The following is an 81,434-nucleotide window of genomic DNA, read 5'->3' on the forward strand; positions in this document are numbered from 1 at the left end:
CTAGGCTAGATTGGACTATGTAGAGATATTGTTTCATGTGCTTCCTAAAGGTTTTAAAGAGAATATTCTCTAGTATTTTAACACATGCGAAGGACTGGTAAATTGATAGATTAACGGGTATGGATAGCTGTTTTGGCTTTCCCCCGCATCACCCTACTTTCCCACTCTTGCAAAGAGCAGTATCATCGGCGTTAGAGAGCTTGACTTCCAGGTTTAGGATGGAGCTGGGTATTTCCTCTCTACTAGGGACACGGGAGAAAAAGCAAGCTTTTTCTATAGTGAAGCTCTCCTTTGAGTGTAGCTTTCTTTAAGTAAACTTCCCCTTAGCTCAGCTTGCAGTAAAGCTTTTAGCGTAGCTTTCTCTGTAGTGTATAAGCTTTTGTAAAAAAGTAAACTTTAACTTCCTACAACTTTGCCACACACAAAAGCTTAAATTGCTTAAAACTTTAAGATTTCTTTAACTTAGACAATCTAAGAGGCTATGATCTTTCTGTCAAACACATGGCTTTTATGTGGCTAATGTGATCTAAAATCTCACCAAACTATAGGCCGTATTGACAGGAGTGCCGGGGGCTAAATAAAACTCTTCTCTGGATAAGTCCATAATCATGCTAAAAACCGTGCTCATGCGTTTTGCCTCAGCTTCTCTAGTATCATCAAAACGACAAATGCTATCAGGGTAGCTAATCGTATCACCCAAAAATCTTTGCATGTCCTCTATACTGACCTTACGCTTTAGGTTTTTGATGAGTTTTTTCATTCTCCCTAGTCTTTGGTAGGTATCAGGCAGAGCACAGCGCGTGGTATCTTTAAAATGATTGAGTCTAGGGCTAATGAAATGATTGGTGTGTACTAAAAAATCCTCATCTGCATAAAAAGCATCATGGCAAGCAGGCCCCACTTCAAGAGATATAGCCTCTCCTCTTTTATCTGCTAGCATAAAATGCGCACAACAAGCCAAATTTACACTTGTTGCTGCACGGATAGCATCGCTAAGTGTAAAACTATCTAATATCCCCCTTAAGGCTATGTGTAAGGGAATGGTTTTGCCCTCTATCCTTGCATCACTTGCCAAAGCATTCAAGCACACCCCCACCCCAGCGCTATTTAAGCCAATTTTACCAATGATCCCCGCTTCTGTAACCATGCTAATATTAGGTTTATCTTTTTGTTTGAGATGCAACAAAATGAGCGCGTCCTTAATACTTGTTTTCCAATCCCAGTTTTGTCCCAGTAAAACACGCCCGCTTGCGCTTAAATCCGGCGTGAGTGCAAAGGTTGTACAGCCATCTGTTATCACCTGTCCGCCCTGCAGTACGATCTCACTTCTAGTATTGAGCGCTAGAATTTCCTCCAGTAGAAAGCCAGAACCCTCCGCAAGGCCCTTCATCTCCTCTAAATAGGCGCTATCATATGCCTTAATGCTTGGGATAAAACTAGAAGCGTATTTTAAAGCATCCTCCCACTTGATATTAGAATAATCCCAAAACATGGTTTTGTAAGTTTGTATGCTGCACTCCACCTGCTTTTTTGCCTCTTTGCCATGCACAAAGCCTAACTCATAGGGGCTACCCTCTGCTATGACTTTTGGGAATAACACACTCATTGCCACCCCTTAGTCTGCAACAAAGTTTGCGCCTATCTCTTTGGCCGTAGCAAACCACGCACCCCTATCATCCATGTAAGCAATTAACTTTTCAAGCATGGTAATCATATGGGCTCTTCCCATTGTTTGTGGGTGTGTTGTGAGCATGTAACATGCCCCTTCTAGTTTGACTCCATAATCAAAAATGGCCGCCCATCTATCAAAAATATCCCCCGTTGGTCTTTGCCCTTCTTGTCCTCCTGTTAAATATTCAGTTTGGGGGAAATCATCTAAATACCATGAAACAGGCAATTCAAGAATTTTAGAGGGCTCACCAAATTCATTGGCCTTGTCTGAATGGGTGATAACAGGGCGTGGGTAATAGGGGTGCAGATCATTACCCATTAGCGAGCTATCGTATTTAAACCCGTATTCCTCTAAGATGCTTAGGGTATTGGGGCTAAAATCCCAGTAGGGTGAGCGATAAGTTACAGGGCGGGGTGCTTTGATCCTCTCAAAGCTTTCTAATGCCATGTCCATGACCTTTTTTTCTTCCTCTAAAGTGGCATTTGTAGGATTTTCATGGATATAGCCATGAGCGGCTATTTCATGCCCTGCATCGATGATCTCCTTACACACATCGCTAAAAGTATCTAGCGTGTGCCCTGGAATACACCAAGTAGTAGCGATGTTGTATTTTTTAAATAGTTTAAGTAAACGCGGCGTACCCACAACCGCTCCAAATTCCCCACGACTCATGTAAGCTGGACTAAGCAGATTAAAAGAGCCATCCCAGATGCTTTGTGCGTCTAGATCACAACCAATACTCACCGCTATTGTTTTTCCTTTTGGCAATTTGATTTTGCCAGACTTTTGACCATAAGCCATGTTTTCTCCCTTATTATTTTCCCCTATTTTACCCCCCCCCCCCCCCAACATGAGGTAAATAAGAACATTTTTTGTTGTTTTGGCTTATCATTTGATTAAAGGAAAAACCATGAAATTTATTTTAGCCCCGGATTCTTTTAAAGAGAGCATGAGTGCTAAAGAAGCAGCTTTAGCGATGGAAAAAGGGATTAAGCGGGCAATGCCTGAGGCGCTTTGTGTGCGCGTACCTATGGCTGATGGAGGTGAGGGGACTTTAGAGGCTTTATTAGAAAGTAGAGGCGGAAAGAGGGTTTTAGTAGAGGTAAAAGATCCGCTTATGCGCAGAATTCAGGCAAGCTATGGGATTTTAGAGGGAGGTAAAAGTGCTGTGATTGAAATAGCACAGGCAAGCGGCATTCATTTAGTAGACAGAGAGCAAAGAAACCCTTTACTAGCAAGTTCTTATGGAGTGGGTGAGCTAATTAAAAACGCCCTAGATAGAAAAGTGAAGCATATCTTAATCGGGCTTGGAGGGAGTGCAAGCAATGACGGGGGTGCGGGGATGTTAAGAGCTTTGGGGGCGCGCTTTTTAAACAAGGAGGGCAAAGAGCTAGAAGAAGGCGGTGCAGCGCTGAAAAATTTAAATCGCTTAGATTTAAGTGCCTTAGATTCCCGGCTTAAAAGTGTAGCCATTGAGGTGGCTTGTGATGTGAATTGTGAATTGATAGGAGAGCAAGGGGCTTCTGTGATCTTTGGGGCACAAAAGGGGGCTAGTGCAAACATGATTAAAGAGCTAGATACAGCCTTAAGCCATTATGCACAAAAAATCAAGGAGCAGCTAGGGGTAGATATAGCCCATGTAGCTGGAGCGGGGGCAGCTGGTGGGCTTGGAGCGGGGACTTTGCTTTTAAATGCTTGTTTACAAAGAGGAATTGATCTAATCATCAAGCACACACAATTAGAGGAAAAAATAAAGGGGGCGGATTTTGTCTTTACAGGCGAGGGGAGTATTGATTATCAAACCTTATTTGGTAAAACCGCTTTAGGGGTGTCTTTGGTGGCACAAAGGGCTAAAGTACCTGTGGTGGTTTTTGCGGGCAATATCGGCAAGGGAGCGGAGGCTTTATATGATTATGGAATACAGGCTATGTTTGGGATTCTCCCCGGGGTGTGTGATTTAAAACAAGCCTTAAAAGAGGGGGCTATTAATTTACAAAATGCCACTGAAAATGTTGTGCGGCTTCTTAGATTGAACTAAATTAAGTTACTAAGAAAATGTGATAAGGATGCGATCTGTAATGGAAGTACAAATACGGGGCTGTGGCGATTTAATTGTGGTGGTAAAATTGTTTATTGTGAAGTGCCCAAATGCTAAAGATATTTAGGCTTGCTAGCTGTGTTGCCTGTAGGGAGGTTTGGTTTTCACTCTGTGCCTCTATAGTTAGAGATTTTAATAGAATTTAAGCCACCAACGCATTCTCTAAGATCAAGTCGCATAACTGGGGCGTAGCTTTTTTAGCACTCCCTGCTATAAATACAAATGTATGAAAGAGTTATATTACAAAATAGTGCATTCTCCAACATGCTAAAGAAAGTTAGAAGATAAGAAAGAAATAATAGATTGTAAGAGCAACTTAGCATGATTTTGCCCTTGCTATGGCTTACGCATTCTTTTAGAGGCGTGTGGAGTATTTGAGCGCCAGCCTATAAGCACCAACAACATGTTTACTGACTGTGCCGTAAAGCCCCCAGTTTTAGCTAAGCGGATTAAGGCGCATGCTAAAAGGTTTTGTGCTATAACCGTCAGAGTAAGGGCTCAACTCTAAAGAGTAGAGGCTGTAGACTGGCCTAGCGCTCAAGCCTTGATGATCCCATCAATCCCGCAAGCTTAACGCGCGGGGAGTATGTCAAAAGATCAGGATGTGGGTGCGTTATTTGTGATGCGCATAATTTTAAATGAGAATTTTTAAAAACTGCCTAGATAAAATCTGCTATATCCTTTGGGGATAAACAAAAATCTTAGAGCACGCCCTACAGCAAAACCAAGCGCACAGAAAACGATTAAAAAATAATTAGCTATTTTTAAGTTGTTCTAGGCGTTCTTTTCTCGTTCCAATTTCAGTAATCTGGATACCAAAGTTGCCATCTACAATCACCACCTCGCCCTTAGCAATCACCTTATCATCTACTAAAATTTCTAAAGGATCATTGACCATTTGGTTAAGTTCAACCACACTACCAATATCCATAGAAACAACATCTTTTAAAATCATCTTTTTTTGCCCAATCCGCACCCTGACATTGAGTTTAATATCTAAAAGCATATTAATATTGCGGATTTCGGTTTGTTCTAAGGGGTGATCACCATCTACATGATCGTTATTATGCTGTACCACCGGGATATTTGGCATAGCTGGGCCCTGGATAGGCTTAGAGATATTTTTAATCGCTTCTTTTTTCTTAAAGGTTTCAATAAAAAGCCCACCGCAAAAAATAAAGAAACTAGACTGGATCTGATCTAAAGAAAAGCTAAATTCAAAACCATCGCTATAGGGGTCTAGTAAAGAAGCATCGTGGGCAAAAACCGCCCCCTCTATTTCAAAACTTAGCTTGGGTAACACTTCTTGGGATTTTAAAGCCGTTGTGAGCGCTCCAAATACATTAGAACCAATTTCTTTAATCGCATCTAAATCATCTGGTTCTAAGGTTTCTTTACTCTTGCCTTCACCTCCTACCATTAAATCTGCTAAAGCTGTAGCCATAGGAATGGGGATAGCTAGGGTGATGGTTAGATTGGTATCTGCGATATGGACATTAATTGAAGCGTTATTGACAAAAATAAAATCCCCGACAGAAATTTCACTTTTAAGTGCCACTTCAGGAACTTTGCCTAGTAAACCGCCAATGGTAGAAGTAAATTCTTGTGTAAAGAGTTTTAAGAAATCATCAATCATTCTTCTTCCTCCTTAATATTGCCGATTTTGATTTTGCGTTGGTTTTCTAGCACTTCTAAGATTTCTTTAACGCGATCTTTTTCTGTTTGAATCACTTCTTTAATTTGGATAGTTTTGCGATAACCCTTATACCCTACAGTGGCTAAGTAGCGCTCTTTTTTATCAATATTGACCATCACAACATCATTAGCCACTTTATTTAAGCGAATCGTATCCCCCACCACTAAATCTAAAACTTCCTTCAAAGTTAATTGTACGCCCCCTAAAAAGGCCGCTACATCTACACTAGCCCCCCCAACTAAAGCCTGCAATTCCTTATTACGACTCTTTTTAGAACTCGTCTCAGTAAGCATCACATCGCGATTACCCATTTTAGATAAAATCCCCTCAATAGAAATCACCGGATAACACAAGTTCATCATGCCACGGCTATGCCCAATGACAATTTCCATAACCACCATGATCACAATCTCATTTTGCGCCACAATTTGTACCACATTAGCACTTGATTCTTTTGCATCAATGGTTGGGTAAAACTCTGTAACAGGACTCCAAATCTCTTTTAAAATCTGCATCACTTGTTTTAAAATCGTATCTAAGAGGTTTAACTCAATATCGCTAAATTCGCGCATTTGATCATAAGCACTCCCCTTACCCCCTAAAAGTCGATCAATCATAGGAAATACAATACTAGGGTTAACCTCTAATACCCCATTGCCCCCTACTGGTTTCATAGAAAACACATTAAAGCTAGTAGGGCTTGGCAAGCTCATTAAAAATTCCCCATAGGTCATTTGATCTACGCTATGTAGTTGAATCTCTACAATACTGCGCATAATGGCTGAAATTTGGCTAGAGAGGCTTCTGGCCATTTTGTCATGGATACTTCTAAAAGAGCGCAATTGTTCTTTACTAACCCGATTGGGGCGCTTAAAGTCATAAAGTGTAATTTGCTTTTGGGGGATGATCTCTCGTTTTTGAATCGTGCTAACATCATCGCCCTCATCAACCACTTCTAAAAGCGCATCGATCTCTTCTTGACTTAAAATATCAGCCATGCATGTCTCCTAGAGATTTACGGATTTTTTTGATCACCTCTTTAATGATTTGAGAAATACGCGATTCTGTGATGCCTAAAATTTCTCTAATTTCGCTTAAATTTAGCTCTTCAAAAAAATATAGCTGGATTACCAACTGCTCGCGATCAGACATCGTTTTTAAAATCATCTGGGTTGCTTCTACTAGCTCTTCAAATTCTAATTTTTTAGTCATCGTGTCTTGTTCAATCGCGTTAAATTGCTCATCTATGGGCACATGGACATAAATATCTGAAGCGACCTTTGCATCGCGGATTTTAGAAATATCCTCCCCTAAAACCTCAGCCAAATACACATCATCGGGTTCTTGCCCGTGCACATTATAATACTTAGAAATTTCATGATCGATATTTTTAATGAGTTTACGCGAGGAGCGCGACACCACATCTAAAGAGCGCAAATAATCAAGCATCGCCCCATTCACCCGTGTTTTAGCATAACCCCAAAAAGAATCATTAAGCGCCACATCATAACGCCTTGAAAGTTTGATTAATTCCTCAGTTCCGGCAGAAACTAGATCGTTAAAATCTACAGAACTAGGCAAGCGCTCTTTAAGACGAAATGCCATAGAGCGCACGGCGGGTAAATATTGGATAGCTAATTCATTCTGGGAGTTTTGGATATGGACATCGTAAGGTGCGCTTTTTTTATGGATATCACCCACGCCCTAATCCTCATTGTATTCATAGTTGCGTACATAGTTGAGCAGATCTTCAATCTCTCTTTCGCGCTGTACAAATTCTTTATTAAAATAGACTAATTTACGCTCCAAATCTGCTTTATTTAAAAGTTTTTTACGCGGAGAGACAAATCCCATATAAATGGAGGCAAAAAATAAAATAATGAGATAAAACCCCACAGTAGAAATAAGAGTCCCAAATAAAATATACTCGGGTTGATCAAACTTTAAAAGAGATAAGATGAGACCGATAAAAAACCCCCCAACAATGGAAAAATTCACAAAATTTTCTAATTTCATGCTACACCTCACAAGTACCGCAATAAACGCTTGAAAAACCCAATAAAATTATCCTTAGGGGTTTCTAGTACGCCTTGTTCTATTTTCATCGTTAAAATCTTAACAATTTGATTCATAGAAAAGGAAAATGCGTTAAAGGGTTCGCTTTTACAGAGTAGTTTACGATCTTTAATGGATCGTTTAACGGCGTTGTTATTTTGGATATACCCCAAATAGTTTAAAGTCATGTTAGGGATATTCTCCTTAGCCACCCTTTGGATACCGCCAAAAATTTGTAAACCCTTCTCAGCTGAATCGACCATATTAACCAGTACAAAGGCATCATCTTTAGTTTTAGAATTAACTTTAATCGTGGTATAGGCATCTGTAATGGCTGCTGGATCAGAAGTAGTGATCACCACCACACAATCACTAGCCCGTAAAAATGCCTGAGTAAACTCCCCAATGCCAGCCCCTGTATCAATGATCATATAATCTAAATCATCTAATAGATTTTCCTCATCTACAAAACTATCTAAAATATCCTGACTGACATATTTAAAGATTTCCTCCCCACTATCTCCGGGCACTAAATAAAACCCCTCTTCAATGGGATAAACTACTTCGCTAAAATGCGCCTCACCGCGCAAGGCGTGTAAAATATTTTTGGTGGTTTTAATGCCAAAAATAATATCCAAATTGGCTAGGCCAATATCGGCATCTAAAACCCCTACCTTATAACCGGCTTTAAATAAGCTGTAGGCTAAATTAGCGCTAATTGTGGACTTACCCACCCCCCCCTTGCCACTAGTGATGGCTACAAATTTAGTCTTGCCTCGTTTGTTAAAAATACTTTGCGGTTCCATGATGTGTTCTAGACCACTTGCTTGATTTTGTTTCATGCTTTCACCCTACCCGGATGGATAAATCCATCTAGCATGCAATCTACCAAATAATCGTTACTAGCTACGAGTAAATCCATCGGCACTTCTTGCCCAATGGAAAGATAGCTAATGGGTTTTTTACTTTCATAAACCAAAGAGAATAAATTCCCAAACCCACGACTTTCATCTAATTTAGTAAAGATCAAACTATCAATTTCTAATGGACTAAAAGCCTGATAAATATCCTTCAAATCCTCATACTTCGTTGTTAAAGACAAAACTAAAGTCGTGTCAATTTTATACCCATTTTCTGTAAATTTCTTTAAATTCTCAATCTTTTTGCTGTCATGTTGGGAATGCCCGGTGGTGTCAATAAGCACCACATCGCAGTACTCTAAAGCCTGCATTTCTCTATCAAAATCTTGGGTATCCATAACCGTTTCAATGCTAATTTTCATCTTTTTAGCATACCACACGAGTTGTTCAACCGCTCCAATGCGATAAGTATCCAAAGTCAAAATCCCCACCTTGTATTTTTTATCTAGCATTTTAGAATACCGCGCGGCTAGCTTGGCTAAAGTGGTGGTTTTGCCCACCCCAGTAGGCCCTACTAACATCAAAATCTTTTTGTAATTTAGATCTAAACCCTCATGGCGGCAATAAATCATCTTGCGCAAAACCTCCCTAAAGTAGCGCTTCACCGTAACAGAGTTTTCCCGCATTTTAACCGGCATAAGCTCTAAACTAAGGCGCATGATCTCATCTAAATGCACTTTAGCCATGCCACTTACCTTAGCCAAGCGGTAGATTTCAGCAAACTCATGGGGAATGATAAAATTTTGTTCTTTTTCCTCACTCCAAACCATGTTTTGGATGAGTTTTAAATTATCATTGATTTTATTAAGTTCGCCCTTGATAGAGTGTAACGCCTCATCTTGCTTTTTAGGGTCTTCTTCTAAACGCTTTTTAGCATCTAATAAACTCGCTTGTGCGATTTTTGCTAACCCTTCAGAAGCATTTAGAGTATCTTGTTTCTCTTGGGAGTTTTCTTTTTCTACTCCGGCTAATTTGCGCATCTCTTTAATGGTCTCTGAAAGTTCGACTGCAACGCTATCTTGTGGATCTTCTTTAGTGGGCTGGCGGATATTTTCTAATCTTTGTTGTACATTGTTATTTTTAGGCGCGTCTTGATCGACTGCGACCACTACCTCATAGAGCCCGGGCTGGGTTAGAGTTTTTTTGCGAATTTCTTTGGCCTTTACCACTAAGGCATTATGGCCATGTTCACTCTGGGCAAGTTTAAGCGCCTCTGCTGTGGTTTCTCCGCTATAGGTATAGAGTTTCATATCTCTTTCCATGCTAGGCGTTGTAAAATTAAAGGAATGAGTACCGATTCTCTATGCGCCCATTCTGGATGGGGGAGAGTAAGATAGGGTTGTTTATAGATCAAATCATTATAAAAAATAAGATCAATATCTAGGGTTCTGGGCGCATTTTTAAAAGCTCTTTGGCGTAATCTGCCCCAACGGCGTTCTAAATAAAAGATAAGCCCAAAGAGTTGGCTAACCCCCCATTTAGTTCTAAAAGAGAGGGTTGCGTTATAAAAATCTTGCTGGTTTATATAGCCAAAGGGCGGATTAAGATACAGCGGGGAGGAGTGCAAACAAGAAAAAGCCTTATGTCTAGCAAAATAACGCCATAGCGATTCAAAAATTTTTAGGGAGTTGCCCATATTGCTCCCAAGTCCTAGCACCACGATGTTTTTTAAGCGTTCTGTGCGTTGGCATTTTCTGGGAAAAAAAGCAGAGTACACCACGGTGCGCATCGCTCCATTAAAGAATGACAGCCCTTGCATGCTGCATCACCACTAGATCCTCAATCCGCACGCCGTACTGGCCGGGGATATAAATACCCGGCTCAATAGAAAAAACCATGCCTTCCTCAATAATGGTCTCACTCCTAGCGGAGATAAAAGGTAATTCATGGATATCTAAACCAATGCCATGCCCTGTGCTATGAGAAAAGAATTTCCCATAACCTGCCTTTTCAATCACACCCCTAGCTATTGCATCAATTTCTTTACCTGTCATGCCCACTCTTGCGCGCTCAATGGTGCTTTCTTGTGCTTTGCGTACAGTGTCATAAATCTTTTGTAATTCCTTGTCTTTAAAAGACTGCTCTTTATGAAAACCAAAATCATGGGCAAAAAAAGCGCTACGGGTGCGATCAGAACAGTAGCGCTTATATTTAATCCCCATGTCTACTAAGAGCAAATCTCCATGCCCTAATGAATCTAAACTAGGCAATGCATGGGGTTTGGCTGCATTGGAATTAATCGCAACAATGGGCTCAAAACTTAGATCAAATTCCCCTACACGGGTTAAAAACTCCTTGACTTTGAATTGCAAAAAGCGTTCTGTACATTCTGTTTTGTCTTGTAAATAATGCGCAAAGTGATCAAAGGCCTCTTTGTTGAGTTCTTGGGAGCGTTTGATAAGGGCAATTTCATCTGGGTTTTTGATCATGCGTTGTTTTCTATGAAAATCTGGCTCAGCGATGAGTTTAGTAGCGCTCAAATTAGCCTCTAGGCGTTTATAAACCTGCAAGCTAATTTGGTTTGAATCAAAATATAATTCTTTGATCCCCTTAGATAAATTAAGCATTTCACCCCATAGATCCGTAGCTTCTACCACCTCAGCGTTGCAGATATTTTGGCGTGCCTCCAAAGTGTAGCGCGCATCAGTGATAAAAAACGCCTGATCTTGCAATTGCAAAAAGATCGCATGATCACAACTATAACCGCAGGCAAAGTATTGGGCATTTTCATCGGTGGTGAAATGCGCCAAAATCACCCCTTAGCTTCAATAGATTGTTGGTTAGCCTGACTCTCTTTAATTGCTTTAATTTCAGCAAAAATTTGCATCATCGCAATCATAGCCACATGGTAGCCAAAAGCCCCAAAACCAGTAACAACCCCCGCACTCACCGCACCGGTATAGGTATTTTTACGGAAATCCTCGCGTGCAAAAATATTAGTAAGATGTACCTCAACAACGGGCATATCAGCTAGCATAATCGCATCCGCAATAGCAATAGAAGTGTGGGAGAATGCCCCGGGATTGATAATAATCCCATCGCAATCACTCCCCACACATTCTTGGATTTTATCAATGATCTCGCCCTCAAAATTGCTTTGGAAAAACTCCAATTCCAGTTCATTTTGTTTGGCAAAGTCCTCCATTTTTTCATGGATTTGCTCCAAAGTTACAGGCCCATAAAGTCTAGGGTCTCTATGGCCTAGCATATTTAAATTAGGGCCTTGGATCACTAAGATTTTCATACTAACTCCTTTAAAAATAAGGCTTTGATTATAGCATAAAACCCATGCCTACAAGTTTTAAAGCGTAAAATTGCCTACGATTTTTTGTAAGTTTGTAGCTGTGATTTCTAAGGCACTAATCTCTTGAGCATTACTTGCCATAGAAGAAGAAACCTCTGAAGCCATGCTAGCAATCTCTTGGATTTTTGTAGCCATTTGTTTGATTTGATCGTGCTGTTGTTTGGAGTATGATACGACATTTTTAACATTGCCTAAAGAATTGGTGGCTTTATCATAGATAGTTTGTAAGGCTAAGACCGCACCATCTACATATTCTTGGCTTTTTTTGATTGTATTAACCATGTTTTCCATACTCATTGTTGACTTTTTAGTTTCCTCTTGGATCAACTGGATAATGTGGTTAATCTCTTGGGTGGCCTGACCTGTGTGCTCGGCTAGTTTGCGGATTTCATCAGCCACCACTGCAAAGCCCCGCCCGTGTTCGCCCGCTCTAGCTGCTTCAATGGCCGCATTAAGCGCCAATAAATTAGTTTGATCGGCAATCCCTTGAATGAGTTCAGCACTATTCCCAATCGTTTTAGCATGCTCATTAAGCGATTGGATTTGATTAGCCGATAAAGCCGCTCCTTCTCTAATACCCTCCATACCAGAGGCCATATCCTCAATAGACTTTTTACCCTTTTCACTCAAATCCACGCTTTGTAAAGAATTAGTCTCTGTTTGCCCTACAATGCTTTGTATTTCCTGAATACTTTTTTGCACTTCCTGCATGGAGATCATGAGTTCTGAGGCCATATTTTCCTGTTTGGTTGTTTTTTCTTTAGAAACACCGGAGAGATTAGAGACAGAAAGGGATTTTTGAGAAATTTCATCTGAGGATTGGCTAATTTGTTTGATCATATGCGTAATAGAGGTTTGCATCTCTTGAATGCTATCTAAAGCGCTACCTTTAAATAGAGTAGTAATGGGTTTTGAAAGATCACCCTTTGCAATGGTGGCTATCACTTCTTTAATCTGCACAGGTTCAGCCCCTAAGGAAGCCTTGATATGGCGGGTGATGAAAAAAGCAATTGTCATGCCAATAATAATCATGACTAAGGTCATAGCTAGCATGAGAAAACTAAAATGATTGGTGATTGCAACGGCTTTTGGGGTGAGTTCTTGGTTGACATGTTCTTCATAATCAATAAATGCATTGACAGCTGCTAACCACTTGGTAAAATCGTGGGCTAGGTGATCTTGTAAAACTTGGGTGGCGCCCTTTTCATTGTTTTGGCGTTTAAAAGCGATGATTTGTTGCATTTGGGGCAAAATCACCGTTTCGATCTTATCAACATCTTTAGCAAGCTGTTGTTCGTGTTCACTCACATGGCTACTCAAACGAGCAAGCATTTCCTCTAAACTGGTTTTATTGTGTTGGTAAACTTGATTAAGTTTGTTAATTAATTGGATTTGTTGGTTAAGATGATCGCTATCTTGGGCTAAAATCACATCACGGATTGCGATAGCTCGATCGTGCACACTACCACGCATATTAATAGCGTAGCGTTGTTTTACGGCGTTATAATCGGTTAATTCTGTAAGAATACTACGGACAATACCTATTCTAACCACGCCCACAGAAGCAAGCACAACCATTAAAAGCATGGTAGCAGCAAACCCCCCAAAAAGCTTTTGAGAGATACTAAGTTTATCCATCAGTGTGTCGCCCTCCTCTTAAAATACCGATTCTATCGCCAATGTCCATCCAAGATGAGAGCAAGAAAGCTAAACGCCTTAAAAACACAAAACCCTATTTTTTAATTTGCTCAATGGCATTTCTATACCGGTTGATATTTTTATCTGTGAGTTCATCTACTAAGCGTTTCATGACAATTCTATACACTCTGTTAAGAATCCTACGGATCGCATCATCATTATTTTTATCCCGTACAAATTCAGATACAGCATTTGGTCCGGCAAATCCTCCCGAATTAGTGGGTTTATAAGTATAGATATGTGAGACAGCCTGCGCACCACCTATTTGTGCCCCAAAATTATGGATAACCCGTCCTGTTTCTGGTTCAAAGAATTTAAACCACACCGCACCTGAGCTTTGATCCACCATTGTATCTGTATCTTTTTTCTCAGGATTATCCACATCCATTTTAACATCCTCTAATATCCCTATCCAGCCTCCTACATCTGCAACAGACCACATTTTATGTTTTAAATCGGGTGTAAGTGCCTCTCTATTAGGCAAACGCACCACCTGATACCCTCTTTTTTGGAAAATTTCTTGGATTTGGCTAGCTAGGGCATCTTCAAACCGGTTAATGTAGGGCTTAAGATTATCGCTTACTTGTATATGGGGGAATAAGATGCCTACTGTGTGGTGTGTTAAAGGCTCTTGTACAATTCCAATAGGGTAGGAAAAATCTAATAAAGTGCTACCCGTAGTTTTTGGATTTGCCGCCTTATTTTGATTCTGGCTTTTATTCTGGTTTTTAGCAGGGCTATTAGAATTAGCCGTATCCATCGCACAACCCGAAAAAAGTGCCCCTACTAAACCTGCCAACAAAATCTTTTGGTGTACCCGTTGCATAAATCCTCCAAAAATAATAGATGTAAAAAACCCATATTGTACAACACAAAAGGTAAAAATACTCTTTTCTACCCCTTAAATAGGCAAAACGCGGATATGCTCATCTAGCTGATCTTGCAAAACCCCTTCAATGGCAAAAAGCGTACCACTTGCCGCACTCGCACACCCATCGCAAGCCCCCATGTAGCGGATATAAACATCTACAAATCCCCCGCCCTCTTTGATGTCTAAAATCTCTAAATTACCCCCGTCCATCATAAGCATTGGGCGGACATGGGCGTCAATGGTTTTATCAATGGCTTTAACTTTTTGCACCATAGTCATTTCTTGGAAAGCTAAATCGCCTTCTAAAGATTTTTGTGCCACCTCTTTGCGTTTTTCTGCCTCCATTTCTGCGCGTACATCTCTTAAAATATCTACCAAATAATATTCTCGCTTTTCATGCCCCCCGGGTTGTACACAACTTTTACAAAATCCCCCGGCCTTAGTGTAGTTAGTAATCTCCTCTACACTTTTTAAATCATTGAGGCGAATCACCTCTTTAATCGTGCCCAAACTCACCCGCGCACATTCACACACAATGATTTCATCCTCAAAATCCTCCGGATTTTTGCCTAAATATTGCCCGGCTGCTTGTTTGATCACATCATAAGCCATCACTGAACAGTGCATTTTTTGCCCCGGCACAGCAGGGACATCGGGGTGATCTCTAAGCCCTTTTTCTACATCTAAATTAGTGATCTTAACCGCGTCTTGTACTCTTTTGCCTAAGCAAAGTTCAACCATCATATCCGAACTAGCAATAGCTGTACCACACCCAAAGCTTTTAAATTTGGCATCAATAATGGTATCTGTCTTAGGATCAATTAGCCAATAAAGCCTTACCGCATCTCCACAAGACTCAGCCCCATAGTCTGCCACAATGAGTTTAGCCCCTCTGGCTTTTGCGTCTTCTTCTGTGAGTACCCCTAAATGTGTGGGATTATCCATGCGGCGGCTCACCTCTTTAGAATAAGCATCCCATAAAGCCCCACCTAATAGATTGTTTTTTGCCATGTTAATCCTTTATTTGCTATAGCTATAAGAGCTAGAAATATTGCGCAATCTCTTTACAGCCTTTTGGAAAACCTCAATCGTGCGCTCAATTTCCTCAGGCGTGTTAAAACGGCTCAGTGAAAAGCGAATCGCTGTATGGGCTAATTCTACATCTGCTCCAATAGCCACCATGACCGGATTAGCCCTTAAATCCTCACTTGCACACGCACTACCCGTAGAGGCAGCAATGCCGGCGCGGTTTAAATCCCAAAGCATCGCCTCGCCCTCAATCCCGCGTACGCTAATAAGTGTTGTGTTAGGCACGCGCTCTATGCGATCGCCAATCACAAACACATCTTTAATTTGCAAAAGCGCATCTTCTAAGCGATCGCGTAGTTGCCCTACAACCTCTCTTTCATAATCTAAATGCGTGTAAGCTAGGCGCATGGCCTCACCCATTCCAATAATGTAGGGCACATTAAGCGTCCCACTACGCCGCCCGCGCATATGCTCGCCCCCGTGTAAAAGCGGGGTGATCTCCACGCCTGATTTAATATAAAGGCCTCCTATGCCTTTGGGCCCATGGAATTTATGCGCGGAGAAGGAGAGAAAATCTACCTGTGCCTTTTGCACATCTACTGGGATTTTGCCAATGGCCTGCACCGCATCGCTATGGAAGAGCACACCTCTTTGTTTACAGATTTGTCCGATCGCCTCAATAGGAAAAATCAAACCGGTTTCATTATTAGCCCACATCACGCTTACAAGCGCGGTTTTATCCGTAATGGCCTCCTCTACTTGTTTGGCTGAAATAGTACCCTGTGCGTTGATAGGCAAATAAGTTACACGCATGCCTAAACTCTCTAAAAATTCACAGGTGGCGCGTACGGCAGGGTGTTCTACTTCTGTGGTGATGATGTGATCCTTGCCCTGTTTCAGATAAATATCAAAATACACAGATTTTAAAACCCAGTTGTTGCTTTCAGTAGCACAAGAGGTTACAATCACATCGTCCTCATCGTGTGCGTTAATGCCTTGATAGAGTTTTTCTAGGGCTTTTGTGATCTCAGGGTGGGTTTCTGTGCCAAATTTATGCAAAGAATTAGGGTTTCCATAATGCTCAGAAAAATAAGGAATCATGAGCTCTTGTACCAGAGGATCGACTCGGGTGGTGGCGTTATTATCTAAATAAATGCGGTTATGATTTTGCATATAAATGTCCTTAGGTAAGAAATATAAAAGATGAGGGAAAAACTAAAGGGTATAATTCTCATGCTCAAAGGATAATACTAGGCTATCCTTTATTTTTCCTAAATGTATGCAGTTTATGAGAATAACGATTAAAATTATTGCATGATCTCTTGGAGTTCTTGGATGCTTTGGCTACTTGGCACAATTTCTTCTTCCTCTTGGGCTAAAAAAGCATCCATTTTGGCTTTTTTATCCATCGCTTCGTCTAAATCTGAATCAAAACCTCGTTGATACGATCCAATGCGAATCAAAACTTCATTTTCTTTTAAAAGCGCGTAGAGTTTGCGGAATTTGCGGGCTGCTAGCATGTGATCGTGGCTACTTACCTCTTTACTCACCCTAGAGGCAGAGTGCAAAATATTAATGGGCGGATAAATCCCATGATCGGTAAGCTCACGGCTTAAAACAATATGCCCATCTAAAATACTTCTGGATTGATCAGCGATTGGATCAGAAAGATCATCGCCCTCTACAAGCACCGTAAAAAAGGCGGTGATACTCCCTTTATTTTGCTCCTTGCCTGCTCTCTCCATTAACTGGGGTAAAAGCGTAAGAGCGGAGGGGGGATAACCCTTGCTGGTGGGCGGTTCGCCTAAAGCTAACCCGATTTCTCGTTGTGCCATAGCAAAGCGCGTTACAGAATCCATCATAAAAAGTACGTCATGCCCTTGATTTTTAAAATACTCCGCTACACTCATTGCACAAAATGCCCCATATTTACGCATTAAAGGCGCATCATCACTGGTGGCTACTATTAGCACGGTGTTTTCTAAATTACCCTGTAAATTTTTATAGATAAACTCCGGGATTTCTCGCCCCCGCTCTCCAATAAGGGCAATGACTTTAATACTGGCGCTACAACCCCGCACCACCATGCCCATTAAAGTAGATTTACCCACCCCACTACCTGCAAAGATGCCTAATTTTTGCCCTTTGCCACAGGTAAGCAGGCCATCTATGCTTTTAACCCCCACGCTAAAGGGTTCATCAATGATAGCGCGATCTAAGGGTTTAATCGGGGCTAGCATTACAGGAGCAAAGCCACTAGCGCGTACAAATCCTAGTTTATCTAAAGGATTGCCCAAAGGATCTAGCACGCGCCCTAAAAGCCCCTCGCCTACTGGAAAACTCAAGCCCTCTTTGACAAACAGCACGCGATCGCCTACCCTACACCCCTCCACAAAGGAAAAAGGCGTAAAACCAAATTGGGCTTTTTCCACCACAACCACCATACCCAAACACTCCCCGCCGTCTGCGCGCTCTACTTGTACCATGTCCCCAAGAGAGGGTAAAAATCCGCTTACAAAGACCATATTAGGCAAGATTTTAACCACCACTCCATAGCGCGGAGAGAGATCGCGCTTGTGTTGTAATTGCGCCCTTAAAACTTCTAAAGACACCCTAAAAACACCCACTTTCCTTTAATTTTGGATTAACCCACACTTAGGTAAAATAAGCGCCTAATTATACTTTAAAAATGGATATAGGGAGTTTGTATGGATTTAAAAACCAAAAGGCTAGATAGCGCCAATGCACGCGTGTATGCTAAGCCTTTAGTACAAGATTTTGAAAAAAAATCCCAAAGCATTGCCCAAAAGATCGCAAAAAACACCAAGCTAGACGGGTTTAGAAGAGGCAAAGTACCTTTAGACATCATCAAACAGCGCTATCAGGGGCATATTGAACAGGAGAGCCAAAAGGAAATATTAGATACGATTTTAAAAGAGGGGGCTAAGGCCCTTGAGATCACCAATCAAGATATAATTGGTAACCCCTCTGTGAGCAAGTTTGATAAACAGGAAGGGTATTTTGATATTGAAATTGAGATTGGTCTTAGACCCCAAATTGATCTAAGCGCTGTACTTGAATGTGTCCCTAGTTTTTCTTTAGATGCAATCCAAGAAAGCGCGGTTGAAGAGCGCCTAGAAATTTTAGCAAAGCAAAGGGCTAGCTTTTCAGACGCGCCGGCAGAAAAATCTGTAGCGCTAGGCGATGGGGTGATCTTTGATTTTGAAGGGTTATTAGATAACCAACCCTTTGAGGGCAACCGCGCGCAAAATTTTGCCCTTATTGTGGGTGAAAACCGCTTACTACCCAGTTTTGAAGAGCAACTAGTGGGCATGAAGGTGGGCGATGAAAAATACTTTTCTGTAACCTTTCCTAGCGATTATGCTAACACTAATCTAGCTGGAAAAGAAGTTTCTTTCCATGTCAAATTGCATAAAATCCAGCTTAGGAAAATCCCAGACATTGATGATGCGTTTATCAAGGCGGTTTTAAATCAAGAAAAAGAACCTACTTTAGACCTACTCAAACAGCGCATTAAAGATCAATTATTCTTAGAGGCAAAAACCAAACTCTATAACCAACAACTCAAGGAAACCTTGATTGATAAACTTGATGAGTCTCTTTCTTTTGATCTACCACAAACCATTGTAGAGCAAGAAATGGATTTAGCCTTGAATCAGGCTTTGCAGAGTATGTCTACTGAGCAGGTTAAAGAGTTACAAGAGGATTCTCAAAAATTGCAGGAAAAACGAGAAAGCTTTCGCCAACAGGCCAGACGCAGTGTTAAAGTAACTTTTATTGTAGATGCTCTAGCTAAACAAGAAAAGATTCAAGTTAGCGATAATGAAGTCTTCCAAACTATCTATTATGAGGCCATGATGACTAATCAAAATCCCCAACAGGTTTTAGAGTTTTACCGAAAAAATAACATGCTCCCAGCAGTTAAAATGGCGATGATTGAAGATCGCGTGTTAACCTTTTTATTAGATAAACAACTCCCTAAAGAAAGTTAGGCATGAATTATATTCCCTATGTTATTGAAAAAACAGGACGCGGTGAACGCAGTTATGATATTTATTCCCGTCTTTTAAAAGATCGCATTGTGTTATTAAGTGGCGAAATTAACGACGCGGTGGCCTCCACTATCGTAGCCCAGTTGCTTTTTTTAGAAGCTGAGGACCCTGAAAAAGATATTAATCTTTATATCAACTCCCCCGGCGGTTCTGTTACTAGTGGTCTAAGCATTTATGACACCATGAATTATATCCACCCGGATATTTGCACGATTTGTATCGGTCAAGCCGCCTCTATGGGGGCTTTTTTACTCAGTTGCGGCACTAAGGGCAAACGCTTTTCTTTGCCCCATGCACGCATCATGATCCACCAACCCCTAGGGGGCACAGAAGGCCAAGCCACCAATATCGCCATTTACACTAAAGAAATTTTGCGCTTAAAAAATACCCTCAATCAGATCATGGCAGAAAACACCGGCCAAACTCTTGAAAAAATTGAACAAGATAGCGATCGGGATTTTTTCATGAGTGCAGAGGACGCTAAAGAATACGGGCTTGTGGATGCGGTTTTAAGCAAGAGCACTAAGCAGGCATAATGGCTATTTTAGATCTTGTGCATTATCCGGATAAGCGCTTACGGGGTTTATCTACAGATGTAGAGGTGTTTGACACAGCTTTACACACCCTTTTAGAGGACATGCAAGAAACCATGCTAGCTAATAAGGGCATTGGTTTGGCTGCTATCCAAGTGGGGGTTGCAAAGCGTATTTTAATTATCAATTTACCCCGCCAAGATGAACAACAATACCCGGAGGATTGTTTAGAAATTATCAATCCCACTTTATTGCACGCAGAAGGCCAAATTCTTTGGAGAGAGGGGTGTTTATCTGTGCCGGAATTTTACGAGGAAATCCAGCGTTTTGCTCGCGTTAAACTAGCTTATTGTGATCGGTATGGAAACCCCCAAGAACTCCAAGCTAGCGATCTATTAAGTGTGGCTATCCAGCATGAAATAGATCATCTCAATGGAATTTTATTTGTGGATAGACTCTCTATGCTGAAGCGTAAAAAATTTGAAAAGGAGTTTAGAAAAAACTCCAAAAGCGCATAATGCCGCCCCCTGCTAGCACGGTTAACACTCTTTACTGTGCCACCATGCAGGCTACGGTAGCCCAGATCGTAGAAGTTGAGGCGACATTTACTAGAGCTCTTCCAGCCTTTGTTATTTCAGGTTTACCCAATAGCGCGATTCAAGAATCCAAACAAAGGGTACAATCTGCTCTCCAAAACAATGGCTTTAGTTTTCCTCCTCTTAAGATCACAATCAATCTCTCCCCAGCAGATTTACCCAAAAGTGGGAGTCATTTTGATCTGCCTATGGCTTTACTTGTAGCTTTACAAAAAAGACCTTTAGAAGGAAAATGGTTTGCCTTTGGAGAATTGGGCTTAGATGGCCGTGTTAAATACAACCAAGCTATTTTTCCCATGCTTTTAGACATCGCCATTAAAGAACCCCATGCCCATGTAATCGTGCCTAAATTAGGGCAAGAACTTTTTGCTCTGATCCCTAATTTACATTTCCATTATGTAGAAAATCTCCAAGAGGCTTTAGAGATCATTTTATACAACACCCCCGCTACACCTCAAAAAACCCAATTAGCCTTTGAATCTTTAGAACTTCAAGGGCAACGCTACTATTATATGCGCGATTTTGCACTAGATTTTAAAGATGTAAAAGGACAAGAACTGGCTAAAGAGGCCGCTCTTATTGCTGCTTCTGGAATGCATAATATTATTTTTGAGGGTAGTCCGGGTTGTGGTAAAAGCATGGTGGCTAAACGCATGCGCTATATTTTACCCCCTTCTACTCTTTCTGAAATGATTGAGGGGGTTAAACTGCGTATTTTAAGCCACCAAGATAGCGCCTATAGCCCGCTTAGAAGTTTTAGAAACCCCCACCAAAGCGCCTCCAAAGCTAGTATTTTAGGTTCTACGAATGCAAATTTGCCTAGACCCGGTGAAATCGCCCTAGCCCATAATGGCATTTTATTTTTTGATGAACTCCCCCATTTTAAAAGAGATGTTTTAGAGTCTTTGCGCGAGCCAATGGAGAATAATAAACTGGTGATCTCTAGGGTGCATAGTAAAATTGAATATAACACCTCGTTTTTATTTATAGGGGCGATGAATCCTTGCCCTTGTGGGAATTTAATGGATAAGAATAAAGTATGCCGTTGCCAAGAAAGAGAAATTATTGCCTATAAAAACCGCTTGAGTGAACCTTTTTTAGATCGCATTGATTTATTTGTCCAAATGGCTAGTTCAAGAGATGATATTAAAAGCAAAGTGAGTTCAGAAGCGCTACACCAACAAATGCTAGAAGCCTTTAAAATGCAAAAGATACGGGGGCAAAGCGAATTGAATGGAAAACTCCAAGAGAGTCAAATTGAAGAGTTTTGTTTATTAACACAGGAAGCACAGCACCTACTAGATCAAGCGATCTTGCGCTTTAATTTTTCAGAAAGAGCCGTGCATAAGAGCAAGAAAATAGCGCGCACCATTGCCGATTTACAAAGAAGCGAGATAATAGAAAAAGAACATGTGTTAAAGGCGCTGCATTTTAGAAAAGTGGCCTAAATCATATGGAGGAAGCATGCAAAAGTATTATTTTAAAGGGCTTGATTGTCCAGATTGTGCCAATAAATTAGAAGTAGAGTTAAACAAACAAAGCTACATCAAAGCCGCTCAGGTATCTTTTAACACGGGCACTTTGTACCTAGATACAAAGGATATTCAAAAGGCTTTAAAGCTCATTGAAGAATTAGAACCGGAGATGATTCTTTCTAATAAGCAAGATCAACCCTCTACAGATTCTTTAAGTATCTATCCAATTTTAAGCTCCATTGGGCTTTATCTAGTTGCCGTTATAGCCTTGCATTTTACACAAGTTGTTTTTGTGCGCTATTTAGCTTTTATAATTTTGGCTGGAGTGTATGCATTTGCTGGTAAAGATGTTTTTTTAGGGGCTCTTAGAGGTGTAAAAAATAAACGCTTTTTTGATGAAAATACCTTAATGTTAAGCGCTACCATTGCTGCCTTTTGTGTGGGGGCTTATGAAGAGTCGGTTTCTGTCATGGTGTTTTATGCAACCGGAGAGTTTTTACAAAAATTAGCGATCAACCGTTCTAAACGATCACTACAATCTCTATTAGATGTTGCGCCTAATTTTGCCTCCCTTAAACAAGGAGAAACTTTAGAGCAAGTGCGCCCGGAGGATTTAAAAATAGGCGATGTGGTGGTGGTTAAAGTGGGGGAGAAAATCCCTACAGATGGGGTTGTGCTTTTAGGAGAGAGCATGCTCGATCAAAAACCCTTAACCGGAGAGTCTTTGCCTGTAAATGTAAGAGAAAAAGATAAAGTGCTCGGGGGGAGTATTAATTTAAAAGCGGTATTAGAAATTGAGGTGAGTAAGGCTTATGCAGATTCTTCTATTGCTAAGATTGTAGACATGGTCTCTCATGCAGTCAGCCAGAAATCTCAGACCGAAAAACTCATTAGCGTTTTTGCCCGTTATTACACCCCCGCTGTCTTTTGCATTGCTTTAATGATTGCTTGTATTCCACCTCTTTTAGGGCATGGAAGTTTTGATGAGTGGATTTATCGCGGACTGATTGCTTTAATGGTGAGTTGTCCGTGTGCTTTAGTGATCTCTATTCCACTAGGCTATTTTGGGGGAGTGGGGGCGGCTAGTAAATGTGGGATTTTAATTAAAGATGTGCACACCTTAGAGACCCTCAATCAAGTTAAAAATATCGCCTTTGATAAAACCGGGACTCTAAGCAAGGGGGAGTTTAAAGTTATAAGAGTGGTGAGTGAACCTCCCTTTGCTCAAGAAGATGTGTTGCGTTTTGCTAGTTGCGCTCAGATTTTATCTACCCATCCTATCGCCCTTTCTATCCAAAAAGCCTATACAAGTGCTTGTAAACATAAAATTGAGGAGTATCAAGAAATCAGCGGTCTAGGTGTGCAGGCTAAATGCCATGCTAATTTAATCATCGCGGGTAATGATCAAATTTTGCATAAATACAATATCCCCCACACTTGTTGTAGTTTAGAGGGCACAATTGTACATGTCGCCTCTAATGGGGAATATATCGGTTATATCGTGCTAGCTGATACCCTCAAAGAGGACGCTAAAGAATCTTTAGAGCGCTTAAAAAAAGAAGGGATTAGTAACTTTTGTATTTTAAGTGGGGATAATGAGAGCACCACCAAAAACATGGCAAAGATTTTACAGTGTGATTATCAAGCCGGATTGTTGCCAGAACAAAAGGTCCAAGCCTTTAAATCTTTCCAGCAAAATAACAAGGGTAAAAGCGCTTTTATTGGAGATGGCATTAATGATGCGCCTACTTTGGCTTTAGCCGATGTGGGCATGGGTATGGGCAGTGCTAGTGAGATTAGTAAAGAAAGCGCAGATATTGTCATTACAAATAATGCGCTAAATTCTGTGGTGCAGGTTTTTAAAATCGCTAAGAAAACAAGACACATTGTATTAGAAAATATCATCTTTGCTTTGGGGGTGAAAGCGGCCTTTTTAATTTTAGGGGTTTTTGGGGAGGCGACTTTGTGGGAGGCTGTGTTTGGAGATGTGGGTGTTACGCTCATTGCCCTAGCTAATTCTATGCGCACGATGTGGGTTAAATAATGGTTAAATTTATTAAGTTAGAATACGCGCCTACTACATCATAAAGGATAGGAATGAAATTATTGCATGCTGTTGTTGTGTCTGGAGCGCTTTGTGTGGGTTTAAATGCCCAAACAATTGGCCTGAATGCTTTTCCACAATATCAACCTAAACCCGATCATGAAATGTTGGATCTAGCCGGTAAAGTGAGTGCAAAAAAGCTACTTGAGTATTTAACCGAAATGCGCATGCGCTATAATAAAATGAATGATCAGCAAAAGGCCGAATTTTTAAAACATTTCCAAGATACTTTGGCTAAAAATATTGCTAAGCTCAAACCTGCACAATTAAAAAAGAGGCTAGCAACAGTTAAAAAGGCCTTAGAAGAACGGGCACAAAAACTCGATCTTTTGAGAAAAGAAGTGGATGAGGAGTTTGAATACATTAGCTTTTGGCGAAAATCTCTAGATGCGGATAGATTTGAGCAAGATTTAAAAAAATACGGCTTTGTTCCCCCTGTTAAACCCGTTAAAGAATAATTAACGCAAACGCCTTTTACGCCTACGGCCTAACTTAATGATTTTTGAGGAGGGCTTTTGGGCTAACCCTCTGCTATCTTCAATAATAATATCTGCTAGTTGTTTGGCTATTTCTGCATTGTAGACTTGCGCGCTTAAATTAGCCGAAGTGCTAAAAAGGGGGCCTAGTTGCTCTAAAAATAATAAAACCTGTGGATCATAAACCACTCTAAAAGCCTTTGAACCTTGCGCACTTGGATAAACAAAGGTTGCTTTTAAGCGGCGCACTAGAGAGCGTGCATGGGAGGGCACGCGTTTAGGTAGGGCTTTTAGACTGGGTAGTGTTTGTAAAAGTGGCTTATTAGGTGGGCTTTTTTTCACGCGATTAAGTGTATCTGCGCTGTGGCTAAAAAACCCCACTGTGGTATCACTCTGGGCTAAAATCACCCCTACATCAAAATTAAAACTTTGCTCATCCATTATCATCCTTCTTTGACTTGAGTATTTCACCCCAGCGCTAAAAAATGCGTCTTTGCTAGCGCGAGATTTTGATGTGTAAAACGCGCTAATGCTCAAGGCATTCATTCCAAATACTAGCAAGGTTCATTAAATGAGCCCTCTTAGCTAAAAAATACTTCTGTTAATGTAAGGTAAGTTATGATAGTAACTTGCTATTAAATAACGATATGTGGGGTGTTAATGGGGTTTAAGGAAAAGATCTCTTGGATGCTGGTTGGTATTTTGATTGTTAGTTTTGTAACTTTTGCCATGTTTGTAGAACGATTTATGCGTAGGACTATGATGCATGATGCTGAAACTGCTCTATTTTCATTGGCTAAAGCCAATACAGATTGGGTTGCCTCTTGGGAACATAATATCTCTAGAATCTTTAATGTGGGTGCAAGATTTGTAGTTTTAAACTGGTCAGAAACAAACAATAATAAACAAACCCTTACTAAGGAATTAGATTATCTAACGGAAAGTTTAGGGGGTTTGCAAGCTTTTGTGGGGACAGAAAATGGCCAAATGTATACTAGCAGTGGTATGGGTCCCCCTCCAAAAGGATATGATCCTAGAGTGCGCTTTTGGTATCAACAAGCGCGTACACAGAGAAAAACGGTGCTTTCTAGAGTCTTTAAAGATGCCTATAGCGGTAGATTAGTGATTTCTTATAGCGCACCTTTAATTGTAAACTCAAAATTTATAGGTGCGTTAGGGGTGGATATTCCCATTGAATTTTTTCAAACCCATGCTAAACATTTGAGTAGTAAACAGGGTGAGGAATTGGAATTTATTGATGCCCATGGGCTTGTTCTTGGGTCTAGTGTGCTAAAAAGTGGTTCTAATATTGCAGATGAAAATTCCCCTCTTAAAAGCGTTGCTTCTAAAATTTTAAGTATCAAAGAGGGGATTTTGTATAGTTTCGGGGCAAAACACCAGGAAAGTTTTTTAATTGTGCACACTACGGTACCTGAGTATAACTGGAAAGCCATAGCCCGTATCCCTGTTTCAGTTGCGTTTAAAGATATTTCAAAATTGCGCCTACTCATGATTGTAATCTCTCTTTTAGGACTCTTTTTTACTTTGGGGATTATTCTTGTTTGGATTTATTATTTAATGCGCCCCTTAGATCACTTAAGACATTTAAGTTCTGATTTAATACTAGGCGATAGAGATTTAACCAAACGACTACCCTGTAAAAGCCAGAGTCAGCGAGATGACATTGTTATTATCACGCGTAATATTAACACCTTTATAGAGAATATGTGGCGAATCATCAGCCATTTTAAGAGTATAGTTGGTAGCCAAAGGGAGTTTTCTGCTACTTTGTATACAGAGATAAAAATGATGCAAGAGGGGGTTGATGAAATTGTAGGGGCGGTGCAAAAATCTACTGAGGTTAGTAAACATAGCGTAGAAGAGGCTTTAGATAATACAAAGAGGGCAAATAGCAATGTTGAAAGGTTAAATCAAGCAAGCACACAATTGGAAAAAATGATTGAAGAGATCAAAGATTTAGGTAAGCATGCAGAGCATAACGCCACGCAGAGTTTAGAATGCTCGCATAAACTAGAGGAAACAACAAAAAGTACCGATGATATTAAAAAGGTTTTAGTGATTATCAATGATATTGCCGATCAAACTAACTTACTTGCCCTCAATGCAGCAATTGAAGCCGCACGCGCGGGCGAGCATGGGCGCGGGTTTGCGGTGGTGGCTGATGAAGTCAGAAAGTTAGCCGAAAAAACCCAAAAAAGCCTGAGTGAAATTGATAGTGTCATTAATCAAGTGGTACAAAGTGTGGGTGATATTAATAAAAACTTAGGTGTTAATGCCCAAAATCTGCTAAAAACCTCTGAGCTAGTTTTTAAAATGCAAAGCAGTATCCAACAAAGTTCATCAGATGTTTTAGCAGTTGTAGCCGACATCCATGAAAACACCAAGCGCTTACAAATCATCATGCATGATAGCCAAGATGTTGACTCAGAAATTAAAAGGATTAGCGATCTAGCCAACGCGCAACTAAAAAATATTGAGAATGTGCAAAAGGCTAATGCATCTCTTGGAGATATTTGCTCAACTTTAGCGAATGAAATCAAACAAATTAAGGTGTGAGTTTTTAGCAAAGTGCGCAATGCTAAAGATATTGATCTTGTTTAAGTGGGTTTTTGAGTTAAACAATTAAGGCTATGATCTTTGCTAGCTTTGAGTGTGGGAGTGTATTTACCACCCGCACGCTAAAGCCCACAAGCTTTAGATGAAGCGATTAAGACGCATGCTAAAGGTTTTTATACTACAACTGCCAGAGTAAGGGCTCAACTCTAAAGAGTAGAGGCGCTAGATCGCCGCTAGCGCTAGCCTATGATCCTCTCAATCCACTAGCTTAAGCTATGGGGAGTATGTCAAGATTAATAAAACCCGCGCTTTGTTAGAATTTTTACTAAAAATGGCTTTGATAGTTTGTAATCTAGGCCAACCTTTTTACTTTTAGGCTATACACTAATAAATCGTGTTAGAATGGCGCGCGCATTATCTAAATCTTAAACTTGTTGGGGTTTTGTTATGAGTCTTGGAATTAAAATCGCCGGTATTATTTTTCTATCTTTTGTTATTCTAGGAAGCTCCATTATTTACATTGCCACCCGTGAACAAAATAATTTACTCTCCTCGATCTTAGAAAGCCAGAAGCGCGGCAATACAAAGCAACGCGAGCAAGATTTGCGCTACGCCACGCTTATAATAGAACAAGGTATAGCCGGTTTTTATGCTGCCCTTCCAAGAGAGCAAGCCCAAAAAAGGGCGCTTGAATTTTTTGGAAAAATCAATAACGATAAGGGCATGATTTATATGGTGGTTGTGGATAGAAATGGTATAGTGCTCTTTGATCCAGTCAATCCTAACACGGTGGGTAAGAGTGGTTTAGAACTCTCTAGCGTAGATGGGGTGCATTATGTGGAGGAGTATATCAAGAGGGCTAATGAGGGTGGGGGTTTTTCTTACTACCAAATGCCTAAATTTGCCGGTGGCACGCCAGAGCCCAAAGTAGCCTATAGCCATTATGATCCGGTAAGCCAAATGGTGATTGTCTCTACCACCTATTACAGCGATATTTTACATGCTTCAAGTAGAACCCGTAAAGAAGTAGAGGCTAGAGTTTTAAAGAATATCCACACTCTTGCTTACTGGATTGTAAGTATCGTGGTTGTTTTAATTATTTTGGCTTTCATTGTTATGCATTTTGCTGCGATTAAACGGCTTGAGACCTTAGTTGCAAGGGTGCATGATTTTAGCTCAGGTGATCGCGATCTAACCCGTCGTATCCGTATTACTAGGAATAATGATGAGATTAGTAAAATTGGCGAGGGGGTTAATCACTTTGTGCAGAATATCCAAGAATTTTTCAATGCGATTAAGTCTAATATCCGGGATAATACCGGTGTTGCTGAAAATTTAAACGCAAGTATTAGTAGCGCACTTGCTGGCATGGGTAAAAGAACCCAAATGATCACACAAATCAAAGATAAAAGTGTAGAAATTAGCACGGTGATGAGTAAGACCGTTGGTGAGGCTCAAGAAAGCCAAAAAAGTTTAGCAGAGGTACAAGACTCTATTAAAACTTCTAATACAGCCATTACCGATCTATTTGAACAGGTTACAGAAGCCTCCCATACAGAAGAAGAATTGGCTAGCAAAGTAGAACAACTCAGTAAAAACGCAGATAGTGTAAAAAGTATTTTGCATATCATTAATGATATTGCCGATCAAACTAATTTATTAGCCCTCAATGCCGCCATTGAAGCAGCTAGAGCGGGCGAACATGGGCGTGGGTTTGCGGTAGTGGCTGATGAAGTGAGAAATCTAGCCGCACGCACCCAAAAAAGTTTGGCTGAAATTAATTCAACGATCGGGGTAATTGTACAAGAAATTAATGATGTGAGTAATCAGATGAATTTAAATTCTAAAAAGATTGAGGAGTTAAGCGGGGTGAGTTTAGGCGTGCAAAAGCAGTTTGCTAGCATGAGTGAGAATTTAGCAAGCACGATAGAGCGCGTTAATGCCTCCATTGATGGTGTTGCTGGTACTAAAAAAGATGTTGATGGTATTTTGCATGATTTTGTTCTCATTGAGGAAATTAATGCAAAATCTGCTAAGGAGGCCACGCAAATTATAGAAATTACTAAGTTTTTAAGCGATGCCACCACCGATCTGAATAGTAAAATTATCCAATTTAAATCTTAAAATGATTTTAGGCATTGATCCGGGTAGTTCTAAATGCGGGTATGGGATTATTGAGGGGGATAAATTGGTAGGAGCGGGGTTTATTCATATTAAAGCTAAGCATTTACAAGCACAGATTTTAGAAGTAGTGGCCGGGTTTGAGCAGATTTTAAAAACCTATGCCATTTCTGAGGTAGCCATGGAGGATATTTTTTATGCCTATAACCCTAAGACCGTGCTTAAACTAGCGCAATTTAGAGGGGCTTTAGGCTTAAAGATTTTACAAGAGATGGGGCATTTTAGCGAATACACGCCCTTGCAGGTTAAAAAGGCTATCACCGGACATGGAAAAGCTAGCAAAGAACAAGTAGCCTTCATGGTTAAAAAAATCTTAGGGATTAAGAGCGCTATTAAACCCTTAGACATTACCGATGCGATCGCTATTGCTCTTACCCACGCCCAGCAAAACAAAAGCCCCTTTCCATGTTAGAAGCCATTTTAGAAACGCTTAAAGCAGATTTAAGCGAGTTTGAATTTAAAACCTATGTAGAAATTTTGCGTTTTGATCAAAAGGCTTCTAGGGCTGATTGTTTTGTGTTTTACGCCCCTAATATTTGGGTGTGTAATTACATCAAAACCCGTTATAGCGCGCTTTTGGAAAACGCCATAGGGGCTTATAAAGGTTATCCTGTAAGTGTAGAGGTACTCCCAAGAGAGCAACAAATAAAAAATCCTCCTTTAAAACCTTTATGCCAAGCCCACCAAAACCCCTCTCTTAACCCTGCTTTTACCTTTGATACTTTAGTGGTGGGGAGTTGCAACCATTTAGCCATTAAAGTAGCCTCGCAAGTGGCACAAAATAGCGGATCGTATAACCCGGTGCTTTTCTTTGGCGGGGTGGGTTTGGGTAAAACACATATTTTAAATGCCATTGGCAATAAAGCCTGCGATCGCCTCCAAGATGTGCTGTATGTTACAGCCGAACAATTTTTAAACGACTATGTTTTTAGACTGGGCAATCACAGCATGGATAAATTCCAAGATAAATACCGCACGCGTGATTATTTGCTAATTGATGATGTGCAATTTTTTGGCGGTAAGGAGATGGTACAAGAAGAATTTTTCCACACTTTTAACGCTTTGCATAGTCAAGGTAGCCAGATTGTGATGACTTCAGATAAACCCCCTAGAGATATTAAAGGTTTAGCTGATAGATTACTCTCGCGCTTTGAAATGGGCATGATTGCTAGTATCCAACCTCCCAAGCTAGAAACTAAAATTGCTATTATCAATCAAAAATGCCAGTTTAACCATATCCGCATGGACGCGCCGGTGGTGGAGTATTTAGCTAGCCACACGAATGAAAATATCCGCCAAATTGAAGGCGCGCTTTTGCGTCTTAATGCAACTGCTATGCTTACAGGTGTTCAAATTGATCTCTCTTTAGTAGAAGCGGTTTTAAAAGATACGATTAAAGAGTCTTTACAAGAAGTGAGTTTAGAGCAAATTTTAAGAGTGGTGGCAAAAACTCTTAATTTAAAACCCTCAGATATCCGCAATAATTATCGCAACAGACAAGTCGCGCTAGCCCGCAAACTCATCATTTATTTAGCCCGTATTCTTACCAATGCCTCCACCACTGCTTTAGCCCAATTTTTAGGCATGAAAGATCATAGCGGGGTGAGCAAGGCAAATAAAACCGTTACAAAATGCATGCTAGAGGATAAACACACCAAACTACTCATAGAGGAGATGCGCGCTAAAATTTTATCCCATGTAGATTGAAGCGTTTTCATAGTATAATCCCCCCACACGGCATACATTAAATCTAGAAAAAGGGTAGCGATGCAACCATACATGGGCGATAAAATTAAAGTATTGAAAGGTTTAGAGGGGGTGCGCAAACGCCCGGGCATGTATATTGGGGATACTAATATTAATGGCTTGCACCATATGGTTTATGAAGTGGTGGATAACTCCATTGATGAAAGCATGGCGGGTTTTTGCACAGATATTAAAATTACCTTAAGCCAGTATGGATCGTGCATTGTAGAGGATAATGGGCGGGGTATTCCGGTAGATATTCACCCTACAGAGGGCATTGCCGCAGCTACGGTGGTGTTAACTACTTTGCATGCGGGGGGAAAATTTGATAAGGAAAGTTATAAAGTTTCAGGAGGGCTGCATGGGGTTGGAGTAAGCGTGGTTAATGCGCTTTCTAAAAGGCTATTAATGACTATAAAGCGGGAGGGTAAAATTTATACACAAGAATTTGCTAAGGGCATTCCATTAGACACACTTAAGCAAACAGGAACAACCAAACAAAGGGGAACTTGTATTGAATTTTTCCCCGATGAGAGCATTATGGAAGTGGTGGTTTTTGATCCTGCAATTCTTAAAAAGCGCTTTAAAGAAATGGCCTATCTTAACCACAATGTAACCATCACCTTTTGCGATCAACCCAATAATATAGAGGAAGTTTATCATTATGAGGAGGGGCTTAAACAATTCATTTTAGACACTAATAAAGCCCCTTTACTCTCTGATGTGATTACCTTTAGCGGGCAGGCTGAGGATATGGAAGTAGAGGTGGCTTTGGCCTATAATGAGGGTTATTCTGAGCAAATGTTTAGCTTTGTAAATAATATCCGCACACCAGAGGGAGGCACGCATGAAGCCGGTTTTAGAATGGGCTTGAGTCGCGCGGTTTTAAATTATATCCAGCAAAATGCTAGCGCACGGGAGAAAGAGGCAGGGGTGATTCAAGAGGATATTAAAGAGGGTTTGGTGGCGGTGGTCTCAACTAAGATTTTAGAACCCCAGTTTGAAGGGCAAACTAAGGCTAAGCTAGGGAGTTCTTTTGTACGCCCCATTGTGGCTAAACTTGTTTATGAAAGAATGGCGCAATTTTTTGAGGAAAATCCTAGTGTGGCTAGAGCAATCATGCAAAAGGCGTTACTGGCTGCTAAGGGGCGTGAAGCGGCTAAAAAGGCTAGAGAACTCACCCGCAAAAAAGATAATTTAAGTGTGGGGACTTTGCCGGGGAAATTAGCAGATTGTCAAAGTAAAGACCCTAAAGAATCAGAGATTTATTTAGTAGAGGGGGATAGTGCGGGTGGATCGGCCAAACAAGGCAGAGATCGCACCTATCAAGCAATTTTACCCTTGCGGGGTAAAATTTTGAATGTAGAAAAATCCCATTTAAGCAAGATTTTAAAATCTGAGGAAATTAAAAATATGATTACAGCCTTTGGGTGTGGGGTGGGGGAGGAATTTAATCTTGAAAAACTGCGCTACCATAAAATCATTATCATGACGGATGCTGATGTAGATGGTAGCCATATCCAAACCCTTTTAATGACTTTTTTTTACCGCTATTTAAAACCTTTGATTGCTAATGGCCATGTCTACATCGCCCAACCTCCCCTTTATCGCTTTAAGAAAAAGAAGATTGAAAAATACCTCAAAGATGAAAAAGAGCTTAACCATTTTCTCATTGAACATGGCATTGATAGCGCGCAAATTGAGGGCATAGGCCGTAGCGATCTATTAGCATTACTTAAAACTCTAAGCGCCTATAGATTTGTGTTAAAAGAATTAGAAAAACGCCCCCTTATGCCGGAGGTGTTGCGCTATTTAGTTGAATCCCCCCAAAAACCTTCTTTAGAGGTTTTGGCTACAAAAATCCATGATCTTTTAGAAAAAATCCATTGCCATGTTTTAAGCCAGCAGATTTTAGATCAAAGTTTACATTTCTTTGTGCAAACTAAAACAGGTTTAGTAGAGCTCTTAATAGATGAGGCTTTATTTAGCGATCCTTTATTCTTAGAGGCTAAAGCCCTTGTGCAAAAAATCCAAGAATTTGACTTGAGTTGTCTGAATATGGACGCGCTAGATTTTCTAGAAAGCATTGAAGAGCGGGCTAAACAGGGGGCTTATATCCAGCGTTATAAAGGTTTGGGCGAAATGAATCCCGAGCAGCTTTGGGAAACAACAATGTCTGCACAAAACCGCAATTTATTACGGGTATCTTTAGAAGATGAGCAAAGCGCGCATGAAGCCTTTAATTTACTCATGGGCGATGAGGTAGAACCACGACGCGATTATATCCAAGCCCACGCTAGAGATGTCAAACACCTAGATATTTAAGAAAAAAGAGAAGTCCGGGGGGGTCTTAGCTTCAAAATTTCATAAGTTTTAGGGGTGGCGATGCGCCCTTTAGCGGTGCGCTCCAAATAGCCATTAGCCAATAAAAAAGGCTCAACCACTTCCTCAAGAGTACTTTCATCCTCATGCATGCTAGCAGCTAGAGTGCTTAAACCTAAGGGTCTATTCTTTGCATTGGCTAGTAACTCAAGGTAGCGCAAATCTAGAGTATCTAAACCGTAGGCATTTACACCCAAAGCCTCTAGGGCAAGCTGGGTAGTGGCTAGATCAATGCTATCTTTACCTGCACTATCTGCAAAATCGCGTACGCGTCTAAGTAAGCGCAAGGCAATACGAGGCGTACCTCTACAACGGCTAGCAATCTCTAAGCTTGCTTTTGGCTCAATGGGTTTATGTAATTTTAGGCTTGCTTGGGTGGTGATGGTGCTTAGTTCTGCTATGCTATAAAATTCTAATCTAAAATGCATGCCAAAGCGATCGCGTAAAGGGTTACTCAGCATTCCAGCGCGGGTTGTAGCCCCGATTAAAGTAAAGGGAGCTAGATCGATTTTTATAGTCTGTGCGGCTGCTTTTGAGCCAATGATAATATCAAGCCTAAAATCCTCCATTGCCGGATACAAGACTTCTTCAATAGCCGGGCTAAGCCGGTGGATTTCATCAATAAACAGAATTTCTTTGGGTTTGAGATTGGTTAAAATCGCGGCTAGATCGCCGGTTTTTTCAATCATAGGGGCTGTTGTAACTTTAATAGGCGTGTTGAGTTCTTTAGCGATGATATAGCTTAAAGTCGTTTTACCTAAACCCGGTGGGCCAAAAAATAAAATATGATCAAGAGTATCGCCGCGCTTTTTAGTTGCCATAATAGAAACTTGCAAGAGTTTTTTAAGGGGTTCTTGGCCTATGTATTCCTCCCATAAACTAGGCCGTAAACTGGTGTTTTCTTGCTCCTCAAACTCCAATTCTTCTAAATGCACCACGCGCTGCACTAATAACTTTCCTCTGGGCTAGGAAAATTCCCCGTTTGTACATCTCTTACATAGTTTTTAATAGCCTCTTGTACAAGTGTAGCGCCTTCTAAGTAACTACGCACAAATTTAGGCTTAAAGGCTGTAAAAAACCCCAGCATGTCGCTAAAGACTAAAATTTGTCCATCGCAGTGTACCCCGCTACCTATGCCAATCGTGGGGATTTTAAGGGTGTTTGTAATTTTTTGCGCCACATTAGCCACCACTCCCTCTAAAACAATTAAACGCGCCCCTGCCTCCTCTATAGCTAGTGCGTCCTCTAAAACCTGCTGTGCACTCTGTGCTGTTTTACCTACAATCTTATATCCCCCCACACCGCGTACAGATTGAGGCGTAAGCCCAACATGCCCAACTACTGCTAATCCTTCCTCCACTAAAGCTTTTACAACCCTTGCGCGCTGCATCCCTCCTTCAAGTTTGATCGCATCGGCTAAGCTATGCTTATAAAACCGCAGGGCATTTTTCAGAGCATGTTTTGCATTTATATAACTCCCATAGGGCATATCTGCCACTACAAAGGCGCGTTTAACTCCCCGACACACAGCTTTTGTGTGATAAAGCATTGCATCCATGCGTGCGCTTAAAGTATCACCTTGCCCATTAAAACTCATATTCAAACTATCGCCTACTAAAATGAGATCTACTAAAGGATCAAAAAGAGAAGCAAAGAGCGCATCGTAGGCGGTGATGGCGCTAATTTTAGTGGGCGCTCCCTCTTTAGGGTGTTTTTTTAAGTACAAGTAATCAAGCGTGATCTTTTTCATTTTGGAGGGCCTAGTTTTTGGTCAGATTTTACCTTTAAAATGCTATGATAGCCCTGAAAACACGGGTTTTAAATCTATAGAAATATTGAAGTATCTTTAGGTGTCGTTGGAGTACTGGGTTTGAAAGCGATTTATTGGGCTTTGTGCCCTTTTTTGTTTTTATGTTGGTTATGGGGTGCAGAGATTATAGATTATGAACATTTAGACCCCAAGTATTATAAATACATTAAATTCTATGGAGCAACCACTGATCAAGAGATCAAGCGGCTTGTCATGGACATTAATGATGCAGAAAAAAAGACGGGTTTAATCATCGGGCTTAGCACGGGTTTTTTCTACAACAACCAAATTAGACTAAGCACAGGCAGTAAAAGTATTATCAGTAATAGTTTAAATTACTTATGGGCTATTGGGGTGCGTTTTGGTTATCAAACCTACCGCCCCTCTTTATTTGCTAAAACCATGCGCCCTAATATCGTTGGGAGGCGAATCTATATCCAATACATCGGGGCAATTCCTAAACAAGCGAGTATCGGGCGGGTGGGTTATCAAAGCGCGATGATCAATGCAGATTTAATGATTGATCCGGTGTTGCCTTTAGTGGGGCGGTATTTGTCTATGGGTTTTTTAATCGGCGTGGGAGTGGGGGTGGTTACTCAGGGGGTTAGCACGAACTCTTTTTTTGGCATGATGGCTAGTACTGGGATTGCCTTTACTATCTTTGGGCATAACCGCGTGGAATTAGATTTTAAATTACTGGCTAATAAAGATGTTTCTTGGTGGGGGGGGATTGTCAATGTGGGGTATCAATATGTTTTCTAAATCCCCCCTTCTTCTTATTTTATGCGTGTGTTTAAATCTTAATGCAGATAACAACACAGATTTAGCGCGTAAAAAATTCAAAATTTACATGCTAAGAGGCCAGCTTTATGAGACCAAACAGGCCATGCTGGATCAAAAAATGGCTAAAAAGAAAAGTGGCGCGTTTATAGGATTTGTACTAGCAGAGGTAAGTTTAAAGGTTAATGGAATCACTAATCAAAGTTTCCCGCTTATCTATGGCCTTAAACTGGGTTATCAAAAATATTTAGGGCATAGCGAGGTGGGGGGTTTGCGCTTTTATGGCGAATATTTAGGAGGGGTGGCTAGGAGTGTACTACAACCCTCTCAGAGTAGTTTTTATCAGATAGCTAGCATGAATGTAGATTTAGTGATGGATAAACCCATAGATGCCGGTAAAAAATACGCTCTGGGTGTTTTTGGAGGTCTTGGGGTGGGCTGGAATGGGTATAAAGATTATCCTAAGGCAACTAATAACCCGAATGGATTTGGGGTTATTGTCAATTTAGGGGTTGCCTTAACACTAAATACCAGACACCGCATAGAATTAGCCCTTAAAATCCCCCCTGTTAAATATAGCCATGCATTTTCCTACACTTTTGCAAGTGGGAATATCTACTACATTAGCTATAACTTATTGCTCTAAGGGATTATGAAATGAGAATTTTTTTAAGCGTACTTGTGCTTTTAAAAATGCAGGCTAATCCCTTGCCAGTGTTACAAGATACCAATTCAGATGTGATCTTTAAAACCACTCCCAACACCGATTCAAACCATGTTAACCCCACTCCTTTAAAACAAACGCCCCAAGAAATCCAAAAAGAAGCCACACAAAAAACAAACCAAGAGGCTGAACAAAGATCACAAGAGGCTAAAAGGTTAGATGCACAGATTAAAACCTTGCAAGAACAGATTCAAAACCAAGTAGAGCAAACAAAACCTTCTTTACAGCAAAAACGATCTAAAATGAGCCAGCGTACTCAAAAAAAGAAAGCCATGAATTACAAAATTAGCAAGCAAAAGAGCGGTTTTTTCTTAGGAGGCGGGTATGGGTTTGGGATGATCCATGAATCTTATAATAGCCAGCAGGCCAATAGCACTAGTTTAGGGATTGCGCAAAATCAGGAGATTTTCACAACTTTGCCAAATCTGAGTAGCGCGGCTAATATGGCCAATTTAGAATTAGGTTACCAGCAGTATTTTAACCCCTATTTTGGCTCGCGTGTTTATGGGGATTTACTCTTTATTCCCGGTTTTGCTAGCTTTAATCAACTCAATAACACCTCTTCTAAAAATCTAGGCTCTTTCTTTTATGCTTTAGGGTCATTGGACATGGATCTTTTATTTGACGCCCCGCTAGAGCGGCAGAAAAAACATTTTTTAGGTTTATATGCGGGGTTTGGGGTGGGGCTAATGGTGTTAAGAGATCAAAGTAGCAAAGCTTTTAGAGGGATATTAGCCAATGGATATACTAGCCCTAATGCGCTATGGAAAATGTTAGCACAAGTAGATTATACGGTTAATTTAGGGATAGCCTTTACTTATAATCGCAACCTGCGCTTTGAGGTGGGGACTAAAATCCCTTTAACTTATTTACGGCTAGGCTTTGAAACTCCCGCAACCTATAAAAGTAGCACAAATAGCCAAACACTTATTAGCCAAGATACAGGCTTTAAGCGCAGTACTTTACTGGTGATGAATGTGCTTTATGTCTTTTGAGGAGATTTGAATGTGGCGTTTTATGCTTGTTTTATTGCTGGTAGTGGCGGGGTATTTGGGTTATAATTACAGCATCACTAAAAAAAATGCCATTGATATTGCCCTTTCTATGAAAGTGGTGGGCACTAAGTACACTATTAATAATCCCACCCACTGGAATCTCAAACATAGCATGCAAGTTACGCTACAATCCCCCGTTAAAATCCGCTCCTACCATGTTAAAACCACAACTAGCGATCACTTAGTGGTGTATGAAAAAAACCAAATCGTCTTAGATGAACCCACAATTTTTAGCTTTGAATTACCCAAACCCACTATCCAGCTTAGCGATCAAACTTTATTGCACTATGAAATCAGTGTGAGAGATTGGAGTTATGCTAACTTTTTTAGTGGCAACACCAGCACTAAAAAATTTGATCTCATTTTAGACACCACGCCCCCTAAAATCCAAACTATCGCCCAATCAAGCAGTATTACTTATGGCGGGAGTGCTTTAGTGGTGTTTAAAGTCATAGAAGACAATTTAGATCGAATCTGGCTGAATAATGGGTATGAGGATTTTCAAGCCTTTTCTTTTCTCAAAGATGGTTATTACATCGTTATTTTGCCATGGTCTATGCGCCACCGCAGTTTTAACGCCCAAATTTTAGCAAGGGATAAAGCCTACAACCTCACAACTTTACCTCTAAAATTTATGAAAAACACTAAAATTCGCTACCCAAAATACACCTCCGATCTGAGTAAGCAATATCCAGATGAACAAAGCGCCTTAAAAAATTTTAACCTTAATTCTGATCGCCTCAATGCCCGCTCAAGTATCAAACAAACCATTAAAGATGATTTGAATAATACTTCTGTTTATAGACCAATGGTGTTTGAGCCTTTTAAACCACTGGGGAATAAATTCCGTGTTCTCTCTCTTTTTGGTGCTAAAAGAACTTATACATTCAAAGGTAAGCCAATCGGACAATCCATGCACATGGGAATAGATCTCTTTGGCAGACACTCTAAAGTGTTGGCTAGCAATACCGGACGCGTCATTTTAGAAGAAGAAATAGAAGGTTATGGTAAAAGTGCTTTGATCTCTTATGGTCTGGGTGTTTATGCTTTGTATGGGAGTTTGTCTGAATTATTGGCTAAAAAGGGAGATGTTGTAGAATCAAGCAGTGTTTTAGGTCTAAGTGGTAAAAATAAAACGGGTAGATTTGACCATGTGCATTTTGATTTGTTAATACAAGGAGTCTCTGTTTATCCTAATGAGTGGATGAATCCTAGTTTTATAGGGAGTTTAAATGATGTGATCAAAGAGGCGCAATATAAGATCGAGTCTAAATGATTGAAAGGAGAGTGCGTGTTAAGGACCAGACAAAAACAAGTCCGTTGCTTTGAATTAGATATTGCCAATAGCCAGCAATATTTGAGTTTTATCCATAAAAATGCCCCACTTTTACAGGATTATTTAATTCTGTTTAAAGAACCTATCCCTCCTGATGTACAAGAAATGCTACGAAAATACCAGCTAGCCTATAGTTTTAGTACCAAAGAGCTCAAGGGCAAGGCTAGCGATCAAGTGGTGGTGTATGAGGCTTTGGAGTTAAAAGAGCAAAAAGAGACAAAGCCTTTAAAACCCTCTTTAGAAGAAGATCACCATGTCCAGATTTTTGAAAGACATATTAGAAGTGGCGAGGAGATTGATAGTTATTCTAGTCTAGTTTTCTTAGGCAATGTCAATAACGGGGCTAAAATCCATTCTGAACAAAACATTAGCATTTATGGGCGATGTGAGGGGATCGTCATTTGCATGGGAATTTACATGGTTCTTAAAAATGTCTATTCCTCACACATCGCCTTTCAAGGGCAAATTCTAGATACAGCCCAACTAGCGCGCATTAATGAGAATAACAAATTAAAATTGATTACTAGAGTCGACGATACTATTAGCATAAAGGATATTGCATGAAAGAAAGAACAATTGCAAGAAGTGTAGAATTAGTTGGAATTGGTTTACATAAAGGTGTACCGGTTAAAATGGTTTTAGAACCCATGCAGGCAGGCAGTGGGATTATCTTTAGCCGCTCAGATTTAAAAATAGATATTCCCTTAAACCACAATAATGTAATAGACACCACAATGGCCACAACGCTAGGCTCTGTTTCAAATCCCCAAGTTAGAATTTCTACCGTAGAACATTTGCTTTCAGCGATTAATGCCTACGGGATAGATAATTTAAAAATTTCTGTTGATAATGAGGAAATCCCCATTATGGATGGTTCTGCCCTTGCCCATTGCATGCTATTAGACGAGGCGGGCATTATGGAGCTAGATACACCTAGGGCGTTTATGCGTATCACTCAAGAGGTAAAAGTACAAGAGGGGCCTAAGTTTGCTAAGATTAGCCCAAGCCCCACTCTTTCCTTTGATTTTAAGATTTCCTTTGCCCACCCGGCTATTAATGAGCAGCATTATTATTTCCCTTTCTCCAAACACGCCTACAGAGAACAAATTGCTAAGGCTAGAACTTTTGGCTTTTTACAAGAGGTGAATTATTTGCGATCCAAGGGTTTGGCTAAGGGGGGGAATTTGAATAATTGTATCGTGCTAGATGAACATGGCATTGTTAACAAAGAGGGGTTACGCTATGAAGAGGAATTTGTACGCCATAAAATCTTAGATGCGATGGGGGATTTGGTGTTTTTAGGCATGCCTATGATAGGGGCTTACCAATCTTGTATGGGTAGCCATAAACTCAATGCAAAATTAGTCCATGAGGTGCTTGCTAAAAAAGCCTATGAAGTGATCTATTTAGAACCCAAGCCAAGTGTAGAACCTGTTGCAGAAATGGTGCTAGCCTATCATTAGTACAACTCATAGGTGTTTTATCCTTGTTTTATCTTTGCAAAGCCCTGTTCATGTGGGTGTTTACAACTCAGATTATCGTTTGATTCATGTTTTTAGTGAATCTAGACCAACTAATTTTGCTTTGAGTGAAATTTTTGAGGCGCTACTTGAATGGATCAAAGAGCGCTGTTATCAGATACAAGCTTTATACTACGCTAGAGGTCCGGGGAGTTTCATGGCCATGAAACTTACCCATGTTTTCATGCACACATGGGCGCTTTTAAACCCTGTACCCCTCTACTCAACTTTAGGTTTTGTATTTAACCAACAAGCACCGATTAAGGCCTTTGGGAAAATGTATTATGTTTTATCCCAAGAGCAAGTTACATTGTGCGCTTTAGAGTCTGTATTAGAAATCCCCATGTCCTTACCCCCTGTACTTGATTCTGCTGCATTTTGTACTAATAACCAACCTCTCTATCTTTTACCTCCTGTTTAAAAAATTTAAGGTATAATGGCAGAAAACTTAGGATGTGGATTGGTTGTTAGCGTGCCTGCCACGAGTGCTAACTTGGGTCCGGGCTTTGATTGTTTAGGTTTGAGTTTGGATTTAAGAAACCGCTTTTCTGTATTGCCCTCTATCTATACAAGCATTAAAATACAAGGCGAGGGCGAGGGATTTTCTAAATTTTTGGTTGATAATATTTTCGTGAAACTTTTTAAAGAAGCCCTAAAAAAACAAGGAATCCAAGAAAACTTTGAATTTTCTTTTTATAATTCTATCCCCATTTCCAGAGGTCTTGGGAGCAGTTCAGCTATTATTGTGGGGGCTATGAGCGCTGTTAGTCATTATTTGCATGGGAGTTTGCATAGGGAGGAAATTTTAGACGCTAGCCTTGTGCATGAATCCCATCCAGATAATGTAACTCCCGCTGTATTTGGGGGTTTTAATGTCGCTGTTGTGGAAAGAACCTCTAATAAATTAAAAGCCCACCACCTCCGCACAGCTGTCCCTAATTATCTTAAAGCCGTTGTTGTGATCCCTGCTCATTCTATTTCTACTAAATTTGCCCGCCAAGCTTTGCCAAAACGCTACAGTAACATTGATGTGGTTTATAATTTATCCCGATCAAGTCTAATGGGAATGATTTTCATGCAAGAAAAATGGGAACTTTTGCGTTTAGCCTCTAAGGATAGATTGCATCAAGATAAACGCATGAAACTCTATCCGGTGCTTTATGGGGTGCAAAAGTTAGCTTTAGAAAATGGCGCGCTCATGAGTACGCTTTCAGGGAGTGGATCGTCTTTTTTTAACATGTGCTATACAGAAGATGCAGCCAAGTTACAAACAAAGCTACAAAAAAAGTATGGTAATTTTAGGGTTGTGGTTTTAGACTTTGATAATCAAGGAGTACAGGTTGAAGAGTGATGGCTTTTTTTCTAAGAATGCGGTACGCATGTGTGTGTGCTGTCGGGGCTCTTTTGCACAGGATAAACTCCTGCGCTTTAGCGTGCAAGAGGGGCGCATTGTGCCCTTTGCAGGGAGAGGCCGTAGTTTTTATGTGTGCCATGCATGTTTAAATGATAAAAATATACTCAAACAGGTATTAAGAGCCAAAAATATCCCTAGGGATAAAAAATATGTGCAAGCATGGCTAGAGGAGATCAGGACATATGAGTGAAATTACCTTAAAAGAATTTGCCTTAGAATTGGGCAGAACAGATACAAAAGCGGTGATTGAAGAGGCCAAACAAATGGGTTTAAACCTCAAGGCTAATTCTAAGCTAGATACAGAGATGGCAGGTAAACTTTATGATTTTATTATCAATAAAAACGCCCCTCGTGTATCCAAAGCCCCCACAAAGCAAGAAGAAAGCGCGGATCAAAAGCCCAAAGCTAAAACTAAGACCAAAGAGATAAAAGAACAGCCTTCTAAAGTCTCTCCTACTAAACCTACTCCTGCTGCCCCTGTTAAAAAGCGCAGTATTGAAGTTGTTAGTGTAGAAGAAAAGGAAAAAAACCCCCCTCAAGCTGCTAAGAGTACTCCAAGTAAGATTAACCCCACCCAAACTAAAGACACACCCATTAAAAAAACACCCTCTCCCTCTACTCCCACAACCAACCCTCTTTTAGGGCGTACCCGTGGTATCCGCATTGTTAAGCGCACCGATCAAGAGGAAGCAGCCCTCGCCCAAGAAGCCCTAAAAGCTACAACAAATGCAATTAAGCCTAAAGAGGAGCGCAAACCTAAGAAATCTACTAAACCCCCTAAAAATGTGGCTAAACCGGGGAGCAAACGGGGGGCACAAAAACTTGATTTTGCGCAGGATCGAAGTTTTCACGATCTCTATGAGGAAGAACAAGATGAGGTACTGCTATTTGATCTCCATGTTAAAGATGAGGAGGAGATTGAGGAGAGCGCTCCTAAACCTTTAAGCGATCGGGTTAAAATCCAACGCAAAAACCCTTGGATGAGTGAGGGGGGAATCCGCCGTTCAGCTAAGAAAAGACGAGTCTATCGCCCAGAAAATACCCCTAAAAGCGTGCAAAATAGCATCGTTGTGTCTGAGGAAGTGCGGGTGTATGAATTTGCTGAAAGCGCTAACCTCAACCTAGCTGATGTGATTAAAACCCTATTTAATCTAGGCATGATGGTTACTAAAAATGACTTTTTAGATCGCGATGCTATTGAAATTTTAGCCGAAGAATTTGGGCTAGAGGTAGCTATAGAGAGTGCGCAGGTTTTTACAGAAGAAGAGCAAACAGAGCAGGAGCAAGATTTAGCAGAGCGCGCCCCTGTAGTAACGATTATGGGGCATGTTGATCATGGCAAAACCTCTTTACTGGATAAAATCCGTAACCAAAGAGTAGCCGGAAGTGAAGCCGGAGGAATTACTCAGCACATTGGAGCTTACATGGTTACTAAGGGGGATAAGAAAATTGCCTTTATTGATACCCCCGGACACGAGGCTTTTAGTGCAATGCGCAAACGAGGGGCACAGGTTACTGACATCGCTATTATTGTGATTGCCGCAGACGATGGGGTTAAACCTCAAACCATAGAGGCCTTTAAACAGGCCAAAGAGGCGGGGGTGCAAATTATCGTAGCGATGAATAAAATAGATAAAGAAAACGCCAATGTAGATAAACTCAAGGCTGCGTGTGCGGAGTTAGGTTTTAATCCAAGAGATTGGGGCGGGGAGTATGAATTTATCCCTATCTCAGCTAAAACAGGAGAGGGGATAGACACGCTTTTAGAAACCATTTTGATTCAAGCAGAGATCATGGAGCTTAAAGCCGCGCCTAGTGCTAGTGCGCGGGCTGTGGTGCTTGAGGGGAGCGTGGAGAAAGGGCGCGGAGCGGTGGCTACTGTGATTGTGCAAAATGGAACGCTGAAAGTAGGCGATGCGGTGGTGGCCGATGTGGCCTTTGGCAAAGTGCGCACGATGACAGATGATCTAGGGCAAAATCTTAAAGCCCTTTTACCCTCTGAAATGGCGGTTATCACCGGGCTTAGCGAAGTGCCGGCTGCTGGATCGGTTTTAATGGCGGTGGATAGTGAAAACACGGCTCGATCTTTAGCCAACAAAAAAGCAACCTATCTACGCCAAAAAGCCCTTAGTAAGAGTACTAAAGTACACCTAGATGAGTTAGCGATGATGGTGGCTAATAAAGAGTTACAAAATATCCCTGTGGTGCTTAAAGCCGATACACAGGGTAGTTTAGAGGCGATCAAACAAAGTCTACTAGCCCTTAATAATGAGGAGGTGGGTATTCAGATTTTAAGCGCGGGCGTGGGAGGGATTAGCGAAAATGATCTCAGTTTAATAGCCAATAACGAACATGCCCTCGTGCTAGGTTTTAATATCCGCCCAACGGGCAATGTCCGCACTAAAGCTAAGGAGTTACGCGTAGAGATTAAAACCTATAGCGTGATTTATAGCCTACTAGATGATATGAAAGCACTTGTAAGCGGGCTTATGAGTCCGGTAATTGAGGAGGAGGATACAGGCCAAGCACAAGTACGCGAAACTTTTGTGATTCCTAAAGTGGGCACGGTGGCTGGGTGTATGGTCGTTGATGGGGTGATTAATAAGGGGATTAAAGTGCGTTTAATCCGCGAGGGCGTGGTGGTGCATGTGGGCAAAATTATCTCGCTTAAGCGTTTTAAAGACGATGCGCAGGAAGTAAGTAAGGGTTATGAGTGTGGGATTATGCTCGAGCACTTTAACGATGTGCAAGTAGGCGATGTTTTTGAAAGCTTTAGAGAAATTAAAAAGACAAGGGCGCTGTAATGAGTGTACATGCAAAAAGATTAGATGCAAGATTACTTGAATACCTGCAGGAGGCCTTAGGTACTCTAGATAATCCAGAATTAAGTAACCTCACCCTCACAGCGGTACACTGCTCTAGGGGCAAATACCACGCTGTGATTTATGTAGATGGCTCGTTTATAGATACAAAGCAAAGGGGCGTATTACTCAAGGCGCTTAAAAAAGCGACACCAATACTTCGCGCCCATGTTTTACAGGTGAGTGGGTGGTTTAAATGCCCGCAATTAGCCTTTGAATTTGACACCCAGTTAGAACAAGCACAAAGACTAGACGATCTTTTTGCCCGCATAGGTTCACAATGGACAACACAGAACTAGAAAATCTCTTAGAGACAACGCTTAAGGGTATGGGTTGTGCGCTCTATGATGTGGCTTTTTTAAAGGAGAATAAAAGAGATATTTTGCGTATCAGCATTAAGGCGCTAGAAGGCCCTACAAGTTTAGACATCTGTGAGGAGGCGAGTTTGCTCATCTCTCCTCTTTTAGATGTGCACGCCCCCTTTAAAAATGCCTATACGCTAGAGGTTAGTTCTATAGGATTAGAGCGCAGTTTGAGTAAACTCAAGCATTTTAAACTCTCCATTGGGGATTTAGTGGAGTGTAAAACTATAGAAAATACCCGCTTAAAAGGTGTGATACAGGCTGTAAACGGCTCTAGTATTTTATTGCAGTGTGCAGAAGGGCTAGAAGATCTGCCCTTTGAAAACATTAAGAAAGCCAAAACGATCTTTGAATTTAATACAGCAAAACCTTAAGATTTACTTAAGCTCTGTAACGCTTTGGCCTCCAATGCCCCAGTCATCTGTATCAACCTCCTCAATAATCACCACGGTTCTTGCTCTCTTTTTACCAAGTACATTAACTAACAAATCCGTATACCCTTCAATTAAAGCTTTTTTATTCTCTACACTCAGAGGGGTAGACTCGCGTGTAAGCTTAATATTGACAAGAGGCATGCTCGCTCCTTAAAAATGATATGAAGATTCTAACACAGAAAACCCACTAAAAAAGCCAAAAATTTTTACATTAAACATAATCAGGAAGTCTTAAGATTTTTTCCTAACCTCTGTAATGCTTTCGCCTCCAAAACCATAACTATCTGGATCGATCTCTTCAACAATCACAAAAGTTCTTGCCTTTGGTTTTCCAAGAATATTAACCAACAAATCCGTAGCCCCTTCAATTAAAGCCTTTTTTTCCTTAGCATTAAGAGGAGTGGCTTCTTTAGCAACTTTAATATTAACAAGAGGCATGTTTACTCCTTAAATGATGTGTAGGGATTTATACTAGCATAGAAATTTCTACATTAACTAAACTCAGTTAAAACAGATTTTACAAAAGAGATTAAAAGAAACGCGCGTTTAGAGTTCGCTGTATTTTCAGTGATAAACCTCTTAGCAATGTTTTAAAATTTTTAACCACACTCTCATTTAAGTGGAGTTAAACACCTTTTAAATAAAGGTTAAACACCCCTTAAATTTAAGTTTATTGATCTATTACCCGCGTATAACTCTCTAATTTTTCCTCCCATAGCTCTTTAACTTTTTCTATCCGTTGTTTTTCTAAGGCTTTGATAAAGTGTTTTATCAGATCAAAGGCGATTGTGCCATTTTTGCTGATAGGTAGGGGGCAAATTTCTTCTTTTAAGGCTCTTTGCGATCGCTTGTGGGCATAAGAATAACCATAACACAGACTTAAGCGGTTTAAGGCTGTTACAAAATACAGCGCAATATAGCGGTTAAAAGGATTAAACTTAGGGCGCAAAATTTCTACATGATCGCTGGCACTAAAATTTTTGGCTTGATAAAAGCAAGTGCCCAGCACGGCACTATCAATGGTTAAACAATTTCCTTTTTCTGTCCAAAAGTTATAATATCCTGCAATGCCATTATTGGTAGCTTGGGTAGTTATATAGGGATAGTCGCCTTTTCCATATTTTTCTAATTGTAATTTGGGAGTAGTTTTACTCCCGCTAATTTCAAACAACTCCCCTACCCTAAACTCCCTCCACTCTAAGCGCTTAGAAGTAAGATTATTCCCATCTTCTTCTTCTTTTGTTAAAGTGGTGTTTTCTAATCCGGTTACTTTGAGATACGCCTGGATTTCTCTCAGGCGCTCCGCCTGGATTTCTCTAATAAAGACTTCCATAGCTTTAAAGGCAATCTCTCCGGTTGGGAGGTGGGGTAACATGACTTCAAGGTGTTTAATTTTACTCCATGTTGCCATATTGCCAAAAGAAAATATCCGCTTAAGGTGTTTCATAATCCCTACAAAAAACAAGCCCAATTCTCTTGTTAGTACTCCTCTGAGAAAATGTAAACACATAACCCTCGCATGAGTAACCATCTTATACTCACAACTCCGATAAAATACATTCCCAAACATATCGCAAGTCAGCGTGTTTTTGGGTAGAATTTTGGCCTTGATATTTGTTTTACCAATAACCCCATAATTTTCAACTCCTGCACTAACAACAAAATGTCCTTCGTTGTTCAAGTGTCTTTTCTGTATATCAAAATCTCCATTCTCCGGCTCAAACAAATCCCCCACTCTCACCTTTTTCCAATTAAGAGCCTGTAATGCCTCCCAACTGCTTAAAATACCCATGCTTACCCTTGTGTTTTAGAAAATATTAAAGACGCTCCACATTTTAACACCACTTGCTTAGACGTGATAAGAATACAGATACGCTGATTACAATTTTAGCCAACATTCAAGCTTGTTTACTTATCATTCCCCCTTAACTCTAAGAAAAGGATTTGCATGCGTTTTTCATTAATTAGTCTTGTTTTAGCCGGATTTTTAAGTGCCGCAACTTATAGCGTAGATGTGAGCCATTCTAATGCTGGGTTTGAGGTTAGGCATATGTTGGTGGCTAAAGTAGAGGGGAATTTTTCAAATTTTAGCGGGAAAGCAGAAATTGAAAAAGGCAAACTCAAGGCTTTAGAGGGGGTGGTGCAGATTAAAAGCATTTCTACAAAAGATAATGACCGGGATACCCGTTTACGATCATCTGATTTTTTTGATGCTACCCGTTTCCCACAAGGCACTTTAAAGGCGATTTCTATCCAGCAAAAAAGCGGGGGTATTTTACAGATACAGGCTAAGCTTAAATTAAAAGATGTAGAAAAAACCATCACTTTAAAGGGTAAAATTGTTGGGCCCGGTAAAAATCTGATGGATTCTAAAGAAATTTACGGGTTAGAGTTACAGGGGAGTATTAATAGAAAAGATTTTGGGATTGGAAAAGATATAGCAGAAAGCATGGTAGGTAATGAGATTTTACTACGCATTAATTTAGAAGTGGAGTTATAGCCCTCCACAAAGCTACAATTGCCTATTTTGAGGAGAGTTTTTGCAAATTAACACCATTTTACAGGGTAATTGTTTAGATATTTTAAAAGATTTGCCAAGCCAGAGTGTAGATTTTATTTTTGCAGACCCGCCCTATTTTATGCAAACACAGGGCGAGCTTTTGCGTGTAGGTGGGGCTAGATTTGAAGGAGTGCAAGAGGATTGGGATCAATTTAAGAACTTTGCCCATTATGATGATTTTTCTTATCTCTGGCTTACTCAATGCCAACGGCTCTTAAAAAATAGGGGAAGTATTTGTGTGATTGGATCGTTTCAAAATATCTACCGCTTGGGCTATTTAATGCAAAATTTAGGCTTTTGGATCATTAATGACATCATTTGGCATAAAACTAACCCCGTGCCTAATTTTACAGGAAGCAGGCTTTGTAATGCCCATGAAATTATTTTATGGTGTGCTAAAGATAAAAAAGCCTCTTTTACCTTTAATTATAAAACTTTAAAGTCTTTAAACCAGAATAAGCAAGAAAAATCGGTGTGGGCTATTCCAATATGTACAGGGAGTGAACGGCTGAAAAACCAAGAGGGCAATAAATTACACCCCACCCAAAAACCTGAAAAACTCTTAGAAAAACTCATTTTAATGGCAACAAAACCCCATGATCTCATCTTAGATCCCTTTTTTGGCACGGGAACTACAGGGGCTATGGCTAAAAAGTTAGGCCGTTCTTTTTTAGGCATTGAAAAAAATGAAATTTATATTAAAGCCGCACAAAAAAGAATAGAAAAGATAACGATTAGTCAAGATGCAATGGCTTATTTAGAATTAGAGAAAAAGCCCCCTAAGGTGTCTATGAAAGTCTTAATAGATACAGGGCATTTAACAATTGGGGATAAGTTATATTCTCCAGACTACCAAGAAAAATGCCAAGTTTTAGCAAATGGGAAAGTTTGTGATGCAAGTGGACAGGTGTTATCTATTCATAAAATGAGCGCTAAGATTTTAAACAAGATTAATCATAACGGCTGGGATTATTTTTATATCAAAGATGGCATGCAATTTATCCCTTTAAACCAGTTGCGCTATTGTTATCACAAAATAGATGCAAGATAAAATCCAAAGCTTGATTTATTCTAGTGTTTTAGAAATCCTACATAACGCCCATTTAAAAATACCTAAACTGCAATATATAAAAATAAAATCCATTTTATCCCGACAAAATATCGTGTTCTAGGTGGGCTTTTGCAGAGCATGAATATCCAGTTTGGAAATTTCATATTTATCAAGGATTAATGATAAACTAATTGATTCTTACATCACAGAGTGAGGAAAGTATGCCAATCTTAAAAATGCTTTTGATAACCTGTGTGTACAAATCTTTAAAAATAGCAAAGAAGCTAGCGATTTTATCTATCTTACCCACGATATTGATTTGCTTTTTAGAGAAAAGAGAAAGATTTTTATCCACAAGTTACACAGATTTAGAGGATTATTTATCTTATTTTTGCGATGATCCTAGAAATCTTAAGATTTTGATAAGCTATTTCAAACATTAACCCTTTCCTCCCCAAACCCTCAGTTTTAACCTAAAAAACAAGTCTATAAAGTTATTTTTTAGAAAACGCGCACCAATGGGATTTTTTTAACGATCATATGGATTTTAAGATAACATTAAGATAACATTAAGATAACATTAAGATAACATTAAGATAACATTAAGATAACATTAAGATAACATTAAGATAACATTAAGATAACATTAAGCAAAATACTATTCTTACTTATAAAGGAGCTCCATGCGAAAAAATAATCAAAAATTAGGCTTTCAGTGTAGTTTGGTGCTATGCGCCTCTTTGTCTTCTCTGTGTGCAGATGTGAGAAATGGGTTTTATCTTGAAGGAAGTGCGGGAGCACAAAACATGGCGGTTGCCTCTCAAACCCCTAGCCCTCCAGTTATGATTCATAGCACAAGCCTACAAAATAATATCAAAGCACACCTCCAAGAATTAATTGCTAAACTCACCAGCCTAAATAGCACAGCAGCCCAAGTTGGCACAACAAAAAATGTTTCAGAGATTAGCGGCCCTATTGATGCGAAAACCACTTTAGAAGAAATAAAAACCCTAGAGAGTCAAATTGCTAATGAAATTAGCTTACTACAAAAGTTAATCGCCTCTTCACAAGATTCGCAGGATAAATCCTCTAATCAGCAGATTTTATCAGCTTACCAGCAGGTTTTAGAAAGTCTAAAAAGTGTAGATAGCTCTTTAGAATCACAAATTGAGCAATACAATAGCAAGCTTTCTACAGAGAAAAGCGCGTATAACACGGCTCAGTCAACCATAAGTAAATTAAAAGAGGATACGAGCTCTTGTATTGGTGTCTCTAAATGTAACGCCGGAGAGACACCTCAAACTTCACAACTCAAGCAAGATATTACAACGCTAATTACCACTTCTTATAACATTCTTAACAACGATATTAAAAATTTCCTTAGTAATCCAGCAAGTGCGCTTGTGATTTCACAAGATCAATATAGTAAGGCTATTTCAGATGCAGATAATGAGGTTAAAACATGCAATTTAAAGAGCAGTTCTGGTATTAGCTCATGCTTTACTACTTTACGCGGTGAGATGTTTAACGGTAAAACGCCTAGTGGTATTTCTGTTGCACAACTTGCAGAGATTTATGAGTGGTTTAGTAAAGTTGGTAGTCAGCTTTTGGCAAGTAATAACACAAGCCAAGAGCTCGAATTGCTTAAGATCTATAACGATTCTATCGGGATTGCCACTATTACCTCTCCTAGTAGCTACGGCCTAAAAAATGTAACTCCCCCAACCTTAGGTTTAACTTATCATACTCAAGCTAGCACAATTACTTCCGATCAAACTAAAGCAAACCAACAGCATAACCTCACACCTATGCAGGCTTTAATCAGTCTTGCGCCTCTAAGTAATACCATTAATAGTCTTTCACGCCCTTTTGGTAATGTTAATTGGAATGCTAGCATAGGCGTTGGATACCAGTATTTCTTTAGCCGCCATTTTGGTTTTGATGCCTATATCAACACAACATATAACTATCTAAACAGCCCGCTTTTAAAACGGCTAGATAATTTTAAAGCATTGCAGGGGGTTTCATGGGGAATTGGAGCAGATTTAATTTATGATATGCTTGTTGCTAAAGGACAACAAAAATGGTTTGCAGGTTTATTTGCCGGAATTGCTGGGGTGGGCAATTATTATTATTTAGACATGAAAGAGACCCCCTTAGCGCGCACACGAGGGTATAATGTGCTTTTTAATTGGGGGTTGCGTTTCCAACGATCGCATAATATCTTTAAAATCGGGGTCAAAAACCCTCTCATCACCCGCAATTTATCCATGCAAGCTAATACCACAAAAGTGATCTTAAACAAAACAGCAAAAAGCGCTAATATCTATATTTCGTATGCCTATCTCTTTTAAGTTTTAGTTTGTTTCTAGCCTAATTTATGGGCTAGCGCTGGCAATGCTTTTTAAATTTAGCTTTGTAGTCTTTAAGTGGGCGATCTTTTAATAAAATAAGCTAGAATGTTTGAAAAGCAGGAGTTTTAAATGCTTAGCATTGCCCATAGCCCAGATGCAGATGATGTTTTTATGTTTTATGCCCTAGCATTTGGCTGGGTTGACTTCCCTAAACCCTTCACTCACCACGCCCTAGACATTCAAACTCTCAATACAGAGGCACTTAAAGGCACGCATGCTATTAGTGCAGTGAGCTTTGCCCTCTATCCGCTAATTAAAGATCAATACGCTCTTTTAGAGTGTGCCACTAGCTTTGGAGAGGGCTATGGGCCTAAGCTAGTGCGCCTTAAAAACAAACCCCTAAAAAAGAATTTTAAAGTGGCTTTGAGCGGGCGTTATACCACTAATGCCATGCTCTTTAGACTTTATTACCCACAAGCGCGTATCGTGTATAAAAACTTTTTAGAGATTGAACAGGCGGTGCTTAACTCAGAGGTAGATGCGGGGGTTTTAATCCATGAAAGTATTTTAGATTTCCATGCAGATTTAGTAGTAGAAAAAGAAATGTGGGAGATCTGGTGCGCGCTAAGTGATTCTACCTTGCCTTTGCCGCTTGGTTGTATGATCTTGCGCCGGTCTATTCCGCTTTTACAGGCAATTTTGATGCAAGAGGCTTTAAGCAAGGCGATAAAAATCGCCCTTAAGCACCAAAATTTACTTTCACAAATGCTTTTAGAGCGGCATTTATTGCGGGTAGAAAAGGATCAATTAAACACCTATTTAAAGATGTATGCCAATGAAAGCGCTTGTTCACTAAGCCCTAGACAACAAGCAGGCATTGATAAACTCTTTGAAATAGGCTTTAAACACGGGTTATATAGCGAATTTATTAGCTGTGCTGATCACTGTATCCCCACAGATTATAAACATTTGCGTTTGTCTTGAAGGAAAAGCATGCAAATATTCAAGAATCAACGCATTAGTAGTACAAACCCTTCTTATCTGGAATTGTATTTTGATTATTACAAACCCAAAAAGCCTAAGGGTGTGGTGATTCAAATTGCTACGGGTATGGTTGAACACAAAAGGCATTATATTTGGCTGGCCACTGAATTATGCCAGCATGGCTATAGTGTGTTTATCTACGATCATAGAGGGCATGGTTTAAGTGTACTTGAACATGGGAGTGAAATTTATTGGGGGGAGATGGGGGTGGATGGCTTTGAGCAAGCAGCAAAAGACATGGCAAAATTAGCAAGCCATATTCAAAGTATCTGCAAAGGTTATAAACATGTTTTATTAGGCCATAGCATGGGCTCATTGCTGGCTAGACGATTCATACAACACAATTACCACCCTATCCATGCGCTTGTATTAGCCGGTACTCCTGCGCCCTTTTTAGGATTAGGTTTATGTGCATGGGCTCTTAAAATTTTAAGGGCATTAAACATTTCTTTTAAATGGGATATTAATACGCTATTTCATCTGCACCCCCGCGTGCGGGCTATGGGAGGCTCTTGGATTAGCCGTAATGTCCAAACCCTAAGAATTATGCGCAGCGATCCAGCATGCCACTTTTACTTTAGCACCAATAGTTTTACTTGCCTAGTAGAGGGTGCTTATAAAGTGTTTTATACCCATGCTTATGGGCCTAAAGATGTGCCTATTCTTTTAGTTAGCGGGCTAGATGATTTATGTGGGAATTTTGGGGTGGGGGTGATTAAGGCTAGAGAATGTTTAAAAAAGCAGGGTTTTACAGATGTTAGCCTGCGCCTCTTTGATCGCGATCGGCATAAAATTTTAGATGAACCGGATAGAAAAGAAGTATTAGCATCTATTCTAGCTTGGCTTAAGTGCAAGGGGCTTTAAGATTGGATTAGAATGAGCGGTTATTATCCCCCGCTAAAGCCCGCAAGCTTAGCAAAACGATTAAGACGACTGCTAAAGGTTTTATGCTACAATTGCCAGAGTAAGGGCTCATCTTGGAGTAGAGGCGCTAGACCGGTTTAGCTACCAGAGATGATCCTCTCAATCCGCTAGTTCTATGGGGAGTATATCAAAAGGATATGCATGGGTCTAGGTGATTTAAATTTAAGTGATGCGGCTCTTTTAGAGATGTTTAATACTTATAATGGGTGTGGGAAACGGCATACAAAAGGGCATGTCTTTTCCCCGCATAATGTGCAAGACTACCTTAAGGCTTTTTCCTTGTATAAACAAATTATCTTAGGGGATTGGCGTAACGGGCAGGTTTTTTACCGCTTAGCGCAGATGTATGAAAGAGGGCAGGGGGTGGCTCAAGATGAACAAAAGGCTTTATCTTGTTATGAGGGGATCATTCAAGTGGCTTTTAAAACCCAGTGGATTTATATCCATGCGCTTAATAAATTAATTGGGGCTTATGAAATGGGAAATGGGGTGGCTAGAGATGTACAAAAAGTGTTGTATTATCAAAATAAACTCAAAGAGGCTAAGTTAGAAGTTACTAAAGCTTATTTGCACCTTTATCTGAAAAAAACCCTCTCTAAAACAGGGAGAAAACTTTCTCTTTAAACTAAAATAAGGATGGCCATGTTAGAGAATTTACCTAATTTACCCGTTCAACTAAGCGATGATGCTTTGCTAGATTTATTCAACCAGTACAACGGCGATCAACAAGGCGCGCCCCATATGGTGCAAGCTTATTTGCAAGCCTTTGCTTACTTCCGTTGCATTGCTCTTAATGAAAACGACTTTGGCTATGAATTTTACGCTTTAGGGGAAATGTATGAAACAGGACTAGGCGTACCCCTAGATTTAGAGAAGGCTAAGAATCTCTATACAGAGGCAATTAAGCGCTACCAGACCTATGAAGGTGATAGCAAAAAACACACAGAAGCTATACAGATTTTAGAAAAATGGCTCTAAACTTCCGCGTTAAATGTCCATATCAAAACCAGAATCAGACCTTGTATTATAATGGCGCCAAGGCTTATTAGTTACACGAGAAGAATCATCGCCTTTGATTTGGCGGTTATGGCTTTGCCTGTGGGTGTTGAGTGGGTTATGGTAGGAATTACAAGAATGGGCTTTATAAGTGTGTGTCTCGCCTAGATGGGTAGATAATGCCCCCCCTGCAAGAGGTAAACGGACTTTAACAGGCTCTTTGGAAAGCCGTTGCAATACAGATGCCCGTGGCACATTCTTTGCTTTTGGAAGAACAGAGATTTCAACCCCAAAAGGGGCAACTGCGTCTTGGAATTTTTGGAAGTCTTCTTGTTTTAGATGATAAACTAGTAAATCCATGTTTAACTCCTTATTTGAGTTAGCCCTATCCTACTCTTTTAAAAACAACCAACGGGCAATCAGTGTTTTAAGGCGTGGTATTTTTCTAATAAAAATAAGGGATGATAGCCCATTTTTGCCTGCCTCAGGCCTTCAATGCCTAAATCCTCCTCGCGGTTTACCAACTCACAATCTGCAAAGGCATTTTTGAGTAGTTGTTGGTTAATCATCTGATAAGCCCCGCGTATTTCTGGGTCTGCCTTTTCAATGTGAATCACCGCTACTTTTTCTTGGATTTTCTCCCCAAAACTAAAGCTTACCACGCGCTCCTCTAAAAAAATCACCCCCCCCTGCAAATGTAATTGCTCATAAACAGCTAAAACCTCTAAAATCCCTTGATATTCATATTCTAACCCCATATCATTAGGATTATCTAGAGCATGCCAACTTTGCAAAGCCTCTTGAACTTTAGAGATATTGCTGACCAAAAGGGGCTTGTAGGTAAAATGTGGGTAGCTTTTTAAAAAGGCGTTGAGGTGGTTTTTCTTTTTATGAAATTTCTTACCCTGCAGGCTAATAAGCTCTGATACGCTGTAGATATAATCAAAGCGATCGCGCTGTGCTTGAAAACCAAAAACCCCGGGAAAAAAGCTTTCTAATTCCTGCTTGTGTTTCTCTTGTAAAGCCCGTATCTCTAGCGCCTCCTCTGTATGGAGTAGCTCCTCAAGCACTGCCCTTTTATCGCCCGCTCCAATTGGGTAGAAATAAAAGGGTTTTTCTTGGGGATATTGCGTGCGAATCAGCAAACAACCATGCGCCATGCAAAGGCTAATTTCTCGAGCCAAGCGCCACAAATAAAGATTGGTAAAATTCACATCGGCAATTAAAAAATCATCTTGCTTTAAAAAGGCATCTACTACGCTTTTATCCTCTAAGCAAATGGGTTTAAAGTGCAAGTTCTCTCCGTGTACTAGAATAATTACCCAGTAAAATAGGCGCGGGTGTGGGCAATTTATGCAAAGCTAAAGCGTTTATCTCTACTAAAACCCCCTCTTTTGTGGCTAGAAATTCAAAAACCTCTAAAGTCTTTAAAAAGGGCTGGATTTGCTCTTCTTGGCTAGCAAACCATAGCGCGCACCGGCTAGAATCAGAAGAAGGATTAGAAAAATCCCCTCTTCCAAGTACAAAATACCAGCGCTGGTTTAAAATAAAGCTATGCACAATTTTAAGGCGCTGGTAAATCAACTCTGTAACAAGTTTTGCTAAATTCTCTTTTTCTAACGCATAAAAACCAAAATCCACCCTGCGCGCTTCTATAGTTTTAAAAAGCTCCTCCGGATTTAACTTTAAAACTTGAGCGCGCCTGCCAAAAACCATGCGCGCATCATCTACAAGCCCGCTTAAGCCTATTTTTTCTACGCTAACAAGGCTTCTGGAAACCCCTAAAATTTCAGTATAAATACTCTCTAAATCCTTACCCACCTGATTAAAAATTGCATTTTCGCGCACGGGGTTATAAATGCTCATACCCTGTTTATGCTTTTGCTTGGCAATTTGGTAAGTGCAAGCAAAGCGAGCATGCAAAAGCGCGCTAATTTTACGATCTAAACTATCAATATAAACACGCTGTTTAGTAATCTCACCCCCCTCTAAAGCGCCTAACTCATGTAAGATTAAATCTAAAAAATCCTCCCGTTCTCTTAAAACTGCAATACCCTCCTTTGTGATTCCTAGCTCTAAAATTTGCGGGCGGCTATTATAACGGCTAGCCATGCTTGATCCATAGGCCCCCGCTTGATAAAAAGCAATTAAATCCCCTTCTTGCATTTCTGGTAAAAGCATTGATTTAGCAAAACAATCCGCGCTCTCACACACAGGCCCTACGATGTCATAGGTTTTTTGTGTGGAAGTTTGCTCTTTAAGCACCTTGATAGGGTGGCTGGCTTGATAAAGTGCGGGGCGCAAAAAATCATTCATGCCTGCATCTACAATAGCAAAGCATTTATGCGCTCTGTGTTTGATATATTGCACGCGCGTGATTAAAACCCCATTAGGGGCTATAATGCGCCGACCCGGCTCACAAATGGTAGTACAATCTAGCCCCTTAAAAGCCTGTTTGATTGCCTCACTATAATCATTAAGGGCGATAGTTGTTTGATCTTGCTCTTGGCTATAATCCACCCCAAGCCCCCCGCCTACATCTAAAAACTTTAAATCTATGCCGCTAGCGATCAAAAAACGCGCCAAATCTGCTAGTTTCCTACATGCCTCTTTAAGGGGTTCTAAATTATTAAGTTGCGATCCAATGTGGCAATGTAAACCTACAGGTTCTAAAAAGGGGGATTGTTTGGCAAACATAAACATCTGCACCGCCTCTTTCTCCTCTACCCCAAATTTATTTTCAAAAAGGCCGGTAGAGATGTAGGGGTGGGTGATGGCATCAATATTGGGGTTAAGCCGCACAGAAATACGGGCGGGGGTTTTTTGCTTGGAGGCAATTTGTTCGATTCGTTTGAGTTCTGCAAAAGATTCTACATTTAAAAATAAAATCTTAAGCCGTAGGGCTTCTTTAATCTCCTCCTCTAATTTACCCGCCCCACTAAAAATAATCTTGTAGGCTGGAATACCGGCTAAAAGCGCTCTTTGTACTTCATAAAGAGACACACAATCCGCTCCCGCTCCCTCTTTTGCTAGAGTTTGTAAAATTTTCAGATTAGAATTAGCCTTAAGGGCATAGCAGATTAAAGATTTATGCCCTTTAAAAGCCTCTTTAAAGTCTAAAAATGCCTGTGTTACCCCTTGCAAATCGTAAAGATAAAAAGGGGTTTTGTGCTCAGAGGCTGCCTTTAAAAGGCTTGCCGAATCTAACATGGACTAAAAAATTTTCATGGATTAAGAAATTTTTCTGTCTTCTAAAACTTTATGGGCGTGGGCTTCCCCAATTTCAAAGGCTTTTTTGTTAAGCTCCACCACCTTAGCTGGTACTTTAGAGATCATGGTTTTAATCACATCTTCGCGATCAACACACTGGGTTAAAACCACAGTGATAGCCAGAGCCACCACAGACTGGGTGATGATATTGCCCACTTCCTCTTTAGCAATGGTGATAATGGGGATTTTATAAAGCTTAAATTTAGCCTCATCTTCTGGGGTGGGGCTGACTAAGTGTGGATCAACTACCACAATCCCCCCCTCTTTCACATCGCCTTTAAAAATCTGATAACTGCTTTGTGCCACTGAGAGCATAAAATCAATCTCACCCTCTCTAGCGTAAGGGTAAATGATCTCTTTATTATCTAAAATGATGTCTACCTTAGTAGGCCCTCCGCGTACTTGGCTGGTGTAGGTGGAGGTTTTAGTGCCAAAACCTCCGGCTTCAATTTTAGCCTCTGCTAAAATTTCTCCTGCTAAAAGCACCCCTTGACCCCCTACACCGGTAAAACGCAATTGTGTTTCCATGCTCACTCCTTTAAACTTTCTTTTTAGAAAGGGCTTTATCAATCACACCTTGGTAAGCTTGGCAGTACTCCATTTTGCTGGTGTCATGTTTTAAAACACCTACGGGGTATTTATCCTCCCTTTCTTCCGGTGTTAATTCCTCATACTTGCGCTGGCTTACCAAACGAGATTGTATCCAATTAAGGGTTTGTGCTGCCTCGCCCATTTTGTTTTTACGCCCTAAATTAATATGACAATTACTGTGTACATCAATAAAACTAAAGCCTTTATGGTTAAAGCCCTCACTTAAAACCCGCTCTAATTTTTTAGGATCTAATACACTCTCCCTAGCCACAAAAGTTGCCCCTGCTGCCATTGTAATTTGGCATGGATCAAAGTGGTTATCAATATTGCCCCCTTGAGCCGTTACTGTCCACATGCCATTTGGTGTTGTTGGGGAGGTTTGTGAATTAGTCAGGCCATAGATAAAGTTATTAACTAGCACCAAATTTAGATCAATATTGCGCCTACAGGCATGGATGGTGTGATTACCCCCAATAGCAAAGCTATCCCCATCGCCTGAAACCACCACCACATGCTTACTTGGATTAGCCATTTTAATACCGGTAGCATAGGCCAAAGCGCGCCCATGTGTGGTGTGCACGGTATTACAATTCACATAAGAACTCATGCGCCCACTACAGCCAATGCCACTAACAAGGCACACATCATCCATATTCCAGCCCAAATTATCCATAGCACGGATAATACACTTTAAAATCACCCCATCCCCGCAACCCCAACACCATAAAGTGGGTGTTTTATCTACCCGCAAATATTCATCATAATTAAATGCCATCTAAAACTCCTTGATTTTAGAAATAATTTGTCGTGGGGAGATGGGGCGTCCGTTGGCTTGTAGCAAACTATGTACTCTTTTGCCCATGCTATGCTCGATCTCGTGTAAATACTGCCCCTTATTAAGCTCCACCACTAAGATTTTATCAAACTTTTTACCCAGTTCCTCTAAGCGCTTTTTAGGGCTAGGCCATAGAGTTAAAGGCCTAAAAAGGCCTACTTTTTTAGGGTAATTTTCTGCTTGAAGTTCTCTAAGCGCGTCTTTGATAGCTAGAGTAGTTGAGCCATAGCCAATAATTAAAATCTCAGCCCCTTCTATGTCTATTTCCTCATTATGGCTTATGGTATCTAACTTAGAATCGATCTTATTAAACAAGCGATCCATAAGAGCCCCGCCTATTTTAGCATCCTCAGTAGGAAAGCCAATGGGCCCATGGTGAAGCCCTGTAATGTGGTAGCGATAGCCTTGAAAGAAGGGGTTTAAAATAGCCGGCTCATCTTGGGGTACGCCATAAGGTTGGTATTCTTTAGGATCGCCTTTAAAAACGCGCCGATCCACCACGCTTTTTTGCACTTCCTCTAAATCTGGCAAACGCACACGGCCATACATATGCCCCACCGTTTCATCTAGCAGTAAAAAAACAGGTGTCATGAGCATTTCAGAGAGATTAAAAGCACGGACAGTTTCTGTATAGGTTTCCTCTAAATTTCCCGGGGCTAAAGCTACGGCCTTAAAATCCCCGTGAATGGGGTGTTTTAAAAAGTCCACATCGCCTTGTGCTACTCTTGTTGGCATGCCAGTAGAAGGGCCTGATCGCATCACATCTACAATTACAAGGGGCGTTTCTGTCATGAAAGCATAGCCCATTTGCTCTACCTTAAGAGAAATCCCCGGACCTGAACTAGCTGTCATGGATTTAACCCCACTCATGCTAGCCCCTAAAGCTACAGAAATCCCCCCGATTTCATCCTCCATTTGGATAAAATGCCCTGCATGCGCAGGTAAAAGCGTACTCATGGCATGCATAATATCTGAGCTAGGCGTGATAGGATAGCCCCCAAAAAAGCGACAACCCGCATCAATAGCGCCCTGTGCAACTAAATCATTGCCATCTGAGATCACCTCTCTCATTTTCCTCTCCCTTCTGCTAAAGCCTCTGCTAAAAGCATGTAATGATTAGCCCGCACTTTTTCCCCTCTTAATTCTGCCTCTTTAGACACCTTAGCAAACTTAAAATCTCCCTTTTCAGCTACATAAATGGCAAAATCTGGACAACCCAGCTCACACTTATAACAACCAATACAGCTCTCCGGATAAGCCACCTTAGCCACTTTCCCTAAAACATGCGTGGGCTTAACCCCCATTCCTAAAACCCCCGCTGGACACACTGATACGCATAGATCGCAGCCTTTACAGCGCTGCTCATTTACCCAAACAGGTACACCCTCAGGCGCTTTCATTTTAGACATCTTAAAACTCCTTGAAACCATGATTTTAACCAGAGTAAAACGGCGTGATACTAGCATTAAATTTCTAAATCATAACTAATATAAGGCGCTCTTTTATCATTTTAAATGCACATCTGCTAATAGCTATGGATAGAACGCACATGTTCTTGGTAATATTGGCTAAATTTATGTGTTCCCTCTTTGGTTTTTACAAAGTATAAAAATTTTGTGTTAGCGGGAAATAAAGCGGCCTTAATGGCCTCTAATCCTACACTGCCAATAGGCACTTTGGGTAATCCCTTATGCTTGTAGGTGTTATAATCGCTAGTATCCTCTAAAATACGCGCATGTGTAACTTTTGTGTGGGAATATTTGCCATAATTTAAACTCCCATCCATTTGTAAGGGCATGCCCTTTTTTAAGCGATTAACAATTACCCCAGAAATTAAAGGCATTTCAGAAGCATTCGCCGCTTCTTTTTGGATAATAGAGGCAATGATGAGGGTTTTTTGCCACTCTTTGACATCATAGCGGCCTAGTAGTTGTATGCTAAGATTTTGGTAGTATGTGTGGGCATGTTGGAGTAAATAGTGCATTAGATTCTGGGCTGAAATGCCTAAACTAAAGCGGTAGGTATCTGGAATGATACCCGCTTCTTGATAGGGTGTGTTGTAAGCCTGCTTTAAATCCTCCACCTTTAAATAAAAAATTCGGGCTAAATCGCGGATAAAAAAATAAAGGGTTTCTCCGGGGATTAGGGTAATGTCTCTATACACAGGCTTAGAAACGCTGAGGGCATGTAAAAAATCCCCTTTTCTAATTTGATTGTGTTCTTTAATAGAAATAGCGATATAACCACTCTTGGGTTTTTGCCATATATGCAACCCTTCCATAAGGCGCAAAATCCATAGGTCTAGGGTATTAACTTGTATAGGAATTATAGGGGTTGTAGCTTCCAGAGAGATACTTTTTAAATGATAAAAGGCCTTTTTAAGAGGGCCATTTGGCATGTAAACAATGCCACTAGATTTTATCGGTATACTAAGATAAAAGAACAACGAAAGCATTATGATTAAAGCAATCTCTAAGAGGTTTTTACGCCCTCTTTTTTCCCTAATCCTTATCTTTGCACTGCTCTTAATTACATATATTACTCTAAGAAATGGAATCTATATCTCCTCCATACACATCGGACAGATCAAGCTAGAGCGATTGTATCTAAAACTAGATAATAAGTTTTTGCTAGACATTGGCATGTTAGATATTGCAGCACTCATCAAGCCTAAAGCCCAAAGGAGAATCCCTAGTATAGAAAAAATTGTACAAGGTATTAGATATGGGATATGGACACTAGATTATTTTAAGCGCTTATCTATCCAAAAGATTTATATTAACCCCACCACTACCGCCCATGTCTTCTTTGATGGCCACCAATATGAAGTCTCTTTTCCGGGCATTGAGGGTAAATTTTACCTAGAGGAGCGCCAAAAAATCTATTTAAAAATTTTACAACTAGATCTAGCGCCTTATTTACGAATCGCAGGGAATGCAGATTATAATAGCCAAACCAAGCAACTTACCTTTAATCTGCAACTCTCGCCACTAGATCACCCTTCTCTTAGAAAATCTAATTTAAAGTTTTTCATGCAGGGTTTAACAGATTTTAAAACCCTAGCGCTTAAATGCAATAGCAATGCCATTAACCACTTAGATTTTTTAAAACCTTATATACCCGCTACCCATAAAGTTTTGCGCACTTGGTTATTTGATAACATCAGATTTTCTAGCTTTAAAATTGAGGATGCTAAACTTTCTCTTAATCTTAAGGATAAACACCTACTAAACACCCTATTAGCACAGCTAAGTGTACAGGCCATAGTCCAAAACGCGCGCGTTTCCTTTCACGAAAATCTCCGGCCTATTCTGTCTTCTAAAGTCTTGCTTGAGTTTAAAGATCAAGTTTTAATGATTACGCCTGAGTACGCGACTTATGAAAACATGGCTTTAGAAGGCTCGCATGTTAATGTTAGCCATTTTGGAAGCGCTTCTAAATTAGTAGCCAGTATTAAAATTGCCCCTAGAGCCTCTTATCCCCATGTGGAGCGCTTGCTTAAAGCCTATAAAATTCTTTTACCCCTAAAAAACATGAAATCTCTAATTGGCGCAGATTTATTACTCACACTGCAATTTGTACCTCATGCCCACCCTTTAATTTTTATACAGGGCAGTGTTAGCGTGGGGGAGGGGGATTTTTTACTCTATGGTGTACCCTTATTTAGCCAGTCTGCTAACATCTTTTTAGACATTAATCCGGAAGGCAAAAATGTTTATATCAACACACAACACACCCGCTACCACAACATGGCCGATATAGATGCGCGTTTGACTTTAGATTTCAAGCACAAATTATTAACCAGTAGCGCCACTATCCATAAAATCCAGATCAACACCAATAGCGCGATTAACATGCGCGCCTTTAGCCCTTATAGAACCACGATTAATACCCACGCCCCTTCTTTAGAACTAGATATTTTACCCGATCTCATCGCTCGAGGGCAATCCTCACAGGCCTTTCAAGATAAAATCCGCCAAATAATTAAAGCCCAAAGCCAAGAAATATTTACTAAAGATGCGATCTATGCCAATCAAAATAATTTGCCAAGCCTAAGCTTTAATTTAGACTTCTCTAAAGAGCATAAAATAACATTTAGAATTAATGAGTTAGGGATTGAGGGGGAGATGGGCAAGATCTATAGTTTGCGTGTTAAAAATCTAGCCAAACTCATTCCTATTTCTCCACTAGCGCGCTATTTTGCCCTTAAAAAGGGATCACTTAAAATTAGCACTAGAGATTTTCACAACTTCCAATTTTTTGGCATAAATTTAAATATTGATTTGCCCTTATACTACCATGATGGCCGTCCCATTAATTCCTTTTCTCTATTAGGCACTTTTAGAAAAGATAGCGCGGAGATATTTAGCCCCGACGGTGCTTTTATGGCTAAAATTCAAGGAGGCGAAAAAATCGTTTTTATCAATGATATTAACTTTAATGTAGATGAGTTTTTAGACTCTAAAGTACCCGTTATTCAAGAGTTGCTCGCTCCAAGCAAATACAAACCCACTAAAGAACAAATCAGAGCCGAGAAAATTTTTATCCGCTCTAAACAGCACTATGAGAAAATACATAACATTCTCCCAACCGCCACTATTATTAATGCCACTAACACAGTGCTAACTTTTAAATCCTTACCTCTAGCCTTAGAAAATTTGCGCTTAGTGATTAGAGACGGGCAGGTTAGCATAGATGGCAGTTACCAACGGGCTATGCTCAATCTTGATATGATCCATGGCAATATCACGCTAAAGGCCAGTAATTTTAGCGGGGATTATCTTAACATGGCGCTACAAAGCATCACTTCTCAAGATATTATCCAAGGGGGGTTGTATAATCTTGTTGGGGGCTATAAAGATCGCGTGTTTAATGGAGAATTGCGGCTACAAAATACCACCATTAAAAATCTTAAAGTCTTGCAAAAGACGGTGAATGTGATTAACACCATTCCCTCTTTGCTTGCATTTAGAGACCCGCGTTTAGGCGCTAATGGTTATGAGATTGCTAAGGGTAAAATTATTTTTGGTATCAACGCAGGCTATATTGGTTTTGAGCACATAGACCTTATAGGTACAACTCTAGATGTAGATGGCAGTGGGATTTTAGAGTTATCAAACCGCAAACTTGACATGTCCTTAAATCTTTCTACAATTAAAGGTTTTGCAAATGTAATTAATAAAATTCCCATTCTTAACTACCTTATTCTAGGTAAAAATAGGAAAATCTCTACCCATGTTAATTTAAGCGGCAATTTGGATAATCTGAATGCAAAAGTTACCTTAGGTAAAGATATTGTCCGCGCCCCCTTTAAAATTTTACGGCGTATTTTTGCGCCTATAGATATTATCATTAGTGAAATCAAAAAAGGAATGAGAAATGAATCTCCTGGAGTGCCAAAAAAATAAGCGCTATAGGATTGTAGGAATCACCACTCAAGACTCCCAACTGAAGAACCGCTTTTTATCTTTTGGGATTATTGTAGGGGAGGAAATAACCCTTTTGCAACACTCCATGAAAAAGGCCACCTTTAGTATTGAAATTGGGCATGCACAAATTGCCTTGCGCGCCCATGAAGCCCAGTGTGTTTTGGTTAACCCCTTATGAAAGCAATGATCATTAAAACCTTGCTTTTAGAGCACTTCAAACAGCCCACTACAGAGCTTATTTATCAAAACCCTTATGAACTACTAGTAGCTGTACTGCTTTCAGCACAATGCACGGATAAACGAGTCAATGCCACAACCCCTGCTTTTTTTAAGGCCTATCCAGATGTGATGAGTTTAGCTAATGCCTCTTTTGAAGATGTGTATCAATGCATTAAAAGCATTTCTTATCCTAATAACAAGGCTAAATATTTAATCCAAATGGCACAACAGATCTTGCAAAATTTCAATGGGCAAATCCCAAGAAGCCAAAAAGAGCTTAAAACCCTAGCCGGTATTGGCCAAAAAAGCGCGAATGTGGTATTATCTGTAGCTTTTAATCAAAATGTACTAGCCGTTGATACCCATGTTTTTAGAGTGTCGCATCGTTTGGGTTTAACTAAGGCTAAAAATACTTTGCAAACGGAGGCTGATTTGAGCGCTCTATTTAAAGAGGATTTAGGCGCACTCCACCATGCCATGATTTTATTTGGGCGTAGAATCTGTAAGGCTATTAAACCCCAATGTTCTATTTGTTTTTTACAAGAATTTTGTTTAAACAAGGCTAATTTCAAATCCCGTTAAACCCTTAATTAGGTAATTGCTGGTATGATAATCCATTTTAAATGGTTATCTCTAAGAAAGGTAAAATTGTATGGATAGCCAAAACAACAATAACAATGGTAATAATGGCAATAAAGATGGGGTGAATATCCAGTCTAACCCTACACTGGCAACTTTGACACCGGTTAACCCTAGGCTTAAAAAGCAACCCACTCTTAACCCTAGAGAGTTAGAGCTGACAACCTATTTAGAAGAGTTGATCAATGATTATAAAGGGTTATTAGACATGGAAATTACTTTCATGGCCGAGCTTGGTTCTACTTTTATTCCTTTAAGGGAAGTGTTGCGTTTTGAAAGAGGATCGGTGATTGATTTGCAAAAACCTGCAGGAGAGAGTGTGGATACTTTTGTTAACGGGCGCGTTATTGGTAAGGGAGAGGTTATGGTGTATGAGAAAAATTTAGCAATCCGCTTAAATGAAGTGTTAGACTCCAATGCTATTGTTTACTACATCGCTAAGGACTTATAGAAGCGATAATGATCAAAGCGCGCTATCTTTTTGTATGGGTGTTTGTATGCGTAAGCATTGTTGCCAATCCTATTGCTGCAAATCTTAATAAACTAGAGCAACTCCAAATTATCCCCACACAAAACGATCAAAAAGGCGTGGCGGTTAATCTACTTTTTAGTAAGCCTCTTAGTCAAACCCCAAAAATTTCTCCTATGCAAGTGATCACCCTACAAAACATGGATTCTTTTGCCCCTAGATTGGAACATTTTAGCGCCTCCGTTCTTACAGAGCTAGCCATTTATTACCAAGATAACACCCTTTTTATCGTGCCAAAGAGTACCACTCTTTTCCATGTTAGAGCTAAACTTTCGCAGGATAAACGCTATTTGCGCCTAGAATTTGTCCCTCTTTTATCTGAACTCACCGATGTAGCGCAAAAATCTCAAGAGCAGACCGCCCCAGCCCCTAAAACTGCGTCGCTTAAAGATTTTGAATGGGATTATTTATGGAAAGTAGGGATTGTGATTGGCGCTTTATTGGTGTTATTATGGATACTTAAACGCAAAAGTACCCAGAAATTTCTCTTCCCAAAAGTGGGTCTTGAACCAAGTGTAACTTTTATAAAACCCCTAGATGCCACCCATAAACTCGTTACTATTGAAGTACGCAACCAGCTATACTTGATTTTATTAAACTCTAACCAAAGCCTTATTTTAGATAAGATCACGCTAGATTTCCCCAAAAAAGACCCCACATTACTTAAAAAAGAAGCCCTTATGGAAGAAACAAAACAGCGTATCAGAGAATCTAAGCTGAAAAGTTCCTATGTCTAGGTCTGTTAGAGCACTAGACAGAGACTTTATAGATAGACGCTCTGATCGTAATTTCTATATCTCTTTATTTATTTCATGCTTACTCCACTTACTCCTCTGGTGGTTAGTAGAGTACAGCCATCAATTTTTCCACCAACCTAAGCTTGTTAAGCTCAACCCTAGCAATTTATTAGTACTCAAACGCGGGCGATCATTAGATCCTAGCAAGCATACACAAGGAGCGCTCAGACCCTCTAGGGCTGCACCCAAACACAGCCAAACCCCCCCAACCCCCCAAACTCCACCAGCGCCCCCATCTCCGCCCTCTCCTCCTGTAGCACAGCAAAAACCTCAGCCCAGACCCAAACCTCAAAGAGTGGTTGAGCGCAAAAGACACAGAGCCAGCCCGCATAAAAGTACGCGAGTGGCTAGTAGAGAAAGCCATCATAAAGCTTTGCGCAGAGAGCAAAGAGAGGAGCCTAAGAAAACAACCCAGCAAAAGACCGATGATTTTAACCCTAATAGCTTATCCTTTTTGCCCTCAGAGCAAAATTCAGCCGCGCCACCCCCAACCCCTAGTGAGCGCAGTTATGAAAACGATAAAGGCATGGATAGCCAAACCCGTAAAGATATTGACGAGCTTTATGGAGAAGAATTTGGGGATTTAGGAACGGCTGAGAAGGATTTTATTAAGAGTAATTTAAGTGAAATTGGGCGCATTACTCAAAAATACCTAGAATATCCCAGTGCAGCCGGATATTTAGGGCAAGACGGTGTAGATGCGGTAGAGTTTTATCTCCACCCTAATGGTGATATTACCGGGCTTAAAATCATTGAACCCTCCGGTTATAAGCTCTTAGATGATAATACGCTTAAAACTATCACCATTGCTTATAAAGACTACCCGCGCCCAAGAACTACAACTCTAATCCGTATCCGTGTGCGCTATTTTATTTACCGCTAATGGATAAAATCACCCTACAAGACCCCCTAGACATGCACTTGCACCTAAGGGAGGGTGTATTACTCAAAGCCATTTTGCCCTTTAGCGCTCGCCCCTTTAGTGCAGCGCTGATTATGCCTAATTTAACTATCCCCATTACTACCACCAAACAAGCCCTAGATTACAAAGTAGAAATTGAAAGTCTAAGCGCGCATTTTAAACCCCTAGTAGCTCTTTATTTGCATGAAAAACTCAGTAGCCAAGAATTAGAACAAGCTAAGGCCGCCGGGTTATTTTTACTCAAACTCTACCCTAAAAATGCCACCACTAACTCAGATCAAGGGATAGGCAATATTTTAAGCCCACACATGCTTAAGATTTTAGAAACAGCCCAAAATCTAGGTTTTATCCTTTGTATCCACGCTGAAGATCATGGCTTTGTACTAGATAGAGAATATAACTTTCATCCTATTTTAATCACCCTAGCTCAAGAATTCCCCCGTTTAAAAATCATCATAGAACACATAAGCGATGCGCGCAGTATCCCCCTTTTAGAACGCTACCCTAATTTATACGCAACCCTCACCCTGCATCATATCGCGCTTAATTTAGATCATCTAGCCGGAGGCGCGTTAAATCCCCATCTTTTTTGTAAACCTCTTTTAAAAACCCCCAAAGATCAGCAAGCGCTTTTAAATTTAGCCCTCAATGCACACCCTAAAGTAGCCTTTGGCTCAGATAGTGCGCCTCATCTAATCGCTCATAAACACACCCACACCTGTAGCGCAGGTATTTTTAGCGCGCCTTTGCTTTTAAGCGCGCTGTGCTCTCTTTTTGAAGAACACAAGGCCTTAGATAAACTCCAAAGCTTTATTAGCCAAAATGCCATGCGCATTTATGCACTTAAAGAGATTCCGCATAAAACTATCACGCTGATTAAAAAACCCCCAAATCCACCTAAACTTCCCGACGGGTTATATATGCCACAGATTTTTCCCCTTCATTGGAGTGTAGATGCGATCTGTTCTCATCTACTCTAGCTTATTGGTTTTACTTTTTCTAGGTTTCACCCTTAAAGCTCCCCATTGTTTTTCTTTTAAAAAGCCCCCAACACTCACACAAACCCCGCCCCTATTTACTTTAAAAACCTTGCCCCCTCCGCCTGTTAAATCTGTGCATTCAGCCACTCTTAGCGCGCTCTCTAATGATTATTTACTAGCTGCTTATTTTGGAGGGAGTGCTGAGGGTTTGAGTGATGTTAAAATTTATGCTAATCTTTACTCTATTAAAACGCAAACTTGGCAAAAGGCCTTTGCTTTATTATCCGCACCAGAATTAAGCAAACTGGCTAATGTTTATGTAAAGATATTAGGTAACCCGGTTTTATTCACACAGCATAACCGCCTCTATTTATTTGTAGTGGGTGTGAGTCTTGGAGGATGGGCTACTTCTAGGATTTATATGCTAGTCTCTAATATAACCCCCCCCTTTCATTTTTCACTCTTACAAATCCTTCCTTTAAGCCCATTTCTTAATATCAGCCATTTGGTGCGTACCGCTGTTTTGCCCACCACTGATGGGGGTTTTGTTTTGCCTACTTATCATGAATTAGCCCATAAATTCCCCTTACTACTCAAATTTGATACACAAGATCGTTTGCAACTTCTAATTAAGCCTAATACGCTTAAACAACAATTACAGCCCACCCTAGCCCCTTATAAGTCTTGCGCGCTCATGGCATTGCGTAGTTATAAAACACAACAATTTTATACCCAAACCTGTAAAACCCCTTTGCAGTGGAATTTACCTCATTTAAGCAATTTACATAACTACGATAACTCCATTGTACTTTTTAATGCCAACCACACGCTTTACTTGCTTTATAATCAACCTCTTAAAAATAGCAATAATCCCCGTAGCGCTCTTTATTTAGCTAAATTTAAAGATGGATACTTTAGCCCACTAACCATTTTAGATAGCAGTTTAAAAGGTGAAGTGAGTTACCCGGCTGTTTTAAATTTTAATAACCAAATCCATGTGCTTTATACCAAAGAGCGTAAAGCCATCATGCACCTTTCTTTTAATCTAGGTTATTTAAAACAATTTTAATGGGTGATTCTGCGTATTTATTTGCCTGTGCTTTGGCTATTTGTGTGTGGGTGTGCTCTAAAAGGTATGCGCTAATTAAGGCATTTTTAGTTTTTATAGGTTTACAACTTCCTCTTAAAGGTTTAAGTCTTAGCATGCTCTGTGTGGGGCTTTTTGGACCTGTGAGCCTGCTTAGTTTAGGATTATGTGCGCATGCATTGCTAAATTACTACACCCATCAAGAAATTTTACCTTTAAAAGTGGCGTGGTTTTTAGCCCTTTTTGGAGGCTTTATTTTTATAGATACTTTAGGATTTTTACCCTTTAGTCTGATCTATGCTCCTTATAAGATTACGCTAATTAGCCTATGTCTGTTCTCTTTATGCGCATTTATTCTTGATAAACCTTTAGGCATGCTCTTTTTAGGTGTATTAGCCTTATTGCTCCTAGATCGCCTATGCTCTTTACATTTTCCTGTGCTTTATGTAGCTTTTATGGATATTTATTTGTGGATCGTGGCTTTAGTAAGGATATTAAAGACTTTGCATTATCGCTTGAATAAATGCTACAGAGTTAAAAATTCTTTGAAAGCTTTAAAAAAAAACAAAGAAAAATCCAGAGTGCCACTAGCGAGCAACTTTTTAGTAGAATAAAATTTAATCTCAAAGTAGCTTCCACCTCTAAACCCCCTACAAATTCTCTTGTAACTGGCAAAGTACTCTAGTGTTTTTATTATGGCTATCATACACCCAATGCTTATCAAAAGCGCGTTTAGCCCCTGAGTTGCCATCTATATCTAGCAGGTAAAAATGGTTTTCATCCTTGCGTTTTTGTTGCATCTGCTGCGTGATATTGTTATCTAGTTCTCCAAAATAGCCATCAGAAATAACTAGCAAATCCGCTTTTTTATAATTTTCTCTTTGCATCATCTGCAAACCCTCATGTAAAGCTAGATTCACATCCTCACCACCCCCAAAACTCATGGTTAAAAAGCGATTCAGGCGCGCCATTCCTCCGGCTTTACTTAAATCCATCGCGCTAGTTTGGGTGCTAAAGTTAATCAGATAACACCCCCGCTTCTCTCTTTTAGCCCGCGAGGCTAAAGCAAGCGTGATAGCCTTAGCCGTGATCTCAGGTGCGCCATGCATTGAGCCACTGGTATCTACACAAATAATAATAGGCCCTCTTTGATCCTCTTGTTTTTCTATTTCTTTTTGCACCTCCTCCTCCACCTCCTCTATGCCCTCTAACTGCCTTTGTTCAAACCCTTGTTTTTCAAAGCAAAAAAGCTGTTTAGTGATAAATTTTAGATCAAAGAGCAATTCAAGATCAGGATCGTTAAGCAAAGTCAATTCTTGCGGGATCACATTTTCTAGATCGTTATCTAGGTGGATGCCACAAATCTCTTCTTTATAGTCTCTAGTGGGGTGGGTTTGTGTATAAAAGTAGCTACGCGTGGTTTGAATGATCTCTTTAATCATCTCCTTTTGCATCTCTTTCATGCGCCCTAACATATCACAAATATCCATTAAAGCCTTGTTATTTTTAATTTGCTCAAATAAAGCCAAAATATGGGCAAGATTTAAACGCGTAGGGTTAGTACCCTTTAGGGCATATTGCCTCCTCGTGTTTTTTTGCAAATCTCCTGCAGAAGGGTTAGCGCTCCCTCTGTGTTGCCCGCTGCCCATATCTTCTTGCAAATCTCCCCCTAAATCTCCCCCCATATCCAGCCCCTTGATTTCATCTAAAACCTGTTTACGCGTCTTTTCATCTCCTAGCTTCTCTAAATTAAGAGCCTCTAGCACAAGCCCCTTAGCATCCATAAACATCCCCTCTTTGCCAAAGAGTTCGGGGGATTTTTTAGCTAACTCCCTAGCCTGTAAAAGCGCTTTAAACCACGCTAGCATTCTTTCTAAAAAATCCGCCTCTATGCTCTCTATTGTCTGTTTTTTATAGCGTGCAATCTTGCTCTCTAAAATCCCTTCCCATTTTTGTAAGATAAATCGGTGCAACGCTTTATTCTGCTCCTTACTAGACGAGGGGCTATGTAATCGCCTTTGTTGCTCCTCAATAAAGCTTAAATCCTCCTCAGGGTTAAACTTGCTAAAGGCCTCTGTAGTTTTTTCTACTAGCTCAGCCTCTTGCTTAGCATAACTGCGCTCTATATAAGCCCCTCTCTCTGCTTTAAAAGGGTGATCTTTAAGTGCTTGCTTGATTTGCTCCTCTTTTTCTAGCTTTGCCTGCTCAAATGCGCTAGCAATCTCCTTGTCTTTTAACAGATCGCCATAGGTGTCTTCTAAATTCATTTGTTACTCTAGATCACTAGTAAGTCTATTGGAATTATCCATACTATCCATGTTGTCATAATCATAAGGCAAAACACCGGCCTCTATCGCTTTGTGTAACCAATCGGTATTCTCGTTGATTGAGCCGTCTAACTTGAGTAACTCTGTGCTTAAAAACTTGGCAAAATCCTGACTCATTTGTTCAGGATTTTGGGGTCTACTACCTTGTCTTGTTTGTAAGTTATTTATGAGTGGTGCAAACAATTGTTGAGAGCTAGATAGCAGATTGCAGCAAGCTTTTTGTAAATCCTTTTCTACCTCCTCCTTGCTTTTAATGCCCTGTATAAACTCAGCTAAACCTATGCCTAGCGCCTCTATACAAATATCTACCTTCTCCTGTTTTATATCCCACACAGCAAAAGAATGCCCCGGGACAGACCCGTTAATATTTGTAAGAAATTGGGCTATATTCTTTCCTAGTTTCTGTTTTAATCTATTAACTAAAAGTCTATCTAGCACAGGTGCTGTGCCAACCGCCTTTTCTGGTGCTGTGCCAACCATCTTTTCTAGCGCCCTTTTAGCAAACACTCTTTTTGGATCATGCAACATTTCCTCAAGTTTTAATTGTAAAACCCGTGCCTGCTCTAGCGCTTCTTGCGCCCCTAAAAAGGCGATTTTGTGATCATTGGCCGATAAAAACACATTGGCCTTTTCTCCTCTTTCTTGGATTTCCCTTTTTAAAGCACTGATCTGATCTTGCACCTTAGCATTTAACCTTTGCCAGCCATTTTTAAACTCTGCGGGGCTCTTTTCCTTATACAAATACTCCAAATAGTTAAACTCCTCCTCTATTTTTTCTAACTCTTTTGAGCCGGTATGCGCACTTTGTTTTAAACATTGGCGCAAAATCGCATCAATTAAAGGGATTTGTTGATCATGATCCCATAAACAATGCCTTAAAAGCACTAAATCCTCTACCTCCACCTCTTTTTGATCGCTAAGTAAGGCGCTTACTTTTAAAAGCTCGCCACACTGCTTAAAACGCCTATCAGAAACATAGGGGATCAAATCTTGATCTTGATCTTTATTTTGATCTTTATTTTGATCTTTTTGCTCTGTTTCTGTATTCTCTGTTATTCCTAGATAAGAGGCGATGAGCTGGGGGTTATCTTTAAGTTTTTCTAAAGTGCCTCTAATTTCTAAGAGAGTATCTAGGGCTTTTTGAGAAAAACAAATTTTTCTAGCCTCTTTTTGAATCTTTTCTAAATCCTCATCTGAAAATCCATTCTCTGTTTTTCCAGTAATAGGGCTCATCTCTTTCTCTTGCATCTCCTCTAGGCCACCCTCTATCTTTCCTATAAGAGGGCTAACATCCTTTTTTAAAGACCTGTCCTCCTCCTTTCTAATAATAGGGCTAATCTCCTCCTCTTGAATCAAACTGCTAAAATTCTGTACAGATTGTAAAGGCTTTACAAAATAGCGCACCAAGCACCTATCATAAAGGGCCTCTAAACCTTGATTTTTGGGAGGAAATTCATTACTCGCACACACCACGCCTCTAAGCGGAACATGCTCATCTTTGCCCCCATTTCTAAAAAGCCTCTCATTTAAAATTGTTAAAAGAGTGTTTAAAATAGCCGGCGAACTTTTCCAGATTTCATCTAAAAAGGCAAAATGGGCTTTGGGCAAGTAGCCTTTGGTATTTCTCACTAAATTATTTTTCTTAAGCTCGCCTATGTCTATAGGCCCAAAAATATCCTCAGGTGTGCTAAAGCGGTGCATTAAAGCTGCAAAGAAATCAGTAGCCCCAAAGGCGGTGCTTACCCTGCGCGCTAACAAAGATTTAGCCGTACCCGGAGGTCCATAAAGAAAGATCGTTTTACCCGAAAACATCGTTAAAAGCATAAGAGAGGCGCACTCCTCGCGCTCTAATAAACCTTTTTGTACATCTGCTAATAGATCCCGTACTTTTTGCTTGTACATAAAAACAAACTCCTTATCTAAACATAGAATGGATATTATGGGGAAAAATCAAGGGATTTAAACTAGGGAGTAAATTATATTTTAACCCATGCTAATTTTATGTGCGTATCCACGCCTCTAACTTGTCAAGCTTAGATTGGAGTTGTTTAAAAACTGGTGTAGTTGCTTGTATTCTTTAGGGTTTAAATAGCGCGTTTTGCCCACAGGTAAAGCATTGAGTGAGACAAACCCAAAACTAACCCGTCTTAAATCTAGTACTTCTTTCTTAAAGTGAGCAAAAAAGCGGCGGATCTCGCGGTTATGCCCCTCTTGTAAGGTAAGTTTAATCTTAGAATAATTGCGGTGGTTTTTAAGGATTTGGCAGGCCATAGGCGCAATGTGCATACGCGTGTGTTTGCTCTTAGGATGCGCGCCTTCTAAACCCTTAATCTCTAATCCTGTTTGCATGGCCTCTAGCATAGTTTGCGTGATATTCCCTTGAATTTTGACTAAATAAACGCGCTCTAAAGAGCTGTGCATCAGCGCATTTACTACTTGCTTACTATCGCTTAAAAGCAATAACCCCATAGAGGTAAAATCTAAACGCCCAATAGGGGTAAAATGCCTAAATTTGCTCTCTAAACTCTCAAAAATCGTTTTACGCCCACGATGATCAATTCTACTTACTAGTTCGCCTTTGGGTTTATGATAAACCAGCACGGTATAACTTCTTTTTTCATAAGAGTTAAGCATACGCCCTTCTACAAAGATTTTATCATAAGGGCTAAAGGGAGTGGCAAAGCTAGCTAGTTTGTGGTTAATCTTAACCTTGCCCTCTTTGATGAGTTTATCGGCTTGTCTACGCGAGCAGGGTAGATTGTGGGCTATTAATTGATTAAGGCGCATTAGGTGTCTAACCACTCAAAGCTTTTAAAATTCTCTTTAATTGCCGTGTTAACCTTTAAAGCCGTTGTAAATTTCAGTCGTTTGCCCTTTTCATTAAAGATCACAGAAAGGGCGCGATTACCTTTATGGCGCTTAGCTTCTTCTTTAATGCGCACAAAGAGATCAGGAGAGATACTAGTATCTAGCACCAAAGAGAGAGGGGTATGCTTTTGATCCAACAAACAACTAGTAGTGGCGTTAAAATCTTTAATAATGTCTATAGGTTCTGTATCTGGCTCTTGTTCTTCTGTGCTTTTATAGCGCGCCTTAATAATTTTAGTCTGTTTAATTGCCTCTAAAGTTTGGATTTCTAGTAACCTTAAACGGGCTACTTCCTCTTGTTCCTCTACCTTGCATTTAAAAGCAAGTGGTAGGGAAATATCAAGCTGATCTAAAGCGCTGAGCTGTTTTTCAAAAAGCAAGAGATCAAAGCGCCCGGATAAATCCACAATACTAGCCTCTCCATAAGGTTTGCCGCTTTTTTTACCTATTTTGCGCTTGAGTTCTAGGATTTTGCCAATAAAGGTCGCTTGCGATCCAATCTCAAGGCGCAAAATATCCCGACTCTTGGCTACATTTTTTAGGGCTTTAATTTGATCTTTAAACCCATCTAGTGGGTGTCCTGAAAAATAAAGCCCCATGCATTCATATTCAAAATCTAAAAGCGTACTATCATCGTATTCATCATAAATTTTTAATGTTAAATGCGCTTTCTCTCGATCCTCAGTAGATAGATTAGCAAATAACCCACCACTCATCTGGGCATTAGATTTATCCTTGCGCCGCCCTTCCTCACAAATCAAATCCAAGTTTTCTAGCATAGTCCTGCGGTTATAGCCCAAATTATCTAAACTCCCGGATTTAATCAAGGGTTCTAAAATGCGCTTGCTAAACTTAGAAAAATCTATCTTGCTGATAAGATCTTCTAAATCCTTAAACTTCCCGTATTTTTCCCTGAGTTCAACTAGCATGCCCAAAGGCCCCTCGCCTGCTCCCTTAATTGCCTCTAAACCAAAAATAATCACCTTTTCCCCATTCTCATCTTGTACTCTAAACTGCACATCAGAAACATTAACATGCGGGCGCTTGATCTTAATGCCCATAGAGTTAGCTTCTTCCACATAGTAGGCCACCGAATCAATATGGCGGCACTCGCTACTTAACATGGCAGCCATAAAGGCGTGTTTGTAGTGGGTTTTTAAATAGGCCGTTTGAAAAGTGAGCATCGCATAGGCAGCCGAGTGGGATTTATTAAAACCATAGCCGGCAAATTTAACGATGAGATCAAAAAGTTCGCCTGCTTTATTGCAATCAAAGCCCTTTTGACTCGCGCCCTCTACAAATTTAGCCCTGTTATTAGCCATGATCTGTGCGTCTTTTTTACCCATCGCACGGCGGATCAAATCCGCCTCCCCTAAAGAAAAGCCGGCAATGGTTTGTACAATTTGCATCACCTGTTCTTGATAGATAATAGTCCCATAAGTGGGGCGTAAAATAGGCTCAAGCGCATCAAACATGTAGGTAATGGGTGCAGATCCGTGCTTTCTATTCACAAAATCATCTACCATGCCAGATTCCATAGGCCCCGGGCGTCCTAGCGCAATAATGGCAATGATATCCTCAAAGCGCGAGGGGCGCAGGCGTTTATTAAGAGTCTGAAACATGCCAGACTCAATCTGAAATATCCCCACCGTGTTGCCCTCTTGAATCGTGGCATAAACCTTAGGATCGTCCATATCCACACGCAAAAAGTCAATTTTTTCATGGCTGTATTTTTCAATGATATTTAGCGCGTCATGGATAACCGTGAGGGTTTTAAGCCCTAAGAAGTCAAACTTAATTAAATCTATGGCCTCTAAATATTTCATAGAATATTGCGTAACAATGCCCCCCGTGCGCTCGCTAGTATATAGCGGGGTTTTATACCACAGCTCGCGTTCACTATCCACCACTAAAGCTGCAGCGTGTTTGCCTGCTGAGCGGTTAAGATTTTCTAGGCGCAAGGAAAAATCCCAAACCTCTTTGGCTAATGTGTTGGTCTCTAGGAGGGTTTGAATCTTGGGCTCTAAATCATAGGCTTCTTGCAAAGTGATGCCTAGACGATTGGGGATAAGCTTAGCCATTTCATCGGCCTCTTTATAGGGCATGTCTAGCACCCGCGCCACATCGCGAATCACCCCCTTAGCCAGCATTTTATTAAAGGTAATGACTTGGGCGACATTGTACTTTCCATATTTTGCGATCATATAATCTAACATCTCGCCTCGCCGTCTTTGGCAAAAATCTGTATCAATATCTGGCATAGAAACGCGCTCAGGGTTTAAAAAGCGCTCAAAGAGTAAATCGTATTTGAGTGGGTCAATATCTGTAATTTGCAAACAAAAGGCAACTAAACTGCCTGCTGCACTACCCCGCCCCGGGCCTACGGGGATATTATTTTCACGCGCATAGCGGATAAAATCCCACACAATGAGCATGTAGCCTGCAAAGCGCATATCTGTAATGACTTTAATTTCATACTCTAGCCGCTCCTCATAGCGCGCATGTTCTTTAATATCCATCATTTCTAGGCGCTTTTTTAAACCCTCCCTAGCCTTGTGGGCAAAGTAGGGCGCGTCTTCTTCTATATCCAACCCCTCGCTTAAAGCGTACTCTTGTGTGAATTTAAAGCGTGGCGGGGTTGGGGGGTTACTCTCATCTTTTAAATCAATCTCAAGCTGGCATTTTTGCGCGATCTCTTGGGTGTTCTCTAAAGCTTCAGGAATGTCTGCAAAAAGTTTAGCCATTTGTGCAGGAGATTTAATATAAAACTCGTGTACTGAGTGTCTTAAGCGGGTAGGATCGTTTAATGTCTTGCCCATTGCTACACACATGGCAATTTCTTGGGCGCTAGCATCCTCTTTGTTAGTGTAGTGGGTGTCATTGGTGGCGATGAGTTTGATCCCTGTTTCTAAAGAGAGTTTGAGGATTTGATCATCAATAAAGAGTTGGTTGGCAATGCCATGGCGCATGATTTCCATGTAAAAATCCTCACCAAAAATACTCTGGTATTCCTCTGCCACCCGTTTAGCCTCATCATAGCCCTTAGCCCCGTATTTTTTGTTTTTTTCACTAAGGGTGTTTAAATGCCAATTAATTTCGCCTTGTAAACACGCACTTGAGCAGATGAGCCCCTTGCATCGCTCTTTAAGGAGTTTTTTATTAATGCGGGGGAAGTAATAAAAGCCCTCCAAAAAAGCCTGTGAACTTAGATACATTAGGTTATGATAGCCCTCTAAATTTTTAGCATAAAGGCAAAGATGGAAGCGCTGTTTACTTTGTTTATCGCCTAAGTTTTTAGAGTTGTGGATATAAGCCTCCATGCCAATAATGGGCTTGATTCCCTCTTTTCTCATGCAAGTATAAAAATCAATCGCCCCAAACATGTTGCCATGATCGCTCATGCTCACACTTTCCATGCCAAGCTCTTTAATCTTTTTTGCTAAAATTTTAATTTTATTAGCCCCGTCTAAGAGCGAGTACTCGGTGTGTAGGTGGAGGTGGGTAAAATTTTGCATGAAAGTCCTTTCTTTCATCTTATTACGGAAGGACTTAAAAATCAAACTTTTAGTGGATTGTTTTATTATGCGTTATTAGTAAAAACTTTTTTATTTCAATCCTCCTTTAAATCCTCCCCCAGTCTTTTTACTACCCCTCTTAAAACTTTCTTTTTTCTGCTTTGGGCATCTTGTAAAAATTCATGCTAACTTTTTGTTAGCACAACCCGCGTATCAGAAATTTTCTTAAGATCATACCCTCTTAATTTATTAAGTACCCCCACTCCACCAGCTGTAAAGGCAATTGCTAGTGCTGAGGTAGTGGCTGGAAGTCCTAGCACTCCTACAGCCCCAGCTGCAACTATACCACTAGCAGGAGCAGCCACGCCCCCACTTGCAAGTAGTGCCGTAAGAGCCACGCCAATTGCCCCTATTGCTACAGCCCAAGCAACCTTGCCTGTTGCCTTAATCCTAATCGTTTTGGTTGCTAAATCCCCCTCTATTTCTATGCTATCTCTCCCCTCTTCAATCGCTCTAGCCAATTCTTTTTCAGTTTGGATTGCCATGTTTTCTCCTTGCGTTTTAGATTTTAATTTTCAAGTTTTTCATCCTATTACGAAAGGACTTAAAAATCAAACCCTCTAGCGTGGATTTTTATTCCCTTTTAGCCTGATATATGCCTTATCCTTATTCCTTATAAATCCTCCCCCGGTTTTTTTACTACTCCTCTTAAAACTTTCTTTTCTCTGCTTTGGGCATTTTGTAAGAGATTGGCATGGCTCTCTTTAGTTTCTTGAGGCCAGTCTTTACCCTGTTCTTGTACATTCCATTCAGGATAAGCTCCCATTACACTTAAATAATCACGCAAACATGCCTCTTCTAAAAATTTATAGCTCAAAGAAGCCTCAGGGACTTCATGCATTCCTAATAACCCTTTAATAAAAGCCTTAAAATTATCTTGATAGATCATATAAAACTCTATGTTTTTGCCCGCAAGAATACTATGATAAAGAAAATACCAAATCCCAAAACTTCTAATACTGGGTCGCCCATTCACACCCCCATCTCTATAAATCTCTAAAGTCTTTTTGATTCCACCTTGCGCTTGAGAGCCCCCAATCTTTTTAACCACTCCATCTACTACAATTAAATACACCCGCGCTACATTCTTAGTTAAAACATAACTACGATCAAGATAGTTTGAGTATTGCTAAGGGGATTGAAATAGATGAACCTATTAGAGCCGCTCAAGCCTTACCATACTTTAAAACTACTTTAGAAAATCCAGACTTCCTACTCCAAAATCTACGCGGTGAATTGCACTTTCTCAAAAAAATAGATACAGATAATTACGCGGTAGTGCGTGGAATAGGTATATAAATAGCTTAAATCATAAAGAGACCCCATATTGGCGCTTAGAATTATGGGATCAAGAAGGGCTAAAAGATGAACTTAAATACACCAATTCAACTAACCCTATAGATTTAGAACGCGGGTTTGCTAGCAAACAGATACACAATGGCCAATTAGGATTTAGCAAAGATGAGTTAAATAAATGGCGTTTAGAGAATCATAGAAAGAAATAGCGCCTACATAAGAGAATTAGATCTCAAAGAGCTAGCTAAACAAGAAGCAAAAAAGAAACGCGAACTTAACAAAAGCCTTTATACCCAATGGAAAAACGCCTTTAATCTTAAAAACACCAATGAGCCTTTTATCCCTAAGTTTGCCCCTGAAGTTAAACAAGCTTTAGAAAGTGTGTTACAAGGAGAAGATATTAAGCTCACTCAAGGGAGTTTATATAAGTTAGTTAAACGGGATAAAGGCGGGTTGATAGATTATATTAGACCGACTTTAGAAAGCCCGGATGCCATAGTCAAACAAGTGGATAATGCCTTAATCTTTGTTAAAAACATTGAGGGCAAGAAATACTTTACCAGCGTAGCGCGCAATGATAGCGGGGAGTGGATTATAACCAGTAACGCGCCTAAAACGCTTAACAATATCCAAAATAAAATTAAGCAGGGAGGGGAGATATTACATAGCACCTTGCCCGAACTTCCAATAATCGCTAAGTCCGAATTATCCGCTAAAGCGTTGAGTAGCGAGGCAAGGAGCGCAGAGGCTACACAACAAGCGCTTAAAAATCAAGATTTTAAAGCAAAAGCTACAGAACTTTACAACACCGCTAAAGCCCAAGAGGGAGAGTTTAAAGAGTTTTTAGAAAATCTTAAGAGTGCTAATAATTCTTTAGAATTAGGCCAAATCCTTAAGAGTGAAGCTAGTATTGAAAGTAAAATTGCGCGCAAGCAGGGGGATATAAATGCGATAGGGGATTATCTAAGAGCGGCCATTATTAGTAAAGATAAGACCCAGTTAGATACAGAGTTAGTAAGACTAGTAGATAGCTTAGAATCAAGAGGAATTAAGCCCACTATAGAATTACAGCACAGAAACACCGGGTATAAAGGTGTACATATACAATTTAAGTTTAATGGTGTGCCTTCTGAGATACAACTACATACAGAAAAGAGTTGGGAAATTAAAAAGCAAATGGATAGTATCTACCTGTATTGTTCTCCCATGCAAACGCCACATGATGAAAACTTAGAAGTAATCCCGAATTACTGGCACTTGTATGGGGTGGATACGAGCAAACACTACCCCCGCATAACACGCGCGGCCTACAATCCTTATCATCATAGAAACGCTGAGATCAAAGAGGTAGAGAAGTAT

77 protein-coding genes, 1 rRNA gene and 3 pseudogenes are annotated in these 81,434 nt (G+C 40.3%); 43 read left to right on the forward strand and 38 right to left on the reverse strand.

Annotated features, from left to right (window positions below; all coding sequences use genetic code 11):
- Nucleotides 1–140: 140 nt before the first annotated feature.
- The 3 genes from rrf to G6Q06_RS05035 all read right to left on the reverse strand — a co-directional run bounded on the left by rrf (nt 141) and on the right by G6Q06_RS05035 (nt 2,473).
- Nucleotides 141–256, reverse strand: a 5S ribosomal RNA gene (gene rrf / locus G6Q06_RS05025).
- Between the two features lie 270 nt (nt 257–526).
- On the reverse strand, nt 527–1,606 hold the full coding sequence (locus G6Q06_RS05030) for a C45 family autoproteolytic acyltransferase/hydolase (protein ID WP_163532927.1): 1,080 nt from the start codon (nt 1,604–1,606) through the stop codon (nt 527–529).
- A 9-nt stretch (nt 1,607–1,615) separates the two neighbouring features.
- Entirely contained in the window at nt 1,616–2,473 is an 858-nt protein-coding gene (locus G6Q06_RS05035) for a polysaccharide deacetylase family protein (RefSeq protein WP_163534802.1), read from the reverse strand.
- A gap of 109 nt (nt 2,474–2,582) precedes the next feature.
- Here G6Q06_RS05035 and G6Q06_RS05040 point away from each other — a divergent pair, with 109 nt between their 5' ends.
- On the forward strand, nt 2,583–3,710 hold the full coding sequence (locus G6Q06_RS05040; RefSeq protein ID WP_163565910.1) for a glycerate kinase: 1,128 nt from the start codon (nt 2,583–2,585) through the stop codon (nt 3,708–3,710).
- 814 nt (nt 3,711–4,524) lie between these two features.
- Here the strand turns inward: G6Q06_RS05040 and fliY are convergent.
- The 14 genes from fliY to fliI form a co-directional block, all read right to left on the reverse strand.
- A complete protein-coding gene (fliY, locus tag G6Q06_RS05045) occupies nt 4,525–5,406 on the reverse strand; it encodes a flagellar motor switch protein FliY (protein ID WP_163532924.1) in 882 nt (293 codons plus the stop codon).
- Entirely contained in the window at nt 5,403–6,464 is a 1,062-nt protein-coding gene (gene fliM, locus G6Q06_RS05050) for a flagellar motor switch protein FliM (RefSeq protein ID WP_163532923.1), read from the reverse strand. The genes fliY and fliM overlap by 4 nt, the downstream gene beginning before the upstream one ends.
- A complete protein-coding gene (locus G6Q06_RS05055; RefSeq protein WP_163535035.1) occupies nt 6,457–7,167 on the reverse strand; it encodes an RNA polymerase sigma factor FliA in 711 nt (236 codons plus the stop codon). Before G6Q06_RS05055 ends, fliM begins: the two co-directional genes overlap by 8 nt.
- A 3-nt stretch (nt 7,168–7,170) precedes the next feature.
- Complete coding sequence (locus tag G6Q06_RS05060; protein WP_163532921.1) at nt 7,171–7,482, reverse strand: hypothetical protein; 312 nt, start codon at nt 7,480–7,482, stop codon at nt 7,171–7,173.
- Nucleotides 7,483–7,490: 8 nt separating this feature from the next.
- Nucleotides 7,491–8,363 carry a P-loop NTPase gene (locus G6Q06_RS05065; RefSeq protein ID WP_006564388.1) on the reverse strand — a complete coding sequence of 291 codons (873 nt, stop codon included), beginning with the start codon at nt 8,361–8,363 and terminating at the stop codon, nt 7,491–7,493.
- The gene (gene flhF, locus G6Q06_RS05070; protein ID WP_163565911.1) at nt 8,360–9,691 is read right to left on the reverse strand and encodes a flagellar biosynthesis protein FlhF; all 1,332 of its coding nucleotides are present in this window, start codon (nt 9,689–9,691) and stop codon (nt 8,360–8,362) included. Before flhF ends, G6Q06_RS05065 begins: the two co-directional genes overlap by 4 nt.
- A complete protein-coding gene (folK, locus tag G6Q06_RS05075; protein ID WP_163533181.1) occupies nt 9,688–10,170 on the reverse strand; it encodes a 2-amino-4-hydroxy-6-hydroxymethyldihydropteridine diphosphokinase in 483 nt (160 codons plus the stop codon). Before folK ends, flhF begins: the two co-directional genes overlap by 4 nt.
- Before the next feature lie 7 nt (nt 10,171–10,177).
- Entirely contained in the window at nt 10,178–11,197 is a 1,020-nt protein-coding gene (locus tag G6Q06_RS05080; RefSeq protein WP_163565912.1) for an aminopeptidase P family protein, read from the reverse strand.
- Nucleotides 11,194–11,685, reverse strand: a complete 492-nt coding sequence (aroQ, locus tag G6Q06_RS05085; protein WP_163499266.1) for a type II 3-dehydroquinate dehydratase — start codon at nt 11,683–11,685, stop codon at nt 11,194–11,196. The genes G6Q06_RS05080 and aroQ overlap by 4 nt, the downstream gene beginning before the upstream one ends.
- A 57-nt stretch (nt 11,686–11,742) precedes the next feature.
- The gene (locus G6Q06_RS05090; protein WP_163565913.1) at nt 11,743–13,383 is read right to left on the reverse strand and encodes a methyl-accepting chemotaxis protein; all 1,641 of its coding nucleotides are present in this window, start codon (nt 13,381–13,383) and stop codon (nt 11,743–11,745) included.
- 94 nt (nt 13,384–13,477) lie between these two features.
- Nucleotides 13,478–14,269 carry an HpaA family protein gene (locus G6Q06_RS05095; RefSeq protein WP_163532918.1) on the reverse strand — a complete coding sequence of 264 codons (792 nt, stop codon included), beginning with the start codon at nt 14,267–14,269 and terminating at the stop codon, nt 13,478–13,480.
- A 75-nt stretch (nt 14,270–14,344) separates the two neighbouring features.
- The gene (locus tag G6Q06_RS05100; protein WP_006564382.1) at nt 14,345–15,325 is read right to left on the reverse strand and encodes an iron-sulfur cluster assembly scaffold protein NifU; all 981 of its coding nucleotides are present in this window, start codon (nt 15,323–15,325) and stop codon (nt 14,345–14,347) included.
- A 9-nt stretch (nt 15,326–15,334) separates the two neighbouring features.
- Nucleotides 15,335–16,516 (reverse strand): NifS family cysteine desulfurase, encoded by a 1,182-nt coding sequence (locus tag G6Q06_RS05105; protein ID WP_163565914.1) that lies wholly within the window; start codon nt 16,514–16,516, stop codon nt 15,335–15,337.
- 134 nt (nt 16,517–16,650) lie between these two features.
- A complete protein-coding gene (fliI, locus tag G6Q06_RS05110; RefSeq protein ID WP_163565945.1) occupies nt 16,651–17,955 on the reverse strand; it encodes a flagellar protein export ATPase FliI in 1,305 nt (434 codons plus the stop codon).
- 96 nt (nt 17,956–18,051) lie between these two features.
- On the opposite strand from fliI, the gene tig reads away from it, so the two are divergent.
- From tig to G6Q06_RS05140, 6 genes are read left to right on the forward strand one after another with little or no spacing between them, the layout of a single operon-like run.
- Nucleotides 18,052–19,356, forward strand: coding sequence for a trigger factor (gene tig, locus G6Q06_RS05115; RefSeq protein ID WP_163532915.1), 1,305 nt, complete (start codon nt 18,052–18,054; stop codon nt 19,354–19,356).
- 2 nt (nt 19,357–19,358) lie between these two features.
- The gene (gene clpP / locus G6Q06_RS05120) at nt 19,359–19,952 is read left to right on the forward strand and encodes an ATP-dependent Clp endopeptidase proteolytic subunit ClpP (protein WP_064429811.1); all 594 of its coding nucleotides are present in this window, start codon (nt 19,359–19,361) and stop codon (nt 19,950–19,952) included.
- Complete coding sequence (def, locus tag G6Q06_RS05125) at nt 19,952–20,467, forward strand: peptide deformylase (RefSeq protein ID WP_205426611.1); 516 nt, start codon at nt 19,952–19,954, stop codon at nt 20,465–20,467. The genes clpP and def overlap by 1 nt, the downstream gene beginning before the upstream one ends.
- Nucleotides 20,468–20,511: 44 nt before the next feature.
- Complete coding sequence (locus G6Q06_RS05130) at nt 20,512–21,993, forward strand: YifB family Mg chelatase-like AAA ATPase (protein WP_205435905.1); 1,482 nt, start codon at nt 20,512–20,514, stop codon at nt 21,991–21,993.
- Nucleotides 21,994–22,009: 16 nt separating this feature from the next.
- Nucleotides 22,010–24,064 carry a heavy metal translocating P-type ATPase gene (locus tag G6Q06_RS05135; RefSeq protein WP_205435895.1) on the forward strand — a complete coding sequence of 685 codons (2,055 nt, stop codon included), beginning with the start codon at nt 22,010–22,012 and terminating at the stop codon, nt 24,062–24,064.
- A 53-nt stretch (nt 24,065–24,117) separates the two neighbouring features.
- Nucleotides 24,118–24,582 (forward strand): DUF1104 domain-containing protein, encoded by a 465-nt coding sequence (locus G6Q06_RS05140; protein WP_163565915.1) that lies wholly within the window; start codon nt 24,118–24,120, stop codon nt 24,580–24,582.
- Here G6Q06_RS05140 and G6Q06_RS05145 read toward each other — a convergent pair whose 3' ends face one another.
- Entirely contained in the window at nt 24,583–25,041 is a 459-nt protein-coding gene (locus G6Q06_RS05145; protein ID WP_240329249.1) for a Sua5/YciO/YrdC/YwlC family protein, read from the reverse strand.
- A 246-nt stretch (nt 25,042–25,287) separates the two neighbouring features.
- Here G6Q06_RS05145 and G6Q06_RS05150 point away from each other — a divergent pair, with 246 nt between their 5' ends.
- The 5 genes from G6Q06_RS05150 to gyrB all read left to right on the forward strand — a co-directional run bounded on the left by G6Q06_RS05150 (nt 25,288) and on the right by gyrB (nt 33,429).
- The gene (locus G6Q06_RS05150) at nt 25,288–27,177 is read left to right on the forward strand and encodes a methyl-accepting chemotaxis protein (protein WP_163565916.1); all 1,890 of its coding nucleotides are present in this window, start codon (nt 25,288–25,290) and stop codon (nt 27,175–27,177) included.
- 447 nt (nt 27,178–27,624) lie between these two features.
- Nucleotides 27,625–29,301: a methyl-accepting chemotaxis protein gene (locus G6Q06_RS05155; RefSeq protein WP_163565917.1), complete on the forward strand. Its 1,677-nt coding sequence runs from the start codon at nt 27,625–27,627 to the stop codon at nt 29,299–29,301.
- A gap of 1 nt (nt 29,302) precedes the next feature.
- On the forward strand, nt 29,303–29,770 hold the full coding sequence (gene ruvC, locus G6Q06_RS05160; protein WP_205435897.1) for a crossover junction endodeoxyribonuclease RuvC: 468 nt from the start codon (nt 29,303–29,305) through the stop codon (nt 29,768–29,770).
- A complete protein-coding gene (dnaA, locus tag G6Q06_RS05165) occupies nt 29,764–31,065 on the forward strand; it encodes a chromosomal replication initiator protein DnaA (protein ID WP_163565918.1) in 1,302 nt (433 codons plus the stop codon). Before ruvC ends, dnaA begins: the two co-directional genes overlap by 7 nt.
- A gap of 60 nt (nt 31,066–31,125) precedes the next feature.
- On the forward strand, nt 31,126–33,429 hold the full coding sequence (gene gyrB, locus G6Q06_RS05170) for a DNA topoisomerase (ATP-hydrolyzing) subunit B (RefSeq protein WP_163565919.1): 2,304 nt from the start codon (nt 31,126–31,128) through the stop codon (nt 33,427–33,429).
- Here gyrB and ruvB read toward each other — a convergent pair.
- Together ruvB and panB are read right to left on the reverse strand one after the other, a co-directional pair.
- Entirely contained in the window at nt 33,426–34,433 is a 1,008-nt protein-coding gene (gene ruvB / locus G6Q06_RS05175) for a Holliday junction branch migration DNA helicase RuvB (protein ID WP_163565920.1), read from the reverse strand. The two genes, gyrB and ruvB, sit on opposite strands and share 4 nt — an antisense overlap.
- Entirely contained in the window at nt 34,433–35,236 is an 804-nt protein-coding gene (gene panB / locus G6Q06_RS05180; RefSeq protein WP_163565921.1) for a 3-methyl-2-oxobutanoate hydroxymethyltransferase, read from the reverse strand. Before panB ends, ruvB begins: the two co-directional genes overlap by 1 nt.
- A 114-nt stretch (nt 35,237–35,350) precedes the next feature.
- Here panB and G6Q06_RS05185 point away from each other — a divergent pair, with 114 nt between their 5' ends.
- The 12 genes from G6Q06_RS05185 to rimP are packed head-to-tail and all read left to right on the forward strand — an operon-like array spanning nt 35,351 to nt 45,722.
- Complete coding sequence (locus G6Q06_RS05185) at nt 35,351–36,058, forward strand: hypothetical protein (RefSeq protein WP_430666685.1); 708 nt, start codon at nt 35,351–35,353, stop codon at nt 36,056–36,058.
- The gene (locus G6Q06_RS05190; protein WP_240329251.1) at nt 36,033–36,722 is read left to right on the forward strand and encodes an outer membrane beta-barrel protein; all 690 of its coding nucleotides are present in this window, start codon (nt 36,033–36,035) and stop codon (nt 36,720–36,722) included. The genes G6Q06_RS05185 and G6Q06_RS05190 overlap by 26 nt, the downstream gene beginning before the upstream one ends.
- Before the next feature lie 11 nt (nt 36,723–36,733).
- Complete coding sequence (locus G6Q06_RS05195) at nt 36,734–37,795, forward strand: outer membrane beta-barrel protein (protein ID WP_240329252.1); 1,062 nt, start codon at nt 36,734–36,736, stop codon at nt 37,793–37,795.
- A 10-nt stretch (nt 37,796–37,805) separates the two neighbouring features.
- The gene (locus G6Q06_RS05200) at nt 37,806–39,131 is read left to right on the forward strand and encodes a M23 family metallopeptidase (protein WP_163565922.1); all 1,326 of its coding nucleotides are present in this window, start codon (nt 37,806–37,808) and stop codon (nt 39,129–39,131) included.
- Nucleotides 39,132–39,146: 15 nt separating this feature from the next.
- Entirely contained in the window at nt 39,147–39,755 is a 609-nt protein-coding gene (locus G6Q06_RS05205; protein ID WP_240329254.1) for a septum site-determining protein MinC, read from the forward strand.
- A complete protein-coding gene (lpxC, locus tag G6Q06_RS05210; protein WP_163535049.1) occupies nt 39,752–40,654 on the forward strand; it encodes a UDP-3-O-acyl-N-acetylglucosamine deacetylase in 903 nt (300 codons plus the stop codon). Before G6Q06_RS05205 ends, lpxC begins: the two co-directional genes overlap by 4 nt.
- 52 nt (nt 40,655–40,706) lie before the next feature.
- Nucleotides 40,707–41,132 (forward strand): hypothetical protein, encoded by a 426-nt coding sequence (locus G6Q06_RS05215; RefSeq protein WP_240329256.1) that lies wholly within the window; start codon nt 40,707–40,709, stop codon nt 41,130–41,132.
- A 39-nt stretch (nt 41,133–41,171) separates the two neighbouring features.
- Nucleotides 41,172–42,062 carry a homoserine kinase gene (gene thrB, locus G6Q06_RS05220; protein ID WP_163565924.1) on the forward strand — a complete coding sequence of 297 codons (891 nt, stop codon included), beginning with the start codon at nt 41,172–41,174 and terminating at the stop codon, nt 42,060–42,062.
- Entirely contained in the window at nt 42,052–42,315 is a 264-nt protein-coding gene (locus tag G6Q06_RS05225) for a DUF448 domain-containing protein (RefSeq protein WP_163532903.1), read from the forward strand. The genes thrB and G6Q06_RS05225 overlap by 11 nt, the downstream gene beginning before the upstream one ends.
- Nucleotides 42,308–44,929, forward strand: coding sequence for a translation initiation factor IF-2 (gene infB, locus G6Q06_RS05230; protein WP_163565925.1), 2,622 nt, complete (start codon nt 42,308–42,310; stop codon nt 44,927–44,929). Before G6Q06_RS05225 ends, infB begins: the two co-directional genes overlap by 8 nt.
- Nucleotides 44,929–45,285 (forward strand): 30S ribosome-binding factor RbfA, encoded by a 357-nt coding sequence (rbfA, locus tag G6Q06_RS05235; protein ID WP_163532901.1) that lies wholly within the window; start codon nt 44,929–44,931, stop codon nt 45,283–45,285. Before infB ends, rbfA begins: the two co-directional genes overlap by 1 nt.
- Complete coding sequence (gene rimP, locus G6Q06_RS05240; protein WP_163535054.1) at nt 45,267–45,722, forward strand: ribosome maturation factor RimP; 456 nt, start codon at nt 45,267–45,269, stop codon at nt 45,720–45,722. The genes rbfA and rimP overlap by 19 nt, the downstream gene beginning before the upstream one ends.
- A gap of 3 nt (nt 45,723–45,725) precedes the next feature.
- Here the strand turns inward: rimP and G6Q06_RS05245 are convergent, their stop codons facing one another.
- From G6Q06_RS05245 to G6Q06_RS05255, 3 genes are all read right to left on the reverse strand, one after another.
- Nucleotides 45,726–45,923 carry a tautomerase family protein gene (locus tag G6Q06_RS05245; protein WP_163532899.1) on the reverse strand — a complete coding sequence of 66 codons (198 nt, stop codon included), beginning with the start codon at nt 45,921–45,923 and terminating at the stop codon, nt 45,726–45,728.
- 90 nt (nt 45,924–46,013) lie between these two features.
- Nucleotides 46,014–46,220 carry a tautomerase family protein gene (locus tag G6Q06_RS05250; protein ID WP_163532898.1) on the reverse strand — a complete coding sequence of 69 codons (207 nt, stop codon included), beginning with the start codon at nt 46,218–46,220 and terminating at the stop codon, nt 46,014–46,016.
- Between the two features lie 232 nt (nt 46,221–46,452).
- The gene (locus G6Q06_RS05255; protein ID WP_163565926.1) at nt 46,453–47,574 is read right to left on the reverse strand and encodes a restriction endonuclease subunit S; all 1,122 of its coding nucleotides are present in this window, start codon (nt 47,572–47,574) and stop codon (nt 46,453–46,455) included.
- A gap of 156 nt (nt 47,575–47,730) precedes the next feature.
- Between G6Q06_RS05255 and G6Q06_RS05260 the strand changes: the two genes are divergently transcribed.
- From G6Q06_RS05260 to G6Q06_RS05295, 8 genes and pseudogenes are all read left to right on the forward strand, one after another.
- On the forward strand, nt 47,731–48,282 hold the full coding sequence (locus tag G6Q06_RS05260; RefSeq protein ID WP_163565927.1) for a YceI family protein: 552 nt from the start codon (nt 47,731–47,733) through the stop codon (nt 48,280–48,282).
- A gap of 40 nt (nt 48,283–48,322) precedes the next feature.
- Nucleotides 48,323–49,393, forward strand: a complete 1,071-nt coding sequence (locus G6Q06_RS05265; RefSeq protein ID WP_163565928.1) for a DNA-methyltransferase — start codon at nt 48,323–48,325, stop codon at nt 49,391–49,393.
- Nucleotides 49,383–49,865 (forward strand): annotated as a pseudogene (locus tag G6Q06_RS08795) (hypothetical protein). Before G6Q06_RS05265 ends, G6Q06_RS08795 begins: the two are co-directional and overlap by 11 nt.
- A gap of 211 nt (nt 49,866–50,076) precedes the next feature.
- Complete coding sequence (locus G6Q06_RS05275; RefSeq protein ID WP_163565929.1) at nt 50,077–51,747, forward strand: outer membrane beta-barrel protein; 1,671 nt, start codon at nt 50,077–50,079, stop codon at nt 51,745–51,747.
- Nucleotides 51,748–51,876: 129 nt separating this feature from the next.
- The gene (locus G6Q06_RS05280) at nt 51,877–52,731 is read left to right on the forward strand and encodes a menaquinone biosynthesis family protein (protein ID WP_163565930.1); all 855 of its coding nucleotides are present in this window, start codon (nt 51,877–51,879) and stop codon (nt 52,729–52,731) included.
- A 9-nt stretch (nt 52,732–52,740) separates the two neighbouring features.
- Nucleotides 52,741–53,655: an alpha/beta fold hydrolase gene (locus tag G6Q06_RS05285; protein ID WP_163565931.1), complete on the forward strand. Its 915-nt coding sequence runs from the start codon at nt 52,741–52,743 to the stop codon at nt 53,653–53,655.
- A 201-nt stretch (nt 53,656–53,856) separates the two neighbouring features.
- Complete coding sequence (locus G6Q06_RS05290) at nt 53,857–54,339, forward strand: sel1 repeat family protein (protein ID WP_163565932.1); 483 nt, start codon at nt 53,857–53,859, stop codon at nt 54,337–54,339.
- A gap of 18 nt (nt 54,340–54,357) precedes the next feature.
- Entirely contained in the window at nt 54,358–54,693 is a 336-nt protein-coding gene (locus tag G6Q06_RS05295; RefSeq protein ID WP_163532891.1) for an SEL1-like repeat protein, read from the forward strand.
- 9 nt (nt 54,694–54,702) lie between these two features.
- Here the strand turns inward: G6Q06_RS05295 and G6Q06_RS05300 are convergent, their stop codons facing one another.
- The 9 genes and pseudogenes from G6Q06_RS05300 to mltG form a co-directional block, all read right to left on the reverse strand.
- Nucleotides 54,703–55,071 (reverse strand): hypothetical protein, encoded by a 369-nt coding sequence (locus G6Q06_RS05300; protein WP_163532890.1) that lies wholly within the window; start codon nt 55,069–55,071, stop codon nt 54,703–54,705.
- A gap of 59 nt (nt 55,072–55,130) precedes the next feature.
- Nucleotides 55,131–56,006 (reverse strand): DUF2156 domain-containing protein, encoded by an 876-nt coding sequence (locus G6Q06_RS05305; RefSeq protein ID WP_205435898.1) that lies wholly within the window; start codon nt 56,004–56,006, stop codon nt 55,131–55,133.
- Nucleotides 55,996–56,688 (reverse strand): chorismate mutase, encoded by a 693-nt coding sequence (locus G6Q06_RS08800; RefSeq protein WP_430734578.1) that lies wholly within the window; start codon nt 56,686–56,688, stop codon nt 55,996–55,998. The genes G6Q06_RS05305 and G6Q06_RS08800 overlap by 11 nt, the downstream gene beginning before the upstream one ends.
- A gap of 3 nt (nt 56,689–56,691) precedes the next feature.
- Nucleotides 56,692–57,921 (reverse strand): annotated as a pseudogene (gene lysA / locus G6Q06_RS08805) (diaminopimelate decarboxylase); the annotation flags it as partial.
- Between the two features lie 21 nt (nt 57,922–57,942).
- On the reverse strand, nt 57,943–58,509 hold the full coding sequence (locus G6Q06_RS05315; RefSeq protein ID WP_205426607.1) for a 2-oxoacid:acceptor oxidoreductase family protein: 567 nt from the start codon (nt 58,507–58,509) through the stop codon (nt 57,943–57,945).
- A gap of 10 nt (nt 58,510–58,519) precedes the next feature.
- The gene (locus G6Q06_RS05320) at nt 58,520–59,347 is read right to left on the reverse strand and encodes a 2-oxoglutarate ferredoxin oxidoreductase subunit beta (protein WP_163532887.1); all 828 of its coding nucleotides are present in this window, start codon (nt 59,345–59,347) and stop codon (nt 58,520–58,522) included.
- Nucleotides 59,348–60,478: a 2-oxoglutarate synthase subunit alpha gene (locus G6Q06_RS05325; protein WP_163532886.1), complete on the reverse strand. Its 1,131-nt coding sequence runs from the start codon at nt 60,476–60,478 to the stop codon at nt 59,348–59,350. It lies immediately after the preceding gene.
- Nucleotides 60,475–60,816, reverse strand: a complete 342-nt coding sequence (locus G6Q06_RS05330; RefSeq protein WP_006564976.1) for a 4Fe-4S dicluster domain-containing protein — start codon at nt 60,814–60,816, stop codon at nt 60,475–60,477. The genes G6Q06_RS05325 and G6Q06_RS05330 overlap by 4 nt, the downstream gene beginning before the upstream one ends.
- A 116-nt stretch (nt 60,817–60,932) precedes the next feature.
- Nucleotides 60,933–61,862 carry an endolytic transglycosylase MltG gene (gene mltG, locus G6Q06_RS05335; protein ID WP_163565934.1) on the reverse strand — a complete coding sequence of 310 codons (930 nt, stop codon included), beginning with the start codon at nt 61,860–61,862 and terminating at the stop codon, nt 60,933–60,935.
- A 1-nt stretch (nt 61,863) separates the two neighbouring features.
- Between mltG and G6Q06_RS05340 the strand changes: the two genes are divergently transcribed.
- The 9 genes from G6Q06_RS05340 to G6Q06_RS05380 all read left to right on the forward strand — a co-directional run bounded on the left by G6Q06_RS05340 (nt 61,864) and on the right by G6Q06_RS05380 (nt 70,623).
- Nucleotides 61,864–64,815, forward strand: coding sequence for an AsmA-like C-terminal domain-containing protein (locus G6Q06_RS05340; protein ID WP_163565935.1), 2,952 nt, complete (start codon nt 61,864–61,866; stop codon nt 64,813–64,815).
- Nucleotides 64,787–65,014 carry a FeoA family protein gene (locus G6Q06_RS05345; RefSeq protein ID WP_163565936.1) on the forward strand — a complete coding sequence of 76 codons (228 nt, stop codon included), beginning with the start codon at nt 64,787–64,789 and terminating at the stop codon, nt 65,012–65,014. Before G6Q06_RS05340 ends, G6Q06_RS05345 begins: the two co-directional genes overlap by 29 nt.
- Nucleotides 65,011–65,637, forward strand: a complete 627-nt coding sequence (gene nth / locus G6Q06_RS05350) for an endonuclease III (protein ID WP_163532882.1) — start codon at nt 65,011–65,013, stop codon at nt 65,635–65,637. Before G6Q06_RS05345 ends, nth begins: the two co-directional genes overlap by 4 nt.
- 70 nt (nt 65,638–65,707) lie before the next feature.
- Nucleotides 65,708–66,145 (forward strand): flagellar motor switch protein FliN, encoded by a 438-nt coding sequence (fliN, locus tag G6Q06_RS05355; RefSeq protein ID WP_240328614.1) that lies wholly within the window; start codon nt 65,708–65,710, stop codon nt 66,143–66,145.
- Nucleotides 66,146–66,153: 8 nt separating this feature from the next.
- The gene (locus G6Q06_RS05360; RefSeq protein ID WP_240328613.1) at nt 66,154–66,960 is read left to right on the forward strand and encodes a hypothetical protein; all 807 of its coding nucleotides are present in this window, start codon (nt 66,154–66,156) and stop codon (nt 66,958–66,960) included.
- Nucleotides 66,953–67,903 carry an energy transducer TonB gene (locus tag G6Q06_RS05365; protein ID WP_163565937.1) on the forward strand — a complete coding sequence of 317 codons (951 nt, stop codon included), beginning with the start codon at nt 66,953–66,955 and terminating at the stop codon, nt 67,901–67,903. Before G6Q06_RS05360 ends, G6Q06_RS05365 begins: the two co-directional genes overlap by 8 nt.
- Nucleotides 67,903–68,922, forward strand: coding sequence for a dihydroorotase (gene pyrC, locus G6Q06_RS05370; RefSeq protein WP_163565938.1), 1,020 nt, complete (start codon nt 67,903–67,905; stop codon nt 68,920–68,922). Before G6Q06_RS05365 ends, pyrC begins: the two co-directional genes overlap by 1 nt.
- Nucleotides 68,897–69,991, forward strand: a complete 1,095-nt coding sequence (locus tag G6Q06_RS05375; protein ID WP_430734577.1) for an exo-alpha-sialidase — start codon at nt 68,897–68,899, stop codon at nt 69,989–69,991. Before pyrC ends, G6Q06_RS05375 begins: the two co-directional genes overlap by 26 nt.
- Entirely contained in the window at nt 69,991–70,623 is a 633-nt protein-coding gene (locus tag G6Q06_RS05380; protein ID WP_163565939.1) for a hypothetical protein, read from the forward strand. The genes G6Q06_RS05375 and G6Q06_RS05380 overlap by 1 nt, the downstream gene beginning before the upstream one ends.
- Before the next feature lie 36 nt (nt 70,624–70,659).
- Here the strand turns inward: G6Q06_RS05380 and G6Q06_RS08610 are convergent, their stop codons facing one another.
- The 6 genes and pseudogenes from G6Q06_RS08610 to G6Q06_RS05410 form a co-directional block, all read right to left on the reverse strand.
- A complete protein-coding gene (locus G6Q06_RS08610; protein WP_240329258.1) occupies nt 70,660–72,276 on the reverse strand; it encodes a VWA domain-containing protein in 1,617 nt (538 codons plus the stop codon).
- 3 nt (nt 72,277–72,279) lie between these two features.
- On the reverse strand, nt 72,280–74,238 hold the full coding sequence (locus G6Q06_RS05390; RefSeq protein ID WP_163565940.1) for an AAA family ATPase: 1,959 nt from the start codon (nt 74,236–74,238) through the stop codon (nt 72,280–72,282).
- A 117-nt stretch (nt 74,239–74,355) separates the two neighbouring features.
- Nucleotides 74,356–75,123, reverse strand: coding sequence for a pseudouridine synthase (locus G6Q06_RS05395; protein WP_205435909.1), 768 nt, complete (start codon nt 75,121–75,123; stop codon nt 74,356–74,358).
- Nucleotides 75,123–78,719, reverse strand: a complete 3,597-nt coding sequence (dnaE, locus tag G6Q06_RS05400; protein WP_205435899.1) for a DNA polymerase III subunit alpha — start codon at nt 78,717–78,719, stop codon at nt 75,123–75,125. Before dnaE ends, G6Q06_RS05395 begins: the two co-directional genes overlap by 1 nt.
- A gap of 185 nt (nt 78,720–78,904) precedes the next feature.
- Nucleotides 78,905–79,264, reverse strand: a complete 360-nt coding sequence (locus G6Q06_RS05405) for a hypothetical protein (RefSeq protein ID WP_163565943.1) — start codon at nt 79,262–79,264, stop codon at nt 78,905–78,907.
- 128 nt (nt 79,265–79,392) lie between these two features.
- Nucleotides 79,393–79,878: pseudogene (locus G6Q06_RS05410) on the reverse strand (GIY-YIG nuclease family protein); the annotation flags it as partial.
- Nucleotides 79,879–79,898: 20 nt separating this feature from the next.
- Between G6Q06_RS05410 and G6Q06_RS05415 the strand changes: the two are divergent.
- Complete coding sequence (locus tag G6Q06_RS05415; RefSeq protein WP_163565944.1) at nt 79,899–80,078, forward strand: hypothetical protein; 180 nt, start codon at nt 79,899–79,901, stop codon at nt 80,076–80,078.
- A gap of 378 nt (nt 80,079–80,456) precedes the next feature.
- Nucleotides 80,457–81,434 (forward strand): PBECR2 nuclease fold domain-containing protein (locus tag G6Q06_RS05420; RefSeq protein WP_275896954.1); only part of this gene is annotated, 978 nt, incomplete at its 3' end.

The organism is Helicobacter suis, assembly GCF_902196135.1.
Lineage (GTDB): Bacteria > Campylobacterota > Campylobacteria > Campylobacterales > Helicobacteraceae > Helicobacter > Helicobacter suis_A.

What these genes read in the sequence shown, in the direction of transcription:
- G6Q06_RS05030 (WP_163532927.1), bottom strand. Translation starts at nt 1,606, where the DNA reads ATGAGTGTGTTATTCCCAAAAGTCATAGCAGAGGGTAGCCCCTATGAG.
- G6Q06_RS05035 (WP_163534802.1), bottom strand. Translation starts at nt 2,473, where the DNA reads ATGGCTTATGGTCAAAAGTCTGGCAAAATCAAATTGCCAAAAGGAAAA.
- G6Q06_RS05040 (WP_163565910.1), top strand. Translation starts at nt 2,583, where the DNA reads ATGAAATTTATTTTAGCCCCGGATTCTTTTAAAGAGAGCATGAGTGCT.
- fliY (WP_163532924.1), bottom strand. Translation starts at nt 5,406, where the DNA reads ATGATTGATGATTTCTTAAAACTCTTTACACAAGAATTTACTTCTACC.
- fliM (WP_163532923.1), bottom strand. Translation starts at nt 6,464, where the DNA reads ATGGCTGATATTTTAAGTCAAGAAGAGATCGATGCGCTTTTAGAAGTG.
- G6Q06_RS05060 (WP_163532921.1), bottom strand. Translation starts at nt 7,482, where the DNA reads ATGAAATTAGAAAATTTTGTGAATTTTTCCATTGTTGGGGGGTTTTTT.
- G6Q06_RS05065 (WP_006564388.1), bottom strand. Translation starts at nt 8,363, where the DNA reads ATGAAACAAAATCAAGCAAGTGGTCTAGAACACATCATGGAACCGCAA.
- flhF (WP_163565911.1), bottom strand. Translation starts at nt 9,691, where the DNA reads ATGAAACTCTATACCTATAGCGGAGAAACCACAGCAGAGGCGCTTAAA.
- folK (WP_163533181.1), bottom strand. Translation starts at nt 10,170, where the DNA reads ATGCGCACCGTGGTGTACTCTGCTTTTTTTCCCAGAAAATGCCAACGC.
- aroQ (WP_163499266.1), bottom strand. Translation starts at nt 11,685, where the DNA reads ATGAAAATCTTAGTGATCCAAGGCCCTAATTTAAATATGCTAGGCCAT.
- G6Q06_RS05090 (WP_163565913.1), bottom strand. Translation starts at nt 13,383, where the DNA reads ATGGATAAACTTAGTATCTCTCAAAAGCTTTTTGGGGGGTTTGCTGCT.
- G6Q06_RS05095 (WP_163532918.1), bottom strand. Translation starts at nt 14,269, where the DNA reads ATGCAACGGGTACACCAAAAGATTTTGTTGGCAGGTTTAGTAGGGGCA.
- G6Q06_RS05100 (WP_006564382.1), bottom strand. Translation starts at nt 15,325, where the DNA reads ATGGCAAAAAACAATCTATTAGGTGGGGCTTTATGGGATGCTTATTCT.
- G6Q06_RS05105 (WP_163565914.1), bottom strand. Translation starts at nt 16,516, where the DNA reads ATGCAAAATCATAACCGCATTTATTTAGATAATAACGCCACCACCCGA.
- tig (WP_163532915.1), top strand. Translation starts at nt 18,052, where the DNA reads ATGGATTTAAAAACCAAAAGGCTAGATAGCGCCAATGCACGCGTGTAT.
- clpP (WP_064429811.1), top strand. Translation starts at nt 19,359, where the DNA reads ATGAATTATATTCCCTATGTTATTGAAAAAACAGGACGCGGTGAACGC.
- def (WP_205426611.1), top strand. Translation starts at nt 19,952, where the DNA reads ATGGCTATTTTAGATCTTGTGCATTATCCGGATAAGCGCTTACGGGGT.
- G6Q06_RS05130 (WP_205435905.1), top strand. Translation starts at nt 20,512, where the DNA reads ATGCAGGCTACGGTAGCCCAGATCGTAGAAGTTGAGGCGACATTTACT.
- G6Q06_RS05135 (WP_205435895.1), top strand. Translation starts at nt 22,010, where the DNA reads ATGCAAAAGTATTATTTTAAAGGGCTTGATTGTCCAGATTGTGCCAAT.
- G6Q06_RS05140 (WP_163565915.1), top strand. Translation starts at nt 24,118, where the DNA reads ATGAAATTATTGCATGCTGTTGTTGTGTCTGGAGCGCTTTGTGTGGGT.
- G6Q06_RS05145 (WP_240329249.1), bottom strand. Translation starts at nt 25,041, where the DNA reads ATGGATGAGCAAAGTTTTAATTTTGATGTAGGGGTGATTTTAGCCCAG.
- G6Q06_RS05150 (WP_163565916.1), top strand. Translation starts at nt 25,288, where the DNA reads ATGCTGGTTGGTATTTTGATTGTTAGTTTTGTAACTTTTGCCATGTTT.
- G6Q06_RS05155 (WP_163565917.1), top strand. Translation starts at nt 27,625, where the DNA reads ATGAGTCTTGGAATTAAAATCGCCGGTATTATTTTTCTATCTTTTGTT.
- ruvC (WP_205435897.1), top strand. Translation starts at nt 29,303, where the DNA reads ATGATTTTAGGCATTGATCCGGGTAGTTCTAAATGCGGGTATGGGATT.
- dnaA (WP_163565918.1), top strand. Translation starts at nt 29,764, where the DNA reads ATGTTAGAAGCCATTTTAGAAACGCTTAAAGCAGATTTAAGCGAGTTT.
- gyrB (WP_163565919.1), top strand. Translation starts at nt 31,126, where the DNA reads ATGCAACCATACATGGGCGATAAAATTAAAGTATTGAAAGGTTTAGAG.
- panB (WP_163565921.1), bottom strand. Translation starts at nt 35,236, where the DNA reads ATGAAAAAGATCACGCTTGATTACTTGTACTTAAAAAAACACCCTAAA.
- G6Q06_RS05190 (WP_240329251.1), top strand. Translation starts at nt 36,033, where the DNA reads ATGTGGGGTATCAATATGTTTTCTAAATCCCCCCTTCTTCTTATTTTA.
- G6Q06_RS05195 (WP_240329252.1), top strand. Translation starts at nt 36,734, where the DNA reads ATGAGAATTTTTTTAAGCGTACTTGTGCTTTTAAAAATGCAGGCTAAT.
- G6Q06_RS05200 (WP_163565922.1), top strand. Translation starts at nt 37,806, where the DNA reads ATGTGGCGTTTTATGCTTGTTTTATTGCTGGTAGTGGCGGGGTATTTG.
- lpxC (WP_163535049.1), top strand. Translation starts at nt 39,752, where the DNA reads ATGAAAGAAAGAACAATTGCAAGAAGTGTAGAATTAGTTGGAATTGGT.
- infB (WP_163565925.1), top strand. Translation starts at nt 42,308, where the DNA reads ATGAGTGAAATTACCTTAAAAGAATTTGCCTTAGAATTGGGCAGAACA.
- rbfA (WP_163532901.1), top strand. Translation starts at nt 44,929, where the DNA reads ATGAGTGTACATGCAAAAAGATTAGATGCAAGATTACTTGAATACCTG.
- rimP (WP_163535054.1), top strand. Translation starts at nt 45,267, where the DNA reads ATGGACAACACAGAACTAGAAAATCTCTTAGAGACAACGCTTAAGGGT.
- G6Q06_RS05245 (WP_163532899.1), bottom strand. Translation starts at nt 45,923, where the DNA reads ATGCCTCTTGTCAATATTAAGCTTACACGCGAGTCTACCCCTCTGAGT.
- G6Q06_RS05250 (WP_163532898.1), bottom strand. Translation starts at nt 46,220, where the DNA reads ATGCCTCTTGTTAATATTAAAGTTGCTAAAGAAGCCACTCCTCTTAAT.
- G6Q06_RS05255 (WP_163565926.1), bottom strand. Translation starts at nt 47,574, where the DNA reads ATGGGTATTTTAAGCAGTTGGGAGGCATTACAGGCTCTTAATTGGAAA.
- G6Q06_RS05260 (WP_163565927.1), top strand. Translation starts at nt 47,731, where the DNA reads ATGCGTTTTTCATTAATTAGTCTTGTTTTAGCCGGATTTTTAAGTGCC.
- G6Q06_RS05275 (WP_163565929.1), top strand. Translation starts at nt 50,077, where the DNA reads ATGCGAAAAAATAATCAAAAATTAGGCTTTCAGTGTAGTTTGGTGCTA.
- G6Q06_RS05280 (WP_163565930.1), top strand. Translation starts at nt 51,877, where the DNA reads ATGCTTAGCATTGCCCATAGCCCAGATGCAGATGATGTTTTTATGTTT.
- G6Q06_RS05285 (WP_163565931.1), top strand. Translation starts at nt 52,741, where the DNA reads ATGCAAATATTCAAGAATCAACGCATTAGTAGTACAAACCCTTCTTAT.
- G6Q06_RS05290 (WP_163565932.1), top strand. Translation starts at nt 53,857, where the DNA reads ATGGGTCTAGGTGATTTAAATTTAAGTGATGCGGCTCTTTTAGAGATG.
- G6Q06_RS05295 (WP_163532891.1), top strand. Translation starts at nt 54,358, where the DNA reads ATGTTAGAGAATTTACCTAATTTACCCGTTCAACTAAGCGATGATGCT.
- G6Q06_RS05300 (WP_163532890.1), bottom strand. Translation starts at nt 55,071, where the DNA reads ATGGATTTACTAGTTTATCATCTAAAACAAGAAGACTTCCAAAAATTC.
- G6Q06_RS05315 (WP_205426607.1), bottom strand. Translation starts at nt 58,509, where the DNA reads ATGGAAACACAATTGCGTTTTACCGGTGTAGGGGGTCAAGGGGTGCTT.
- G6Q06_RS05320 (WP_163532887.1), bottom strand. Translation starts at nt 59,347, where the DNA reads ATGGCATTTAATTATGATGAATATTTGCGGGTAGATAAAACACCCACT.
- G6Q06_RS05325 (WP_163532886.1), bottom strand. Translation starts at nt 60,478, where the DNA reads ATGAGAGAGGTGATCTCAGATGGCAATGATTTAGTTGCACAGGGCGCT.
- G6Q06_RS05330 (WP_006564976.1), bottom strand. Translation starts at nt 60,816, where the DNA reads ATGTCTAAAATGAAAGCGCCTGAGGGTGTACCTGTTTGGGTAAATGAG.
- mltG (WP_163565934.1), bottom strand. Translation starts at nt 61,862, where the DNA reads ATGCTTTCGTTGTTCTTTTATCTTAGTATACCGATAAAATCTAGTGGC.
- G6Q06_RS05340 (WP_163565935.1), top strand. Translation starts at nt 61,864, where the DNA reads ATGATTAAAGCAATCTCTAAGAGGTTTTTACGCCCTCTTTTTTCCCTA.
- G6Q06_RS05345 (WP_163565936.1), top strand. Translation starts at nt 64,787, where the DNA reads ATGAATCTCCTGGAGTGCCAAAAAAATAAGCGCTATAGGATTGTAGGA.
- nth (WP_163532882.1), top strand. Translation starts at nt 65,011, where the DNA reads ATGAAAGCAATGATCATTAAAACCTTGCTTTTAGAGCACTTCAAACAG.
- fliN (WP_240328614.1), top strand. Translation starts at nt 65,708, where the DNA reads ATGGATAGCCAAAACAACAATAACAATGGTAATAATGGCAATAAAGAT.
- G6Q06_RS05360 (WP_240328613.1), top strand. Translation starts at nt 66,154, where the DNA reads ATGATCAAAGCGCGCTATCTTTTTGTATGGGTGTTTGTATGCGTAAGC.
- G6Q06_RS05365 (WP_163565937.1), top strand. Translation starts at nt 66,953, where the DNA reads ATGTCTAGGTCTGTTAGAGCACTAGACAGAGACTTTATAGATAGACGC.
- pyrC (WP_163565938.1), top strand. Translation starts at nt 67,903, where the DNA reads ATGGATAAAATCACCCTACAAGACCCCCTAGACATGCACTTGCACCTA.
- G6Q06_RS05375 (WP_430734577.1), top strand. Translation starts at nt 68,897, where the DNA reads ATGCGATCTGTTCTCATCTACTCTAGCTTATTGGTTTTACTTTTTCTA.
- G6Q06_RS05380 (WP_163565939.1), top strand. Translation starts at nt 69,991, where the DNA reads ATGGGTGATTCTGCGTATTTATTTGCCTGTGCTTTGGCTATTTGTGTG.
- G6Q06_RS08610 (WP_240329258.1), bottom strand. Translation starts at nt 72,276, where the DNA reads ATGAATTTAGAAGACACCTATGGCGATCTGTTAAAAGACAAGGAGATT.
- G6Q06_RS05390 (WP_163565940.1), bottom strand. Translation starts at nt 74,238, where the DNA reads ATGTACAAGCAAAAAGTACGGGATCTATTAGCAGATGTACAAAAAGGT.
- G6Q06_RS05395 (WP_205435909.1), bottom strand. Translation starts at nt 75,123, where the DNA reads ATGCGCCTTAATCAATTAATAGCCCACAATCTACCCTGCTCGCGTAGA.
- dnaE (WP_205435899.1), bottom strand. Translation starts at nt 78,719, where the DNA reads ATGCAAAATTTTACCCACCTCCACCTACACACCGAGTACTCGCTCTTA.
- G6Q06_RS05405 (WP_163565943.1), bottom strand. Translation starts at nt 79,264, where the DNA reads ATGGCAATCCAAACTGAAAAAGAATTGGCTAGAGCGATTGAAGAGGGG.